Raw genomic sequence first — 115,343 nt, forward strand, 5'->3', positions numbered from 1 at the left:
AAACTCTCATTTTGAATTCGTGACTCATTATTTATTACTAGCGAAGTTTGACTTCGTTAAATTATGTTGCTCAAAAGAGCCCTACACATTTAATTCGTCGATACTGTGTTCAGTTTTCAAAGATCTACCGTCGCCCAAGCGACTAACCTATTATAGCGAGAAAAGAACCTGTCCGTCAAGTCCTAATTCTCAATAACGGTCGTCCACCGACAACGCCTATTAATATACCAGTTCAACAAAACAGCGTCAACCACTATTTTAAAAATTCCGTATTGTTCCACATAGGAACGACGTATGATTGCCCATCTTGCGTTTCAAGGACCGAAATGCTCGTATTCGCCACTAACCCGGCCGGACGAACCTCATCCACACTTAATCCCCGAATCGTTTGGAGTAAGTATGAAATTACCATCGCGTGGGCCACTACCAGCACATTCCCACTAGGGTGTTGCCGATAAACAGACTGCAACGGCCGTTTAATTCGCTGAATAAAATGCGCATACGATTCCGCGCCTAACGCCGTTCCATCGAACTGACTGGGATGATTAATCAACGCATCAAACTCCGGTCGCTTAACCACATCGTCTTCTAAAACACCATCCCATTTTCCAAAATCGAACTCTCGCCAATCATCGACTAGCACTGGATGCAATGTAATCCCCGCTGCCGCACACGCTAACTGAACGGTGCGTTGGGTTCGACCAAGGGGACTGGCATACACTGCCTCAAACGGAATGTTTTGTAAATACTTTCCCGCTAAACGTGCATCCTGAACACTTTGATCTAATAACGGCGAATCCGCCCGTGCGCCTTGAATACGAAGCTCTTTGTTATACACTGTACGCCCGTGGCGCAAAAAGTAAAACTTTGTCATCGTTATTCTCCATTTTTTACCGTCACGATACCACAAAAGGCCTCAGGGAACAATTCCCTGAAGCCTTTTAACCAAGAAGTTTCATCCTTCTTGTTATTCGTATTCCTAGTACGGAAACATCCAAATTTCACCATACCTGTAACCCAGGATTAATCCAACCTATGCTTCCGCTCCACTTACCTTGTAGTTTTAGTTCCGCCGCTACTTCGTAATCTTTTCAATCCCATGCATGTATGGCCGCAAAACCTCTGGGATGGTAACCGTCCCGTCCACATTCTGATAATTCTCAAGGATGGCTGCTACCGTCCGCCCAACTGCTAACCCAGAACCGTTTAGCGTATGAACAAAGTGTCGCTTGCCGTTTTCATCACGGTACTGAATGTGCGCCCGCCGTGCCTGGAAATCCTCACAGTTAGAGCAACTAGAAATTTCCCGGTACTTATTCTGTGCTGGCATCCACACTTCAAGGTCATGCGTCATTGCCGCACTGAAGCTCATATCACCGGAAGCCAGCGTAATAATATGGTACGGCAATCCCAGTTTATCCAAAATATTCCCGGCGTTTTGCGTCATCTTTTCTAATTCATCATAGGATGTCTCTGGCGTACAGAACTTCACCATTTCCACCTTATTAAACTGATGCATCCGAATTAACCCCCGGGTATCCCGACCAGCACTTCCGGCTTCAGACCGGAAACACGGCGTCAGGGCCGTTTCGTAAACCGGTAGCTGTTCCCGCGGAATCACCTCATCGCGGTAATAATTAGTAAGGGGCACCTCAGCTGTTGGAATTAACGTCATGTCCTCACCGTTTACCTGATAAACGTCTTCTTTAAATTTTGGAAACTGACTCGTTCCGTACATCGAAGCAGCATTAACGATGTATGGTGGGATCATTTCCGTGTACCCTTCCCTTTCATGCTCATCTAGCATAAAGTTGTACACGGCCCGCTCCAACTTAGCACCTAATCCCTTGTAATACACAAACCGAGCACCCGCAACTTTCGCTCCCCGTTCAAAATCAAGAATGTCAAGGTCCTCACCGATGTCCCAGTGAGCCTTAGGTTCAAAATCAAACTCCCGTGGTGTCCCCACCTTTTTGATCTCAACAGCGTCTTCCTCATTCATACTCATCGGGATGGTCGGGTTTGGAAGGTTCGGCAACCGTGAAGCCATATCCTTAACCTGTTCTTGAACCATCATCAATTCATTATCCAGTTGCTTAATTTGCTGCCCAACCTCCCGCATCCGGGTAATCGCATTCGTGGCATCTTCTTTATTTCGCTTGGCCTGAGCAATTGCTGCCGAAACATCATTTCGTTCTTTTTTGAGCTCTTCACTTTGCTGGAGAAGTTTCCGCCGCTTGGCATCCGCCGCAATTAATTGATCAATCTGGTCCGCAGTCACTCCCCGGGCAGCCAACCGCTGTTTGTATTCATCCGGGTTCTTTCGAATATCCTTAACGTCTAACATGGTATTCCTCCTTAAAAAAGTAAACGGAGCCCGTCATCCCATGGGACGAACGGACTCCGTTTCGCGGTACCACCCAAGTTCGCATTCCTTGCGCACTCAACTAAGGTAACGGTCTCCCGTGCGGCATTACCCGCCCATACTTAACTCGCTGGAGTTTCGGTTCGGAGCTCTCACCATTCCCCGTCTCTGAAAACCTACTTATGGCGAATTATGATGTTTAACACTTTAGCTTTGGTTTCAGTATAATCCGCTCCGCCTACTTGTCAACCTGTTTCTTCTCCGTTACCCGGGTCGTCGTCAGGTCAACTTCCTTGAGCGGAATTAACTTCGTATGATGCTTAAATTTGTAGTAGAAAAACAGTCCGAAGAACAACGGAACCGACATGTACGTAATCAAAATTTGATACCAGTCAAGGTGGGTAAACGCCTTAGTATTTTGCCCCACAATCACTAAAATACACATTACAAACGCCAAAATCGGCCCAAACGGGAACCATTTTGCCTTGTACTTCAGAGCGTTTAAGTCCTTCCCCTGAGCAACGTATGCCCGCCGGAACCGGTAATGTGAAATTGCAATTCCAACCCACGCAATAAACCCGGTTAACCCGCTCGCAGCCACTAAGAAAATATAAACCTTTTGCCCAAAAATACTCGTCAAGAACGTGGCCAACCCAACCAATGTTGTTACCAGTAACGCTGGGAGCGGAATTCCCCGTTGGTTCACTTTGCCAAAAATCCGCGGAGCATCACCGGTTTGCCCCAGCGACATTAACATCCGGGTTGATGCGTACATCCCCGAATTAGCCGATGACAGAACCGCCGTAAGAATGACCGCATTCATCACGGAGGCCGCCGAGGCTAACCCGACCCGTTTAAAGACCAGCGTGAACGGGCTAATGGCAATATCCTTAGCCGAAGAACCTAGTAAATCCGGACTGGTATACGGAATAATGCAAGCAATTACAAAGATTGACAGGATGTAAAATAACAGAATCCGCCAGAAAACCTGCTTGATTGCTGTCGGCACACTTTTTTCAGGTGTGGCTGATTCGCCAGCCGTAACCCCAACAAGTTCCGTCCCCTGGAATGAGAATCCAGCAACAACAAAGACGTTGAGAATTGCCGGCAATCCGCCCACAAACGGGGCCTGCTTGTATGTGAAGTTACGAAGGCCAACCGCATGGCCCCCTCCCATAATGCCTAAGATGGTAAGAAAACCAACCAACAAGAAAACAATAACGGTAACAATCTTTACCAGGGATAACCAGTATTCTGTCTCTCCGTACGACCTAACGGAGAGAAAGTTAATCAAGAAGACTAAGCTTAATGCGCCCAGACTAAAAATCCAATTAGGAACGTGGGGGAACCAGAACTGCAGCACCAATGCCGCCGTTGAGACATCAACCGCAATAGTGATTGCCCAGTTAAACCAGTAATTCCACCCCATCGCAAAGCCTAATGCCGGGTCAACAAACCGCTTTGTGTACGTAGCAAATGATCCCGACACCGGCATGTATGTCGCCATTTCTCCCAGTGACGTCATCAAGAAGTACACCATCACCCCAATTGCGACGTAGGCAATCAACCCGCCTCCAGGGCCGGCCGTAGAGATTGCGGAACCCGAAGCGACAAACAGCCCCGTCCCGATACTTCCTCCGAGGGCAATCATCGAAAGATGCCGGGTCTTTAAGTCCCGTTTTAGTGAATATTCGTGCGAATCCTTTTTCATGGGTTCGTCCTCCTCAGTAATATTATTGAGGCAAACACTAATCAACACCAAAAAGGGCGTAGCCTCGAACTACGCCCCACTCACTTCACAGTTATCTCTGATTCATGGATATCGATAGCGCTCCGCGGTCACCCGCGACAGTCGTCCAGCTCTTAACCAGACGCCCAGCTTCACCCGGGAGGATCCAGGTAAGGCTTCGGCGGTGCACCCTTTCACCTAGCTTCAATGGCAATCCCCTGCCTCAACTAAGTTACTACTGATTACCGCAACCTCTGTTCGATAGTGTTACAATACCAAACTTAGCGCTTAAATACAATCCCTAACTCACTCATCTTGATCGTCATGGTGCTCATCATGCTGTTTCCCCGCATTCCGCACCCGGTTCTCCGCTTCATCTTGTTCCTCTTCTTGTTTGGCTTCTTGCTGGTGCTGCTGGAAGTGCTGTTCAAACGCTATCATCCGTTCCCGGGGAGCCTGAAAAGTATACCGATCATTAGTAATTACCTGTCCCTTTATGCACAATAAAAGCAGCGGAATATCCCCTAACAGGATAATAAAAAGAAAGAAAAACGCGGGTAATTCAGCGTCATGAAACCGCCGAACCTGAGCCGTTAAGTTACAAATCACAGCTGCCGTTGTTCCAGCCATTCCAAGGGTAAAGCCAACCCGAAGAGCAAGTGTTTTACTAATTCCGAGTTCAACTAACAGCTGAACCCCTAGCCCAACAACCACCGTATAACAGGCCAGCAATAAAACCAATCCAAGCGTTCCCCACCAAAAATCTGCCCGGCCCATCCGTTTTCCTAAAACAAACGTATCCCGCATCATTAACTTCGTTGAAGGAATAATCCCCGGTTCAGCTGACTCATTTCGGGGAAGGTGTGGCACCCGCTGCTGTTCTCGTTGCATTTGCTGCTGCATTTCCATCAAGAACCGCTGAAGGTCCTCCTCACTATTGATTGTTGTCACCCGAATTGGCCTGTCACCCTGCACGGTCTTTCCCTGGAGATCCTCCTCTTCTTCCTGGTGGAGTTCATTCGGATCGAGGTATGCTTGATCCGCCCCACAGTACGGACAAAAATTAGCGTTTACCGGAATATCACGGTGACACTTCTTACATTTTTTCTTTTCACCCGTAGCATTATCCCGTTGTTGCCGGGCACCGCAAAAGGCACACTTGTCTTGGTTTCCTTCTAACTGGTGGCCACAGCGTTCACACGTATACATTAACTCCTCACCCGTTCTTAGTCATATTTCAGTTTGCCTTCAATATACCATACTTTATGCACTAACCCGCAGCAGAACCAAAACTTAATCAGCCGGTCTTTTTGAAAAGAGTATAATGAAGGTGATTTTATAAAAAGGAGCGTTACGTATGATTACAACAGCAGCGATCATGCTTTTTGTGGGGTTCCTTGCCGGAACGCTCGGCGCAATTCTTGGAATTGGGGGCGGAATGATTGTCACTCCAATTGTCACCCTCCTATTCGGGCTCAACATTAAGTACGCTATCGGAGCAAGCATCATCGCGGTGATTGCCACCAGCTCTGGTTCAACCATCGCTTTTTTAAAAGACGACTTAATCAACCTTCGGGTTGCCATGTTCTTAGAAGTGGCCACAGCCAGCGGGGCCGTCATTGGGGCTCTCTTAACCGGGTCAATGAACGGTAAGATTCTATATTTTCTGTTTGGATGCCTCTTACTCTTCGCATCACTTAACATGGTGCGGAAATTAATGGCTGGTGAGGAAGTGCTTCACCGGGCAAAACCTGATAAATGGGCTGTCCGTTTCAAGCTCAACAGTTCATACTACGATAAGAACACTCACGAGGAAGTGCATTACGATGTTCAAAATATTCCCGGCGGGTTAGCCATTATGTTTGGGGCTGGGCTTGCTTCTGGAATGCTGGGAATTGGTTCAGGAGCATTCAAGGTCATGGCACTTGATAACGCCATGAAGATGCCCCTAAAGCCATCAAGTGCAACAAGTAACCTAATGATGGGAGTTACGGCCGCCGCATCAGCAACGGTTTATTTCTTTAGCGGCGCCATCCGGCCAGAAATCGCCGTTCCTTTGGCTCTAGGAATTCTTGTCGGCTCCCTACTTGGTAGCCGGATTATGCAAAAACTGCCAACGCGGATCCTACGCATGATCTTTGTCCCGGTTTTCTTGTACCTTGGATTACAGATGGCCCTGAAAGCATTTGGAATTAACATTGGGTGATGATGAAATGAACGAAAAAAAACAACAAAATAAACTCACGCACAACCAAACGGGTGTTGATAAGGAACAAGACGTTGCACTGCTAATCGGTCATATCATGCGGATCGGAGTAATTTTTGCAGCCGTTGTTATGTTAATCGGATTACTTCTGCTGTTTATTCGTCATGGCGGCGGCTATGCAACGAAAAACTTCTTTCCCACAACCCTCACAGGAATTGTAACCGGGATTTGCACACTGAAACCGGCGGCTATCATGATGGGGGGATTGTTCCTTTTGCTGCTAACGCCGGTTTTACGGGTGGTTGTTTCTATCTACTCCTTCGTTAAGGAAAAGGACATACTTTACGTTGTCTTAACAACGATTGTGTTGCTTATCCTCATTTTCAGTTTTATCATGGGACACAGTAGGTAATCTTTACCCGTAACTTTGTAATTAGGGAATCCATTCTAATTCCCGCAACTAGAACGGAGAGTGCGCTATGCACGGCCTCCGCTTTGTTTATCACGTTTAATAGCGATTACCGCTATCAACCCCCGATGAATTGGAGGAAGTTTTAATGGCCTCACGGCGAACACAACATAATGATTCTGAATTCAATCCCCACCAGCAACAACGCCGGCGGATTGGTTATCCATTTGAAGACGATGGGCAACACGGCCACTATGAAGATAACTCCCGGGAACCGTACTCCCTAACCCCCGAAGAAGAGGAAAAAGGATACGTCGGGAACGCCTCCCCTTCCCGCCACAGCCGGCGGGAACGCCGACGGACCTTTTCCCGGCCAACGACAACCAACAATCGCCAGGAAAAGCGGCAACGGTGGTTCTTCTGGGGGCTCCTTGTGACTGTAATTGCGCTTGCTTACGGGTGTTTCTTCTTTTATAACCGGTTTGAGTACGCTCACCAGGAATCTAACCTGATGTTTCAGGCCACCGGAATGCAAAAGGAACGCAATGTTTCCAAGATGCTAAAAGAAGGGAAACCGATTTCTGTCTTACTAATGGGAACAGATACCGGAGCGCTTGGCCGAAACTTCAAGGGACGGACCGACACGATGATTGTGTGCGTGCTGAATCCTAAGAAAAAGGCGATGACGCTAGTCAGCATTCCCCGGGATACGCTAGTTGCCATCTACAAGCACGAAAACGACTACCCGAGTAAGATTAACGCCGCCTACCAGTACGGCAGTTCGTACACGGCGGTAAAGACCGTGCAACGTTACCTCAACATTCCGATTGATTTTTACGCCACCATCAACATGGGTGGGCTAGAAAGTCTCATTAAGGCCGTAGATGGGGTAACGGTTAAGCCAACGTTAACCTTTAGTTATGGTGGGTACCACTTCACCGAGGGAAAGAAGACGCACATGAACGCCAAAAAAACCCTGGCTTATGTCCGAATGCGCCACCAGGATCCACTCGGTGATTATGGTCGGCAAGAACGGCAACGACAGGTTCTTATGAAATTGGCCTTTAAGGGATCAGACCTCACCAGTCTGATTAACCAGAACTTCATGAAGACGGTTTCCAAGCAAATGCGCACCGACTTAACCTTTGATGACCTCCTGATTCTCGGTTCAAAGTACCGGGTAGCAACTCATCACATGAAGTCCACCCACCTTCAAGGCCATACCGAAGTAATTGGCGGTGAAGATTACGAGGTGCCATACCACTCCGAAAAACAGCGAATTACTAATATCATTCGGGCTGCACTAGGATTAAAACACGCCAAGACCGGAACGACCCTTGCCGGAACCTCTACCGAGCAAGAATATGAGCAAGATATTAAGGATGCGGGTACTCCATATGGTAATTCTACGGGTGCAACTACGCCCGCAAATACCTATGATTCCCAAGCTGCTAATCAAGGGTTAGGAACCGGGCACACCGCACCTGCTGTTTACGGCGCCCAGTAATTAATTCAATAGTGATAATTAAAAACCGGGAACATGATCCTCATCATGTTCCCGGTTTTTCACATTCACACTTTTATTTTACCCAAAAACCTGTTCGAGGTAGTTTCCCGCACTAACGTGGATTTTCTTATCCAACGTATTGACCTTATCAACCTTTAATAATGAAGTGTAATCTTCAACCATCCGCTGACCATCAAAGGCCGCTTCCGCAAAGACCGTAATTCCAACCAGGTTAGCGTTAAATTCCTCAATCATGCTCTTCATTCCGTTAACGGTTCCGCCGCCCTTCATGAAGTCATCAACTACCAGAACATTCGCGCCCTCTTGCAGGCTCCGCTTAGACAACTCCATTTTTTCAACCCGCTTACTTGAGCCCGAAACGTAGTTGACCGAAACGGTCGCCCCCTCAGTAATCTTAGAATCCCGCCGTACAATAACAAACGGAACATCCAGATACTGGGAGGCACTCTGTGCAATCGGCACCCCTTTGGTTGCAACGGTCATCACCGCATCAACCTTCTTGTCAATGTATTGCCGGGCAATTAACCGCCCAACCCGCTGAAGAACCTCAGGTTGCCCTAATAAATCGGACAGGTAAACGTATCCTCCCGGAAGCAGCCGGCTCTCCTCTGAAAGCTGGTCCGTCATTTCATCAATAAACGCTCGGACCTCTTGTTCGCTAATGGACGGAGTAAAAATCACGCCGCCAGCAGCACCGGGAATCGTTTCGATTACCCCGATCCCCCACTGAGCGAACGTTCGCTTTACAATGGTTAAATCCTCACTGATTGATGACTTTGCCGACTCGTACCGGTTAGCAAAGAACGTTAACGAAATAAGCTTATGCGGCCGGGATAACAGGTAATTAGTCATGTCAATCAGCCGCTCACTGCGCCGTGCCTTCACCACAATTCCTCCGTTTCTAATAAAAAATAATGAATGAAGTCCATGATTTGCATAATTAAATTATATGGAACCCTGACGAATTTACAACCCTTTGCCCCTGTTTTTTATAAAAAAGTTCGTCTTTGTCACTAAAAAAGGTTCACAATAACACCATTTGTCCGGAAACATTAGTGATTAATCTGCTGGCGCCGGCCGCGAAGCCGCCACCATATTCCCCGACCACCAAGGCAAGTCAAAAAAATGGCTACCAGTAGCAAAGTGATGGCTGCGCCCGGTGGTGTGTTAAAATCATACGAGCACACTAGTCCCCCAACTGTGCCAATCATTCCAATACCAATACCGGCAAAAACAACAGCATTGAAGCGCCGGGCTATCCGCATCGCAATCGCTGCCGGAAGAATCATTACCGCTGAGACTAATAACGCCCCCGCAATCGGCATAATCACTGCAATTGTAATTCCCGTTAAGGCGTTAAAAACCAACGACATGTACGACACGGGTAACCCTTCTGCCCGCGCCGTTGCTGGGCTAAACGTCATCACGTACATCGGCCGGTGAAAAAGAATATATGCTCCAACCACAATCACCGTAAGCACCGCCAATAAAAGCACCTGCTGGTTACTAATCGCAACGATTGACCCGAACAGATACTGATCAACGCTCAGCGCAGAGGTCCCCCGATCAAGGCTCATCAAGGTTAACGCAATCGCTAACCCCGCTGCCATAATAATTGCAATCGCAACTTCAGCGTACGTTTTGTATGCCCGGGTAATGTACTCAATTAAGATGGTTGCCAGTACCACCACCACCAATGTGGTAATCGTAGGGTTTAGGTTAACGAATAACCCCAGGGCCACCCCCGCCAATGAAACGTGGGAAAGAGTATCAGCCATCAGGGATTGTCGCCGTAAAATTAAAAACAACCCGAGTAGCGGGGCCAAAACCGCCATTAAAACCGCGGTAACTAGTGCGCGTTGCATGAAGCCATAGAAAAACATCGCCATTGGATTCCCTCCATTCTAACCAACCGAACCTGCCGGTCTGCATAATCCATCACGTTATCGTTATCGTGCGACACCATTAAAATACTCTTCCTGTGTGCTTGAACCTCGTGTTGCAATAGCTGATAAAACTGCGCCCGGGTTTCAGTATCCATTCCAGTTGTGGGCTCATCCAAAATAAACAAATCAGGGTCCGCCGCAAAGATACGAGCCAGACAAACCCGCTGCTTTTGCCCCCCTGAGAGTTCCCCAATGCGGTGTTGCCGCCACTCCCACATTCCAACAGCATCAAGCGCCTTTTGAATATGGCGCCGGTCATGCTCCCGAAGTGGGTGAAACCACCGTCCCCGTTGAAAGCGACCGGAAGCCACCAGTTCATAGACGGTTGACGGAAAACCGGCGTTAAACGCCGCAATTTGTTGGGGTAAATACCCCACTTTTAAGGAGCGGCCGTACCGATTACGGGGCGCCATCCGGGCTGTCCCGTGGGCCGGCCTAGCTTCCCCAAGAATGGTTCGCAATAACGTGGACTTAGCCGCCCCATTTTCCCCTGCCAAAACAACAAACTCACCGTCCCGCACTGTCATGCTAACGTGTTGAAGAACGGGATGGTCCTCATAAACAAAGGATAAATCGTGAACTTCAATGTAATTCATTCTTTCCTCCTAGTGAATTGCGTGCTTCAGTTCCTGCAAGTTGGTCCTCATGACCGTTAAGTAGTTAGCGCCGTGCCGAATTTCCGTTGTCGTTAAACTTTCAAGCGGATTAAGCGGGCGCACCTGCACCTGGGTATCATGAGCTAACACCCGTGCAATTTTCTGGGATGCATCCGCCTCAGCAAAGAGCACTGGCGTATGTGTGCGCCGAATGTACTGGTGCAGAAGTGCCAGCCGTTGCGGGCTAGGTTCCTCATTATCGGAAATCCCCGCAATCGTAATCTGGTGTAACCCGTACCGCCGCGCAAGATAGCCAAACGCAGCGTGTTGGGTAATAAACGTTCGCGAATGACACCCCTTAAATGCCCGCCGGTATTTCCGATCAAGACCGTACAACTGCCTAATATAGTGTCGGGCGTTTCGCCGGTAATAAGCGGCGTTTCCGGGATCTTTTTGGCATACTCCCCGTTCAATGTTTCGAACCATCGCAACTGCATTAACCGGATCAAGCCAAATATGCGGGTCCTTCGCACCCCCACCACCAAAATAGCCCGCTTCCTGCCGGTGTTCCTGAACTAGCAAAGCATCCTGCGCATTCATCTCATTCCGTGTACTAATCAGCGGAATTCCCTTGCCAGCCGCAACCAATGTCGTGTGATCATCCCGCAAACTTGGCCGTAAAGCATCAATCCACGGTGCCATGTACTTTGTTGTGTAAATTACCATGTCCGCCCGTGACATCCGAGCTACCTCCCGGGCGGTCGGTTCAAAATCATGGGGTTCTGTCCCTGCAGGAATTAAAACGGATACGTCCGCCCTATTTCCTACAACCGCCTTTGTAAAGTCGTATACCGGATAAAAAGTCGTCACAACCTGAAGCCGGTGCGTTGATGCCGCGACCACCCGTTGTGGGGTAGTACTCCAAGTAACTCCCAAAGTAAGGAGTGCGACCATTGCAACCCACCAGCGATGCCACCTCATCATTCACTGTCCTCCTGTTAATCGTAATGTAAATAGTAATAAGTACTATTTAAGACAATGTTTAGGGTATCATCGCAGTTTTCCCGCGTCAATAACTTTTTCTTTCATTTCACGGTTGCTTGTTTCATATTTTGATAACCAGTATAATGATGGAAGAAAAATGGACGGAAAGATGGTGACAAGATGGAATTAACCGCGAAAGCCCCTGCCAAGGTAAACCTGATCCTTGATACCCCGTTTCGTCACCAGGATGGCGCCCCTGAATGGGACATGATCATGACCGCCATTGACCTGGCCGATTACATCCACCTTAAAACCATTCCGGATACGATGAAAATTACCGTCCAAACAGATACAAGCTACCTGCCACGGGACTACCACAACCTTGCGTACCAGGCTGCTAAGACCCTTCAAACGCGATTTAACATTCACGAAGGGGTCACCATTACTATTGACAAGCACATTCCCGTTGCCGCCGGAATGGGGGGCGGTTCAAGCGATGCAGCAGCCGTCTTACGCGGCCTTAATTCCTTATGGCAGTTAGGCTTAACTATCCGCGAGCTTGCCCAAATTGGCCTAACGATTGATGCAGATGTTCCGTTTTGCGTTTACGGGATTCCCGCTCACGTAACTGGCCGGGGAGAGCAAATTACACCGTTAAAGACGCTCCCACCAATGTGGTTTGTCATCGCTAAACCACACGATAACATTTCAACTCCCACGATTTTACGGCAAATTAACTACGAAACCTTAGAACACGTGGCGGTCATCGAGGCCGTTCGAGCTATTCAAGCTGGAAATTATACCCGATTACTTGAACTAACAGGGAACGTATTAGAACCAATCACTGCCCAGGTTTGCCCGGCCATTACCCGGATTAAAACCAAAATGCTGCAGTTCGGGGCAGATGCCGCCACCATGACGGGAACCGGGCCAACTGTTCTAGGAATTTGCACCAAGTATTCCCGTGCTCAACACGTATACAACGCACTAAAGGGCTTTTGCCGGGACGTCCACGTTGTGCGGTCTCTCCAATAATTCTGAAAATTCCCATAGTAAATAAGCGCGGTGGAAGTGCGCATACCACTGAACTATTTTCGGTTCGGCATGCTCCTTCCACCACGCCCGTTTTATTTGTTTTAATTTACCCTTCTACTTTTACAAGTCTCCCTGCTGCTGTTCCCGTAAAAACGATCCTAACGGATAGAACACGAGAACCCCATCTTCTTCGTGCCGAACACAATAGTACGGCTCCATTTTCCCCTGCTCAAGGAGCTCATCCGGAACAGTCAGAACCCCCATATCACCAACTTGCATCAACGTTGATACCATCATTTTAACCACTCCCTTCACGTGTGGTCTTATTATGTCACGCCTTCATTTCAAAAAGCAGATTAAAATAAACGAAAATTATGTTTTTTTGCTATTTTAAGCAAAAAAGGCTAGGATTTAATATCCCAACCTCTTTTTATCATCGTTACCCTAATAATTAATAGTGTAATCTTATTCCAAGGATTTCCCTAATTCCCGGAATAGGTTGTAATTGCCTCCCGCGCAGATGCAACGACTTCATCCAGTAATGCTTGATCCTTAATCCCCGTCACTCCAGCAACAACTTCATCCAATGGCTGGTCAGCAACCATTTTCATTAGCCGCACACTTTCCGGATCGTTTGGTTCATCAAACGTGAAAATCCGTCCCGCCGTCTTAAGTAGGGTATCATAGGCCAAGCCGCGCTTTCGGCACTCTCGAATTGGCCGGATAAACCGTTCGTTGTATCCCAGTTTTCGGATTGGTGTCCGGCCAACACGGGCAATCGCATCTGAAATGTATGGATTTTCAAACCGAGAAACAATCTTTTCGTGGTATGCTTCCAAATTAGCCAGGGCAAAGTTAGGCCACTTAGCAGCTAACAACGCCCGCGTCTCCCCTAACGCATTCCGCAATAACTTCAAAATTTGGGGGGCCTTTACCGCTTCACCAATGGTGGTATAGCCCATAAACTTTCCGTTATACGCAACCGTGGCGTGGCCGGTATTAACCGAGAATAATTTTCGTTCAATGTAGGGTTCCAGGTCATCAGCATACTCCACCCCAGTCAGGTGAATAGCCGGGTTCTTCAACATACTTTTGTCAACGACCCATTCCTTAAACGGCTCAACCGCCACTAACAACGGGTCATCATGGTGCTGTTCCGGAACAATTCGGTCAACCGCCGCATTGGGGAACCCCACGTACTGATCAACAAACGCTAAGGTATCCCCATCAAGATGGGCATAAACTTCCTTCTTTAGAGCATCCCCGGCCCCAATCATGTTTTCGCAAGCCGCAACATCCAGTGGATGCCGGTTCCCCGTATCACGCCGGGCCTTTAAACCCTGCGCAATCAACGGCGCAATCAACGGTAACACCTTTGGCCCAATCGCCGTTGTTACCAGGTCAGCCGTCGCAAGCGCCTGGACCACCTTTTCTGGTTCCTTGGCGTTATTAATTCCTGAAACATTCCGAACGGTAATCCGTTTCTTTTCCGGTGCGGCATACTCAACTGAGTATTCGTGCCGTTTGTTTAACGCATCAATCACCGTCGCATTAACGTCAACGAATTCGATTTCAAACCCGTTATCAGCTAACGTTGCACCAATAAAGCCCCGACCGATATTACCTGCTCCAAAATGAACGTCCTTCATTATTTGCCGACCTCCTTTAATAGTGCAATAACATCATCCACCTTCGTTGCATCCGCCAGCCGGGCAACGTTCGTAACGTCACTACAAAATAACGCAATTTGTGATAATAGCTGCAAGTGTTCATCGTTTTTTCCCGCAATCCCAAAAACAACAGTGACGAGATTGTCTTCCTGATCATTAGAACTGAAATTCACTCCCATTGGCACCTGCACCACGGAAATTCCTGTCTTTTTGATATAGCGTTTGGCCTTATCGGTCCCATGCGGAATCGCAATAAAGTTGCCCATATACGTTGACACGTCGTTATCCCGCGTAATCATAGCGTCCACGTACTCAGGGGTAACGCATCCCGCATCGACCAACAGCTGACCGGCTTTCCGGATTGCTGCTTCCCTGGTAGCGATATCCTGGTTTAACGTAATCATTTCCGGTGTTAATTTCATCTTTCATTCCCCCTAAAACTGTTGACTAATTGCTGCCAACTGTTCCTGGTCAAGCAAGTTCGGTAGCACAATGACCTGAACGTGCGTGGCCCGTAACTTCAACGTTCGCTGAGCAGCCGGCGTAACGATTACCAGGTGCTGGTTATCGTCGGGTAAATCCGCAAGTGCAAGCCGCTTAACCGCAACGTCCTTTCCGGCTTGCTGCAGCTCTTCCTTAAACAGTTGCGTAGCCATTGTGGTCGTGCCACGGTGCTGATCGGTATGGATAAAGTCAACTTCCTTTACCTGATCAAAATCTACGTCTTGCCAGTTAGCCGGTTTCTGCTGCTGTGGGGTTGCGCTTGGTTGAGGTGAAGTGATCGGCGTTGATTCAACCTGCCGGGCAGCTTTTAAGTTAGTAACCACTTCGTCATACTTCGGTGAGCTCAAGAAATTATCAACAGCAACATGCATTGCCTGCGGGGTCCGTTCCTGAGCCCGTTCGGCCAGTTCGTTTTGCGTAATAACAAGTAATCCGGGCTCATCCTTTAACCGGCTAACCGCCGTATTAGTGACCGGTACATCATCAATTCCGGCTTTCTTGACCTTATCCCGGAGAAGGGATGCCCCCATTGCAGAGGAACCCATTCCAGCGTCACACGCAAAGATAATCCGGCTAACGCCACCATAACTTTCAACGGCCTGTTGGGCTTCTTCCTTAGAGACCATCGGCTGGCCCTTTGATTCAGCCTTCATGGCTTCCATCTGTCTTTGCTTAGCTTCTAAATCATCATCCTTAGCTTTCGTTGTCTTTAATAACAGCGTTGCCACCAAGAAGGAAACCAAGCACGCTCCGCCAACTCCTAACAGGTTAGCAATGTAGCCCCCCCGTGGAGTCATCAACAGAATCGAAATAATTGACCCCGGTGATGCCGCGGCCTTTAATCCCCCACCAAAAGCCTGAAAAAGGAACGTTCCGGTTACCCCGCCAGCCATAGCGGCAAGGATTAACACCGGCTGCATTAAGATGTACGGGAAATAGATTTCATGAATTCCACCAAAGAATTCAATGATTGCTGCCCCCGGAGCAGAACTCTTCGCGTTCCCCTTTCCAAAGAGCATAATGGCTAATAGGATCCCTAGTCCTGGACCTGGGTTTGATTCCATTAAGAATAAGACGGACTTCCCAAGGGAAGCAGCCTGCTGAATTCCCAACGGGACCAAAATTCCGTTCCCAACCGCGTTATTTAGAAACAGTACCTTAGCTGGTTCGATAAACAAGTTGGCCAGCGGTAACATGTGAATGTGCATGATCCACGTCACGCCCATACTCATAAAGTTGCTTCCAGCCACCACCAGCGGATTAATGACGTACACGCCAAAAATAGCCAGCAGCATTCCGATAATCCCGCTTGAAAAGTTGTTGTAAATCATTTCAAAGCCAGATTTAATGTGGCCCTGGAACAGGCTGTCAAATTTCTTCATGCACCAGCCGCCCAGAGGGCCCATAATCATCGCCCCCAAGAACATTGGGATTTTCGCGCCGACGATTACTCCCATAACGGCAATCGCGCCAACAACGGCTCCCCGTTCCTCATAAACCATCCGTCCTCCGACGTAGGCAATCAGGAGCGGTAATAGGTAGTGCAACATTGGTTGAATTAAAATTGCAATGTGTTTAACCGGAAACCATCCCTGGGCCATAAAGATAGCAGTGATAAGCCCCCATGCGATAATTGCCCCGATATTAGGCATAATCATTCCGCTTAAGGCGGTTCCTAGTTTTTGGATCCGTGCTTTTAGCGAAACATGTTGTTTTGATGTCTCTGTGTTCATATCATTTACCCCCTCTTTACTTTCGATCTTACGAGTCCGTGAAAACGCTATCAATAATTAGTGGCCTTATCCGTGGCGCGCCTTTTATGACAGTGATAAATTTCACGTAATAAAAAAGCCGATTCCTCGCAATAAAACGCTGTCTTTATAAAATAACTATTATAAATTGTGAAAAAAATACGTTGGTCGATGCCACTAAAAAAGAAAGATGCATCCAAAATTACATCTTCCTTATTTCTTCCGTATAATTTGGCGTCAAAGAAGCGAGCCAAGTACCCCCCGAATCTACGCTACGGATTCGGAGGCTCACTGCTTTCACTGCACCCGTTTCTTCGTTTTGGCACACTTTTTACAACTTCGCCGGTTCAAATAAACTAATACATTCTGTTAAAAGTCGCCGCGCCAGCAACTCCTTAATTTCTACCGTCGTTCCCGTCATAAAACAACGCAAGTATTCTTGATCAACCACCACTAGACTACTAATACTCCCTAAAATATGTCCCTGCCATCCACTCACCTTAGCGGGCGCAACCATGTACATCAACCGGGTCACGCTAATCGCTTCCCCGTCCATCGCCGGCATCTCAAGTGGTACTGCCAGTTCAATCACCCAAAAAAGAGGACGCGTAATTACTGGACTGGCAGTGTGTAAGAGAGCTAGTGAACTTCCCGGAATTCCAATTGGCGCTATCCGGGTTCGCCGTACCAACGCTTCTTTTAATTGACCCCGGTCCTTTACCACGGAATCCGGCATGCAGGCGCTTACGCGATCCACCAACGTACCGATCGTCTTCGTTGGTTGGGATAACTTAACCAATTTAAAGTGGTCAAATAGGTCATCCGTAAAGTTCGCGATGGCGACCATTCGTTTAAGCGCTTCTCTGGGAGCAAGGTGTTCTTGCTGCAACGGCCGGGCGTTTTTTACCTGCCGGCGGGAATCATTCCGTCCCCGGTAACGAGCGGCATAATCATGCAACCTGCGCTGAATCCGGGCCACTTCGTCATCAAAAAGTAGCGGATTAACCATCATGTAATCTCGCGGGAAAGACGGCAACCGTACCGTTGAGAGGATCACCGCATAATCATCCAGTGTCGTCGTGTTTACCCCCGCAACTCCCACGGCCGTAATCTCCTGCACCTGAGGCACCGCTACCCGAAGCCGTTGGGCTAAAATTTGGGATGTCCCCAGACCATTCTCACAAATAATCAATACGTTAAGTGGTAATTCCTTATCACCATCAAGGTATGCGCTTGCGAAATGAAGTAAAACAAGGTTACATTCATAGTTTCCCAGTTTAAACTGGGGAAAGGCACTCCGCCACCTGCGTACAATGCTAGCCCGGAGTTGAGGAAAGCGCGCTGCAACTTTATCGAGGGTCGCGATGTGTACTTCGGGGAGTTGTACTTGACGGCTCATCAATCCCATAATGTGATGACTAATTCGGTTAACAAATTCTGAATCACGGTGAAAGTCAAACTCATAGTCCCGCCCCACCGCCGTAATGAAATTCATAATTGCCCGGGATAAGTTCACCTCTTGGGCGGTAGTTGGAATGTAAACATTCCACGCAGGCCGTTCCAACTCGAAGTACCGGCTCAAGAAAAGGACCTCGTTAGCAGGGAGTTCGATCCGTAACTTTGCAAGAACCTGGTAAGTTAGCCCCCGTGCTTTAAGCGAAATTTTCGGGGGAGAAACGTCCCTAAGTAAGGCATCTGCTACTACCCGTTGCCAAGTTACAAAGAGCGCGCCCACGGTTTGGATTAACTGAATGTCCGTAATTTCCGGAAGTGCTTGTTGAACTACTTCACGCACTACCTGATAGCACTGCTGAAATTGGCTTAACCCGTAAAGCCGGGCAAACACCCGTCCCACCGTTGTGCGGGGAGCCGCTGGATCATCAGTAACAAAGTTAACCTCATTTAGAGTAGATACAAGTACCCCGGTTGCGAGTTCCCGGCGCCGCTGTTCATCCCCCACAACGACCACGCCCATTGATTTAACCCGCTCAATCGTAATTTCATATGGAGCAAACGTTTGATCTAGTACCGCCAAATCAGCCGTGACAGTCCCCACGCTCACGCCAAGATCAAGTGCCAAAGCCATAATCTTTTGTACGTCAGTCATCAATAACAGCCGAAAAGCTAACAGGTTGCGCCGGATCGCCGGCGCCAACTTATTATCGCTTGGCGTGCGGTGCTGATTCGTTAATTGGGCTTGCAGGGTTGCTCGAGCCTCAACGTCTCCCTTTAGCCGACACCGCTTTTGGTCGCGCACAAGGACCATCCCCTGTTCTTCAAGCGCAAGGCGCATTGCCGCAATGTCCCGGTAAAGGGTCCGCCGGCTAATTTCCACCTTAGAAGCCAAATCATCAAGCGGTAATCCCGCATGACTTTCTAACAGGGCACGCAGTTCCCGTTGTTGTCTTTCCGTAAAAATTACCATGTTCTCCCTCAATTCTTTTTCATGAATCGCGTTCATCATACCACACAAAAAGGGGCGGTGAAATCGCTTTACATGCGATTTCACCGCCCCTTATGGTTTAAATTTACTAGACTTAATTCTGTACTAACCGGGAAGAATTATTGATATCAATGTACGCCATAAAATTATCGAAACACTGCTTTAAAAAAGCTACGCTGTGCTCATCTTTTAGTTGACCATCCTCCGTAAAGGCTGCCGCTGCCCGCGGAAGCATAAATTCATTTCCAGGAACAACGATAGCATTCACCCCCGGACTATCAAGAATCTGGCGTAGATTCATCTGAGCCCGGACCGTCCCCTGAATTCCCAATGAAGCCCCAACAATCATTACCGGCTTATTGGTAAACGGGTGGTACGCACTGGACATCCACTCAATAAAACTCTTAAGGACAGCCGGTACCGCATGGTCATATTCACACGTTGCCAATACCACCCCGTCGGCTTGCTCAATGCGCTGCGCGATGGTAGTAACGACCGCCGGAACATCATCAAGTAAATCCTCGCTAAAAAGTGGCAGATCCTTAATCTCCTGAATCACAAAGTCAACGTCATTGCCGAAAAGTTCCTTCATTGCATAAACAAGCTTACGATTATATGATTTTGACGAATTATTGCCAACAACGGCAAGGAGGTGTTTCTTTTCCCCCATTCAGATCACCTATCCTTTGATTGTTCATTAATTAACAATTCACTCTATTTTACCATGTTTAATAAACAGTTTCTCCTTTTTCATACAAATTACATAAAAATATGGGGGGATTTTCGTCAATTCCCCCACAAGATTCACAAATTCCATCAAATAAACGTAGGAAGGAGATGAATTTGTTAGTACGTAGATAACTAAAAATTAAAATACTATTAACTATTTTTTCAAATCTTCAGCCATTGCTAACCCAGCTAATCTACCAGATGTCCAAGCAAATCCTGAAGCAAGGCCCTCATAAGTAGGATAATTCCGCCCATCGTAGTATCCCCCGGCATTTGTCCCACCAGTATATAGCCCTTTAATTGGATTAAAATCTGCATCTAAGACATGCATATAATCATCAACACGAACACCACCAACGGTTCCTAGATATGCAACCTGAGCAACAAACGCATAAAACGGGCCATCTTTTACAGGATATACAAGATGCTGACCATCTTTACTAAACTCAACATCATTCCTGTACTTAATAGCAGTATTATATTTGCTAACTGTTTGCTTTAGTTGGTCTGGATCCATACCCGTAGACTTAGCAAGTTCCTCAAGGGAATTCCCTTTATAAGCTTGCCCACCTTCTACAGCTTCATCAGCAAGTTCTATAAAATCACCCGGTGTCGTGGAAGCCCCCGGCCCAGCTTTTGATACTTCAAGCTTAGGGGTAACGTCATAATCTCTAAGCGTTGCTGAGTCAACCACAAAGAAATATTTCCCTCCAACAGATAAACCTGCGTTTGCCCATAAAACAGTATCGTAAACAACATCCTCATTGGTAAAACGCCGGCCACATAAATCAACCCACAACAATGGTGTTAATAATAATCGCGTAATTGGATTATCAGAAAAACCTGCTCTTATTTTTTTAGTCGTTCTCTGTGTAACCTTTGATTTAGTTAATTGAGCGGCGTGAATGAGGGCCGTCCCATCAATATTAACTGCCCCAACACGTTCCATTGCATCAAGGCCTTCACCCATATTCGGAACGCCCAACGAACGCATACGATCAGTTTTCATGACTTCGGCAACACGTTTCTTATTTCCTCCAAAGCCTCCTGTAGCAACCATAGTTGCCTTTGCATGCACAAGTACTTTGTTGCCTTCCTGGTCTACAGCACAAATACCCACAACGTGATCATCCTCTGTTAATAATTTCTGCAATGTAACATTAAAAAGAAACTTGACACCCTCACGTTCAAGTGTTTCCTGGATACGACGATAACTCTCATCTTTATTCTGATACATATGATATGATCCACCCTCATAAGGATTATCACGATGAGCAAATTGCGTTGTTTCTGCTGTTGGATTAAGCTTAATCTCCATTCCCATCCGTTCCAATTCTTCTAAAGTTGGCTTAGCATTCTGTACTATTCGTTTAACCAAGGCACCATTACTAAGGTAATGCTCATAATTAGTTAATTGCCGAATAGCCTCTTGATTAGATAAATGTAATCCAGCAGCCCGTTGTTCTTTGGTATCAATAGCAAAAAAACCACTCGATATTCGTGTGTTACCCCCTATTTGCGGTAATTTTTCTAACACAATAACACTTAAACCATTTTGTGCCGCCGCATGAGCTGCCGAAAGCCCTGTTCCACCTGCCCCTGCAACTGCCACATCAACTGTATATTCAGACATATAATTACCTCCCGAATAGTTTTGGGCAAAGCGCTTACATCCCATACATTCATTCTATTTCGAAATAGGTTTAAAATTAATCCACTATGGTAATATAATATATTACATTAAGTAACTTATAAGGAGTACATGTGCATTATGTTCAAACAAATTAACGTCAATAGGCCCACAAAGATTCGTCTTTTACACACTAAAAACACCAGAAATACAACTGAAATTCAAATTGACTTTTTAGAAGCACATAATGAATTTATCGCACATGTGAACGACGAAACAATACACATGAAGCATAGCGATGTTCTTGTGGGACGACATCTCAAAAAGCTAATAATTATCCCCACCAGTAATACTCCGGCAACCGCAACGCTACTATCCATTTCCCTGCAGATTCCCTATCCTATTAACACGCATTTAATGGCTGATAACCCGCTTTTTCATGATCTTATGACTGATACTCAAAGCAAATCTACATACATCAAATTTCAAAATATTATTGGTGATTTAATTCATAATTATTTCAATATACTAATTAGTCTTGAAACAGAGCCCGCAGACTTCCTTATTGACTTTCAAATACAAAGAGTAACCGCCCTTTTAATGACAGAACTCTTACGTAAACACCGTGAATATATTTCAAAATATGAATCATGCTTCCCATCAACACACATCAAATATGCCAGCAAAGATTCCCAAGCAGGAAGCATTATGCAATATATTTCCGATAATATTTATGATGTTACCCTCAATAAAGTAGCTAATCATTTTTCATATCATCCCAAATATTTTTCACGCTTATGTAATGAACTGTTTAACTGTTCTTTTAGTCAACTTATAAACAATATCCGTATCGAACGTGCGTGCCTCCAGCTCACTCTTACCACCAAAAGTTTAGCAGAAATTGCTAGTGAAATTGGATATCAAAATCCTACGAGTTTTTATCGTAACTTTATGCGTGTAAAGGGAATTCCCCCACGTAAATATCGCCAAATATACAACAAACTAAATACCCCACAACACTGATCCCAGTGTTGTGGGGTAATCCAGGCCTTTTTTAAAACTATTTTTCATCTAAAGTAGTACGGTTAACTAATTTTCGCTGAAATCCAGTAATCAAAACGATAATCCCAATAACTAAAGCCAACGTCCCACTAATTGAAAACACGTTAATAATCCCATTATTACCCAACCAAGCAACCAAAGGATTAATAACAAATGGACTAAGAACCCCACCAATTGAATAAACTGCTGCCCAAATTCCTAGACCCATAGAGACACTATTTTTATCAGTTACTAACGACATTAAATATGGGTATTGTCCCATAGCTATACTCATTGCTGCACCAACTACAAAGCTACCTATAAGGATAACTATTAAATTACGTGCACACCCGATAACTAAGTATGAAATTGCATAGCCGAAAAAAGACATAGCAATCGTTGAGTACTTAAATTTCTTGCCTAGCATTCCAACGATAAGGCCACACAATAAACCTCCAAGTAACGAAATCGTCGTAGTTATCGCAGCTTGTGACGTGCCCCCAAAATGATTACGCGTAATGAATAAAGCAATATTGTTATTCAAAACATTATTCATTAACATAGTAAAAAATGCCCAAAATGAAATGTACCAAACATATTTATTAATATGAATTTGCCCGTTCTCTGGGACATCGTTCACTGCATCTCCACTTTCTACGGAAAGTGGAGACATAGGAACTAACGCACAAATTAATAGCAATACAAAGATAGCGAATATATAAATCCAATAATTACGAACCCAACTAGTTACTCCAAGTAAGCCTCCGCCCATAATAAAGACCATTCCGCCAAGGTTAGTAAACGTTGTAGTTTGCCCCATCGCTGACTGTTGCATATCGCTTGGTAACATCCGCGTTACAAGTACCTGCGAAAGGTTTGTACAAGCCCCTTGGCCAAAACCAACCAAGCAGGAACAAACAAGTAAAAATAACAGACTCTCATGATAAAAAAGTGGTAATATTCCACCAATAATTATCATACTAATCGCACTTAATACTAACACTTTTTCACGAATACGCATGCTGGCCAACTTACCAACAACGAACCCAGCAATCATCATAAAAAGGTTAGGCAATGAGGTTAACATTTGAACCAGCGTATTACCGGCTATAAAATACTTAGCAATTGCCGCATATGACGGGGTGATTGCTAGTGATGCCATTCCCATCATGCTAACGGAAAGAACACCAATTTTTGTTTTTAATAAATATGATTTTGAAAGACCGTTTTCCATAGCAATTATTCCTCCAGGATTCTTATACCACGAAGAATAATATTGTGAAAAACAAAGCAATGCACTAATGAACAGTTTCTCGCAATTAGCAACCTACTATGTATTTCACACTCTCTTCGTGAAAACATAACTGCTCATTAACGGCTCCCTACTTCCGCTATGAGATAAAACCACTCATTTAGTTATCTACTTACATTCTAATTCTACGCTTATAACTATTAGTGTCAATATTCACAATTTATTTCTTCACCTTTGCCAACGTGTACTTCCGCTTCCCCTTCCGAAGAATAACGTACTTTCCGTCAAACGCACTTTTCGGGTCGAGTACGTATTCAACGTCCTGGATCCGTTCACCATTCACGGTAATCGCCCCATTGGTGACATCTTCGCGGGCCCGGCGCTTAGACTGTTCAATGCCATACTCAACCAACCAGTTAACAATGTTCATCGGCTCTGCCGTGACGGTCACCGATGGCATTTTCCCGAAAGCCTGCTCAACCTGCGCCGTCGTTAGTTCCTGAACATTGCCACTGAAGAGGATTTGGGAAATTTTCTGGGCTTCCTTAGTCGCTTCCTCCCCGTGAACAAACGTGGTTACCGCTGCCGCTAGGGCTTTCTGGGCTGCTCGCTTCCATGGCTCCTCTTCCACCTGCTTAGCCAGTGCATCAATTTCTTCCTTGCTAAGGAAAGTAAAGTACTTCAAATACTTCACTACGTCCCGGTCGTCCTGGTTTAACCAGAATTGGTAGAACTCGTATGGAGATGTCTTCTCTGAATCCAACCAAACCGCCCCACCGGCCGTCTTTCCAAATTTCGTCCCGTCGGCTTTAACCATCAACGGAATTGTTAGCCCGTACGCCTCTGCATCCTGACCCGCTTCCCGGTGAATCAGGTCAATGCCGGCAGTGATATTGCCCCACTGGTCTGCCCCTCCGACCTGCAACTGAACACCGTGTTCACGATACAACGTTAAAAAGTCCACGGCCTGAAGAATCTGGTAGGTAAACTCAGTAAATGAAATTCCCACTTCCAGCCGGTTGGCAACGACTTCTTTATGAATCATCGTATTTACGCTAAACTGCTTCCCGTAGTCCCGCAAGAATCCCAAAAGGTCCATCTGGGCCAACCAGTCGTAGTTGTTAACAAACGTAATGTGCCCGTCACCCCCAAAGAGCTTAGTCGTCTGCGCCGTAAGCGCATCAACATTGTGCTTCACCTGCTCTGAGGTCTGTAACTTCCGTTCGGCATTCTTTCCGCTGGGGTCCCCGATTGCACCAGTGCCCCCACCGATTAAAATGTACGGGTGGTAGCCGGCTAATTCAAATCGCTTAAGGACAATAAACGGAATTAAGTGACCAACGTGGAGACTATCGCCAGTGGGGTCCGTCCCACAGTACACCCCAATTTTCTTTTTCTTAAGGAGCTCCTTTAGCCCTGCCGCATCGGTCTGCTGGTTAATAGCGCCCCGCCATTCGAGTTCTTCAATAATATCCATGAAACCGCTCCTTTCATTCCATAAAAAGCCCCTACCGCATCACTGCGGCAGGGACGATCAAATCGTGGTACCACCCATCTTCACCCGTCACCGGGCCTCATTCTAGTGTTCCTAAAAATATCAGGGACGTAATTCACGGCACCGCTCGGACCGATTTCCAGCACTCCCGGCTCTCTGTCATGAAGATTCGCTCCCGTTACTGTATCCCTGTTTTGTTTCTACTACTATTACACCGTGAAGTCCGGCAAAAGTCAACTAGCGCTTTCGTTTACATTTGTAAACAAAAGCCGTAAAATACAAATAGAATAACGTAAATGAAGGTGATTCGAATGGTAAAGCTGATTGTCATCGGTGGGGCTTTCATGCTAATCGGCTTGATTTGTTGGTGGTTTTTCGGTAACCACGTCCAACGAGCAGGGCGGGCTACCCGAACGAAAAGCGGGCAGGAAGTTACGGTGGTGGTTAACGGCGGCTATTCACCCACAACCGTGGTGCTCAAGAAAGGCGTTCCCGCAAAGGTTAACTTTGAGATGCACGACTCCACGGCGTGCCTTTCCCACGTGGTGGTTGAACAATTGGGAATTGATAAGGACCTCACCAAACAACCCGTTACGACCATCACCGTCCCTACGGACCAGGCAAAAGAATTTAACTACGCCTGCGGGATGAACATGTTTCACGGAAAGATTATCGTTAAGTAATTTAAAGGAGGTTATTTCAATGAAATTATCAGCCTTATTCCACAAAATACCTAAAGCGACCATTAAAAACGGCCAACAAACCGCTCACATTATGGTCGGCGAAAAGGGATACGAACCCGCAAAAATTAAATTAGCGGCGAATATTCCCACCAAGCTCGTTTTTAACCGAACAAACGATTCAATGTGCCTTGCGCGCGTCCAGGGTGAACATCCCGCCTTTGACGTTGAATTACCCCTCAACCAAGACGTAGTAGTAACGTTTACCGGGCTCACCCCCGGAACATACCAATACCACTGTGGCATGAACATGTTCCATGGTCAATTAGTTGTTAAGTAGTTCTTCGATTAAGGAAGTGATCCCGATGAAACTCTCAAGCCTCACCCGGTTTGGGATTGCCTTTATCCTCGCAATTCCCATGTTGCTTCAAATGCTAGCCATGCCGTGGCACTGGACCATGCCGGGTTACCGGATAATCGCCTTTTTAACGACAACGATCATCATGGTAGTGGCCGCTTTCCCGTACTGGAAAAGCGCCTGGGCAGCGTTCTGGCACCATGAAGCAAACATGAATACGCTTGTTGCCGTAGGAACAGCCGTCGCGTACTTTTATTCGGTTTTTGCCCTGCTAACCGGGCGGGCCGTATACTTTGAAAGCGCAGCGTTCGTCACGGTTTTTGTCCTCCTGGGAGATGCAATGGAAGAGCGCATGCACAATAATGCTTCCGGGGCCCTCGAAAAGTTATTCGCTCTCCAGGCCAAGGAGGCCACGGTTCTCCGTCAGGGACAATTTGTTACCGTTCCACTCAGTCAAGTGAAGGTGGGCGATCACCTCCGAGTGGAACCAGGCGAAAAAATTCCCGTTGACGGTGTCATCCTAACGGGAACCGCAAGCATCAACGAAGCAACCATTACCGGCGAAAGCATGCCCGTAACCAAGCATCCCGGCGATACCGTTGTCGGAAGTACCATTAACACCGACAGCGTCATTACCTTTAAGGCCACTAAGGTGGGGAACCAAACCATGCTGGCCCAGATTGTCACCATGGTAAAGCGGGCCCAAACCAGCCACGCCCCTATTCAAAAACTGACTGACCGGGTTGCGGGAATTTTCGTTCCTGCCGTTCTAATTGCTGCCATCACCACTTTTACGGCTTGGTATGTGTTAGGCAATGTTAGTGCTGTTCGGGCCATGCTTTTTGCAGTGGCTGTCATTGTAATTGCCTGCCCGTGTGCACTGGGACTAGCCACCCCCACAGCATTAATGGTCGGAACGACCCGGGCAGCTAGACTGGGGGTTCTGATTAAAAACGGGGAAGCTTTGCAAGCAACCGCCGGAATTAAGACCGTTGTGTTTGATAAAACGGGAACAATTACCACGGGAAAGCCCGTCGTCACCGATGTCGTCGGAAACCGCGACCACGTCTTAGCCCTTGCGGCCGCCCTTGAACAATCATCCGAACACCCTCTCGCCGCCGCTATCGTAACAGCCGCTACGAAGGCGAAGGTTCAAGTTCCAGCGGGGAGCAACTTTAAAAACCATGCTGGTCAGGGCGTTACGGGAATAGTCAACGGTCATTTCGTAACGGTCGGGCAGAAAACCCTCGCTTCCCAGCAACTTTCTCCCGCCCTCGCCGTGCAACAACAAACTCTTCGGCACGCTGCTAAAACCGTCGCCGTTGTAAGCGAAGACGGAACCCCGTGCGGGCTAATTGCCATTCAAGACACCCCCAAGTCTGATGCTCCAGCGGCAATTGCCGCCCTCAAACGGCAAGGAATCACGCCGGTAATGCTAACGGGGGATAACGCTCAGGTAGCCCAAGCAATTGCCCACCAGGTGGGAATTAAGCAAGTGATTTCCGGCGTTCTTCCGGCCGACAAAGCAATGCACGTCCAAGCCCTTAAACAACACGGCCCCGTTGCATTTGTCGGCGATGGAGTAAACGATGCACCAGCCCTTGCAACTGCAACTGTGGGAATCGCGATGGGCTCCGGAACAGACGTTGCCTTAGAATCAGGTGACATCGTTCTTGTTCACAACGACTTAACTGGTGTCGTCCGGGCCCTGGCTATTGCTACCAAGACCTATCGACGAATTAAGCTTAACCTAACCGGATCATTAATCTATAACATAATCGGAATTCCGCTTGCTGCTGGCATTTTCAGCGGAATCGGACTTCAGCTTAGTCCGGCGATGGCAGGGTTGGCGATGGCCCTTTCTTCCGTTACGGTAGTCGGATCATCACTTCTCCTGAACACAACCCCCATCGAGGGGGAGCCCCACCAATCACACTGAAATTAAACTCGTATCAAAATATAAAACAGCACTGGTGAATTTGAATTTCACCGGTGCTGTTTTCTGCATTGTTGGCTTTTACCATAATTATAAAAGCCCCGTTATTTTTAATCCCTACCTGTTAAACAACGAGTCAACCGACTTGTTGTTGTAAATCAACCGGAGCGCCTTCGCCATTGTTGGGGCTACTGATAACACGTGCATGTTTGAAAGCCGTTTCTCTTCTGGAATGGCAATCGTATCCGTTACCAAAATTTCTTCAAACGGGGCAGTAGCGAGTTCCTGCACTGCATTCCCCGACAAAATTGCGTGCGTGGCACACCCATAAATTGCCGTAGCTCCATGAGCCTTAAGCGTCCGGGCCGCGTCAACCATCTTAGCACCCGTATCAATCATATCATCGGTAATCAAACACGTCCGCCCAGCAACATCGCCAATAATCGCCGTTGTTTCCGGATCAATCCGTCCTTTCCCCCGCTTATCGACAATCGCAATCGGCGCCTTTAACCGCTCTGCCAGGTTCCGGGCCCCTTTTACCCCATCATGGTTTGGAGCAACCACTACCAGATTCTTATCAATCTCTTTGTCCTGATAGTATGCCACCTTATCGTACAGAGCCGTTAAGTGGTCAACTGGAATATTAAAGAAACCCTGAATCTGGCCGGCATGTAAATCAAGCGTAATCACCCGGTTAGCCCCCGCCAATTGCAGGTAGTTAGCGATCAATTTTGCCGTGATGGGTTCCCGCGAACGGGTTTTCCGATCCGCGCGCGCATAACCATAGTACGGAATTACCACGTTAATCGTTCCCGCACTCGCCCGCTTTAACGCATCAATCATAATCATGAGTTCCATGAAATTTTCATTAACTGGATCCGCGATGGACTGGATGACAAACACGTCATCCCCCCGCACACTTTCGTTAATGTTAATCTGAATTTCACCGTCGCTAAAGTGCTTAACCGACGCGTTGCACAGCGTAACGTCTAACTCAGCCGCAATTCTACGGGCAAGTGGCTGATTTGAATTCAAGGCAAACAACTTCATCGTTGCGTTCTCTTGCATTATTTGTTCTCCTTCGAAGGTTCGGTTCGTTCGTACTTCGTTTTTATTGTATCACGAAATAGCTACTCCTAGTTGCCTACCATAAACATTAGTTGCCGGTTAGGTATGCGGGAACCACCTCGTTTATTAATATTATTATCAAGAATATCCCGTTTAATCAGGTTAATAATCTGCGGGTTCTGCGGCAAATCAGAGTGTTCTGCATTACTACCAGTAACGGTAATTTCCGTGTAGTGTCGTACCACCCCCTGGTAAATATACTTTCCGGCCGTTACACTAGCATCCGGGACCAGCCCGTCACTATCGTAGTTTTCTGTTCCTGCGACCGAGTACATATCCGTATCGTGCGGTAAGTTCTTGCGACCCTTAATAAAGTCCGCTAACATCTGGGTCTTATGCGTAATGGAGTCCTCCGAAAAATTGTACGGTGTTCCAATCGTCATAATCTGGTCAACGTGTTCCCGGTCAGAATACTGGTGAAAATACTTTTCAAAGAAGAGGGTGTAAATTAACCCACCGTTGGAATGACCAATCGCTTTGAAATTGTTGAAATGATACCGCGAACACAAAATCCCGAATACGCGATTAAACATGGCCGCCTGCTGCTTAATATTGTCATACCCATCATGGTTATTCTGAAATCCCACAACAATAAACGGTTCGTTATCCTTAGGGCGAACCTTCCCCGAATAAGTAATCTTCCCGTTATTCCACACCTTAATTTTTAACAGGCTGTGCTTTTGGGGGGCGTGTGCGTTAATCTTTTTAACCATCGTATCAAACCGGTTCGGGGTTGCCGAACTTCCCGGAATCATGATTACCGGCGACAACTGTGAATTCCGCCACTCCGCTAATTCCGTAATATTACTTTTCGTCCACCGGTACGCCGGAAAAACCAGGGCACACACGACCCCAAGCCATACCAGCAAGTTAAGAACGGACCACCGCCGCCGCTGCCGGGCCTTAATCCGCATAGTAACTTCACCTCCGTTCCTGAACCGTCATCCGTGCCGTTACCCGTTCAGCTAACCGCACAAACGGAATGTAGCACGCCACGTCAACCACCAGAATAAGCGCCGTAACTACCAAGGTCATCCAGTTTCCGTTACTTCCAATGAACGCCACTAAAAGCCCGGGTGTCCCTGTCGGTACGGGGTAAACTACGGGCGGGATCAGATGAATGAAGACCGCTCCTGCAGCTAGTAAAACGTTCAACAACGGTACCCCCACCATCGGCATGAGAAAAACCGGATTGAAAAGCAGCGGGATTCCCATCATGACCGCACTATTACTGTTCAGTAGGGTTGGCAGCACCGTCCACCGGGCGACCCGGTGGTTTGCTCGTTGTCTAGCAACCAAAGCAATGGCAATCAGTAACGCGAGGGTCGCACCCGTTCCTCCCACCGCTGCAAAGGCATGATACAGCGAATAATCACAGTACTTATACGGAACGTTCCAACTTGAATGATGAATAAGAGCCGTGTTTAGGTTCACCGTATAGCTGTTGCTAGGAGCCATGCTACTATACGGTCCGTCGGCACCAAACCACGCACACAGCGCCGTAACCGCACTGAAAACCAGGGTCATTCCTAATCCGTGGTGCCGGTTAACACTCCCCGCTATTGCCGACGAAATACTGGTTGACCAGTTATAGAACAGGATAAGAATCAGAAGCTTATTTAGCAGAAAAGCCCCGCCAAGCACTATTAAGATAGCCCAAAACGAGTCAAACGTTCGTTTAATAATTGTGACCGAGTCAATTCGGCTTCCCCGCCGAAGTGGCCGCCCGCACAGGTGAAAAATCTGCCCCACAACGTAACCGAGAATCAGCCCCAATAAAAGACCACCAAAACCCAAAAAACGGCTATCAAGCCCTTCAACAGCTGCCTTCATGTACCGAGAACTCAGTAATAAGAATGCAATCAGCGCGGTTAACCCCGCAGTAGCTGAATCCCGCCGATAAAGCTTAGCTGTATACCGCGCAGACTGATATGCTGCCAACAGGGCAACAATGCCAACCGTCAGTCCCGCAAAATTATCAAACGAATAGTACACGGCTTGAAAATGAGGTAACCACCGGTCAATCCGCAACAGGCAATTAAAAAAACCCTGTTTTGTCAAACACGACTGGGCAATTACCTGGGCAAGGTTTCCCAGTAAAACAAACGGAAACAGCACACTAAGAGTCTGCTGGATAACCCGCATAAAGGACCGTCGGCGAAACGCCGCGATCCAATTAACTAAGCGGTCAACTACCATTCGATTCATCTCCTTCACCTTTTTCTCGATTATATCCCATTCCTAAAAAAACACCTCACTGCCAATTTTATAATAAGACAATAACAAGCGGCGACCCCCGTTTCACTTTATAGTGAACCCTAGTCCTCCGCTTGTCATTATATGGTTAGTATTATTTCCGGGGAAATCCTTCTTAATTTCGGCCGAACGCCCGACCGAAATTGAGATGAAAGTAATTTTTCAAAACGTACCGTGCTCCCCAACCAAGAACACCGAAGATTACGTAGACAAACCACGGCATTGTTGTGTTCAGCGGGCCGCCAATCTGGGCAACAAAACCGTATGCAACCATCCATACAGCCATTAAGACTACCAATAGCAGGACGGTCCGAACCCACTTAATCTTAGGCCGCTTTCCGTTCACGGGCGTCATCATCTGATAAAAGTATCCCAAACCACAACCAGAAATCACCGAAATAATCACAATGGTCAGGATGCCGCCGTTTGTCCCGACAGCCTTCTTCCCGCCAAAAGCCTCAATCAGTGCGTACATCACGCAGAACATCATGAACATAATCAATCCGTTATCCAGCGCGGCTTCCCAAAACTTCTGGGGTTGCGGGTCCTTCTTGGGTCCCGCAATAATTTCCTGGGCGTGCTGCTTAACTGATCCGTACAGCTTAACGGCAGTCATCCCCTCCCGCTGCCGTTGCTGCAGCTCATTCTTCATCTGTTCAATGGCTGCCGTGCGCTTTTCTGCTGGATAGCCCTGTACCGTTAATTCTTTCTCAATCTTAAACAGGTATTCCCGGTTCCGCTTCGTCAACCCTGCAAAATGGTTACTCCGCTCCGTGTGCACCCGCTCTTCCCGGACGGCCTTCTGGCGGGCTGCTGCCGCCTGATTCTTTTCCCGTGTCGTTTCGTCTGCCACGTCTTAATCCTCCTTAACTTGATTCGTCGTTCTGCTTAAAAACTAAACATTAAACCGGAATTCGATAATGTCGCCGTCTTGAACAACGTAATCCTTTCCTTCCAGCCGCATTTTACCAGCTTCCTTAACAGCTTGCATACTACCGTATTTATCCAAGTCGGCAAACGAAACGGTTTCCGCCCGGATGAACCCGCGTTCAAAATCAGAGTGAATGATACCCGCAACTTGCGGCGCTTTCATTCCGTGCCTGAAAGTCCATGCCCGGGTTTCCTTCCCGCCGGCCGTAAAGAAGGTTTCAAGACCCAGCAGCTTGTATGAAGCCCGGATTAACCGGTTTAATCCGGGCTCGTCAACCCCTTCCATCTCGAGAAATTCCTTCTTCTCGTCGTCATCCATCTCAGCGATTTCTTCCTCCGTCCCGGCGGCAACCCCAATCACTCCTGAACCTGGATCATTTTCCGCCAAAAACTTCTTGATTTCAGGCATGTACTTATTGCCATCCGGGTTCGCCATGTCATCCTCAGCAATGTTAGCAACATAAAGAACCGGTTTAGAAGTTAACAAGAACAGCCCCTTAACAATCTTCTTTTCATCATCATTAAATTCGATTGAACGAACGGGCTTGCCGTCTTCAAGAACTGGCTTAATCTTTTGTAAAACCGCAAACTCAGCCTTTGCTTCCTTATCACGTCCAGTCCGCGCAACCTTTTCGACCCGAGTGTAACGCTTATTAATTGATTCTAAATCAGCCAAAACCAATTCCAAATTGATCGTATTAATATCATCAATTGGATCAACCTTCCCGGAAACGTGCGTGATGTTATCATCATCAAACGCCCGTACTACGTGAACAATGGCATCACATTGCCGAATATTTTCAAGAAACTTGTTTCCCAAGCCTTCCCCCTTGCTGGCCCCCTTCACAATGCCAGCAATGTCGGTAAATTCAAAGGTCGTATGCACAATTTTCTTGGCGGGGATAATCTCATCAATCCGGGCTAACCGTTGATCCGGAACTTCCACCATTCCAACATTCGGGTCGATTGTTGCAAACGGGTAATTTGCCATCTCGGCGCCCGCCTTCGTAATTGCGTTAAAAAGCGTGGACTTTCCAACATTGGGAAGCCCAACAATTCCTGCTGTCAGTGCCATTATTCATTCCCACTTTCATTTTGATTCGCGTGTTCTAAAACCTGTTTTAATTTTTTTTCAAATTCCCGCCGGGGAAGCATAACTAGCCGGTTACACTGCAGGCACCGGATCTTAATGTCCATTCCCATCCGGATAATTTCCCAGCGATTAGTGCCACATGGATGCGGCTTTTTCATTTTAACAATGTCATGAAGTTGATACACCATATATTCCCCCATCAATCAATGTTAACGTTTAAAACCGCCAGAATTCGGTTAAGGTCATCCGGGGAAAGGTACTCAATCTCGATTTTCCCCTTTCCCGTTCGGGCCGTCTGCTTAATCGCCACCTTCGTTCCGAGGCGCTCGCCGAGTTGTTGCTCACCCTGATGAAGGTACGGATCCCGGTGCACTGGCGCCTTCCTTTTAACGGAATATACCCCGTTAATCTGGTTGACCAGCCGTTCCAGTTGGCGTACAGTCAATCCCTCCTTAACGGTTCGCTTAGCAAGCCGGACCTGCTGGGAGGCATCCTTCAGCCCAAGCAACGTTCGCGCCTGCCCCATAGACAGCTGGTTTGCTTGCAGCATTTTCTTAACTGCCGTCGGTAATCCCAATAATCGGAGGTAGTTAGCAATGTACGGGCGCGATTTCCCCAATCGGGCCGACACCTCCGTCTGAGTTAAGTGTAACTTATCAATCAGCGTTGCGTATGCCTGGGCTTCTTCAAGCGGGGTGAGATCTTCCCGTTGTAGGTTTTCTAACACCGCCACCTCCATCATCCGTTCTTCGTCAAAGTCCCGAACAATGGCAGGAATGGTCTCCTTATGGGCCAATTTGGAAGCCCGGAACCGCCGTTCCCCGGCAATAAGTTCATACCCCTTTACCCGGGATTGCCGCACAATTATCGGTTGGAAGACCCCTTGCTTAGCAATAGAATCAGCCAGTTCTTGAAGCCGCTGATCATCAAACGTCACTCGCGGCTGGTACGGGTTGGGACGAATATCAGCTACCCTTAACTCAACAACGTGTTCCCCGGACGCCCCGGACGTTACTTGCTCATCAAAATCTTGAAAAAGAGCCTCAATCCCCTTTCCAAGTCCTCTGTTCTCCTTACTCATGGGCTGCCACCACCTCTTTAGCCAGTGCCATATATTCCACTGCTCCCCGGGACGTCCGGTCATAATCAATGACCGCCTGCCCGTGACTTGGAGCCTCCGATAGCCGGACATTCCGGGGGATAATCGTCGTGTATACGCGTTCCTTAAAGAACTTTTGTACCTCCGTCACCACCTCGTTTCCGAGGTTTGTTCGGGCATCGAGCATTGTTAGTAGAACCCCCTCAACGTGCAGGGTAGGATTATAATGCTTCTTAACCAGGTGGATTGTTTTCATTAACTGGCTTAATCCTTCCAGGGCATAGTATTCACTTTGAACCGGAATCAAAATGGAATCACACGCTGTGAACGCATTAATCGTTAAAATCCCTAACGCTGGGGGACAATCAACCAGAACATAATCGTAGCAATCAGCCACTGGCTTAAGAGCGTCAGCAAGGCGCTGTTCCCGGCCAATCTGAGAGGCTAACTCAATCTCCGCCCCGGACAACTGAAGGGTCGCCGGGACCACATCCAGGTGAACCCGACTAGTAGGCATAATTACCGTTTTCAAATCCATCCCGTTAACTAGAACGTCGTAAACGTCGTGTTGAATATCACCCTTACTAATTCCGATTCCACTTGTGGCATTCCCCTGGGCATCGGTGTCTACAATCAATACCCGCTTCCCTAATTCGTTCAAACAAGCGCCCAGGTTTACGGCCGTCGTGGTTTTCCCTACGCCACCTTTCTGGTTAGCAAGCGCAATCGTTACCGCCATTCTTAATCTTCCCCTTCCTGGTCATCTACTACAGGAATATCAATAATAACCCGGTGATACCCTACTACGTCTTCTTCCCAACTATGAATGGCCATTCCATCCTTTCCTGCACGTTTGATAACCCGCTGAATATCCTTCATGGTTTTTTGGTAGTGATATTCTGGTGTTTCGTGGGCCGGATTCTTTAGGCGCACGTTTTTGAGTGGCTGCTGTCCCTCCCGGGTCTGCTGAACCAGCTGCTCCGTTTGTTCAACCGAAAGATGCTCGTGCATAATTTGATTCATCAATTTAACCTGATTCTTCTCGGGAAGCCCTACCAGACACCGACCGTGCCGCTCGGTGAGTTGCCGTTGCATAACTGCCCGCTGAACCAGGGGCGATAGCCGCAAAAGCCGGAGTTTGTTAGCGATAAACGACTGACTCTTCCCCAACGCGGTTGCCAAATCACTCTGCGTCAACTTGTTAAGCTCCAAGAGCCGGTGATAGGCCCGCGCTTCTTCAATCGGCGACAATTCCTCCCGCTGAAGGTTTTCAATGACTGCCATTGAAGCTGCTTCATTATCATTCATTTGTTTAACAATGGCCGGAATATGGTCCCACTCAAGCTGTTTAACCGCCCGGAACCGCCGTTCACCAGCAATGATTTCGTACTTTTCGGGATCTGTCTCCCGCACAATAATCGGCTGAAGCAGGCCGTGTTCCTTAATGGTGGCCGCTAGTTCATAAATATCCCGGTCACCAAATAAATGGCGCGGCTGATACCGGTTAGGCGTAATTGCCGCAACGGGTAATTCCCTCACCGTTGCATCCTCTTCGTCGTGTTTCTTTCCAAAAAATGAAAATGCCATCTGCATCCTCCTACTTATTCGTCAACGGCTTTTTAGCCGGGGTCCCCGCCTTCCGCGGATACTGCCGGGGAGTCGCGTGTTTCTTATCAATCACAATTACGTTGCGTTCATCACCTGACCGGGGAAGGAAAAACCGCTTAGTTGTGGCTACCCGCCCGCCTAATAACGTAATTGCCCGCTGGGCCGCTTCCAATTCAGCAGCTGCCTTCTGAGCTTTAAGGGCAACCAACTGACCGCCCACCCGCACAAGTGGCAAACACAGCTCACTTAAAACGCTTAGGCGGGCAACTGCTCGGGCAGTCACGTAATCAAATTTTTCCCGATGAATGCTTTTCTTTCCCCCAAATTCTTCGGCCCGCGCATGAACCAACGTTACATTTGTTAGTTCCAGTTCCTGGCATAAATCGGTCAAAAAACGAATTCGCTTATTTAACGAATCAACAATTGTAATCCGCAACTGGGGAAACATGATCTTTAGCGGAAGGGAAGGAAACCCTGCACCTGCACCCACATCACACAAACTCACCGCCGCCTGCCGAAACTGCGGAACAGCCAGTGCGGGAATCAACGAATCAAAGAAATGTTTCTCATACACTTCATCCATAGCAGTAATCGCTGTTAGGTTAACGTGTTGATTCGCCGCAACTAACAATTCGTAATACCGGCGGAACTGGACAAGTTGGTCCTCTGTTGGGGTAAAGCCCACCCGAATCAACTGTTCCTTAAAAAAAGCAGGTGCCATGCAACATCCTCCCTCCATTCTTTGCTGTGAAACACCATTTTAAGCGTTTCACACATACCTATAGTGTATGCTAACCCCCTTAAAATAACAACCCGCCATTCCGCTTTCCACCAGCGGTTTATCTGGCATCGTTAACCTTTTCTTAAACCAATTATTGTGTTTTTCCAAGAAAATGGTTGCCTTTTCTTCATTTCTGTTTCTTACACTACAGTCATGGTTTAAATAATCATTACTACTTTCCTGCGAAGATGATTCCCCATCTTCGCCCCCATAATTCCTAAGTAGTAATAGTGAAATGAACTCCCCCTAAAAATTCATTTCACAACTCCCTTTTCCTCAGCGTAACGCTGGGGTTTTTCTTTTTATTCTGCTTCTTTTGTAATTCACCCTTTGAATCGACTAAATAGTTCGCATGTTGTTGAATTATAACGTTGTTTAATATATCATTGTTCGTATAGGGTAGGCGTTGGAACGTTAAGGGTTGCCGGAACGGAATGTGAACGGCAACAGAAGGCCAGTCGGTCGCGCTCCTGGGCCGCATTCACTATCAATTCTTATATAGTGCAATGAAACCCTTAATATTATTAAGGAGATGGCTTTCATGCATTACTTTTCTTGGCGAGGACCACGGTTTAATACCCGGGTATTAACCCTCGCAGCGCTGTTGATTGCTCTGGAACTAGTACTATCCAAGATCTCGTTTGGTCCCAGCAATCTAATGGAAATTGGACTTGGGTTTATCGGAACTATCCTGGTTGGGTACTACCTCGGTCCGTGGTGGGGTGCCGTTGCATTAGTGATAAGCGACATTATCGGTCATACCATTCTTGCTACCAATGCAAACTTCTTCATTGGATTCACCATTGGCGCCGGCATTTCAGGATTTATCGCCGGACTATTCTTGTACCGGCAGAAGGTTACCGCCCTCCGGGTTCTCTTATATGAGCTTACTCAGGTAATCATCTCAAACCTAATCATTACAACCCTTAATCTTCACTTGATGTACAAAACGCCGATTATGGCATTACTAATTCCTCGGGTGCCGAAGGAAATCATTACCCTCGCATTTAACTTTATTGTCGGGTGGATTGTCCTCCAAGCAGTCGCCCGGTTTAAGCTTCACGACCGTTTCGGGTTAAATTAGCGCCACGTTAGTTCCGTTTACCAACTAAATACGGTATAATAGGGACAATTAACACGGAAGACGTTAAGGAGAGACTTTTATGGCACAAATCAAGCTTGTTACCGACTCTTCGGTTCAGTTAACCCCGGAGGAAATTACCGCAAACGATATCCACATTGTCCCGCTATCCGTTGAAATTGACGGAAAAAACTACGTTGACGGCGTGGATATTACCCGGGAAGAACTCGTTCAAGCACTCCGGGATGGTAAGTTTCCGAAGACCAGCCAACCACCAATAGGAAAATTTGTCGAAATGTTCGACGAACTTGGAAAAGATGGGAGCGAAGTCATTGCTATCCTCCTCTCGGACATCTTGAGCGGAACCGTCGAAACCGCACAAGCAGCCGCTAAGATAACCACCACTAAGGTAACGGTTATCAATAGCAAGAGCACCGACCGGGCTGAATCATTCCAAGTACTTGCAGCAGCACAGGATATCCGGGACGGTAAGTCCGTTGATGAAATCGTTGCCCACTGCGCTGACATTAAAAGCCGAACAACAACTGAAGTTCTCGTTGATCAACTAGATTGTCTGGTCCGGGGAGGCCGGGTTAGTAAGCTAGCCGGGGCTCTCGCCAAAATTGCTAACATTAAAGTTATTATTCGGGTTCATGATGATGAAATTAAGGTGCTTACTAAGGGGCGGAGTCAAAAAACGTTTATCAAGCACTGCAAACAGCTTGCCAAGGATCATGAAAACAACCCGATTCAGCAGTTATCCCTTTCAAACGTGGGAACTGATCCGGCGTTTTTGGAACGAATTAAGAATATTATTCTTCCGGAAGACAGTGATGCCAGCTATATTGCCCGGTTAACAAGTCCAATTATCATGACCCATACCGGGCTCAACGCGGTCGGTGTAATTACATTGGCGGAAAAACCCCTTCCGAAAGATTACTAAGCCGAAGAATCTTTCCCGATATGTTAGTTTCCTTCGGCTAGCTGAAAACGATTTCTTATTCAAGAAGATTCGTTATAATTAAGTTATCCTTAACTTTTTCTTTAACATTTCTTATAGAATTATGCTTAGAATACTCTAAGTAACCTAATAAAACAACTCTTTCATTTACTCCCCCTATTAAGTAGATGAAATAACGGCTACGATAAGTGGCTGTTGCCTATTCCTTTTTCCTCGTATCAACCATGTTGGTGCGGGGTTTTTCTTTTATCCTTTATTCCCCTTTTAGAATTCATTATCCCCACATTTGCATCAAACTCCCTCTGCTCCTATAACAAAGATATAACCAATTATGGCACTACTAAATTATGGGGGTAATAGTAATGACACCACACGACGAACGTGAACTAGAGCAACTCGGCGCATTTGAAATTTCCTTCAAGCTTTTAAGTCTAGCTAAAAATAACGATAAACAAAACATCTTCCTTAACGCTGGCCGCGGAAACCCTAATTGGATTCAAACAATTAGCCGGCAAGCCTTTGCCCGGTTAATTCAATTTGGAGTGCAAGAGTCACAACGAACAATTAACCAACCAGACCTCGCAGGATACACCGAAAACGCCGGAATTCATGAACGACTTGAAACGTTTCTCAACCCTGAAAAATCCTCCGCTGATCACCTAATTCTAGCAGCTGTAGACTACGCCCATCAAAAATGGGGAATTGCCAAAAATGCCTTCGTTAAGGAGCTAACTGACGGCGTAATTGGAAACAACTACCCGGTTCCAAGTCGAATATTAAAGTATACCGAGCGAGTAATTAATGAATACCTTAGTTCTACCCTGTATCACAACACCACTAACAAGGAGTTAGCTGCTGATACCCAGCTATTCCCAACTGAAGGAGGAACTGCAGCAATTGTTTACATTTTTAACTCACTAAAGGAAAATAAGCTGATTCATCCCGGTGATAAAATTATCATTAACACGCCGATATTCACCCCATACATTGAGATTCCTGAACTCAGCGATTACCAGATGACTGAAATCGACCTTAAATCAACGGAAGAAAATAACTGGGAACTTGAACCGGACGCAGCGGCCCAACTGGAAGACCCGGCAGTTAAGGCTCTCTTCCTCGTTAATCCGTCCAACCCAGGTTCGGTGGCCCTTAGCCCCCAAACACTGCAGGCCATTAAACACGCCGTTGAGAAAAACCCGCACCTGATGATCATCACCGACGACGTTTACGGGACGTTTGTGGCCGACTTTGAAAGCGTCTATGCCGTTGCTCCATACAATACACTACTGGTTTACTCGTATTCCAAGCTCTTCGGCGCGACCGGATGGCGGCTTGGTGTTATTGGCGTCCACAAACACAACGTCTTTGATGACCTCATCAGTCAACTCCCGGTCGCTGACAAAAAGGAGCTTTACGCCCGGTATCGTCACGTCGTCCTTGACCCTAACAAGATGAAATTCATTGACCGAATGGTTGCTGACAGCCGGGCTGTTGGGTTATACCACACTTCTGGGTTATCAACGCCCCAACAAATCATGGAATGCCTGTTTTCAATGGCTCACCTGCTAAACGAACAGACTGATGGCCTGGACAACGACCACTACATCCAAGAAGCTAAGCGGATTGTTCGAACACGGTACAACGCTCTTCATAAGGGGCTTAATGCTCCCGCATTTAACGATCCCGCAAACGCTGAATACTACTCCTTGATTGATATCTACGATTTAGCCGCCCAGTACTACGGAGCCGCTTTTGCTAGGTGGCTCAAGGATAACTTTGAGCAGGTGGATTTCCTCGTTCAACTATCCCAGAAAAACGGGGTTGTTTTAATGGATGGGGTTGGTTTCGGCTCAAAGCCAGGCATTTTACGGGTTTCCCAGGCTAATCTTCCTGATAAAGACTACACGATGATTGCCCGACAAGTACGCGCCCTTCTTGCTGACTACTATGATCAATTCGTTAAGGCCAGTCAGAACTAATGAAGAAAGAAAATGCATTCCATATAAAAATAGAAGCTGCGACGGTAAGTCACAGCTTCTTTTTCAATTCACTTTCTCTAGTCGTGGCCGTCCTCAAACGACAGTTCAATGCTCTGCGTCAACACATCCGTATAGCTAAACGACGCATTCTCAACAGCACTTTCATCCTGATCTAACTCAACGATAAAAACAGCCGGAAACGTCTTCCGTAAGATTCCTCGCCGGCGCAATACCTTCTTCCGCCCAATCTGGGAGGTGACGGTCAGTGGCTTGCCAATGCGGGCATCAAGTTCCTTCTTGATGGCAACTAAATTCTTTGGCATCATGCTCACCTCTTATGAAGGTATTGTATGCCGATTAAAATGAATTTTCAAATTAATTTTTTTTAAAGAAATATTATAGGGCCGTAGCCAGTGCGTTACTCAACCGCACAAACGCCGCAACGGTAAGTTGTTCCGCCCGAACTCCCGTATCAATTTGTGCTTCCCGGAGTGCTTCTAGCAGTTGTTCCTTATTCTTTTTCCCGTACAAAGCTACTAAGTTATTCCATAAACTCTTCCGGCGGTGCATAAACGCTCCCTTTACCAAACGGGTAAAGGCGGCTGGGTCAGTAACTTCTGGGGTAACCGCAGGAGTTAATACTACAATTGCCGAATCAACGTTCGGTTGGGGGACAAAGACCGTCCGGGGGACAATAAACGCAACACGGGCGTGCATTGCAAGTTGAACTGCCACCGATAACGAACCGTAGTCCTTTGTTCCCGGTTTTGCTTCCAACCGAGCTGCAACTTCCCGTTGCATCATTACTGTAATTGCCGCAAACGAAACCGGGGCGGCTAACAACCGCATAATAATCGGCGTTGTGATGTAATACGGAAGATTAGCAACCACCTTCACCGGGTGTTGCCCATCCAAATGCGCCGCTACTAAAGCAGCAACATCCGTTTTTAAAATATCCGCATTTACCACCGTAATATTCTTATACGGAGCTAACGTATCAGCAAGCACCGGAATTAACCGCTGATCAATCTCAACAGCTACAACGTGATGCGCTCGTTGTGCCAACTGCTCAGTGAGCGCCCCAATTCCCGGCCCGATTTCAATCACATCATCATCAGTTGATACAGCTGCTGCATCAACAATCTTGGTCAGGACATTAATATCCGTTAAAAAATTTTGTCCCAGACTCTTTTTAAAAGTTAACCCGTGCGTAGCCATAATTTCCCGGGTACGGGTAGGCGCAGCAATTGGTAATGATTGTCCCTCTTTCATCCTACTGGTCCCCCTCGTCCAGTTGTTGTACAGCCTGGTTAAAAGCTTCCCGGGTAACTCGAAATAACCGCAACCGCTCTAATAAGTGCTTTCCGTTAACGTACCCGATACCCAGAAAATCGCCTAATCGTTCCCGCCGTTTCCTAGCGGTTCTGCCAGCAATCAGCCCCGCCTCAAACAGCATTTCCCGGGAAATAACCGTAGGCGCGTCGGGAGTTTCCGTATAAACATTCCGCAAGGCTGCACGGATAGCCGCCGGAGTAGCATGTTCCACACCTAAGCTTCCCGGGCCATGGGGCACAGCATCACGGCGCTCCAGGAAGGCATGTTTAACTTCCGGAACTTCACGGGCAATCATCTTCCTAATCTTTTCACCAGAATAATCCGGATCGGTAAAGACAATTACTCCCCGCCGAGCGTTTAACACCTTAATTTGGTGAAGGGTCTCTTCATTTAAGGCAGCGCCCCGCGTTTCCAATGTATCAGCCTCAACTGCCCGGTGAATTTGCCGGGTGTCATCCTTACCTTCGACTACGATGACTTCTTTAATTTTCATTTGCTTGCTGTTTCCCACTCTCAATCATCCTCATTGCATTGTTAAACGTCTGCCGGGCAAGCACCAAAGCTGGTATTCCCCGTAACCGTGCTAGGTATTCGACGGTATACCGGGTCATTCCGGGCTCGTTCATCCGATCCCGGTACGGCATTGGCGTTAGGTAAGGCGCATCCGTTTCCACTAGCATTCGTGATAGCGGGGTAACCTGAGCCGCTTCCCGGACCTCCGGTGCACCGTGAAACGTTACTACTCCGCTATACGACAGGTTAAACCCTAACGCTAAAAATTTCTTCGCCCACTGAGCATCACCGTTAAAGCTATGCATTACCCCGCCAACGAGGGCGGGCTGATGGTCTTGTAAAATAGCATACGTATCCGCAAATGCATCCCGGTTATGAATGCTTACCGGCAGCCCTAGCTCCTCGGCTAACGTTAACTGGGCTTCAAATACCCGCCATTGCAGCCGGTGGTCAACGGCGCAATGGTAGTCCAGTCCAATTTCACCAATGACCCGAAAACGCGGGTGCAACGCCATTTCCCGCAACATACCTTCCCATTCCTTGTCATATTGAGAAGCATCCTCAGGATGACATCCCGCCGCACCAAAGATATGAGGAAACTGTTCAAGCATGGTCATCAGTCGCGCGTTGGTGCGCTTATTATCCCCTAGTACAAGCATGTGGGTTACATCTAATGCCCGCGCACGCTCGACCACTGCTGGCAGGTCACCCACAAATTGATCAGCGTTAATGTGCGTATGTGAATCAAAAATTTGCATGTTAACTAACCAGCGATCCGGCTGGAACGTCATCTGGCACTGTTAATAGTTGAACCTGATTGCCAAATTCTGCTGATAATAGCATCCCCTGGCTTAATTCCCCACGCATTTCCCGTGGCTTTAAGTTAGTAACGGCGATTACCTTTTTGCCAACCAGCTTGTCTGGCTCCGGGTACCACTCAGCAATCCCCGAAATAATTTGCCGGTCGCCCTCATCGCCGGCGTCAACGCGGAATTTCAAAAGCTTATCCGCATTGGCGACCCGGCTTACCGCCTTAATTGCTACCACCTTAAGTTCAACCTTATCAAACTTATCAAACCGAATTTCCTTCTTGGTAAGGGTCAACGTCGTCTTTTGCGGATCAAAATCGCCCTGCTTCGCATGAGCCATATTCTTCCGCCCCTTCGCCTTCTCGTCCTTACTCATCTTCCCTTTAAGGTACGCAACCTCTTCATCAACGTCTAAGCGCGGAAAAAGTGGTGTTCCCTTAGCAACAACATGTTCGCCTGCCGGAAGATCATCGTACTTGGCATCCGTCAACATTACCTGATCCGTTGGTAGCCCAAGCTGTGCAAAAATCTCCTGGGGCGCGTGTGTCATTACTGGTTGAAGCATAATGGCCGCAAACCGCAAACTTGCCGTGAGGTGGGCTAATACGCTATCAAGCTGATCCTGGGCGTTATCATCCTTTGCCAACTTCCATGGTTCCGTCTCGTCAATGTACTTGTTTGTCCGGTTAATTAACTGCCAGACTGCCGCTAAAGCATCTGCGAAGTGATACCGGTCCATTTCCCGCTGGTACGCCGCAAAGGATGCCGCTGCAACCTTCTCCAGATCATTATCAACCGGTGTAACTTTGTGATGAAGAGCTGGAAGCACCCCGTTACGGTACTTATTAATCATGGCAACTGTTCGGTTTAACAGGTTCCCCAGATCATTTGCCAGGTCAAAGTTGACCCGGTCAATAAAGTCTTCGGGAGTGAAAATCCCATCATTACCAAATGGCAGCGCCCGGGCCAGATAGTAACGTAAGGCATCTAACCCGTAGCGCTCAACAATTAGTTCAGGATAGATGACGTTTCCCTTCGACTTTGACATCTTACCGTCCTTCATCAAAAGCCAACCGTGGCCCACAATGTGTTCCGGTAACGGAAGATCCAAAGCCATTAAAATAATTGGCCAATAAATCGTGTGAAAACGAACAATCTCCTTCCCCACCATCTGAACATTAGCTGGCCAAAACTTCTTGAAGAGCGTGTCATCCTTCCCCATATAACCTAGCGCCGTAATATAATTGCACAGCGCATCAATCCACACGTACACCACGTGCTGGGGGTCATTAGGGACCTTTACTCCCCAGTTAAACGACGTCCGGGTAATAGCCAGATCCTCAAGCCCTGGCTTAATGAAGTTGTTGAGCATCTCTTTTTTCCGGGATACTGGAAGGATAAACTCAGGATGTTCGTCGTAATACTGAACGAGGCGATCAGCGTACTTACTCATCTTAAAGAAGTAGCAATCCTCCTCAACGAGTTTAACTTCATGACCAGACGGCGCTTTCCCCCCAATCATTTTTCCGTCATCATCGCGGTATACCTCAGCCAACTGGGATTCGGTAAAGTATTCTTCATCAGAAACAGAATACCATCCCCGATACTTTCCTAGGTAGATATCACCCTGATCAAGCAAACGTTGGAAAATCTTTTGAATGGCCCGCTCGTGGTAGTCATCCGTCGTCCGGATAAACTTATCGTTAGTAATTTCGAGCTTCTTCCATAACTGCTTAATATCAGCCGCCATCCCATCAACGTATTCCTGCGGTGTCTTTCCCTGCGCAGCCGCTTTTTGTTCGATTTTTAATCCATGTTCATCCGTCCCCGTTAAGAAGAAAACGTCATATCCTTGCAGGCGTTTGTAGCGGGCTAAAATATCACACGCTACGGTCGTATATGAATTCCCAATATGAAGCCGACCCGATGGATAATAAATTGGCGTTGTAATGTAAAACGTTGGTTGTTTGCTCATCCTGATTGTTCCTCCGCTAATCATTGTTACTAATGTAGTTAGTTTTCATTATAGCATGTTCCCTGTCCGGCTTTGAACCGGAGTTATGCGTGAGCGCGCACCCATTTAAGGGCCGCTTGGGCTCCTGCCGAATCCCGGGTATTTTGGGCGGTCATCCGGGCAACTACTGCTGGAATTTCCTCATCACTAGCGCCCACACTACGCGCGAGGGACTTTAATTGGAGTCGCATATGACCACGCTGAATTCCTTCTGTTACAAGGGCATATAATGCTGCCAAGTTCTGTCCTAAGCCAACCGTCGCAATCACCGTCATTAGTTCCCGCGCATCATTAACCCGCAACAACTCATGGTTAATCTTTACTAGGGGAACAATTTTAATTGATCCCCCAACGGTTCCTACCGGCATAGGAATGGTAATCCGTCCACACAATTCATTATCAACCACTTCCCACGTGGAAAGCCCCCGATAATGACCATCCCGGGAGGCATAGGCATGCGCTGCCCCCTCAATTGCCCGCCAATCATTCCCAGTAGCAATCACCACAGCATCCACCCCGTTCATAATTCCCTTATTATGGGTGACTGCCCGGTACGGATCTAACTGTGCTACTCGGCTGGCCATCGCAATCTTAACCGCCGCCTGAGCGCCATCAACCTGCCGTTTCGTTAGCAGCTCAACGGGTACGCAACACGTTGCTGTAACAAGACACTGGGTCGTGTAGTTAGAGAGGATACTCATTAAGACATCCTGATCAAACTGTTGCCGAATATACGTTGCCACGGCTTCCAGCATGGTATTCATCATGTTGGCTCCCATTGCTTCTAAGGTATCAACAATCAAATCCAGCGACACCAAATCATTATCTAGCGCCCGGACACGGACATTGCGGGCCCCCCCGCCTCGCTTTTGCAGCGATGGGTGGGCGGCATTAGCCACCGCCACTAACTGCTCCGCGTGGCTTTGTAGACTCCCGCTTAGGGAAACGACGTCGCGGACATTTTCTATAATTACCTGGCCAATCATCTGCCGGCTGGTAACTTCCGCATGAAAGCCCCCCGCTTTCTTTACGATTCCCGCTGCATTACAACTAGCGGCAATCACGGACGGTTCTTCCACAACCATTGGAATAACGTATTCCTTTTTATTAACAACGTAGTTTAACGCCAATCCTTCCGGAATCGTAAAGTCGGTCACATAATTTTCAATCATCGTGTCACCAATCGTCGGCGTCCGTGCCATCTTCTTCAACGTTGCACAATCGGCCTCAGGTAACATTCCTGTCTTCAAAATAGCTAAGCGGTCTGTCCATTTTTTTTGATAATACTTATTAAACGCCTTCACGTTTCAGTCCTCCTTAACGGATCCTTAGTAAAAACGCTAATCTTTCCTCTAGTTCAGCCATTATTTCCATTATATAATAGCATAGGTAGATTGATCATTTGGTGGAGGCCAGAAACGTGAAACATCTAAAAAAATGGTTAACAATTATTGTTACGCTGGCAAGCGTATTCATTCTATGCTCGTGCGGCCGGCAACAATCAAAGTCTAAAACATTAACAATCGGAACGGTTATGAATAATTCACCGTACTGTGCCGGCCAACCTGGGCAACTTACTGGATACGATATTAAGCTTGGAACGGCCATCGCCCAAAAAACAGGAATGAAGCCGAAATTTATCACTTACCAGACCGATGAGGACCTCCTTGCAGGACTTCGGCACGGAAAGGTAATGGTCGCCCTAGGTGCAACGGACCTGATTAATCTTCCAGACGGCAAGTACAGCACATCAAGCCCGTACCTGTACCCCACAAACGTCCTTTTTACTACTACTGCAAACAAGCACTCAACCGTCACCGGAATGACGGGATGTGCAGTTGGAATGCTTAAAAACGGGAACCAAGCAACCCTCCTTCGCCGGTTGGTTTTTCGGCCTAAACAATATCAATCAATGAACGCCTTGATTTCAGCAATTAATCGTGGCCAAGTCCAGGCGGGGATTGTAACTAATTTTCAATACACCAACTACCTTAAGGATCACCCCAGCTTAGTCCAACCAATGAACCCAGCAAATACAACTGAGCGGGGAAAAGTGCTTAAACAGATTAAGGGGAACGGAATTTATGCTCAGCAACTCGTCGCCGTTACGTACCACCACAAACAAGTCACCCAGACCGTTAATCGCGCCATTGACGACCTCCGCAACGAAGGAACACTTGCAAAGCTTTCGCAACAATTCTTCCAGCGAGATATGAGTAAACAATAGTGCTTAGGATTAATTATTGATTGATAAAGAACTAACCGTTCAATTTATTTGGGTGTTGATCTGAATTTTAATTCCCCGCCATTTGCGTTATAATTTTACGCGTTAGACTACTATCTTTTATGAAAGACCGTCACAGAAAGAGGGTTTGTGGACATGTTAAAGGCACTCAATGCCCATCCAGTATTGACGTTTTGTTTAAAGACCGCCTTTTTCTTTGCAGTGCTCCTCGCACTCGCATATCTCTACGGCTACTATGGCGTTGGTCGCGCTACGTTCCTTTATAATGAATTCTAAGCAATGTTAATTACCGTTCACCCGTGTGGACGGAAGTATTTGAAGCGGCTCGACCGTTTCGGAAAGTAGGATTATCTTGGAAAATATTGTTAACACACTTGACCGGGTTGCCCAGGCCAACTCCCAAAAAATCGCCTATGACGAACTTGGGGTAACACATACCTACCAGGACTTTTACGAGCAATCCAATGCCTTAGCTGCGTGGATTACCAACCAGAAGTTTCCGGAAAAGAGCCCCATCCTCGTATACGGTGACCATCAATTTGAGATGATTGTTGCCTTTACGGCCGCCATTAAAACTGGTCACCCGTATATTCCCGTTGAAACGGGGACGGGCTTAGAGCGAATGGATTCGATTATTGCAACGGCCAACCCTTTATTGGCAATCGCAATTGACGAATTTCCACACGCCGAACTAACAAACTTTAACGGGCAGGTTCTCAAAAACACTGACCTTAAACAAATTCTTGCAACACCTCAAAATTTTACGGTTACTAACCCTATTAACGGTCAGGACATTTTCTACATCCTGTTTACCTCCGGAACGACCGGAAATCCAAAGGGTGTTGAGGTAATGCATGACAATATTAAGTCATACATTGAATGGGAACTTAGCGATTCGTTTGGCATTCCAGAAGGTGCAAGCTACCTGGGACAACCGCCGTTCTCATTTGATATTTCAAACATGTCATGGTTACCTGCTCTTTTAACGGGGGGGAAGGTTATTGCCCTACCGAAGGCGGCGGTAGATAATTTTGCCAAGCTCTTTACCGTCCTACCAACACTTAAATTTAACGTCTTTACGGGAACCCCCTCATTTGCAGAAATGCTCCTTTTAAGTAAGGATTTCAACGCAGAGAAGATGCCTGAGATTAAAACGTTCTTGCTGTGCGGGGAAGAGCTAACCGTTAAAACAACGAAAGCCCTCCTCGAGCGGTTCCCGAACGCCCGTATTTTTGACCTGTACGGGCCAACGGAGGCTGCCGTTGCGGTTACAGCCTTCGAACCAACTAAGGAAAACATTCAAGGGCTTGACCGCCTCCCAGTAGGATACGCTAAACCGGGGGTTAAGATGCTTGTTATGAAGAATGGTCAGGTTCTTCCTGCCGGTGAAAAGGGTGAATCAATCATTATTGGGGACAGCGTGGCTCGGGGGTACATGAATAACCCTGAAAAAACGAAGGCTGCGTTCTTTGAATATAATGGTCAACCAGCATACCATACTGGTGATCTCGGGGTTTTGGATGCGGATGGCCTTCTTCACCACATGGGGCGAATGGACTTCCAAATTAAGCTCCACGGCTTCCGGGTCGAACTCGATGAAGTCCGAGCCAGCCTAGAAAAGAGCCCCCACATTAAACAAGCAGTGGCCGTCCCGCGGTATACAAAGGATGGTCAAGTAAGTCACCTGCTTGCCTACGTCATCCCGAAAGAAACGCCAGTCGATGAAAAAGAACTAACAAAGCAAATTCGTGCTGATTTGAACGGAATAATCATGGATTACATGATGCCCACTCAATTTATCTACCGTGATTCATTCCCGCTCTCCGCTAACGGTAAGATTGCGGTTAAGGCACTAATCAAAGAGGCTAACTCATAATGGCAATTATGCATTGGTTATCAGGTTTACCCAGTTTTTCTGCGTACGGTACTCCCGGCTATCTGCTGGTTTTACTGATTGCGTTGATCCCGTTGGGCATCGGGCTATACTATGGTAAACGCTTTGATTGGTACGAAGTAATCATCAGTGCGCTGTTTTTATTCGTCATGTTTGATGGGGCGAACGCTCCCCAAATGATTTCCCTAATTGGGTACGTCATTTACCAAACAATTATTGTAACGTGGTACTACCATTACCGACAGCAACATAACCAGTCATGGGTCTTCTACCTAATTACGTTACTAACCCTCATTCCCTTAGTTATTGTGAAAGTGTCCCCCGCGATGGTCGGACACGACTCCTTATTAGGATTCATGGGAATCAGTTACATGACTTTCCGGGCAACCGGAACGGTAATTGAAACCCGGGACGGAATGGTAAAAGATTTCTCGTGGTGGACGTTTGTTCGGTTTACACTGTTCATGCCAACCATCACTTCCGGGCCGATTGACCGGTACCGGCGGTTTGCCAAGGACTACCAAAAGGTCCCTGACCGCGAAAAATACATGGACTTGGTCCAAAAAGGGATTAAATACCTGTTCCTTGGATTGCTGTATAACTTCATTATCGATCACTTCTTCGGGGCGGTGTGGTTGCCAGCGGCCGAGGCGCAAGCAATGCAGTATGCACCCCACATGTCATGGTGGGTTGTTGCCGTCATGTACCTGTACGGGATGCACCTGTTCTTCAATTTTGCCGGGTATTCCTTATTTGCCGTAGCGTTCAGTTATTTTATGGGCGTTGAAGCACCAATGAACTTCAACAAACCATTCAAATCAAAGAACATTAAGGAATTCTGGAACCGGTGGCATATGTCACTGTCCTTCTGGTTCCGGGATTACATCTTTATGCGGTTTGTCTTCATGGCAACTAAAAAAAGGTGGTTCAAGAACCGGAACGTTCTGTCCGCAATTGCTTATATTCTGGACATGACAATCATGGGATTCTGGCATGGTGTAACGTGGTACTATATTTTATACGGGCTCTTACATGGGATCGCCCTAGCCGTTTGCGACTGGTGGGGTCGGTTCAAACGTAAGCACCTCAAGAAGATGCCGCATAACAAGGTTACGAATGCCATTGCGATCTTTGTTACGTTTAACTTTGTTATGCTAACATTCTTATTGTTTAGTGGTTTCCTCAACACCCTGTGGTTTAAGGGTGCCCGGTTACTCTAGTTAATAAACGTGTAATTATAAATGGAGGGATTTATCATGGAAGAGGACATTAAAAACATTCTTGCTGACGCAACTGGACGGGACGCTGCGGATTTTGCTGACAACAATCAGGACCTCTTTGAATCAGGATTAATGGATTCAATGGCAACGGTTAGTTTTCTGTTAGCGCTACAGGATAAATACGACATCAACGTCCCGGTTTCGGAATTTGACCGGAGCGAATGGAATACAATTGACAAAATTGTCGGAAAGGTCAAGGAACTACAAAATGACTAAGCGTAAACTGTGGCGGATCTTCGGCCCGGTTCTTATTGCGGTTCTCTTAATCGTCGGCTTATTTTCTCTTCCCATTGGGAACCACCATTCCCTATTAACCGAAAAAAAGGCGGCGGTATCCCTTAGTCCGCTGGTAATGAAAAACGAGTCACTTAAAGTAGAGGCGCTTTCTGACAAGAAGGCCAACTTTGTTCCGTTCTTCGGATCAAGTGAATTTAACCGAATGGACCGGTACCACCCAGCTGTAATGGCTGCCCGGTATCATGGCTACATCCCGTTTTTCTTCGGTAAGAAGGGCGCCCAGTCCCTTCCACAGTACATGAACATGGCGATGATGCCAAAGGAAATGCAAGGACGGAAAGTCGTCTTTGTTGTCTCCCCTCAGTGGTTCGTTAAGGGTGGAATTAAGCCGGGGGCTTTCCAGATGTACAACGGAATTTTGCAAAACCTCATGTGGTTACGCCAAGCTAACCCACATTCCCGGTATGACCGGTACGTTGCCAAGCGGATCATCAAGCTAATCGGAACGGACAACATGACTGCTGTTTACTGCAAGCGAATTGCAAATGGTCAGTCGCTGTCTGGTCTGGATAAGACAGTAATCAACCTTCGCATTAACTTCTTAAAACACGAGGATGCGCTGTTCTCTGAAATTTCGCTAAATAACAATTATGAAACCCGGATTAAACCGAAGGTTAACCAGCTTCCGTCAAGGTACAACTATGATGCTTTAATTAAACAGGCTCAACGCGATGCTAAGCCAGAAACATCAAATAACCGGTTCGGGATCAATAACCAGTTTTACAATAATGAAATTAAGGACGTTCTCCCGGATTTAAAGGGCGAGCAAAAACATTTTAACTATACACAATCAGTTGAATTCAGCGACTTCCAAACGGTCCTGCACCAATTTAAAAAGACGCATACGAACGTTATTTTTGTCATTCAACCGGTTAACACTAAATGGGAAGCCTACACTGGCTTGCCGATGAAGATGTACTACCAGTCAGTAGCCAAAATTAAGTTCCAATTGCAACAGCAAGGGTTCAACAATATTGTGGACTTCTCCCGTGATGGGAGTAAACCAGCCTTTATGAACGATACAATTCATATTGGTTATGCTGGTTGGGTTGCATTTGATAAAAAGGTTAGCGGCTTTATCGATCATAAACAGCCAACCCCCCACTATCACATGAACAAGGCGTTCTTATCCAAGAAGTGGCAGAACTTAAAACCAACACAGCAGAATCTAAATAAATTCAAACAAACTAAACTAGACAAATAAAAGAATCCCGGAAGAACAGTAATCTTCCGGGATTCTTTTATTACTATTACCTAAGCCTACTTCCCAGTTACATCACCGGCAGTTAACTCGGCGAGTAGCCCCTCACGAACACCGCTTTCTGAGAAAAGCACCTTTGCTGGGCAAAGGCGTTCAATTAGTTGAACAACCGGGGTAAGGCCGCCTAAAATAATATCTGCCCGGTCACCTTCAGCCCCCAGAAGTCGCCGTCGTTCATCGATCCCGACACCTAACCACTGCTCGTATAAGTCAAGAATCGTCGCTGGCGCCACCGTTACCCCGTGGAGTTGCTGGTTTGAAGCATTCATATCATTCAATTCATAACGCGTAACAACCCGATTCGTTCCCCCAATTAAAACAATTGGTTTCCCAAAGCCCTGCTGCAGCCACCGAAATTGATTTAACTGAGTGCTTAATAGACGTTGGAGTTGGGCAAGTTGTTGCCCGGTCACGCGGTCTTGTAACCCAAACCGCTCGCTCATGCTAACCGCCCCCCAAGGAACGCTCGCACACCCCAAAAGTTGGCAATTCGCTCCCACGGCCACCTCAAAGCTACCGCCGCCCATATCACACATAATAAAGTCACGCACTCCCAACGTGTTAACCACCCCAAGGAAATCGTAACGGGCCTCTTCTTCCCCGCTGAGGATTCGAATAGTGCACCCGGTTTGTTCCTCAACGCGCGTCACCAGTGCCTCCGGATTCCGCGCATTCCGCACTGCGGCTGTTGCAATTGCCACAACCCGGTAATCGGAAAGTTGCGTATATTCTTGCTGATATTCGCAGACCGTTGCCATCACCCGGTCAATTGCTTCTGGTTGAAGCTTTTGGGTCATTCCCATTCCTGCAGCCAACCGGGTCATTTGTTTTCTCCGAAGCGTTTCCTGCCAGTCCCCAGTTGGTTGCTGCGTATAAACGGCAAGACGGGTCGAATTAGAACCAAAGTCTAAAATTACCAAGTTTTTCATTTGCTGCCTCCATTAATCGAAGTAGTTAACTCCGATTGCCCGCCGCACTTCCGCAAGCGTCTGGTTCGCCACCTCGTTTGCTCGGGCACTCCCTTTTTTAAGGATGGCATACACGGCACTCATGTCCCGCGCGAACTCCTGCCGCCGTTGCCGGATTGGCGCTAAGACGTCTTCGAGCACTTCATTCAGGTAACGTTTAATCTTCACATCACCAAGCCCCCCGTGTTGATACTGGGCCTTTAACTCGGCAACCTTCTCCTGATCATCCGCAAAGATATCCAAATAGGTAAAGACCATGTTCCCCTCAATGTGGCCAGGATCCTCAACGTGAACATGGGTAGGATCAGTGTACATTGACATAACCTTCTTCCGAAGCGTGTCAGCATCATCTGCCAGATAAATGGCATTGTTCAATGATTTACTCATCTTTGCATTACCATCTAACCCCGGCAGCCGTCCAGAACCCTTGGGCGGGAAGATCCCCTGTGGTTCAACCAACACATCACCATAAATTGAATTAAAACTACGAACAATTTCACGCGTTTGTTCAAGCATCGGTTCCTGATCATCCCCGACCGGAACCAAACTAGCCTTAAATGCCGTAATATCAGCAGCCTGACTTACCGGATAAGTGAAGAACCCTGCTGGAATAGACCGTTCAAAATCCTTTTGCTTAATTTCCGCCTTTACCGTAGGGTTTCGCTCCAACCGGGAAACCGTTACTAGGTTCAGGTAATACAGGTTTAACTCCGAAAGAGCCGGAATCTGCGATTGCACAAAAATAGTGGTCTTCGCAGGATCAATCCCAACGGCTAGGTAATCCAAAGCAACCTCCGTTAATGAACGCCGGATTTTTTCCGGATCACGGGCGTTATCAGTAAGGGCTTGCTGGTCAGCAATCATGATAAACGGCTCGTACTTCCCCGTGTTTTGTAATTCAACCCGCTTCTTTAACGAACCAATGTAATGACCGATGTGAAGCTTTCCGGTCGGGCGGTCCCCCGTTAAAATTACCTGCTTTTGTTCACCCATCGTATCTCCTCCTTAAGTAAAAAACGACAGCGTCCATCCATAGGACGCTGCCGCGTGGTACCACCTACGTTGCGGGAAAATCCCGCCACTCTTTACGTTATCTATTTTCTACCCTCACGAACCCACTTCGCTTGACCACGAAACTTTTCAACACCCGTTTCTCTCTGTCACTGGCCCCGCTACTTCCTTCGCTTCATTAGGATTACCCCTATTATAACGAATTTTAGGGGGAATTAAAATTCCTTATTGCAAAAGAATCCTAAATATAATATACTTTTATGGTACTTGATTATGCTACCTTAGCTCAGTAGGTAGAGCATCACCATGGTAAGGTGGGGGTCGTCGGTTCAAACCCGATAGGTAGCTTTAATGATTAATACGATGGCCGTTTTTTGCACCGCTGTTATGGCGTTACGCAAGGAGCGGTTTCTTTTTATCCAAAACTAAAATTCCCCCACTATTCTCATTAAAAAATCACAATTCATGCTCATTTTTGACTATCACTTCTCCACTAGAACCCTTATATTTAAGCCACGGTTCCACACATGGAGGGTCTTATGGCAAACACCCGTGCCGATTTGCAGCTTTGGGCTTACTATGCATCACCAACTAGTGCTAATTTCAACGCACTGTTTGACCAGTATTCTCCGCTGGTTCGCAGTATGTTAAGCCGGGTACGTTTTATTCCTGGCTATGACTGGGACGATCTTGAACAAGAGGCCCGCATCGTCTGCTGGCGGGCCGTGACTTCCTTTTCATTAACAAACGATGTCTCGTTTGGGGCATATTTTCGGGTTTGTCTTGCGCACTGCATTGCTGGATTAATCCGTGAAGCCCACACGCAAAAAAGAGGAGTTGCGTTTGCAACAACGTCGCTTGAACATTTTGTTGATACCAGGGGGATTCACCCCAGCGATACCATTGCACACGCATCATCCGCTGAGGATATTGTTATCCTGCGCGAATGGCTTCGACTTTATACGGAACAGTTGAATGTCCGGGAAGCGTTCCTTTTACGGAACTTTCTGACAGAACCCCACTGTTCCGTCTCAACCCTTGCACGGCAAATGCAATGCTCCCGTTCATCAGTTTACAGTCTCATTTACCGATGTAAGGTAAAGCTGCGCCAGTCATCTTCCCAGTAATTACACTTCCACAGTGGAACCGAACCACCGGGCTTTCCGGTGGTTTTACATAATAGCATCGGTCAGTTGAAATCTCTGGTAAAATGGAAGTTAGTTATCATTTACTAAAGGAGCCCAATTACTATGTTTCAGAATATTTTTCACGTGTGGACTGATGCTTTTCGGTATATCTTGAACTGGCGCAACCCGGTTAGCAGGAAAAAATTCTGGTACACCCAGTTAATTCTCCTTCCTATCGCCATTGTTTTTGCAATTATTAAATGGTTCTCATGGGGGCACTCAAGTCTACTCATCACCGTTGCAATGCTTATCATCACCGTTTTCTTTGCCGCCAACTGCCTGGCCTCCCTTAGCCTGGTAGCACGCCGTCTCCGTGATGTAGGCTTCAGCCTGAACGCAGTCATTCTCTTCTTCTGCGCAATGTACCTCGTGCGTCTTTTTTCCGGGGTTGTTTTTACGGTAATCTTCATTCTTGAATTAGTTGTCCTGATGTTTCCGACTAATAAATTCCGTGTTGCCCCCCAAAGCATCTGGACAGTGATTTGTGAACCGCGCGATAGTCATAAATAGGGAGAAACTAAGTATGAGAAAAAAACACAACTGGCTTGGGCGAATTACCACGGCATCACTTGTCCTCCTAACAATTCTTGGAGGAACTATTACCGCTACTATTCCGGGGATTTCCCGGCCAACAATTACTTCTGTTTCTGCTACCAGTGATATTTCAACAGCGACACACCTTGCAAGCCTTGACTACCACCCAGGAACCTCCCCGGTTGTCCAGGTTAACGGGGGAAAAGCCACCCTGTCACTAAACGACTGGCATTCTAACCATGTTGAGTACAGCCACCTTGATCAACTTAACCGGACAGCGGCGCCCGCAACTGCCATGTTACTACCGCGTAACGTGGCAAATGACCAATTACGGGAACGGCAAACAGTCAAACCCACCGGTTGGCACCAGAAATTTAACCGCCACCACACGGCAATTCTAAACCGTGGGCACATCATTGCCTATTCACTTTCAAAGGGCATTGCAACTACGGGTCAGTATGATCCCGGTCAACAATCAGGAGACCAGAATAACCCACGTAACCTCTTTACCCAAACAGCATTTTGCAATCAAAAACTCCAGACAATTTATGAAGAAAAAGTGCGGCATGCCCTCCGGGACGGTGCCCGGGTTATTTACCGGGTACAGCCCATCTTTCAGGGGAATGATTTGATGGCAAAGGGAGTATGGATGCAAGCGATTGGCTCAAACGGCCTTAACTTTAACGTTTACCTGTATAACGTCCAGCCCGGTTATCAGTTTAACTATCAGGACGGAACATCAACCAGTGATCCAGCAATGACCATCCCAACACCGCCAGAAGCACCCCACTATGACCATTACCGGGTTCATGGAAATATACGGCATCACTATCACCGCTATCGACGGACTTACCGCTGGTAATTGCTGTTTAAAACAATAAATACGAAAAAACGAGCACGCTGGAAGTTTAAAACCCGAACTATAAATTCGGGTTTCTACTTCCGCCGCGCTCGTTTACTTTTACTCAAGGGCCCTTTTTAATTACCCTTTTCCCTTCATGTACTGCTGCTCAATTTCCTCTAACGTATGGCCCTTTGTTTCCGGAACAACCAGCCAAACAAAGAGGACCGCTGCAAAACAGACTAATCCAAAGATTCCAAAAACAGTCGCCTGCTTCATTATTGCCGTCATTACCGGAAAAACAAGCCCAACGACAAACGCTCCTACCCAATTAAGGGCGGACGCTAAGCCTGATGCCTTTCCGCGAACAGCCAATGGAAAAATTTCGCCAACCAACACCCACGTTAACGGCGCCCACGTAAACCCGTAAAACGCGACGTAAATACATAGCAGAACTAACGTAATTAATGGATTAGCGTGTGGCCAAAGCCAGTTAATCACTACTGGGAGAACAAATGCTAGCCCCATCCCAACACCGCCAAAAATCAGGAGGGTTCGCCGGTTAAAGTGACTCGCAATAGCCAGGAAAACAAACGATGCTCCCAAAAGAATCAGTCCCTCAATCACAGGCCACATTAGGTTAGATGCTGCCGCATGCCCCGTTGCTTGGGCCACGATTAACGGAATGTAGTAAAAAATCGCATTTACTCCGATAAACTGTTGCAATCCCGCAACGCCGACACCCGCAATTACCAATGCACGATATTTCCCCGTCAGCATTTGGCCATACGGAAGAGCGCGCTCAGTCGCATCTTGCACACTGACCTGCTGAATCGTTGCAATCTCCGCATCAATGTTTGCATCAGGCTGCATTACCCGCAAAACCTTGGTAGCGGCCGCACGGTTCCCTTGAACCATCAAAAAGCGGGGCGTTGCTGGTAACTTCAAACTTCCAACCAAAAGAACCAACGCCGGAACAGCCGCCATTCCAAGCATTGCCCGCCATGCGAAGGAGGCGGGTAAGTCCTTCAAGCAATAATCAACCACGTACGACAGTAACGTCCCCGCTGCAATCATGGTGAAATTAATTCCCGTCATCCGTCCCCGTAACCGAGCTGGTGCCATCTCAGCCATGTACGCCGGGACGATCGCCGAGAGGGCCCCCACGGATAACCCAAGAATAATTCGAACAGCAATCAATAACCATCCCCCATCATTCGGAACAACTGCCGAAATAAGAGAGCCACAGGCAAAAACCGTTGCTGCTACGGTGATCATGGTTTTACGGCCATACCGGTCTGCCCACCGACCAGCTAATAACCCCCCAAAGATTGCCCCAAACATCAGCGACGACGTAATCATCCCGATGATCAGCGCGTTATGCATGTGCCAATCAAGCTGGAGAAATGGCAGGGCTCCGGTCATTACCCCAATATCATACCCAAATAGAATCCCTCCAAATGAACCAAAAAAATATACGTACGCGCGCGCGAGCCGTTCTCTTTGCATCTAAATCCCCCACTTTTTTCAGTTTCTCTCGATATATTGTAAGCAAAATAACGCGGCATGCACAGCACTTTGCTCATAAAATTAGAATTCTTCAAAAACGATTTTAACTCCTAAAAAAGACCAGCTGCTTTGCTGGTCCCTTTAGATTATATCCCTTAATTCACGTTAACTACCTTTTCCGGCGCCGCACAACCTCGGCTTCCTTTTCCATCCGGTCCGTGAGCGGATACGTTAACCGTAACAGGCTCGGGATAATTAGTGGAATGGCAAAGACCAGAATAATTAACCCAATAATTACCACAAGGGCTACCTGAATCAACGTCAGCACACCTGATGGAATCAACGCGGCAAACGTCCCACTCAGGATAGCAGCCGCGGAAATGACTACCGCTCCGATTTCTAAGGCCGCCGTCACAATCCGTTTAGCTGGCGTTGCCGAACCCATATCAAATTCACGGTACCGCATCATCAGGAAGATACTATAATCAACTCCCAACGCGACAAGAACAACAAAGCCGAAGAATGGTGTATTCCAGGTCAACATTGAATGACCCATCGTTATGGCGCTAATCCACCGCGTAATGTTTAACGCCATGACGTACGCCAAGAGAAGGGTCCCAATGATGTAAAACGGCTGGAGAACCGACCGGGTAATTACCATCAGTGCCAGAAGAATTCCCGTTAGCATGATCGCTGCTGTCCGCATAAAGTCACTTTGTGCTACCTTATGCGTATCGTTTGTCTTGGCGGATTGTCCGCCTAAAGCAACGGTTGCCCCAGCAAGTGGCGTCCCCTTCACTGATTGGTTAACGATTGCCCGCAGTTCATCAACCTTATGCATTGCCCGCAATGAACTCGGGTTCATGTCCAGAATAATCGTAAACTTAACGGCCTTCTTATCGGCTGATAAGTACGCATCCTTTGCCGTCTTATACGTCTTACTCCGCAAAACATTCTTTGGCACGTAGTACGTATCTGCCGCAGCAGAATTCTTTAATCCTGTCAGATAACTATTAGCCGTCCCAACGCCGTCGTTGATCTTCTGGGCACCAGCACTCGCCGTTTGTAACCCATACTCAAGCTGCTGCATCTGACCAAGGAGACCCTGCATCTCCGTTGCCATCTGGGTAACCCCATCGTTTAGCGTGACTAATCCAGCCGTCAACTCACCCTGTTTAGTTGCCAGGAGTGCCGCCCCATTCTCAAGCTGGTTAGCGCCAGCGGCCGCACTTGCCACCCCATTAGTGTACTGTTGGAGACTGTTTTGCATCCCGCTTGCTCCATTTTGGAGCTGGCTAAGCCCATTTGCTACCTGAGCAGAACCGTTTTGTAACTGACCAAGAACACTGGATAACTGGCTAGCCGACGATTCGAGCTGATTCAGTTGCTGCTGCATTGCACCCACGTTCATCCCGTTAGCCTGCTGCTTTAAGTTATTCAACTGGTCACTCGCACTCTTCAGGGTGTTCAGTTGACTGGAAAGCTGACTTCCAGCCTGCTGAACGTTCCCCATATCGTTTTGAAGGTTCTGGGCCGCCGACTTAGCGTTATTAATAGCCCCACTGTTTTGTTGCTGCATCTGGCCAACAGCTTGCTGCAAAGCACCTTGCAGCTGCTGTTTTTGTTGCGGGGATAATCCAGAAACCGCTCCCGCTACCTGATTAGCCACCTGATTGGTATCAACTCCACTACCGCCCATCTTGCTAAGGGCCTGCTGTAAGGTAGCCGCGTCGTTTTTTGCCTGGTTACTGTTCTGTTCAAGGGATTGAGCAGTTTGCTGGACCTTTCCCATATCGGGCATGTTATTTAACGCACTGAGCGCACTGTTCATCGAATTAAGCGCTGCATTTAACTGACTTAACTGTTGGGGATTTAACTGTGATTGAACCTGCTGTTGAACCTGACTCAAGCCGTTAGCCACCTGGCTGGCTCCATTCTGCAGTTGGCCAATACTATTAACCAACTGTCCCGTTCCGTTTTGAATAGCTCCCTGCTGGGCGTTCAACAGGTTAAGGCCGTTACCAAGCGTCCCGGCCCCGTTTGCCAACGCATTGGCCCCAGCCTGAAGTTGCTCACTCCCGTTTAATAACTGATTAGAACCAGCGGCCAGCATGTTAACCCCGTCAATGCCCCCCTGGAGGTTAGCGCCTTGCATCTGGGCAACTGCTCCGTTCAAACCATTACTAATCTGATTCAATCCCTTCCGGGCGTCCTTCATCCCGCTTGTGATTATTCCTAACTGATTCTTAACGTACAGCTGTTTAATCCGACTGCCACCAGGTTCCGTTACCGTTGCAACCGTCTTAACTCCCGGAACCCGTTGCAGTCTCTGAGCGAGCGCATCAATTTCCCGCAGGTCTTTTTCGTTATCCAACCGGTGATTAGTGCGGATATACAACGTCGTCGGCTCCGCGGTCCCCGGGGTGAAGTGTTTTTGTACAACGCGGAAGCCTTCCTTGGCTGGAAGCGTATCCCGCAGTTCAACAAGTGTATCGTAGTTCAGCGGATGACTCCCAGATAAAAGAAACGGTAATGCACATAAAATGGCAACGCCGAGTCCAAGAAGGGGCATCTTCACCGCATTGGACGAGATCCACCGCCACATCCTACTTTTACTGGACCCGTTAAACTGCTTAGTTGGCCAGAAAATCTTCTGCCCCAATAGCGCCATAAAGAATGGGTTCAACGTAAGCAATGCCAGCAGGAGCACCGCAACGGCCACGGCTACCCCAAGTGTTGACCTATAAATACTAAACTTTGCTAGCCCCAACGTCGCAAACCCAATCAAAACGGTGGACCCACTCATCAGGATCGTATGACCTGCCACCTTCAACGCATTGCGGGTCGCCGTTACCCGATCAAGGCCCTTACTGAGTTCCTCCTTAAACTGGTCAAACAGCAGGATATTATAATCCGTTCCAATCCCAAAGAGCACCACCACCATAAAGACCTGGGTAAAGTTTGATAGCGGAAATCCAAAATGCTTGGCGAAATTCATTACTACGCTCAATGAAATCAAAAATGAAATTCCCACTGAAAGGAGTGAGAAAATCGGGGTAAGCGGAGAGCGAAAGACGTACGCCAATACAATGAAGATAAAGATAATGGTGATTAACTCCGTCTTCTTAATTCCTTCTTCTGTCTCAGCGTCAAAGTCGTCCTGTAAGATGTCCGCACCGGTAACGTAGGTTTTTACCCCCGCGGTTTTTGCGCCCCGTTCAAGCCTTTGGCGCATCTGAGCAACGGGTTCCTTCTTATCGACATTTAATTGCAGAAGTTCCGTTGTCTTGTCCTTGGAAATCAACTGCTTTTTCGTATACTCATTTTCATTCGGCGCCGTCATCGCCTTAATGTGGTAGCGCTGTTTGTGTGCCTTAAGGTATGAAATTGTTGTGTTAATTCGGTGTTTCTGCTGGGCACTTAGCTTATCATTACCGTTATTAAACACTACAACAACTTCCCGCGTATTATCCATATGATGACCCCAATGGTTTTGAATCACCTGGGCTACCTGACTATTCGCTGATGCCGGAAGCTTAATTTGTCCCTTTTCTCGCACCAACGCATTAATATTTGGCATCATGAAAAGTCCCGCAAGGAGCAAAACAATCCAAACCAGCGCCTGAGCAACGTAACGCCGTTTATGCCGTTGATTTTGTTCGTTCATGATATTCTCCTTTCTTTCCTTTTCACTGTTTCTTGCGAAATAAACACAGTGTTGCTTTTCACGTACATGATAACGCGATTATAAACCTGCGACAACGGACAAAATCAGCAAAAGTGTTGCCTTAATCTTCATGGTTAATACTTTTTTGGGCAACAATGTGTTGTTTTAAAGAAAGAACATGGTAGGATAAACGTAGCGAGGGGGAATACATATGACAGTTCATGGAAAAATCGTAACAACCCAGCGGAAAATCAAGGCCGCCTTCATTTACCTGGTAAATGAAAAGGGCCTCAGTCGCGTTACCGTCAAGGATATTACTCAGGCAGCAAATATTAATCGCAGTACGTTCTACAAACACTTCGTGGATAAACCGGCGTTGGTTAGTTACTACGAACAAACCATCCTCACGGAAATTGCCGCTTCGTTAAATGATGGTTTCATCAAACACTTACCAAAAGACGGCGTAACAACGGCTGAATCCCAAATGAAACTGTACGCAACGGTTAATAAGATTGTGGATTATATCTACGAAGAGTTCGACCTTGCTAAGGCCCTTCTCGGTCCCAACGGAGATCCTCATTTTGAGGATAAAATTAAGCACTGGCTAATTGACATCATTGATAAAGACCTTGACATTATCAAGGGCAACCACCAGATGACAACCGCCATCCCTAACGATTACGCGCATGAAATTATCATTTCTCAGATTCTTGACATCATTAAACTATGGCTGACTAAGGATAACCCCGAGCCGCCCCAGCAAATTACCGAAATTATTATGCGTACCCGGTACATGAGCCCCCACGATATCTTGGGGGTTACTAACCCTGCAAATTAGTCAATAACCGGATCATCCTCAATAAGGATAATCCGGTTATTATACGCTATCTTGATAATTAATGGTTTGTACCCCGTTCGCGCTGCTGTTCTGCCTTAATCTGTTGGACCATAAACAACTCTTCGTTCGTTGGAACAAGGAAAACCCGGACTGTCGAATCCGGCGTTGAAATCAATCCTTCGCCCCCATGATTTAATTGCTTATTCTTTTCAGGGTCAAGTTTAATTCCAAGAAGTGCAAGTTGATGGCACACTTCCCGTCGAACGTAAGCATCATTTTCGCCGATTCCACCCGCAAAGGCAATGGCATCTACACCGCCCATTTCCACGGCATAACCACCCACAAATTTGACAATTCGGTTGATAAAGACATCCACGGCTAACTTAGCCCGTTTATTAGTTTTATACTGCGCCATAATATCCCGCATATCCGATGAAACCCCAGAAATTCCATACATTCCTGATTCCTTATTAAGAAGATCAAGTACCTCCCGGGCTGTTTTTCCCAATTTATCCATTAAAAAAGGAACAATTTCGGGATCAATATCCCCACTTCGGGTTCCCATCGTAATTCCATCAAGGGGCGTGAAGCCCATTGATGTGTCAAAGGCGTGGCCATCACGCTCGGCGGTAATTGATGCGCCGCCACCAAGGTGGAGGGTAATAATGCGGAGGTCACGGACATCCCGTTTAAGGAGGGTTGCCACCCGGTTCATCAAATATTCATGGCTAATTCCATGCTCTCCGTACCGGCGAATATGGTATTTTTCGGTATACCTATAAGGAAGACTATAAATAGCATTCATTTCTGGCATTCCCAAGAAGAACTTACTATCAAAAACCGCATACTGGGGAACGGCTGGCAGAATCCGCTGCATTAACTTAATGTACTTTGCCTCCATCGGGTTATGAAGCGGGGCATAGTCACTCATTGCAATAATCTTTTTCAACCGATTAGGAGTGACCCGTATTGCATGCTCAAATTCATGGCCCCCTGCGACTACCCGGTGACCCACACATGAAATTTTATCCAGCGTTGTAATTCCTAATTCCTGAATCTTATCGACAATTAACTGCGCAGCAGCTGCATACGTTAAATTATCAACTACCGTTTCGTCCTGCTTCCCGGCGTATTTGATAGTGAGTTTTGAATGGGGAAGATTAATCCGCTCCACTTCTCCCCGAGCCAAAAGCTCCTCCGTACTCATTCGAAATAATTTCCACTTAACCGACGAACTTCCCGCATTCATAAGAAGAATATGTGCCAATTAGACCATCCCCCAATCATTTTGTCCCTATTATACCGTACACCTACCCCAATACCCCTTTATTTATTAAATAGGTCTTAACAAAACCCGTTTTCGTTACAAAATATTACAAATATGGAGGAATATTACAAGAACAACTAATTTCGTAATTTAGCTGCTACATGAGTGTCACCTTCCGCCCGTATACTATGAATTGTTGGTTCGGGGGAACGATATCCCGAATGAGTAAGATGTTTAGCAAGTATCAAACATTACAGGAGTGAAGATATTTTATGAATTTAAAGAAGACACTTGCATCTGTAGCAGCATTAGGTGGAGTTTTTGCCGTTAGCGCCGTTGCAAAGGCCGACACGGTAACCGTTAAGGCGGGTGACACGCTTTCAGCATTAGCTCAAAAGTACAACACAACAGTTGACGAAATCGTTAAGCAAAACCACATTTCCAACGCTAACCTAATTTACGTTGGACAACAGCTTCAAATTGGAAACAACAGCCAATCTCAAACAAGCAACCAGAACAATGGTCAGGCTAACAACGCCGCCGCTACTGCTACTAATAACCAGAGCCAAAGTCAAGGTCAGAGCCAGAACAATAACCAAGTTGCCAACACGCAGAGTGATAACGGCAGTCAGCAGTTATCCGGTTCTGAAGCAGCTGCCCAGGCATGGATCGTTGCTCGCGAATCAGGCGGTAACTACAATGCTCGGAACGGCCAGTACATTGGTAAGTACCAGTTAAGCGCCAGCTACCTTGGCGGTGACTACTCACCAGCTCATCAGGACGCCGTTGCTAACCAGTACGTTGCTAGCCGGTACGGTTCTTGGGTAAACGCTCAGCGTTTCTGGGAATCACACGGTTGGTACTAAAATCTAGTATCAACTATTAAGCAAATAAAAAACAGGTTCGTTCTGGACCTGTTTTTTATTTGCTTAATTATTATTTTTATCTAAATATTCAAAGAAACGAGGCATCAACCTTGTAATCTTTCCCGTTACCCGATAAAAAACAAATTTTCCCTGCCGGTGCGGAATAATCACGCCACTCTCCTTTAATAGCTGCAAGTCCCGGGAAACGGTCGACTCAGCGCATCCTAGTGAACTAGCAAGCGTTTGAGTAGTTTGCGGCTGTTCATTTAGAACCATTAAAATCCGTAACCGCAAAGGGTCACCCAGTACCTTAAAAAGCCGCTCTAAGGACGGAAATACGTCCTGACTAGTAATTTTATCAAACCCATAATTAATAACAGCGTTATTTCGGCTCTGCGAAACAAACAGGTGCGGCCACGTAAACAAACTGGGAACTAAAAGAAGCACCCCAGAATCTCCAATATCAATCTCCTGATCAAAGGGCTTAGTAACCACGATTTTATTATTATTCCAAAAAATCCGGTCCCGTTGCAATGCATCAATCAAGTGAGAAAAACCGCGCTGCAAAAGTACCGTTTCCTCCTGAATTTCCTGCACAAGTCGGGGGACAATGCGTTGCTGTGTTAATACGTCCCCAAAAATTCTGCTCACATACATTGTTAGAAACTGTTTAAAACGGTGATAAACCATCACCGGATCAGTAGCTAAATCACTAATTAACCGTGAAGCCGATGTGGGGGCAAACCCACCCCATTCTGCTCCCCGTGCCAACGTGGGAATGAAGGCATTTTCTCGTTCAGTAATTAAGTGTTTAATCTGCTGAGTAACTCCAGCCGGATCCATTTCCTTTAAGTTGATGAAAAGTTGCTGAAATTCCGTTTCAAAGTCCCCCATAAACTTCGTAATTGCCGGAATTAAAAAGGCTGGGGTTTCCAGTTCGTATAATACCCGAAAATACTGTAAATCCGCGTACAGCTCTGGTGTCAGCCGGTCCTTAACCGCGAGCACCCACGCAAGATTTTGCCCGTGATGTTTTGGGTTCAATAGAACATGCAAGCTGCGAAAAAGCTCATTCACAGGTGATAATACAAACTGTATCCGCTGGGTTAACGCCGCTTCACTTGCTACGCCGTAATCTCCCACCGTAATACGAACACTCATTATAATCACTTCAATTCGATCTTTGTTGAATTAATGGATTCTTCATTAACCCGTATTTTATCATGAACAAGAATAAATTTAAAAGGAGTGGTTTTAATGAAACCAACCAAAGTCTACCCGTTAACCCGCATTCAAGAATGGTTTGTGGTGATAATTGCATCTACCGGAATGTTCTTATCAACCCTTGATACGGGAATCATTAACGTTGCTTTGCCGTTTTTTAAAGCGTACTTTCACACCACTACAAACACGGCCGCCCTCACAGTCACGGGATACGCAACTAGTCTAGCTATCTTTATTATGTTTTTCGGTGTTCTTAGTGATCAGAAAGGCAAACTCCGAATCGCAACGCTTGGAATGGGACTGTTTATGACCGCATCACTTTTATGCGGACTTGCTAATAACATTACCCTCATCATCCTGTTCCGCGTTATTCAAGGAATCGGGGCAGCCGCACTACAGGCAACCTCTGCTTCACTAGTCACCACCCTAATCCAACCAGCAAGGCAAAACCGTGCCATTGGAACAGTGGGAATTATGATTGGTCTGGGGCCAGTTCTTGGACCTTCGCTTGGCGGGATTCTTCTTGCCCTCGGATCATGGCGACTAATCTTTTTAATTAACGTTCCGTTTACCCTAATCGGAATTATCTGTGCGGCAATTCTTAATAGTCAAATTCAAGAACGTACCACCGGACAAGGTATTGATTACTGGGGATTTATCGTCAACGCCATTTTTATCGTAAGTCTCCTTGGAGGATTAAACGTCCTCGAAAAACCAGCGGAAAGATTATCCGGGGTGGTCCTTCTCGGAGTTGCGGGGATTACTGCATTTATTCTGTTTAAAATCGAACACCACCGCACCACACCGTTAATTGACATGACAATCCTAACCAGGAAAGTGCCTCTTATTTTACTAACACAAACCATGCTGTTTGGCTTTGCATCGGCAATGATCTTCCTTCTTCCGCCGTTTTTATTTGAAAACATTATGCACGTTAACACCGGGATTACCGGTCTCCTGGTGCTTGGTGCCCCTGTTGGTATCGCTATCTTTTCTAAGATTACCGGCAACATTAACGACGGGACCCGTAACCGGACGTTTATTCTTAGTGGAATCGGAATTATGTTAATTAGCTTTATCGTTTTGCTACTTCTTCCGCCAACGGTTTCGCCGGTATTTATCACATTAGCCTTATTTATTTACGGAAGCGGTGGCGGGTTCTTTCAGCCAGCCAATATTACCGCTCTGATGCATGCTGTAGGATTCACCCTCCAGGGAAGCATGAGTGCCCTTCAACGAATGACCCAAAACATCGCTATCGCTTTAGGAAGTTCGGTAGGATCATTAATCATGGTTACCAATCGTTACCATGAATTAACAGGAATTCGAATCAGCTACCTCATCACACTTATTCTCATCGTTTTAGTTCTCATTATAAGTTGGCAAACACCCCGCCAATGCTCATAGTTCCAGTAAAATCCATAAAACAAAAACGGGAAGGTCATCTGGCCTTCTCGTTTTCAGTGTTATTTTTATCTGGTTTTAGTACCAACCACACTGCTTCCAGTGGTTTTCGGCATTAACCCATGAACCGTACCGGCTTGAAACATACTGGTTAGCAACCCGATCTTGGTTTGCCGGTGAGTAATCACCGTTCAGGTATGACCGTGATAACTGATACTTTCCGTAGTAATTTCCGTTCGTAGCGTTGTAATTACCACCTGACTCACGCGCAACGATCCACGCCCGAGCAGCATCATTAGCAGCGTCTAGATTATTATCCGATGACGTATTGTTTGTTGAAGCAGAAGCCTGAGTGGACCGAACAACCCGCTGAACCGTCCGGTTAGCGTTGTTGTAGTTAACCCGGTTTTGCTGTTGAGCGTACTGCTGCTCCTCACTTTGCTTCTGCTGAGCAGCCTTAGCAGCGGCGTTAGCTTCAGCCTGAGCTTTTTGCTGGGCAGCTTCCGCAGCAGCCTTCTGTTGAGCCTCTTGCTGTGCTTGAGCTGCTGCTTGGGCCTGAGCTGCGGCAGCTTGTTGCTGTTCCTTAGCAGCCTGAGCAGCAGCATCCTGAGCTTGCTGGGCAGCGGCGGCCTGAGCTTCTGCGTTTGCCTGAGCCTGCGCTGCAGCAACCTGAGCATTGGCATTTGCCTGGGCCTGAGCATCAGCCTGCTGAACGGTCTGCCCAATCTGGAGCTGTTGACCAACGAAAATCAAATTCGGGTTTTGCAGGTTGTTCTGCTGCGCAATCTGTGAAACTGTTGAATTAGTTTCCTGAGCAAAGCCCCAAACCGTATCTCCCTGCTGAACCGTAACAGTATCAGCATTGGCAGCAACTGAACCAGCGGCTACAACCCCGGCCATCGTTGCAACTGACATCAAAACTTTGTTTAACTTCATAAACTGCATTCACTCCCGTAAACTAACCTTTTATTTACAACTAATCTATTCCTAGTCCGCTAGGATAACTATCTTTAAGTATACGGGGCATATGTAACAGCGTTTTGCCAGTAAAATTACTAAACGGCGTTATTTTGTAACATAAGCGTTATTTTGTAACATTCTGTAATATTATCCATAACGAATAATTACTATCTACTTTACCGGGACCAGCGAGTAGTATGATGAAACCGATGGAAAAGGAGTACCCCCGCAATCAAAATTAATAGCCCGCCGCCAACAACTAATAAGCGCCGGTAATTCCCCCGTAAGAGAGCATCACCACCAAAGGCATACAAGAAAGCGGTCGGTAAACTTCCCCCGACGACCGCCATAATGATCTTAGAAATCTGAAGGCGTGCTTTTACCGCCGCGTAACTTACCAATACGGACGGAATTACTGGAATCATATAACCCAACATTGCGGTCATTCCCGGGTAACCCGTTGCTTGCAGATTAATTCGCGAACGGCTTTTATCCTGGGCCGGAAGCCTATCAAGGGTCATAATTACGCCGCCATTTCCTAGCGCCATTCCAATGATGTTCATTAGAAACCCTATAATTGGGCCATATGCAACTCCGTTAAACACACACACAATGGAACTCGATACACCAGGAACCGCCGTCATTGCAGCGGTCAATAAAATTAAAATTACTGCACTTACCGGGCCATGGTGGCGCAATAATTGCCGCAGACCTATCCGTCCCAGGGGTAATCCCAATTTAAAATCGGGATAATACTGGTGAATAACCAATATCCCTAAAATAATAATCAGGGTAATTCCCCCACCAACTAGCCATTTTCGTTTATCCTTCACGTAAACCTCCAATTAACCTAACCACCAACTAATCATTATAATTAGCACAAGGACAATAATTAACCCCCATTCCTGTGCAGTTAACCGTCGGCGTATAATTCCAGTTGCACCTGTTGCGCAAAGAGTTAGCCATCCGAGCGGGGAAAGCCACCGTAGCATCACCGTTCGCCCAAGAAAAAAACCAAGTGCCGCTACCACAAACAGTGCAATCATTAATAGCACCGTTGCCCCATAAAATATCCGGGTAAATTTTTCCCGCATCGTTCTCCTCCTATATTGAGCGTATCAACCGAGCCCACCAGCTAATTCGAGTGGTTGCCTGAGTAGCTTCAACCGGAAGCTTCACCGTTGACGTCCCATCCATTCGCTGCAGTCCCTGAGTAGTTACATTAAGGGTTCCCACTCGTTGGTAACGAACTACTGGGGCTATGACTTGATTATTTTTAGCACAGCTTGTTATGGGGGTTAACTTTTTTTGAAGCCGGCTTCCCTTGTGCACCCAAATTGCTGTTCCCCGTTGAGGAACAACCTTAACCCGGTATTTGTGTCCATCCACAACACGAATTGTGCGGGCCCCCCGAACTGCTTTGTGGGCTGCGATTTGCTGAACACGATAATTATTGGTTACCTGATCAAGTAACTGTTTAGTTGCCGAAAACCGGGCATTCTGCTCCTTATTAGGTACTCCCAAAACAACCGTAATTAGCCGGCGACCCTTTACGTCAACAACACCAACAAAGCATTGACCCGCAGCCTTCGTTGACCCGGTTTTTAATCCTAAAACGTGGTACGCCGGATCGGCTGCAGACCCCCCCGGAAGCATCTGATTAGAACCCTGATACTGCCGGCCAGCAAACGTAAGCTGTCGTTGTTGGCTCATCGTTAAAATTTGGGGATCCGCGCGGAGCAAATGTTGCGTTACAATTACCAAATCACGTGCAGATAACTGATTCTTCGCCGCTTTAGAAACGCCCGCAATCCGGTCAGCACCATCGTCACCGTTATCAAGGCCATTGGCGGTATACATCTTGGCATCCTTAATTCCCCACCGGCACAGCTGCGCTCGCATCATAGCCGCAAACCTCGCCGGATGATTATGAGAAACAACATCAGCGAGCGCTTGGGCCGCGTCATTCGCAGAACAAACAAGAGCTGCCTGAAAAAGATCCCGAACCCGGTACTTCTTCCCAGCAGTCAGCGGAACATTCATTAGCGTTTTATCCTTAGTTAATCCAGCTGCCGCCTTCGAAACAACAATCCGCTGATTCCACCGGAGCTTCCCTGTTTTAATCTGTTGCACCACAATATACAGCGTTACTAATTTGGTTAACGAAGCAATCGGAACAACCTGGCGACTATTTTTCGTCGCAAGAATCTGCCCGGTCTGATTATCAACAACCATCGCGGCCCGCACATTTGCTTGGTTAACACGCAATCCCTCTGTCCGCGCTGCACTAGCAGGGAGCGCTCCTCCTAGCGCAATTAAGGTGAGGAACGCAATCTCCATTACCATAATTCCAAAACGTTTCATTTCTTTTAAGTCCCTTAAGCATTATTTTCGTGGTGGTTGCAACTTATCCGCATGATTAAATGGAAGGTGTACCATAAACTTTGTCCACTCACTATCAGACGTTACTTGAATATATCCGTGGTGCCGGTTAACAATTCCCTGCGTAATAGCCAGTCCCAATCCGGTTCCCCCCGTTTTCCGGGAACGAGAACCTTCAACCCGGTAAAACCGATCAAACAGTTTAGGGAGGGCGCCAGCTGGAATTGGTTCCCCATCATTAGCCACGGTAACAATTACTTCCTGGGAAGAGAGCTTGCGACACGTCACAACGATGTGCTTACCGCCTTTCCCATACTTAATCGCATTTGTAATAAGATTACTGAAAACCCGCGCAAGTTTTTCTGGGTCAACCTCAACCCGGAGATTATCCGGAACATTAGAAGTTAATTCCATTCCCTTCTCTTCGGCCTCTAACTCAAAACTTGCCGTTAACTGGTCAAGCATTGATCCCAGATTAACTGTTGTTAGTTTTAACGGGTTGTCCGTTTGTTGGATCTTAGTATACTCAAAAAGATCCTCTACCAGCGACTTCATTTGCTTCGCTTTTAAGTAAGCTGTATGGGTATACTTCAGAAGGTCATCTTCATCCTTATACTGACCTTCTTCAATTAATCCTAAATACCCGATAATTGAGGTTAACGGTGTGCGAATATCATGACTAACATTTACAATTAATTCATCCTTCGACCGTTCAATTCGCCGTTCCTCAGCCATTGCGTTAATCGTACTATCAACTAACGTGTTAACACTAGTTACAATCCGCTGCATCTGGCCCTTAAGAACAAACGGAATTCGGTGTTCAAAATGACCCGCGCCAATGTAGTGCAGCTCCATAATAATATGACGAAGCTCGATCTGATGCATTCGTCGCACTAGCCGCCAGTGCACAATGATAAAATTAACCACCATCATTACCAAAACAAAAATGGTTCCCCAACTAAGCATCGTTGCCCGGTTAGCTCCAAAGATAAACGACGTTCTAAGTGCAAAAAGCCCAGACCGCAGCTGTGGGTCAGCAGAAAGTGCCGTGTTAAGAATAACAAAGACGGACGTCTCAAGAAGCAACGATAAAATTAACGTTACGACACCCTCGCCAACTAACTCACTTTTTTCCCGCGATGTTAGCTTTAACTTCATTTTTCTTTTGTATTATGCCTCAATCTTGTAACCAACGCCCCAAACGGTCTGAATCACCTTTTCACCACCAGTAGCTTCTTCAATCTTATCCCGCAAATGGCTAACATGAACCATTACGGTCTTAGCAGAAACAACTGATTCCTGGCGCCAAACCCGTTCAAAAATTTCATCGGCAGAAAATACCCGGTTCGGGTAACTTGCGAGTAAATATAAAATTCCAAACTCAAGGGCCGTCAGCTGAATATTATTCCCGTTTACAGTCTTAACTTCGTGAGAATCCTTTTTAATAATTAATGGTCCCACTTCAATCCTATCAGGTTCGTCGTTCTTAACTTCATGCTGTGCCCGCCGCATAAGCGACTTTACCCGCGCCATAACTTCCAGCGGGTTAAATGGTTTCGTTACGTAGTCATCCGCTCCCTGAACAAGTCCCTGAATCTTGTCTAGGTCGTCTGTTTTTGCGGAAAGCATCAAAATCGGAATTTGCGAATCGCGCCGTACTTCCCGGATAACAGCCAGCCCGTCCATTTCTGGCATCATTACATCAAGAATCATCAATGCAGTATCCGGGTTAGTATTTAACTTCGTGAGGGCTTCCCGGCCATTGTAGGCCTTTTCTACTTCGTAACCTTCATTTTCGATGTAAATGCCGAGTAATTCAACAATTTCCTTATCGTCATCAACAACTAAAATTTTCATTCGTCACGTCTCCTTACTTACCCACGAATTACGTGGACGGTTGGCTTTATTATAGCAAATTTTATCCGCTCTCTGGGAAATGATCGGATTATATCTCCCAAACAAAAACAAACCGGAAGACCATCATCCCCGTTCTATTGCGGGTTTGGTCGGCCAACCGGTTTGTTTTTATTATTATTTAAAATTAAGTTAATTTAATCTTTTCTTCGATTATTTCCGAGAATAGTTCGGCGCTTCCTTAGTAATCTGAACGTCGTGGGGGTGTGATTCCCGCAACCCAGCCCCAGTAATCTGGACAAACTGAGCATTATCAATTAAAGCTTGGAGGTTTGAGGCCCCACAATAGCCCATTCCTGCTCGAAGGCCACCACATAATTGGTAAACCATGTCAGCAACCTTACCCTTATAAGCAACCCGACCTTCAATCCCTTCCGGCACGAGTTTATTAGCCTCGTTTACCCCGCTCTGGAAGTACCGGTCTGATGAACCGTGCGTCGAGTCCATGGCTCCTAAACTCCCCATTCCACGATAGGTCTTGAACCGCCGGCCCTGATAAATTTCCGTTTCACCCGGGGCTTCGTCCGTTCCGGCCAACATTGAACCCAACATAACAGCGTTCCCGCCGGCCGCAATTGCCTTAACAATGTCACCAGAGTACTTGATCCCTCCATCAGCAATAATCGGCTTCCCGTACTCGCGGGCAACGCTTGCTGCATCATAAACCGCCGTTAACTGGGGAACTCCTACCCCAGCCACAATCCGGGTTGTACAAATTGACCCAGGGCCAATTCCAACCTTAACCACATCAACGCCCGCTTCAAACAGAGCCCGGGTTGCTTCACCCGTAGCAACGTTCCCCGCAACCAGCGTTGCGTCCGGGAAATGCTCCCGAATTTCCTTAATTTTCCGTAAAACACCAGCAGAATGTCCGTGGGCCGTATCAATAACCAGTGCATCTGCTCCAGCATCAAGCAAAGCAGCTGCCCGGTCAAACGTATCGCTCGTTACCCCAACAGCAGCGGCAACCAAAAGTCGGCCGTACTTATCCTTAGCTGCATGCGGGAACTCAACGACCTTCTCAATATCCTTAAGGGTAATTAACCCCGTCAACCGTCCTTTATCATCAACCATCGGTAGCTTTTCAATCTTGTTATCTTCAAGAATCTGCTGTGCTTCTTGCACGGTCGTTCCCTGCGGTGCCGTTATCAACTCTTCTTCCGGACTCATTACGGTTTCGATTGAAACGGAGTAGTCGCTAACAAACCGAATATCCCGGTTAGTAATAATCCCCACCAACTTCTTATCCGTCGCATTGTTAACCACCGGCACCCCGCTAATATGATACTTGCTCATTAGCGCTTCTGCTTCGCTAACGGCCCGGTCAGGAGTCAAGAAGAATGGATTAATAATAACGCCGTTTTCGGATCGCTTAACCTTCCGCACCTCATCAACCTGACGGTCAATTGTCATGTTTTTATGAATGACACCCAGGCCTCCTTGCCGGGCCATGGCAATGGCCATCGCCGATTCCGTAACAGTGTCCATCCCAGCACTAATAATCGGGATATTCAGCTTGATATTCTTTGCCAACTGGGCACCCAAATCCACCTCATTTGGCAAAACATGGCTCTCCGCCGGAATTAACAAGACGTCGTCAAAAGTAAATCCTTTTTTATCAAACTTGGTATCCCAATTTGTCATTGCGCTGTCTCCTTTATTAATTATTTAACGTCTAATCTACAAGAAAGATGAACGTTTGGCAAGTAAATTCGGCTAACTAAGGCAATTCTAATGCTAATATCATTATTATTTACAAAATAGTTCGCAAATTATGCCGTATTAGTTTAAATACAACTTACGGAGCCGGGCGACCTGTCGGGACGTAATTCCCACGATATTTGTTAGGTACGCCATAAAATCCCCCGCCATCAATTGAATTGTCAACTCCATCACCTTAAAATCTTGTTCACTAACCATTGGTTGTTTATTCATTTCGTTTACCAGAGCAGCATCCTGTCCTGGCACCAATAGCTCGTTTAACTCCGAGGGCGAAAGCGAACTGAACGTCAGGTTAGTCAGCATGTAATCCCGCAAAATATCCGCTCGCCGCACACCCAGCGCATTTAAAACCAAAAACGCAGCCACCCCCGTGCGGTCCTTTCCCGCCGTGCAGTGGAACAAGACTGCCTGATGTCGCCGCCGGTTTTTTAATAAGACTGCAAAGAGTTCGCGCCAAACACCAAGGGCATGCGGATCCGTCAACATCTGGGCATAGGCCTGCCCGGCAAGACTTAACCCCACACGGTTTAGTCGCGCCATCCGGGCAAAGCCGACGTTTTGGGAAAGCTGATTGGTGAACGGATAAACGGACATGTGGTGGAAGGACACCCCGTGCATCGGCCGGTCGGGAACCACAATGGTTTCAGCTTCCTCACGGAGATCAACAACTTGTCGTAAACCAGCAGCTTTAAGGGTAGCCTTGTCCGCCTTACTCAATTCACCGAGATGGCCGCTCCGCATTAGCTTATGCCACCGAACATGCCGCCCATCCGCTGTTTCGTATCCACCAAGCTCACGGAGGTTAATTCCCCGTTCTAGCGGTAAAATCCGTTCCATTATGCTCACCTTACCTTTTTACAAATAAAGCGGTTGCCCCGCTGCAACCGCCAATCTACGCATCATTTATCTAGTGGGAGAACCGATGCATCCCCATCATCTTCGCGCACCTCATCTGCGGGGAGTCGCCGCACAGTAACCCACTCAATGAAGTTCCGCTCAAACTTCGTTACTTCCAGTTCAAATGGTCCAATCCGAACCTTTGTCCCCTGTTTAATCTGCTGGTAATTTTCAAGTAAATAGCCAGCTACCGTTACGCTTTCCGATTCCAAGAAGTCCTTACTCCGAAACTTAAAGAATCGTTCAAAGTCATACAACGTTGTCTTCCCGGATACCTGATAAGTCCCGTCGTCGTTTTTTATAATGTCTTCAGCAGAAACATCGTCAATTTCATCCTTGACGGTCCCAAAGAGTTCTTCGTAGATATCCTTGTCAGTTACGATCCCACTCGTTCCGCCATACTCATCCAGAACAACGACAATCGGGGTTTGCCGTTTAATCATCTGCTGGAGAAGCTCCTGAATCGGAGTAACTTCCGGTACACTTATGATTGTCCGTAAAAGCCGGCTAACGGGCAGTTGAGCGTCAACCTGCGCCTGCCTGATCATGTCATAGATGTAGACGTACCCAAGGATCTTGTCCTTATCATTTTGTGCAACAACTGGGAACCGGCTAAAACCATCTTGCAGGTACCGGTTAATAACCTCCTGAACAGTACTATTAATGTCAACGACTTCAAGGCTTGTCCGGTCCACCATAACGTCCTTAGCAACCTTATCATTCAAGTCAAACGCCCGTTGCATGTACACGTAGTCGTTCTTTTCAAGGGTCCCCCCCGAAACAGCATTCCGTGATAGGTTGAGAATTTCGTTTTGCGACAACGCATCCTCTTCTTTCCCAGCCGGCGGAAGCCCTAACCACTTAACAATCGTCGATGCCGAAACGTTTAATAACCATACAAACGGGTAAAATAAGACATGGAAATAATGGAGTGGCGTTACAACAAACATCATCATTTTCATCGGCTTATCGATGCTGATGTTTTTGGGAACAATCTCCGTTAACACCACTTCAAGGTACGTTAATAATAAGACACCAAGGGCTGAACTAACCGCAACGGCTGTCGTGTGGTTAACATGCGCCAGTCCTAAAAGACGACCAAAAAACGTTGCCAACCCGTCGGCACCAATCCATCCTAAGAGGATTCCCGCTAGTGAAACCCCCACCTGCGTGGTTGAAAGATACTCGTTTAGGTTAGACACCATCTGCAAGGCCATTTTAAGTTTTCGTGCACTTCCCTGCCCGTTTTCAAGCCGACTCTCCAGGGCTGTTTTCCGCACTGATACCAACGCAAATTCTGCCGCCACAAAGAAAGCAGCAAAGTAAAACACAATAAGTACAGTAACTAGGTCAATTATCGCCGGACCACCTGGCACAGGTCATTCCCCATTTCTTTTCGGGCTTTTACCCGTAAATCTTTTCTAGCCCCATTCTATCACTTTTCAGTTGCCACGTTTTTCTCAATTACCGCTTGTTTTTCAGCGAGCATTATAGTTAACTTAGCGATTACGTCGTTAGGAGCGCTTAAAACCGCCGCAACAGAAGCCACCTTATCAATTCGTAATCCCGAACGGTTGATTGCGGATGATTTAACAACCAGATACGCATTAACCGGAACACTTTCATCCGGATCATCAAAAAAATTAGCAACCTTTGTAATATTTTCAGCCGGCAAATTAATGATTCCCGTCTCTAATCGCAGTGTCACTTGCTCCCCCGCAAATTGCGTTGTCACGCTGCTTTGGACCAGTTCGTTCTTTGCCACATGCTTGGTCAATCCATCAACTAAGACAGCGGCCACCCTTTCACTGCCCAACCGTGCGTACTCCTCAACACCAGCGGTGACCGTTTCTTGCGTCATTCCCGCTGTTACCTGATCGATAAACGTTGCCACCTTAATCTCCATGCTGAATCCTCCTGGGCTAGTTTAAATCATGCGGTATTCTACCCGATAATTCGGCGAAATGCAATCATTGCTGGTAAAAATTGACTTTTCTAGCCGTTCCGGCTAATTTATCTATAGTACTAAATAATAGTAAAAACGAACGGAGATTAGTAATATGAAGACCAATTTACGCAAGCCAGTTCTCCTAATTGGAGCACTCGGATTAATTATTCTTGGGGGCGGACTTCTCGGCTACGGTCTCACCCACCACCCGACACAATCGTCCCGCCCACACGTAATCGTTCATTCAACCAAGCAAACAACACACCATTCTACCCCGAGGACACCGGTCAATAAGCAACAACGGATTGCATTCCCCACTCCCAAAGACATGCGCCAACCAATTAATTGGCAGCAATCCTCAGAAACAAAGGAGTACCCGGATTTAAAGCACGTTCATAATCTTTCCTTACTAGTAAACATTAGGAAAAAACGGGTCTACGTGATGAGCAATAACCATCCAGTCTACACGATGTATGCGTCCGCCGGGACACTTACCAGCAATCCAAATAACGAAGAGCCTACTAGTAAGACGCCGAGCGGAAACTTTACTACGGGGGATAAGCAAGAACCACTTGTTAACAACCAGCAAGGTTACCACTTCAACATCGCATTTACTAACCACAACGGGACAACCTTATATTTCCGCACTGGTCCGACAAACTTAAGTGGAAACTACAACGCTAAGAAAAACAAAGCAATCGGGAAAAAGAACGTAACGGACGGGAGCATCTGGTTAACAAAAACGGACGCACAATGGTTGTACCAGAACCTTCCGGATCATACCAAAGTAACAATCGCTCTAGGGTAATCCCCAGCCCGTTAAATCAGCACATTAATAAGGGGTATCCAAAGGAGGATTAAAGAAAATGAAAAAATTTTTACCATTATTGGTGACCGGTTGCATTGGTTTGACCATCGGCGGGAGTAGCACTTCGGTTATTACTTTAACAACACCACTTGTCCGCGCAACAACCGTCAGCCACCACATGCGGACACCAATTAACTGGCACAAACCATCCGAAACGGTCGCATACCCTAACCTCGAAACCACTAAAAAGCTATGGATTAAAGTTGCACTAAAAAAGTGCAGGGTCTACATCATGTCCGGTAAAAAAGTGATTTATACAATGTATTGTTCGGGTGGGGTATACCAGCGTAATCCAAAGAACCATAAAATGGTCAGCACCACCCCAACAGGCACGTTTCACATTCAAAACGTTCGGGGAGATTCCTTCTTCAATAACAAACTTGGTGAAGGCGCCAATTACTATGTTTCATGGAAGGGAAATGGAGTTTACCTTTTTCACTCCGTTCCAACTAAAGCAAACGGCCAATACAACGTCAAGGAAGCCAAAAAGCTCGGAAAGCATCCAGGATCACACGGCTGTATTCGGTTATCCGTAGCCGATGCTAAATGGTTCCATACTGCTGTTCCAACGGGTACTAAAGTCGTAATTACCAATGAATAATCCGTAAAAAGCAGAATGGAGTAAAAACAAGCGCAATGAAAGCAGCAAACTAAGCAAATCACGCTATGCTTTCATTCCGCTTGTTTATTTTGGCTCGAATTAGAAAATTACACCTTACGCCCCAAGCTTGTTATGCAGTTTTAAAATTGATTCCAGTACTGCGCAATACTATCTGATTGGTAGCCATTAACAATAATCTGGGTCCCAGGCTTAATGTTTCTACTAAGCCACTGAGCATCAGGGACAGACACATAAATAGCCCCATTATTCCGGTGGTTATGTTTTTTCGATAATTTGGTTGAACCAAAGCGCCACAAACCCCTTTTTAACGGGTGACCCTTTTGTGATAACGGAATGGACTTAATTTGTCCTTGGCTTTGCCCCGTCGAATAAATTAACCATCCGCTAGTTCCCTGATTCAATTGCGGATCAAAAAACTGCCCGCCCCTCCGGGTAATATGAGCAAAGCCAAGAACCGTCTTATTTTGCTTTACTCCATTCTGATAATTTTTCCCGATTGATGCATACATTGTATACACCGGATACGGTCCTTCCATTACAAAAACCCGCTGCCGTTTAGTTGATACCAATAACCAAACGGTGTGTCGATTATCCCGATTAAGTTTTTTTCTCAAATAAGTCCGCTGGGCCGAACCCTTCTTTTTTTGTGCGCGGGCTAATATCGTCGTCTGGCGTTTCATTTCCCGAGAAACATTTGGATATGGAATTGTCATTGATGGCTGATTCCACTGGATATTTTGGCGCATTGCTTTCTTTTGAAGCCGTTTTTGATGAGCAATTCGTCGGTTAAGCCGCCGGTCAAGCCGCGCTTGACGAGCCATGCGAATATTATTTTCCCGGCTTGCACGGTGAACAACCACAGCACTAATTCCTGTGATCAAAATCAAAACTACGGTTATCGTCCATGCCAGAACGTGCTTCTCTTTTTTCATTATCTTTCTCCACCGTCCAGTTAAGATTCCTAACTAAATCGGGGTCATGACCACCGTCACGACCCCGCCTTAGTAATTACGTCATTAAAATAAATATTACTTAGCAGCCTTATCAGCCTCTTCACGTTCCTTTAAGAAGTCTAAAACTGCCAGGTGCTCCTTCCGCCGCTTCTTAACATTCTTTGAGTTAACCGGGCGCCGGTCATTAGCAGCACCGATATGATTATTGTGTGCCATGAGCTTAACCTCCCCTCACACTGCCTATGCTTGATTCATTTTACCTGGTTTAGGGGGATTTTTCAAGGTGCAATAGTTGTTTCACACTAAACAAGCTTAAAGAGGTCCTTATAGGTATTAGTTGACTTATGATCAAATACCCGCAAATTCTTATCGTTAGCGTCTTCCGTCCTTACCAATTTCCCATGCACAATAATTCTTTGCGTAACACCCGGATGCCATGTCCGACACGTAATTAACGTACAAATTCGTTCACCCGGAATAATTTTCAAAACGCTAGTATCGTCTTCATTAACAATCTTGTTACTATATACCTTATACACATATACTTTTTTACCATCCGTTATATAAACATAGCTGTTTTTCTTTACTTTCCCCAAAGGCGAAAATAACATATGTTCATTGGGAACATGGTGGCATGCTAATGCATAATTACCTTCTCCCATCTTCTCGGTAGGAGACATTGTTCCCGCTCCCTTTAACAGAACATCATTGGATACACCATAAAAAATTGGAAGGCGAATGCTAACAGAGGGTATCGCAATCTTCCCAATTACGCTTGGGTTTGACCGCATTGCTTTCAACATATTACTAATATTTGCAGCTTCAACCCCACTATAATTAAACGTTGCATGCTTCTTATCCGTCGCGGTTACACGCTCAATTTTTTGGCCCGCAGCGTGATTACTCATAATTCCGATTCCTAATTCCTTCAACTGTTCGTTAAATACAAGAGCCAACCCTACTACTACAAGCACGACTACCAGTATCCACCGTAACCATTTTCTTAATTTTCGCACATCAATTCATCTACCTTTAGCTCAAATTAATTACTTATCGCCAGTATACCGCGTCAGATACCGAACCGCAATTTTCACGGTTGAAATCGGTTGCAAAAAAATACTAATTCTGATAAATTAAAGTTGATTATGAGCCAGTGGAGGTGGCAGTTATGAACGATGCTGACAGTTTTTCATCGCAAATGTTCCAGTATTTCCCAGGAAATTATAATAAACAAACCGATGAACTCTCACTTGAAGGGGTAAGCCCCGAAGTACTTGATACTCTCCAAGCAATGATGGAATTCGCTGCCGTCTCCCCAACATTGCGTTAATGAGTTAACTACAAGAGTGCGACAAGAAGAAAAAGCGGGCGTGAAGACATTACGCCCGTTTTTTCTAATTAACTTACATCTGCTGATAGTCCGGCCCGCATCCAACCACAATACTATCCGTTCCAAGATAAACCGCCAACGCTGGCCCCATTGGTGCACTGGAAAGCTGACACAACGGGAACTCTTCCTTAAAGAACCCCATGCGAGCAAAGCGATTGGCTTCGTCGCCACACGTCATCGCGGTAATCCGCAGCTGTGCGCCAAACCGATCATACCACGGAATTATCCGGTCACAGATTGCCTGGTTCGCTCGCTTAATCCGCGACTTAGTTTCAACTGCGGTAATCTTTCCTGCCTGATTAAACGTTAACACCGTCTTCAACCGCCGAAGCTTATTTCCAACTACCGTTGCGCCGTTTGAAATATACCCCATCTGGGCTAATTGACTCATCCGATCAACAATCATCAAAGTTTGACTCTGATCACGCATTGTTATTAGCCGCGCCATTACTTGAGGCAAAGCCCGCCCCTGTTCAAGTAACCGTAACGCATACCGAACATACTGTTGCTCAGGGAGGCCCGCCGTATTCGTATCGAAAATGTGAAAAGTTAATTCTGGCAATTGGGAAACGCACGCCTGAACATTAGCCCCCAAACTATTAATTCCCCCAGCAAGATGAATAACTAAAACATCAGTAATTCCTTCGTTTTGAAGCGCCCGAAAGACACCCACAAGTCGCTCACGGGGAATGGGCGTTGGCGTTGGCACGGTTTCGGCATCCATGGATGCTACTATTTGCTGGTAGTCTAAGTCAATCCCCTCCCAACAAACATGCTGGCCGACCTGGAAAGGAAGTGGTAACACCGTTATATCAAGTTCCTTTGCTTCACGTACCGTAAATCCCGCTGCACTATCAGTTACAAGCGCACATTTCACTTTTGTCACCCATCCATTCGTTAAAACTGTCCGTTACCAACCATCATTCCAAGAAACCCGCAAATAAAACCACAAGTACTCATCAAAAAATACCCCAAGCCCGCTACGTAGCGTCTACTATGTAACAATCCAAACAGTTCCGTTTGGAAGGTTGAAAAGGTAGTGTATCCCCCCAGTACTCCTGTTCCGAAGAAGGCATACCAACCTGTTTTCAAACCCCGACCAACAAGAATTCCTAATAAAAATGCCCCCGATAAGTTCAATAACAGGGTCGCCCACGGAAAGTGATCCCACCCATGAGACCGGAAAAAAGTTGTTACCCCGAACCGCAAAAGAGCACCAAGCGCTGCTCCCAAGCCGACCGTAATAATCACAGGTGTTCACCTCCAACCATTCGGGCCAGAAGATACCCCGCCGTTACACACAAAAAACCACCTAACAAACTCAGCACGACGTAAACTCCCATCGCTCCTTCTAAATGCGTTCCCATCAATTTAAGGGCATCAATAACGTACGAAGAAAACGTTGTAAAAGCCCCGATAAACCCCGTTCCTAACCCAAGCGATAACCACTCCGGAAACGAAATTCGCGTTAAGATAGCATAGGTTAAAAATGATAGTGCAAAACATCCTACCAGGTTTGCCGTTACATCACCCCACAGTCCCCATAAAAGGCCGCAAAGATACCGGGCAGCGCCTCCCAAAAAAGCACCTCCCGCCACCGCTAAGCAGTTTTTCCAGTTCACGCTTTACTCTTCCTCTCCATTCTCAATAACTTAACTATGGCGATCATCATTCAAAATGAACCGTTCAATTACCTCTCCGACCGCACCAGCATCATTATCCGCCATGGTTACGTAGTCAGCAACCTGCTTAACATCATCCCGGCCGTTCGCAACACAGACTCCTAATCCCGCAGTTTTTAACATCGCCACGTCATTTAAATTATCACCAATTGCAACAATCTCTCCCGGCTTAACTCCCAAATACCGTCCTAAAGCAACAGCCGCCTGTCCCTTATCCGCTCCCGGCGCATTCACCTCCACGTACATATCCGACGAAAAGGTAATATTGAGCGGCTCGTGAATTGTTTCAGTGATCACCCTTCGGAAAGTGCGCCTTTCCTGCTCATCAGCAAGATAAAAAATAATTTTCATAATCGGCGTTGTCTTTAAAAAGGATAGTGTCCCCGTAGCCTCTTCATAAATAACCTTCCGCTGATTAAGGTAATTCTGATCAGCCGCCGTCATATTCCACACATATAATTGATCTGCAGTGTAAACGTGGGTATCCAATCCTCTACTCTGCGCGAGGTTGAAGAGTTGCACAACGGTTGTGTACGATAAGCCGTTCGTAATGATGGGGTGTAGTAGGTCAGTATTTGAAAATACCGCCGCTCCATTATACGAAATAACGTACTCATCCTTTAGCATGGCTAAACCTAAGGTATCCAGCACATAACCTAACGATCGCGCCGCCCGCCCCGTATTGGGAACGAACTTAACGCCTTGCTCATACGCAGCCTTAATTGCCGCAACATTACGCACCGGAATTTGCGCATCACTTCCAAGCAGTGTCTCATCCATATCACATACAATTAACCAGTACACCTAAAACTCCCCCTAAATCCATTCACCCATTACCTATTCCGTATCCGGTGAACAACCAACGTAACAACGACTGCCACTACAACGATTCCTCCAAAAAGGGGCGCTGGAATTTCAATTCCAATTTGTGGAATTGTTAAGAACAACTTAATCCCGATAACAATAATGAGAGCGTATGCCATCACTTCCAGCTCAGGGACTAATTCCATTAACCGCATAATTACTTCAGCGATCCCCCGCATCGCAAGAATTCCAATCATTCCGCCAATCAAAACAATCACGGGATTCGGTGAAATCGCTAATGACGCTAAAATTGAATCAACAGAAAATACTAGGTCCATTAATTCAATCGAAATAATTACCGACCAAAAGAGCGGTAACAACCGGCGCCGCGGCCGATTCTGTTTTTTATGACTGGGACGGGCCATATGATAAAAATGACTCCCCGCGAGGTAGAGGAGATACCCTGCACCAAGTACCTTAATCTCCCAAAAATTAATCAGGTACGCACCAATTCCAATTAAAATAAACCGAAATAGGTATGCTCCGCCTAAACCATAGAACAGCGATTTTCCCTGCTCCTTCTTTGTCGGTAGTTTTCTTGTCTGAGCTGCTAATACAATGGCATTATCCACTGATAAGAGACACTCAATAACAACTAACGACAAAATCGTTAGCCAATCCTGCGCTGAACTGATCACCGTAACCCAATTATGAAGATCAAAAAAGGGACCATAAAGGTGCTCTAAAAGTGACAATCACATCTTCCTTTCGTCTTAAGTTACCATTATTTTAGCATATCACCGAAACAGTTGAAGAATATCACCGGTAAACGTACTCCGGACAACTTGTAAGGTTACAAACGCATGAGGATCAATGGTAGTGATTAACGCCATTACTTGAGTTAAATCCTGCCGTTCACACACGCAGTAAATCACCTGTTTACGTTGCCCGCTCTTATAGCCATGACCATCTAAAAGGGTTACCCCCCGGTGGGTCTGGTGGTTCAACGCCCCCGCTAACTTATCCGCCTGATCCGAAACAATCATTACGCAGCGTTTTTCAACAAGTTGCGCCAATACCCGGTTAAGGACAACCGCTGAAACGTACAGTTCTATGATGGTAAGAAGCATGTTTTCCCCACCAATCACCAGTACCGACGGAAGGGCTACTGCCAAATCAAAGAACAGCATTGCATTCCCCGTTGCAACCCCCAAATACCGATTACAAATCCGCGCTAAAATCGTACTACCCGCAATTGTTCCGTCCCCCTGCATAATTATGCCAATGGCAATTCCCATTAAGACACCACCAACCAACGCCGCAACGAGTGGTTCACGGAGTGGTAGCCGGACGTCATGAAAAACACGCAAAGCAACTGTCATTACTGCGATTGCGTAACAAGTCCACCCGACAGTTTGCTGATCAAGGAAGCGCCACCCCACAATTAGGAGCACACCATTCAACACAAAATTCGTTAAACTAGGAGCAATATGGAATAAATAGTATCCCAACGTCATTAACCCAGAAACCCCGCCCTCACCAATATGATTAGCAAGCAATAAACAGTCCATTGCGATGGCATACAGGATCCCTCCGGCCGTAATTAAACAAACGTTCTTTATCCAGTGCTTCATTTTATCCCCCATAATAAAAATACCGACACTCCCGCGCCGGCAAAATTCTATTCAAGTGGTAACGTCACTTCATCCGATGATTGCCTCTTTCCTCGGTCATTCCGCCCGTGAAGGTACCCCTTAATAAGGGCATACACCTCCGTCCGCTCCTTTACCGTTAACGCGTGCCCGTTAAAATGCAACTGAGTTTCACCGACAAACAGATCCTCTAATTCAACGGTTGTTGGCTGGTAACCACTTAGGTAATCAACGGAAACACCAAAAAAGGTTGCCAATTTACGGACTTCAAGGTATGACGGGGTATTAGTCCCCCGTTCCCAGCTTCCAATTTGTGGACCGGTATTAGGGTGGCCGTCATCAATATCCCGATTTAACTGTGTTGCCAACGCAGGCAAGGATAACCCGCGCCCCTTCCGCAACGCCCGTAAACGCTCTGGAAACATCCAATCACCCCGTTTAATCATTACTTCGTTTTATCCTGTATAGTTTATGGTACACTCCCGGAAACGTTTTAATCAAGATGAAAGAGGCCGCGTATTTCCGGGGTAACTGCTTAAGAACCCCCAATTTTAACGGTAATTTCCGTAACTTCTTTTTGGTATCACGACTCATCCATTGATTACTTAACCTTAACTGATGGTGAATAAAATGAAGCGCTGTTCGAAAATAAAACGCAGTCCAAACATCAGAAGGGAGGGTTATTCCCACCTGTCTCATCAGCTCCTGAACAGCCGTAACATACCACTCAAATTTTTCACCAAGATGCTGATCATACGTATACGTTGTTGAGCCTTCATGTTTGTATAAATCATACAATGGCTGCTTAACCCACTTGATTTGTTGAGGGGTACAATGTGTCAGGTACTGGAGGACAAAAAATGAATCCTCATAGAAGTTTTTCCCCTGAAATTTAATCCCATTTTGAGCAATTATATCCGTCCGAAAGAGTTTATTCCACAAGCCAGCATCCATTTCCTGGTTACGACACAAAAAACGGGTAACCAAATCAAGCTGGGTTGTCGCCTGCTGAAGTGTACTGGTTATTTCACATTCCGCATGACTAGGGAAAATTTTTTTAATTCCACAAACTGCTAACAGTTGGTCACCGATTACCGTTGCCAATCGATCCAACATCCCCCGCTCAATTTGATCATCACTATCAATAAAGATAACGTGGCTCGCCCCATCGCTAATAGCTTGAACAAGGCCTTTTTGACGAGCAATCGCCTGGCCTTGAGAGTCCTGTTGAAACAGGTGAACGTTTGCTAACTGACCGTACAATTTTTTCATTGTTTCCGCCGATTGGTCCGTTGAGCCATCATCAACCAGGTAAATATCCCCCTGTTGCATACACTTCTCGGCTAATATCCCATCGACACACCGCTGAATGTTAGCAGCCGCGTTATACACCGGAATGATTACAGCAATGTTCACTATTAGCCCTCCTTTATTAATGACAGTAAATATTGAACTGGTTCCGTATTAACACGAACATCAAACTTTCGGGCAAATAACGCATCCGGTTGCCGCTCATATTCTTTTAAATCCGTAACTGTCACCAACGTCGGATTATGATCTTGCCATTTATACCGCCGAAGAATGGCGTCGCGATAGTCGCTATGCCGGTACACTCGCTTATAAAATGGAGAATTATACAGCCACGTAGCAACAAACACTTCGTCAACGCAGTAACCATACCTGCAAAACCGGAGAATTGCTTCTCGCTGTTCATTTAGGTACATTGCAAAATCCGTTGGTATACTAAACCAGTTTGCTCCGCTTTTAATCGCTAAGTTACTATTCCTCGTTCGTGAGACTCCTAGGTAATGCTGTAGCAGTGCTATCCCAAAATCAACATACTTTAACCCGCGACGCCCCTTAATAAAAGACCGGCCTTTCCCCACATATTTTTGAAACGGATGAAAAACATCATACCGTAATCTAAACCGTAGTGGATCCTCATCATGCTTCTCATCGTTGCAGTCAACAAAGATTTGTCCCTCATGTTTTTCAAAAAAGTCCATGATCCCATCCATTGGCTTGATCGGCAAATCCTGGCCAGACAACAAGTGGAAATAGTCATATTCCCCTCGATGTAATGCTTCCTGTAACAGATTCATTTCAGCCCAAACTTGCGTATAGTCGCCCCACGTCACCTTAATTCGTGGAATAAATATCACCCGCGATTGTTGGCACGCTCCAGCAAAGGCTGCCTCATTAAAAGTGATGTCTGCCTTATCAACATGAACGTATATATCACAATCCTTATGATCCAACAATTGAAGGAGAATTCGGAGTTGTTCATGATGTTGGTATGCGGTAATTAAAAAAGCATGTTTCATATTGATTTCCTATTCTTTATTAGTCACTAAATTCTGTTTGTTTACCGTAAAGTATGTGATATTTGCCATCGTTACTAAGAAAATAAAATCAAATGACAACTCCGGTAAGTGCTGATCGATAATCGAACTGATAACCGTTAAGAACATTACAATCACTAACGGATAAGCTTGCGCCTTAACTAACCGCTTCGTCACAAAAGTAATTAATACCAATAACAGCATAAACGTCACTGCCCCATTTTTCAAAAGGGCAATTAGGTAACTCGAATCAATAAAGAAGTAATGAACGATGTGTGGATGAAAGCCACCGTTTCCCTGCTCGGCAATGTACTGACCAAAAAGGTTAACGGAATAATTTTTAAACGCAACGTGTCCTTCAACGAGCCGCCCAGATAATAAATGATTAACAGCGGCTAATACCCGATTATTAGGATTAAACATTACCGACATCAAAAAAATGCTTAATATTCCAAGGCTTTGAATTATAAGTAATCCCCGACTGCCTAGCCAGTTAATTAATTGAACGGTTTGTTTGTAGAAGACAACTGTTCCTAACAATATTAACATCAGTAGAATATCCAGCCGTGCTCCCGTAACAATCCCTGTCCATAAAATAACCACAAATAATGAAATTTTTTCAGGTACAGTCACTTGAAAACGACGTAAGACAACATAGGCCATGCATAAGTAGAAAACTCGCGCAGCAAAATCCGTTGTATAAATCATTCCCATTGCAAACCGCAGATTTGTTCCTATTCCCCGAGTAACGGTCACGTTCGGAAAAATTCCCAGAATAGCACCAACAACCGAAACCAATAACAGAATTCCAACTGTTCCTAAAAAGACCTGGATAATCTTTTTAAAATCGATTTTTCGCGCGGCGTAAATGAAGATTAAGTACGCAATAAATGTATTTGTGCGTGCAAACCGACTCCCCACCCACACAATGATCGCTGTCGTTATGAATAATGCAGGTTCTTTCCAATCATCAAAACAATCAAAAAATACTACCTTTAGTAGTGCACAAACCATTAATAACTTTTCTGCATCATAAAAGGCTCCCCACACCGCCTGTTGGTGAAAGTGGGCGAACCACAACGAACCAGATAAAAACTGGACTATCAAAAAAGCCGCCAAGACAAAGAGATAAACTTTTTCACCTACTTGTCGGTGACGTTCCGCAAACCGCTCCCGATGATCCATTAACCGTGTAAACACAATTACATCCTCCTAACACAAATCGGGGATTGTAAGCTTACCACCTACAACCCCCATTCAATCAATATTCACATTAATTTCATTTATCACGTTGGTCTTTATTAGCCAACGCCGAGTGATTATCATAATCTGGCTTAACCGTCCGCCAAAAGAACTTGACCAGCTTCCGCCCCCAGTGTTGGTTTCCCATAAACATTACCGGAAGTTCTCGGTAATGAATATGGTTCTTATTAACCCACACGTCAAGTAACAGTTCACTGATGAAGCCGAAAATTCGTTGCTCATATTGGTTATAGTCTGAAATATCCACCCGCTGCTCAACAGTTGTTAACACGTCCATCAACCAGTCAGTATACGCCTCAAAGAGTGCTCCCCGGGTAATCAACATGTTAAACATGTGGCCCTTCTTTTCTTGCATATGCTGGTCAAAGAACGGCACATAATCAGGATACTTTTCTTGAAGGACTTGTCTGGTAACAACTAATCCTTCAATATGGTGGGCTTTTTGATAATGCTGCCACATATTTTCAATGTAATAATTTCGTTTGCGAGGGAGAATCATATCAGTTTCCCTCATTAAGTGCATTAACGTCGGGGTGTCTAAAACATGCTGCCACTTTTGGTTAACGGAACTAAAGAAGTACGTTCGCCCCGTTGAAAATAATCGCCGGTAATGAACCAACCCTTTAATATCCGCTTGCCGGTTATACGCCCCCCAGTACTGTGCGGTTAACTCACAGTACGATGCATTTTTATCAGCAATATTATCTCCCGTATTATCCCGCTGAAAGCCTTGAAAAGACTGACCGGCATTTCCAACCTGAACTGGCACATACACCGGATCTTCGGGCATCCGTGCTCGCTTATGGCTAACAACATAAATCTCCACTTTCACTACGCTGCCCCCTCACCGTTTAGGACCGCCGAAAACGTCTTAAACAGGATTTTAATATCTAACCAAATACCTTGGTGATCAACGTAGTAGGCGTCGTAGTACATCCGTTGCTTGAATGTTAAATTATTCCGCCCTGATGCTTGCCACATCCCAGTTAATCCCGGAAGAACTGATTCATATTTTGCCCGTTGTTTAGGGCCGTACTGTTCAAGCTCAACTTCTGTAATTGGCCGGGGGCCCACAAAGCTCATCTGACCAATTAGAATATTCCACAACTGCGGTAACTCATCGAGGCTAGAATTCCGGAGAAAATTACCAATTCGGGTAATCCGCGGGTCATCTTTCAATTTATGGTACTTTGCAAATTCTGCCCGCTGCTCAGGAGTAAAACGAATCATCATTTCGGCGGAGTCAATCCGCATGGACCGGAACTTCAAACAGTCAAACGGCTGCCCTCCTTTCCCAATTCGCCGGTGCCGGTATAGTACCGGACCGTGATCCTCATGATGAATCAATAATGCTACTATCAGAAAAACCGGGCTTAATAATACCAACATCAATGCACTGACAATAATGTCAAAACAACGCTTCATAACCCGATAAATAACGGATGGTCGGTGTTGGCGCGTTTTCCCATTTCCCATCTTCAAAATCTCCATCTTAAACTAACGTGTAAACCGTGAACCTTCATTTTAGTCCACGGTCATACACCCTATTATATCAAGCAAATGGCACTCCGCCAACCAGCTTATTCACCAAACTCCCGAACAACCGTCTCTAACGCCGCCGCCAAAACTTGATCCATATTGTAGTACCGGTACTGCCCAAGCCGGCCACCAAAGATTACGTTTTCTGCTCCCTTAGCCGCTAATTCCTGATACTGCTTGTATAATGCGTTGTTTTGGTCGTCATTAACCGGGTAGTACGGCTCATCGCCCCGTTGCCAGTCATGCGGATATTCACGGGTAATCACGGTCTTCCCTTTATCCCCTGCGCCAAATTCAAAGTGCTTGTGTTCAATAATCCGCGTGTATGGGGTTTCGGCGTCCGTGTAGTTGACTACCGCGTTTCCTTGATGATTATCCTCATCCAAAACTTCCGTCTCAAACCGCAGGCTTCGGTATTCCAATTCACCTAACCGGTAATCAAAGAACTGGTCAATCATCCCGGTAAAGACAACCCGGTCGTAATCACGGAGGTACTCACCCCGTTTATCAAAGAAATCAACGCCCGTTTCAACGCTAATCCGATCATCCGCCAGCATTTTCTCAACAATCTGGGTATACCCGCCAACCGGAATTCCCTGGTAGGTATCATTAAAGTAGTTGTTATCGTACGTGAACCGGACCGGCAGTCGCTTAATGATGAACGGCGGTAATTCGGTCGCCTTCCGCCCCCACTGTTTTTCGGTATAACCCTTTACCAGTTTTTGGTAGATATCAGTTCCTATTAGGGAAATCGCCTGCTCCTCAAGGTTCTCAGGCGTTTTCCCCTTCAAAACGGCCCGCTGTTCCTCGATTTTAGTTTGCGCTTCCTTGGGGGTTACCACTCCCCATAATTTATTAAAGGTGTTCATATTAAACGGCATGTTGTAAATTTCACCGTTATAATTAGCAATCGGCGCGTTAGTATAACGATTAAATTCTGCAAACTGGTTAACATACTTCCAAATTTGCTTGTTTGATGTATGAAAGATGTGTGCCCCGTACTGGTGAACGTTAATGCCTACAATCTTCTTTGTATAGATGTTTCCCGCGATGTGATCCCGCTTTTCGATTACGTGCACTTCATGCCCCCGCTTGGCTGCCTCATAAGCAAACGTTGCGCCAAAAAGGCCGGCACCAACAACTAGATACTTGGTCATTATTATCCCTCCATAATCATGGTCATGCTACCATACTACCACGTTCTTCTCCTGAACTCATAAACTGCTATTATCTTCTGTGTATCATGACATCTCATTTCCCATGTAGTAGAATTACTAGCGGTTAGCATTTTTTGCCACATATTATACATTTAATTGGGAGACATTATTCATGAAGCACGACAATCTATATATTATTATTCCAGCATACAATGAATCAGCTACCATTACTGCTGTTGTCGATGAGTGGTATCAGGTGATTAAAAGTACAAATAATACCGATAGTCGACTTGTTATCATTAATGACGGGAGCAAAGATAATACTCTCCAAATTCTTCAGCAGGCTGCTACTACCCGTCCCCAACTTACGGTTCTCGATAAACCGAATGGTGGCCATGGTAGTACCGTCCTATACGGTTATGAATATGCCTTAAAACACAACGCTGATTTTATTTTTCAAACAGATTCGGACGGGCAAACACTAGCATCTGAATTTCCCCAGTTATGGGATCAGCGGCATAACTTTGATGTTCAATTCGGATTCCGTAAAAAACGGGAAGACGGAGTTGCTCGGTGGGTTGTTACTAAAACGCTTCGAATGATTATCTACTCGATTTTCCACACGTGGGTAACTGACGCCAATACCCCATACCGCTTAATACGCGCTAATGTTCTGCGCGAAGCAATTAAATACGTTCCACTTAACTATAACCTTCCTAATGTTATCCTTAGCGTCTACTTTATCAAGTTTCACTTTAAATATCGCTTTGTTCGCATCACTTTCCGTCCTCGTCAGGGAGGCGTTAACAGTATCAATATCAAGAGTATTTCCAAAATTGGAGCAAATGCACTGAGTGATTTTTATAATATTAAAAAACACATTGATAACAACGAACCTTATAACGAATACTAGGTGATTTACAATGAGAAACATGAACTTTCTTAAATGTGCCAATTTCTGTTATCTTTATCTTCCTGTTGTCTTATTCTTTATTTTTTGGCTCAAACCGTTTATTGCTATCCCGCTAGTCGTTATTACGCTTGTTCTGTTCCTTTCACTTTTCAAAATTCAAAATAATAAGCACTTTTCCTCTCCGCTCTTCTGGTGGATATTATTAATTACTTTTATTCTCATTATCTATTGGTGTGCTTCTGCGGGGTTAGGTGGGTTCGCTAGCCAATCATTTGACTGGCAAAAACACAACGTGCTCCTACAAGATTTAATTAATAAACCATGGCCAGTTCACTATCGCTATAACGGTCAAAATGGTGTATTAGCCTACTATATTGGTTTCTATATTATTCCGGCGCTCGCTGGTAAATTATTAGGTTTTAATTTTGCGCAGGATACAATGTTAATCTGGGCAACGATTGGTATAGCTCTTATCGTTATTAATTTATACTATTTGTATGGGCATAAACGACCACTTCGGCTTCTTACTATTTTATTTGGATTAGCATCTTTCGGTACGTTCATCTATCTCATTTACGGAATTTTTCGTGCATGGGCGCCCTTAGACACAAGTACCCTGCTTTCCGTTCTTGGAGAATGGTTTAGTAACGGATTAAAAGTCCAATATACTTCTAATACGACACAGTTAGTGTACGTTTTTACTCAAATGATTCCTGCAGGTCTATGTACTGTCCTTTTCATTAAAGATCATAATCCCTCTTGGTGGGGAATAATTTGTGCACCGTTAATCCTATATTCAACCTTCACTTTTATTGGTATCATTTGTCTTGCTGTTCTTACCCTTGGATATGATATTGTTATTAAGTTAATCAATAAACAGTATCACGGAATACTAAGATTGTTTAGGGATGTTTTTAGCCTACGCAACATTCTTGCAGCTACAATAGCGCTTGGATTAATTGCTTACATCGGATGTAACATCACTCAACCTAAACCAGCTGTGGCTAGTATGATGTTTACCACTACCCCCTGGCAAACACATTTTCCTGCGTTCGTCGCCATTCAAGTTTCGTGGTTAATTTGGTTTGTAATTCTACTTCGCCGCGAGAAAACCAATCCACTATTGTATGCCTCCGGAATTATCCTTTTCGTACTACCGTTCTTCCGCTTTGGTAGTGCTAATGATTTCTGTATGCGGGTAAGTATTCCTGCGCTTTTTGTTCTTAATTATCTCGTAATTAAGAACATCATTGATGGTTGGCATAGTGACCGCTTCTATGCACTTATCTTAACGGGAATGTTGATTTTTACTGGAATGGGGCCGTGGGCTCAGCTACACTCGCCAATTCCTAATATAGTTACTCATACTAGAAGTTATAATATGCCATTCCATACAGGCAACGCATTTTTCAAGGCTAGTCCTGGAGGTGCTGATATTAGATATCAATATGTTGATTGGCATGCCAACAGAGGACTTGCAAAGTATATTTTTAAAAAATAATAACCACAATAAGGAGCAATTATGATGGTTCATCTTTTTAAGAAATATAAACGGATTATTGCCTACCTCTTTTGGGGTGTTGTTACAACAGTAGTTAATATTCTTTCTTTTCAGGTACTACACGGTAATCTAAAAATCAATTACGTTATCGCTAATATCATTGCATGGATTTTAGCGGTCCTTGTTGCATTCTTCTCTAACAAAGTTTGGGTTTTTGGGTCTCATTACACAACCGTTCGAAACTTTATTAGTGAATTTTTAAAATTTTGCTTTTATCGCTTATTAACCCTTGTTATTGATATGTTGATTATGTTTGTTGGAATTTCATTGATAAAGATTCACGGCACACTTAATCTAATGCTTTTGAAACTCATTGATAATATCATTGTGACGATTACAAACTATGTTTTCTCAAAATGGTTAATCTTTGTTGAATTAAATTAGTGACACAATTTCTTAACTTTGGCACATTTTTATTGCAATGCAGGTCAAGTGTAACCTTTTTTAAATCATTTCGACAACGAATCTATTCTGGTTCGTTGTTTTTAGATTATGAAGGCTTTCCTTCAACAAAATTTAATATGCATTGCATTTAACTATTACGTAGTAATCAGCCCTTTACTGTAATAGAATAATGAAGAGCAACCTATATAACGTATTAGTATTACTTAATTAATCAATCCTATGGAGGATAATCACTTATGGTCAAATTACTTGTCACTATCCAAGAACAAGCTAACCAAAAAAACACCGCTGGCCCCAAGGCAAAAGATGACATTATTACGATTGCCCAAAGTATGGGCTACGAATCGCTCCTTATTGCTAATCCTCAGGGTAAACGAGCACGTTTAAATTACCTTTATAAAGCCATTACGGGGCAGTTAAAAAACGTTTACCAACGTCATCCGGATCAAATCATTTTTCAATATTCCGGATATAACCGGTTTACTAGCTACATTGCTCTCCATGAACTCAGAAAATACAATAAGCACGTTCCGTTTTATCTATTTGTTCATGATGTTAAAACCCTTCGGACAAATACTCCGGATAACCTAAACGCTGGTAATTTCAGCCGCAATGAAATTAAGTTATTCAATCGCTACGCCGGTTTAATTGTCCATAACGATCAAATGAAAGCATGGCTTCGTGACCACGGGGTAATCGTCCCGATGATTTCACTGGGAATTTTTGATTATCTTAATCCCCAACCGATTAACCAAATGACTAATTTCGATAAGAACGTCAACTTCGCGGGGAACCTCTATAAACCTGTTTTTTTAACAAAGCTTTCTACTAAAACAAAGTTTGTTGTTTACGGAATTAATCCTCTTAAATACGGCTCGTCAGTCGATTATCACGGAAGTAAAACGCCAACTGAAATTCCCCAATTTTTAACGGAAAACTTTGGACTTGTATGGGATGGCGACTCACTTGATGAGTGTTCAGGCATTGACGGCAATTATATGCGCTATAACAACCCGCATAAAACGTCACTATATCTTAGTTCCGGAATTCCGGTGATTACGTGGCGGAAGGCAGCGATTGCTGACTTTATTATAACCAATCATGTAGGAGTTGTTGTTGATAGTCTGAGAGATATCGATAACATTCTCGCCAATGTGACAAAGGAACAGTACACTCATATGAAGCAAAATGCAGAGCAGCTAGCCGAACGCCTCCGCAATGGTTACTACACTAAAAAAGCTTTATCCCAACTTAAATAATTACAGTGCATTAAATTAATAAGCGAGCTAAATAGGAGTTTTTTTATCCCCATTTAGTTCGTTTGTTTTATGCTGGTTCATTCTAAAACGATAAGAGGCTGCGCCTTAACGGCGCAGCCTCTTTACTATTGTTTATTTATTAATTAGCTAACACTTATTTTTCCGTTACCGTCTTCTTAATCAGTCCCATTATTACCCCGGCAATAATTGAACCGATGATGGTGGCAACAATGTACATCAGCCAGTGCGTTGCCAGCGGTGTTACCCACAAACCACCGTGTGGTGCCGGCACACTAACGTGGAAGAGTCCAACCAACGCACCCCCAACAGCTGACCCAACAATGCAAGCTGGGATTACCCGGAGTGGATCCGCCGTTGCAAACGGGATGGCTCCTTCGGTAATGAAGGAGAACCCAAGAACCCAATTGGTTACCCCGGCTTCCCGTTCACTCTTCGTAAACTTATGCTTGAACAGGATTGTTCCAATGGCGGTTGCAAATGGTGGAACCATTCCCCCAACCATTACGGCAGCCATTAGAATTGCGGCCGTTACGGAATGCGGGTTATTAGCAAAGGCTCCCGAAGCAAAGACGTAAGCCGCCTTGTTGAACGGGCCGCCCATATCGATGGACATCATCCCGGCAAGAATTGCCGTCAAAATTACCAGGTTTCCGGTCCCCATGTGGTTTAAGAACCGCGTAATGTACAGGTTAATCGTTGAAAAGATTGGGTTGATAATGAAGAACATAATCAACGCAATAATCAACAACCCTAAAATTGGATAGATTAACATCGGCTTCATCCCATCGAGGGAGTGCGGTAACTTAGCAAAGAGCTTCTTTAGCCCCAGCATAACGTATCCGGCAATGAACCCAGCAGCAATTCCGCCTAAGAACCCTGCGGCGGAACCAGCAGAATGCTGAACGTTTGCGATATACGCCCCGCCAAAGGAGCCCTTGTAAACCATCGCCATGAAACCACCAACAAACCCAGGCATTAGCGCTGGTTGATCCCCAATCGCCTCAGCAATGTATGCTGCTAAAACCGGAACCATAAACGCAAATGCCATGTTCCCGGCGTTATTCAGGAAAATAAACGCCAATGAATGCGGACCCCCAAAGTAGTTTTCCACCACAAAGGAAAGGGCCATTAAAATCCCACCGCCAATAACGAACGGTAACATGTGGGAAATCCCGTTCATTAACTGCTTATAAATGTTACTCCAAACGGAACCTGAAGCAACTTCCTGTTCTTCCCCTTCATCAGCACCATCAGCATGGTATACCGGGGCCTTTCCATCAAGAACCTCCTGGAGCAGTTTTTCTGGTTCCTTAATTCCAGCAGTAACTGGTTGGTTTACCAGGTGCTTGCCGTCAAAACGGGCCATCTTGACCTTCTTGTCAGCCGCAATTACCACCCCGGCGGCCTTCTTGATTTCGTCAGCGGTTAACAGGTGCTTAACCCCTTCAGAACCGTTTGTCTCCACCTTAATGTCAACGCCCAGCTTTTCAGCCGCCTTCTCAAGATTTTCCTCTGCCATGTAGGTGTGTGCAATCCCGTTCGGACATGCGGTCACCGCAACGATGTACGGCTTGTCCCCACTTGGAGCTGTTTGGGCATCCTTCTTTGCTTCTTCAGCCTGCTTTTCAGCAACGGCCTTCGTAAAAATCGCCTGAACATCATCCGGCGTATTTGCTTCCTTAAGGGCGGTAACAACATCCGGGTTCATTAACACCTTAGAAAGGGCCGCTAACGCAGCCAGGTGCGTATTATCCGCCCCTTCAGGAGCCGCAATCATGAAGAACAGGTGGGCCGGCTGCCCATCCATTGAATCATAGTCAACGCCTGCTTTACTCCGGGCAAACATTACCGCTGCCTTTTTAACAGCCTTATCGTGGGCGTGGGGAATTGCAATCCCATCGCCCATTCCCGTTGAACCCTCAGCTTCCCGCTTAAGGATATCCTGCTTATACAGTTTTTCATCGTCAATGATGCCCTTTTCGTAGTAGTGGTGCACCATTTCATCAATGACCCCGGCCTTAGTTGTAGCCTTAAGGTCCATAATCATGATGTCCTTCATCAGGAGTTCACGAATATCCATATCAACACTTCCTATCTATTATTTGTACTCATTAATTTCAATCTGCGGAAGAATTTCATCAATCTTCGCGCGGGTTGCCAAATCTTCAGAGAACGCTGTTGCTGAACCGCATGCCAATCCGTACCGGAAAGCTTCCAGTGGATCATTCGTTGCGGCAAACGTCCCTACAAAACCGCCAATCATCGAATCCCCGGCACCAACGGAATTAATCACCGTTCCTTTCGGGGCTAAGCTCCGGTAGACCTTATCCGGGGTAATCATTAATCCGCCGTCGCCAGCCATCGAAACCAAAACGTGTTGGGCCCCCATCGTTAACAGCTTGCGGCCAGCTGCTACGATATCGGCTAACCCGTTGAAGGTGGTATGGAACAGGTCGGCTAACTCGTGGTTATTGGGCTTAACAAGTAATGGGTGCTCCGGTAAAGTCTTCAGCAGGCTCTCACCCGTTGTATCAATTACAAACTGCGCCCCTTGTTGCCGGATCATCTTAATCAGGTCAAAGTAGAACCCAGAATCAAGGTTGGGCGCTAAGCTGCCCGCAAAAATCACGGTATCATCCGCTGTAAGGTGACTGAGTTGCTCCTTAAAGTTAGCAACTTCGGCATCACTAACGTGCGGCCCCCGCCCATTGATTTCAGTTTCCTGTTGGGCATGAATCTTAACGTTAATTCGCGTATCCTGCGCAATCGGCGTAAAATCCGTTTTCAACCCATCATGTTCGAGAGCCTCGCGAACAATCTCACCGGTCTTCCCGCCAAGAAAGCCAAGCGCCACGCTGTCATGACCCAACTCCCGCAGAATCCGGGAAACGTTAATTCCCTTTCCCCCGGGGAGTTTGTTATCGTAATCCATCCGGTTAACCTCGCCCAGCGTTAACTCTTTTAATTGAACAATATAATCAATCGATGGGTTTACGGTTACTGTGTATATCATTCTCTAACCTCCCGCACCGTTGCCACCTGGTGGTAACGATCACTAATTACCGGTGGTAAAGTGCTTGTAATAAGTATCCCCAAGTCACAATCGCCAAAGCGCACAAACGCAGTTTGATCAAACTTTGATGCGTCGGCTAAAACAAAAACCTGCTCCGCTTGCGCCGCAGCGGCCTGCTTCAGCACCGCTTCCTCTGGGCTTGGCGTGGTTAACCCCGCTGTCGGGTGAACTCCGTTCGTTCCGAGAAAAACCCGGTTGAACCGATACTGTTTAAGAGCCCGAACCGCCGTGGTTCCAACAATCGCCTTCGTCGTATTCCGTAATACCCCACCGAGGAGCAACGTTCGAATTCCTTGATCGGCAAGAAACGAGGCGTGAAGCACGCCGTTTGTTACCACGGTTAGGTTAGCCGTCGGATCAAGCAGTTCAATCATTGCTAGCGTTGTGGTTCCAGCATCTAGATATATGGTATCCCCTGGGTGAACGTTTTTGACCGCTTCTTTAGCAATTGCCATTTTCGCAGGGCCGTTCAAGCGTAATTTCCCCGGCATATCCGGTTCACGTTGCAGTTCTTGACTGAGCTTAGCCCCACCATGAACCCGCACGAGTTTCCCGGCATCTTCCAGTTGTTGTAAGTCACGCCGCGCTGATGATTCGGAACAATTTGTTGCCTGACAAATATCCTGCAACGAAACAATGCTCTGCGTCTGCAAAAGAGCAAGAATTTGTTGTTGACGTTCCTCTGCAAGCACTTTCATTACCTCCAATTGATATATTACTACCAAAAACAATAAAAAACAATCAAATCCAGTCAATTCGATCTAATTCTTTCGCATTAAACAAATTCACAATGCACTTAAAAAATAGGCCCATGGCAAATACGATACTTTAAAGGTACTTGCTATAAACCTATTTATTTATTATTAGTGGACACAAAGGAACTAATATACACAACTCACACTAATTAATACCTCATTCAATACTAATCCTTCTTATATCCAATTTGATCAAGAATTCTCCAAATTGCTTGATCAATGAACTCACCGTTTCGAATTTGATGTGCGACCTTATTAACCTTTTCTCGCATTGTTCGATATTCTTCTAACGTTATTTTATCTAAGATGTCATCTATTTCTGTTAGATGATTAACCGTAATTCCTATATTATTTTTTATAACAAACGGTGCCAATGCCGCCTGCTTCCAAATAATTACTGGCAACCCGGTACTCAAATACAATGACACTTTATGCGGATTATTAAACCGCACATAGTTTCCCAAAGCACCTGCACAAGTATCGACCTGTGGCCCATCCCACACAAGTCCGAATCCTTGTTTTAAATATGCTGGAAGTTTCTCGGGAGAATACTTCCCACAGTACTTAATATTCCCTGTGTATTTATCAGGATTCATCCCGTATAAAAATACCGAATGCTGTGGGCTAAATCGCGTTAAAAACAATGACTTCTTCAAATTTCCGGCAAAAGCTACGGTTTTAAAATCCTTTGGCTGATCCACTATCGGTTGCGGATTATCATAATCGAATAACTGAAGATTAACAATCGGCTGATTAATCCCTTGACTACGCAGCCAAGTCTTCATTCGTTCGTTATGTGCGATAATCCCGTCCGCCTGTTTTAATATAGAAATCTCTCGATCAAAATATGCATACCGGTATCCACCAAAGGTCTGGCGTAAACTCTCAAGATCATGAATAATAAAAATAAGCTTTGCACGCGTGTACTTTCGCAACTCTTTCATGACTACTTCTATGATAAACATCGAATAGATAATTGGATACTGAAGGATAATAACATCTTCTGCTTGTAATTTTTTTATTTCCCGGGGAATGACTACTTTAGCTGCCCATAATTTACGAATTTTTTCCTTCCATCCACGGTGTTCTGGGGTAATCATCACCGGTATACTAACTGCTCTAATCCCATTAATACTTAAAAACTTAGTAATATCCTTTTTAGCCTTCTCCCCCGCGTCCATGCTCGGACCGGCAATATTAACAAGTGTTATGCTCATCGGAAGTTCCTCCTCGGTCACCTTATAGGTTCTTCATTCATATCACCGTAGACTTCGTTATTATTTAAATATCAGCGTCACAATGAATACTTATTTATCTTCTCTAAATACATAAAAGCGCTGGCCAAAGTAATTAATAACGGTAAAGAGAACTGATCCAAAGAGAAGAGAAACAACTTCTTTAATCAAACCTGAGGCTCCCGCAACCAGTGGCATTACAATTGGGCGCGCAATTCCATAAGCAATCAGGTAACATACGGCAACATTAACAACAAACCGCCACATATCTTTACTTGCATCCGTATTACTTTCAAACGTAAAGTGCTTATTGAGAATATAACTAACAATACTACCTATAACAATATTGATTGCTGATGAAGTCCAATAGTTTACTGTCTTAGAGAACCATCCTCCGTGCCTTAAAATTGCTAAACATACAAACATAGCGATCCAACCAACAAGGGTATTAACCACTCCTACAAGTGCAAACTTAAAAATTGACGATTCAAAAAAACTAATAACTGAATCAACTATTTTTCCCATTACATACATTCCTCAATTCAAAATAAGTTATCATTAACCGACGTAATTGCTACTTCTGACTAAACCGCCGCTTAATCCTTATCCGAACATCAAGGTCATCTGTGTTCTCAGCCTTTAAAACCCGCAACTCCTTCAAATGAAGGTTATTATGAAATAACCAAACATCCATTAACCGCTCGCTTAAAAAGCCAAAAACTCGTTGTTGATATGAATCGTATTGGTCAATATTAATTCGTTGTTTAACTTCAAATAAAATTGAAAATAACCATTCACAGTATTGGTCAAAATTGCTTCGTGTTGTGTACATCATATTATAATGGTGGTATCGATTTCCATGGACTACTTGATAAAATTCTTCTTCGTATTCGGGGAATCGCGAAACAATAACATCCCGCGTGACTTCTAAGTCATGAAGATAGTGTGCATTAGCATATTCTTGCCAAACCATTTCGGGAATACCATATGAAGCAGTCGCCTGATTATTAGTTACCACTGCATCATAAGTATCCAATAAATCATCTAATACCTGTGTTGGTATAATCTGCAGCTGTTTCCCCATTATTCCTGTTAAATACTCGCATACCTTTCCCCAAAAAGTTGCCGAATATTTTCCAAAGTATCGGCGATAATGTACAATCCCGACGTTGTCATTACTATGCACATTCTTCCAAATCCAATACAACCCAGTTAACTCACAGAAGCTGTCGTTTTGATTAGAAATGTTATCGCCCGTATCATCAAATAAAAATGACTCTTGCTCATTAACCGGGATATTCTTTCGACTTTTTTTTGCTCCTACTAGGAGTTTCCGATAGCCATCCCTAGGATACAATTCATTAAACTGTTTGTGTGTAATTACATAGACTGTCACTAATCATCAACTCCTGTTAATTGTTTAACCGCCTGTTCTAATCGCGCTTTATACGCGCTAAATGAATAACTTTTTATACTCTGTGAAATCTTTTCCGGCGACCATATTACTTCTTTAACCCTTTTCAGTTGTTTTGCCAACTTCAACTGATTGCCACGCGGATAGCTAAACCCGTTTAGCCCCTCTTCTACTACATCACAATAACCGACAAAATCAGCCACAATTACTGGAATTCCCCGACTAATTCCCTCAAGAAGTGTCATTGGTAATCCCTCATACCGTGAAGTTAATACCAGAGCATTGGGATGAAGTTTCTTTAAAACTTCATCCCACGGATTGGCAACCCAACCATGCCATCTTGCACAGGAACTAATTCCAACTTTTTTACTATATTGTTGGCATGCGCTTAAATCAGCTGCATCGCCGTAAAAATCGATTGTAAATTTCCCAGAATACCGCGCGAGTCCGTCCATTAATTCACGTAAATTCTTTTGATCATCCAGCTCAATTCTTCCGATATATACTAAACGCAACACATCATCGTTTTGTACCTGATTCAACTTACCATTATATTCATCGACCGCATTGTAAACCAAGGTAATTTGTTTTTCACTGATTCCCCGATTAATTAGTTGCTTTTTTATACTACTGCTAATTGCCCAATGGTTATCAGCGAATAGAATATTATCCGCGTTAAACATTTGCTGATCGTCTAACGAATAATGAATCCATGATGTTATCGTATATTGCTTATGAAAACATCGCCGCATAATATTCGCATATTTAATGAGGTTAGCAGCCAAGATTATAAAGTGATCACCCGACCGCGCACCTATGAAAAGTTTCCCAAAATAAAATGCCTTCGCGAATGAATTAGTAAAATCATTTGCTATTACACGTACCCGTGGGTTTATTTGTCCTAGCCATGCCGGATTACTGGGAGTGCTTGATAAAATAACGGTAATATCATGTTGATCAACTAAAGCATTGACTGCTTTTACTAAGGCTACTTCTGTGCCACCATTTCCACTTAATTGGGGACATATAAACGTTAAATTCGTAACCATCGCCTCCCTAGCTTATCTTGTTCACACTAATTCGATATCTTGTAATATATTACATACTTTTGACCCATCAACGTCCACTCTTTATGTGGTAAAACATGTAATTCACGATATTGATTAATATTCTGTTTTGGGACAATGTACGCTGCTGATCCCGGCTGAATAGTCTGCGGCGGGTTACCGCACCAATATTTACTTTGAATCTGACTAATCAAGTGCGGATTAGCTTCTTTAATACACTCAATGATCATCCGGTTGTCAAACGGCATACCATAATACGTTTGTACTGGTAAGCTATCTAATTTTTTCATAAATTGCTGCGCCTGTGAGAAAGAAACATACCACCCACTTACAGGTTGCCACTGAACATACTCAGTAAAGTAATATTTCGTAAACTTACCAGTAGTTACAATGACAACTAGCACAAGTACGACCTTTATTAAATTAAACAACCAACTTAAGTTACCATGGAGTCCTAAAAACCAGCCCAACCCTACTCCGGCCCAAGCTGTAATAACAAATAGAACCACCGCCCAATGCGTGAAACACGTTCGATCCGTAACAAACGCCACAATTGGTAATACACAAATTGTCATTAATAACATTAACTGAATAAACGCAGAATTACGCCAACGCCTAATTGCCACAATTATTCCCATTACAGCTAAAATAAAGGTTATAACATAAATTAATCCAAACCCCGAAATGCTAGTTGGTGTGAAACCATCATACCCAAGCATGACTTGGCGGAGACCACCAACAACATTATTAATTATGTTTAATAAAACATTTCCCTTAAACGAAATAATTGAATATCCTTGTCGCGTAACTGGCAATCGGGCAACAGAAAACCATGCCAAATTAAACGGTGGAACATGAAAAAACTGGACTAAAACATAACACCCTATGGGGAATAACAATACCGCGCTAATTACAATATTTATCAGACCATCTCGCCAACTAATCTTTTGTTTCCGCCAATACATTACAAACAGCGCAATGTATATCAATGGCAAACTGATCCACACACCAATATAACAGTACGCCAGAAGTGCAAGCAGTACGAATGTAATGTAAATATTATATTTTTTCCCTGCTAATCCCCGAAACGCAAACATAACCATTAAAATAAAAACTGGAACAACAATATTGCAATCATCTGCCCAGTGGCCGCATATTAATAGCCATTCCGCTGTGCACAACATTAACGCACAGCTAGTAACTATATTGGGGTGTACCCGACTAGCATAGAGAGTGTATATGAGAAACACTATAGCAATAACCATTAACAATGCCATTGGAAAGCGGTATGCTGCTAAATTTGCACCAAAAACCTTTAATAAAGGAGCAGCGATGTATTTATAAAGGACCGATTGCCCACCAGACGAGAGTGAATATACAGCATTGTGCATAAGATGTGAATCAATCCCATAACGGCCAATTGAAAAGCTATCATAAAAAGCGTACCCCTCGTCACCATATACATATGGCAAGCGTCCTAAGGCATGAAATTCAAATAATACAAGAAACGTTAAACTTCCGCCGATTATCAGGCTACGCCACCATCCTAACCTTCGATACATATAGGTAACTAGCCCAAGAATTATAATCATTAGGAAAATAAAACTCATTGCGCTAATAAATTTCATACATCATCACCCCATACTAATAATTAACGCCCAATTACTCTGATAACGTTCATAAATATCATTAAACCAATAATAATATAAACACTCAAAACATGACTATACGTCAGTAAAGCCACTCCTACTGCTAATAATAGCCACTTCCTTTCATTCGCAAATATAATATGATAGATTCCAAAAACAGCTAACGGGAGAAAAGTATAAGCAATAAATTCTCCTAGAACAAAGTTACACTGTCCCAGATAAACATGATATGTTCCCAAACCATAAATAACAGCAAAAAATACACTCCGTAACCGATCTTTAGATACAAAAGTAACTAATCACAAACGTAGCGAATACGAATAAACTATCCCAGACATAGTAGGCCGTAACTGGACGAAGAATAAATCGCAATAACGCTCATGAATATAGAAATACATCAGGATAAAACAGGAATTTTCCAACTCCTGTCTGTTGGAAAGTATGCGTTGCAATAAAAATAAACGGGACTTCACTTCGTCGTAAATTACGGTAAATTTCCTCCGCTCTAGAAAAATGGAAAAATCCGTCTGATTGGATACTTAATCGTAGTAAGGAAAGGAACGTAAATAATTGATAATATGGTTACAATTCCCAAAAATACTACGACTAATACGTCCTTAAATGCATTGTTTCTATCACTCTTATTTGCGTTCAACCAAATTCATTCCTCGTTCTGTCATTATTTTCCACCGATAAACTCCTTCAAAACTAACCCCTTCTCTTTTCCAGAAATTTACATTCAATTCTTAGAATAATGATTCCACTAGCTAATGCCAAAATTCCACTACAAATTTTTGGAACCCGATAAGTGAGTTGGATCTGATGCTTGCCGGATGGAATAATGAGCCCCATAAACGTTCCAAGTAATTTCTGTGACTTAACAGGATGTCCATCAACCTTTACATGCCAACCGATATCAAATGGAATTGTTAACATCACCATGCTAGTTTTCCATTGGCCATTAGTACCAAAACTAATTCGTGAGTCATTTACCCGGATATCACCAATTTTTTCTGTACATTGAGCACGAACCCGCTGAAATGCTGTTTCATTTTCAACAGTAACATCCGGAATCATTTGACAATATTCTGTCCAGGTTTCTTTTAGAGGTCGTTTAATACTAAGTTTAATGTCGATAACATCTCCACGTTTAAAACAACCAAGATTAATAACTCCGTTTTCAACATCCTGCATTGCGTATAGGTCAGAAGTGATGGATTGTCCATTACAACTAACCCGAACAACTCCGGGATCATTCTGAACGGGAATATAAAGGTATGCCTGTCCAGTATGGTTAGCAACTACATAATAGGTAATGGTATGATTACTGTTATTAATTTTGCGACCCACACGCTGCTCAGAATACATATTCACTTGACGTCCTGCAATCTTATTCCAAATATTATTTTGGACGAAAAATGGATCATTATCGATGTTATACGGCCCTGGAACGTTCACGGCCTTATCCGACACCTTAAAGGCAAGAGGAAAAGCAGTATTACTGCGATAGACTCGATTACCATCGCTATGGTGAACTTCGTTTCGATAATATGACAGTTGACGCTTGGCACCAGTTAACCGCAAGCTTTTCGCGGCATAATGAACGTAATACTTTACCCCAAGCAGGTCGTTCATCGCCCTAGTTGCGCCATTATTAAAGTTGCTCCACCGTGTCCATGAATATTTCTGATAATAACCAACCGACGAGAGAAAGTCCGTTTCAAACGTTGGTTGCTGGGAAGTATAATTAGATAACCCGTAATAATTAAACTGCAACGGGTCATTATTATTAATCCGTGCGTTAGTTCCAATCCGATAAAAATTACCTTTTTGTGGGCGAATGGTATTAATAATCTGCCCCATCTTCCGTTCCTGCATACTATAAGATGGCCATTTTAAACCGACTGTAACAGCCTGTGATGTAGCAACATAGTTTGCACTTAGAAGGTCTACACAAGCAAGACCAACTAACGCAGCGCTACTCCAACGGAAAGAATATCTAAGAAGAACTGCCCAAATTACCGTTAGGATAATGTTTACACATACTGTATGTAACTGTATAAAAGTCCCGTGCGTTGCAAAGTGAAGGATTCCCATTATGCTAATTAAAAGAGCGACACTCCAGTAAACTATTTGCGTCGGCTTAGATAAGTAGTACTGGGCAGCATAGTACGCTAAAGCAGTAAGCGCAAATACCAAGACAAAGGATTCCCGATGGTTATACCCATTTGGCATCGTAAATGCATGCCACATCATATAGGTTGTCTGAAAATGGACACTAAGCGCAAGGATAAGTAATCCAACTCCACAAATTACCTTCTCACGCCAATTAATCCGGCGCATTAAGAAAAAAGTAACAACAAGAATTACCGTAAGGGTGGTTGTAAAAAGCATCGGGATTTTATTATAAATTCCAGTTTGAGCAGCACTAATCGCACCATTAAATAACCCTAACGGCAATTGCACTAGTGGTGATAACGTTTCATTAGTAATAGTAAACGGGGCAGCACTAACTAATTTTTGCGCATGCATACTTGGAAGAAGCGTAAAGCACCCAATTAGTAATCCGGCACCGCCAGCAATTATTAAGATTACTAACCGCCTAATAACGTATTTAATGGTCGCTCGCTTAATCCACAGCTGATATGCTAACCAGCTTATCACCACGAAAACAAGAAAAACCGAAATGATATAACCCGTATAGTAGTTAGCAAGTAAGCACATCCCATAGAGAACGCCAAACCATCCTGGCTTCTCATCTTCTAATAACCGCTCCAACGCTAACATTAACAATGGTAAAAGCATGATTACATCAAACCACATAATGCAAGCGGCATTGGTAACAAAATAAGTTGATAATGCAAAACCAGTACTTAAAATTAAACGGACTGTAACTAACTTAGAAGACACGTTGCATCTGTTTAACCACTTAGAACGTACCAAATACACATTAGTAAATAACCCCGTTAATCCAGCAACCAAGAGAATGTTTAATTCATAAAATACTGGGATTAACCGAGTGGAGAATAATAACGCTAATAAATTAAGTGGCGATGCTAAATAATACGCCCAAACAGTGAAAAAGTTACCACCAAGGCCCAAACTATGGGAGTAAATCAAAGCATGCCAGTTGCACCAATTCTGCCGGAAATAGGCCATGATGGCAATATACTGGTTGACCATATCACCGTTATCGTACAACCGTTGGCCAAACGGATAAGCATGACAAACTGCAAAAAGAACCAGCATTATTAATACTGGTAAAATAAATGCGGCTATTTGGCTAGTGTGCTTTTTAACCCATTGGTTCATGAATAACTATATCCTCTCTATATCAATCATGACTCTAATATAACATTCTTCGCCTGTTCTTAACCCCAAACCACAAACAACTAATTAGCGTTATCAAAGATATCCACTGTGCAATTCGCGCCGTCAAAGTATAACGACTCGTTACCACAATATGCTCTCCCCGCTTAACCTGCTTAATTAGAAGCATGCCACGAGAAGACACCTTACTTGATAAAACTTTTCCGGACGATTCCTTCGCGAATACACCTTTATACGCCTCGAAGGGTGTATCTAATTCAAACGTAGTGCGTTTAGGAATAACCGTAACTTGACTAGGAGCAATCTCTATTTCTGGTTGAATATTACTTTTCCCGTCCATAAAGCGATGTTGAACAATCCCCGTTTCGTTCAATACCGCCTTTTGCAGCTGGTAATCAACAGGTAAGAATAATCTGGGCGGATTACATAAATTTCGACTACTTGTTACTATTATCGATGAATTTGCACAAGCATTGAGTTGCTGTGTCCGGATTACAAACGAATACAGACTTGTAATAATTAAAACTCCCGCAATCGCATATGAATGTTTTCTTCTTAGAAGCCAACTTACACCAAACAGCAATAAGAAGACAAATGCCACTTCACCAAACCGCCACGGAAATTGGATAAAATCAGGCAAGTGGCCAAATAATTTCCAGGGAAATAACTTAGTCATCATTAATGCCAGCGCAATTCCTACCATGTAAGAATCGCCATTCTACCCGTGATTTTTTTCGCAAAAATATTCCCGTTACACAAATTAACGTACATAAAACGCCTAGACTAACAATAATATCCCTGTTATTCCCTAGCGAATTACTAAGGCCGTTAATGATCATCTGCTTAACTGGCAACGCCACGTTTGGCAACCAAGCCTTAAACGGCATCGCCACTCCCAGCTGTCTTTGCTGAATACACGGAATAAGAAAGCCAAGCCCCAAAAGGAACCATAAAATAACCGCTTTGATGAGTTGTTTTACCCCCCCTCCATTTATTTTGGGAAAGCGAATACAAAGCAATAACTTCTAGTGCTCCAGCAACTCCACAAAGTACTAAAGATAACAGGTGGGAGTATAAAATCAAAGCCATCGCGACAGCGAGCATCATCCACCGTTGTTTATCACATACTATAATTTGATATAACGCGCTGACTACCAAAGGAATAAACGCCATTGCAATAAATTCACCAATATCAAAACGCCGGTATAGATCGAGTGAACGGTATGTCGCGAAAACGTATAATATCGAAAATGTTAATGCCACTAACTTATTATGGAATATTGATTTACTGGAGTAATACTCAATCAATCCAGTTAGGACGTTTATCCAAACAATAAATATCCCCATTCCAACTACCAAAGAGTGCGTTAATCGAACTAGTATATAAGCTGGGTACAACGTTAGCCATGGGTAAAAATAATTTATTCCATCTCCTATTTGAGCAAAAATCTTAAAATTAATAGGATGAAACTACACGCCACCAAGTCCTAAGACTCGATCTAAATGGATAATAAGATCAGAATTTTGATAACTAACTAGGTAGTGTCCGCCTAACACAACGTAAAAGATAGCTAATAACGTAATTATTATACCTACAATCTAATATTCATATTTACGCGTATTAAAATTCACAAAACTTCCTCCTTTAACTAATTTACACACTTACAGCGCACATAAACTATGATTATTTGCTTTCGTTAAAGCTCTTATTTATCTATCGCAACTTATTGTGAATATCCGTATCCGAATAGAGCTAACAGAATTAATCTCTTAGTTTTATATATTTAATGATTTATCCTTTTCGCAGGAATAATTACTATGAAGAATAATCAACATCATAATTTCCCACAGCAACAGCGCCCAAGTAGCTATGGCGGTACCTGTTCACCACGTAGCATGTGATAACGGCTCTACACTAAATTCTACTGGTATGATTAAATGTTAAGCTATTATTAACGTAATTTAGTGTAGAACCTATCTGATATTATGAACTCTATGGACAATTACCTTTCTGAAAGCATAATCACCATAATCAATTAATAGTTCTCATTACAAAATTACCGGTAATGTAATCGAGAATCTTTAATATCTATCGCTTGATATCCAGCATTACTCTTAATTTTGGGATATTGATAATCGTACTCTCCACTTTTAGGTCCTAATATAACCTGATCAAACATCGGACTATCTCCGAAATTATAGATATATCTTAGCTTATCTTCCTTTTTCACCTTTTCTGCAGAATCTCTAGAATTATTCACATTCTTAATAATCCTATACTCGCTTTCATCTTCATAATCATCAAGTTTAAAATATGCACTTAATCTCTCTAACATTGGACCTACTTTGAATTTAAGTTCAGTTTCAGCAAAACAACGACTCACTTCTTCGGTACTCATCTCTTCGTCTATTTCTTTGCCAACTAAAATTTCTTCTACTTCTTTTTTTGTTTTCGAATATACACCTTCATTATCCCTTCTATCTATTTTTAAAATATTTTTAAGTCGAGTTAAATGTCTAGAAATAATATCAACAACATCATCTGTATCAAACTTAATAATCGATTCACAAAGTTCACAACAGCTACTGCTTACTCCAACAGCACGTTTAGACTCATCATTTTTTTCTATGTTTAAACATGCATTTTTCACTCCCAAAAGATCCTTATACAGCTTCTTTAATTGTTTGCTTCTTTCTAACGCCTGTTTACTTTCCTTACCAGAAACGTAATCAGCAATAATATAACTATTTAATTTAGACTTAATAATATCTATTCTTTTGAACGTGAGTAATATGTTTTTCCTGATATATTCTTTATTTATTTTTCCCCACTTTACTGCTAAAAGAGATTTAATTTCATCTATCAGTTCTAAAATTCTATATTTATCTGTATTTATATAGCATACACGAATAACATCGTCATTAAAACTATCATTATTGTATATACAACAAACACCCTTGCCATTATCGCCATACAAATTCCACATATTCAGAGAATCAACCTTATCAGTTAACGACGAAACATAAGTATTAGTATTATACTTTTCATTAACATAACCCAATGTTTCTTCCTCAATAAATCTTCCTTCCAATGGATCATTTAATTGATGGATCTCAGTAAACCACAATGACTTATGTTTAAATATATTTATCAAGTTATCAACTTTAGTATAAGTACACAATTGAATGTCCTCTAAATCTCTAATATCCATTTTTAACGCGTTTGTTATTTCGTCTAAAATAGAAGACACCTCTATGTACTCACTAACGTCACTGATTAATTTAACTATTTTTGTTGAATTAACCGTATATTGAACATTTGCTTTTTTTATAATTTCATATAATTCTTTTATATCACTATGGTTTACGTTGCTGTCATCGGGTCCATTACACAATGTTAGAAAAAATACACATATCATTTCTTGGGCAAATGTACTTTCACTTGATTCTCCGTTAACGCTTATTCTTTCAAACCCCATTATTTTTTTCAAACCATTATAATAACCAGAATCATCACTGCATACCATTCTTTGAAAAAGTTCATCGTTTTTTTGAGTCTCCTTATCATCAAATGATAAAATGTTTATAAAATCTCCGTCGAAGAATTTACTATTTTCTTCCATAAGTTCTTTACACAAAAACGCATTTTTTAAATCATCACTACGCAAATAACAATTCCTAATCACATCATAGGTTTTATTCCACATTTTCCAATTAAATATATTTTGATTCTCTACATCACCCTCTATAAAATCACTGTAACTAGGCATGCCTTTTGATGAGGTTCTTTTATAAAAAATATCATTAATTTTATTAAAAAATAAATCGTAATCTTGCCAACTTAAATTCTTCCTTAATTCTTTATAAAAATCAAACGCACACGCTACACCCACGCTATTTTTTGCGTCTCCCTCAAATTCACCACTTACATTCATTTCATCCGCTGTAATTAATTTGTTATTTTCTACGTAAGATAACTTATAATATCCGATTTTGCATTTATTTTCGTTCTTTTCATAAGTAACGAAAAATACACATCTAATTCCATAGTCATTCCATTTATCCTTTTCGAAAATTAACCTGCCATCTTTTAATGTTATATACATACAAACCACCCTACGTTTTAATCTTCACCGCATAAACTAAACTTCACCACATACTCCTTGTCCGCCGGCAATAAGAACTCGTCATGCACTGGTGCGCCCCACGAGTCGTCGCCGCCGACACCCATCTGGGCTACAAGTAACCGAACCCACGTGAAGTGCGGAGTTCCCAGTTCTTCTTGATGAAGGGCGTTTTCCAGCTCGTATTCACTGTACGGAAGAACGGCGCTTTCTAGGGCAGTTCCTTCGTTTTCAATCCGAAGACCAATCCCCTGATCGTCCGTCACCTCCAACCACCGGGTTCCCCGGTGATTTCCTGTTTCCTGGGGAACAAGGTACGGCGCAAGGTTTTGCCGGGCCGTCCCGGAGTAAATTCCCAACTTAACTCCATTGTCCCGGTCAACGTAGTTTTCATCCGGTCCTAAACCGTAGAACCGGTAGTTATGGTAACGAGCGTGCATCTTAAGGTCCATCCCGTATGCTGGAATACTTGGTAATCCCGGAGCACCATGGTACGTTGCCGTTACGTGCACCGCCCCGTCCGCTGTCACCCGGTACTGAATCGTGTTAAGGGCTTCGTCCGCTAATGGTAACTGGAACGTAAACGTTACGGTGACATCGTGGTCTGCTTCAGCAACCTGCGTGTCAATTAGTTTCTGGAACTTTCCAGCTTGTAACCATAATCCCCGCTCAAAGCCTTGACCAGCCCCCCGGTCGTTATCCGTCATTGCCCGCCAGAACGTTGTTTGCGGGGTTTTCGCAATCATCTCTTTCCCGTTATACCGGTACGAACTAATCCCGCCTTCTGCTTTTGATAACAGCACACTGAAGTTTTCGCCCCGAATACCAACGTTCACGTCACCGTTAATTACTTCAAGATCGCCAAAAATCACCTTCGCTGGTTGCTTCTTTTGAACCGTCATCTGCGCAAAGGCTAACTCATGACCAATTTCCGCCCACTGTGCGTAGTAATTCAGGTGCGCAGACACTTCAAAGACGTACTCCCCGCCTTCATACAGCTCCGGCCAATCGACGGCGCATTCTCCCGTTGTTCCGGGCTGAACGTTGAGAAGATACTGGTTGGCCCACATTTCTTCACCTTCATGAAGAACGCGGACGTCAAATACCAACCCCTGCGTATCCTTGAAGAGGTTTTTGTTTGTTACCGTGAAACCCTGTTCATTAACGGTTAACTTGATATTAGAATAAAGCTGCTTAACCTCCGCCGCTTTCGGTGACGGTGTCCGGTCAGCAAAAAGAATCCCATCTCCAGAAAACTCGTAATCCGTCGGGCGGTCGTCAAAATCCCCACCGTATGCAAGGACTTCTTCTCCCTGATCATTTTGCCGGAGAATCGCCTGGTCAACAAAATCCCAGATAAACCCGCCTTGGTACTGGGCATACTGATCTTCCAGGTCGGTATAAAGCTTCATCCCCCCGGTTGAATTCCCCATTGAATGCATGTATTCACATGAAATGTATGGTTTTTGCGGGTGGCTTTCCAGGTATTCCTTGATTTCTGCCGGCTTGGCGTACATGCGGCTCTCCATATCGGAAATTTGCTCATACTTCCGGTTCCAGAAAACCCCTTCATAGTGAACGAGCCGGGAATCATCGTAATGATGGAAGTACTGCGTCATGCCAAGAATATCAGTTCCGGCGTATGACTCATTCCCGCACGACCAAATTAAAATCGACGGGTGATTCTTATCACGCTGCATCATCGAATTAGCGCGGTCAATTACGTTTTCAGCCCACTCTTCCTGATCACCCGGAACGTTCCATTCTGGGTCACATTTCCCAAGCTTTTGCCAAGAGCCATGGCTTTCCAGGTTTGTTTCGTCAATCACGTATAACCCGTATTCGTCACACAGCTGGTACCAGTACGAGTTATTTGGGTAGTGGGATGTCCGAACCGCGTTAATGTTATGCTGCTTCATAAACTTAACGTCGGCTTCCATCTGTTCCTTAGTAACGGCATGCCCCCGCCGGTAATCAAATTCATGGCGGTTAATTCCCTTAAAAACAATCCGCTTATTATTCAGGCACATAATGTGGTTTTTCATTTCAAACTTCCGGAAACCGACCCGGGTAGTAACCACCTCAAGCTGCTCTTCGCCCCGAGCAACCTCAATTACCAACCGGTATAACCGCGGATCCTCAGCACTCCACAGGTTGACTTGCTTGAGCTTAACCATCATCTGAATTCGTTCCTTGGCTGGCAATTCGTATTGCCAAACCGGCTGCCGGTCGTCGCTTACCAGTAAAAAGCGCAAAGTAACGTCGTCCGTTGCAC

108 protein-coding genes, 1 tRNA gene and 2 riboswitches (1 of these 111 running past the window's edge) are annotated in these 115,343 nt (G+C 45.2%); of the genes, 31 read left to right on the plus strand and 78 right to left on the minus strand.

From position 1 onward, the window contains the following. Nucleotides 1-253 precede the first annotated feature (253 nt). The 4 genes from ACI3EZ_RS02885 to ACI3EZ_RS02900 all read right to left on the minus strand — a co-directional run bounded on the left by ACI3EZ_RS02885 (nucleotide 254) and on the right by ACI3EZ_RS02900 (nucleotide 5,303). The gene (locus tag ACI3EZ_RS02885) at nucleotides 254-874 is read right to left on the minus strand and encodes a histidine phosphatase family protein (protein ID WP_405025464.1); all 621 of its coding nucleotides are present in this window, start codon (nucleotides 872-874) and stop codon (nucleotides 254-256) included. Between the two features lie 201 nt (nucleotides 875-1,075). Continuing rightward, complete coding sequence (gene serS, locus ACI3EZ_RS02890; RefSeq protein WP_405025465.1) at nucleotides 1,076-2,347, minus strand: serine--tRNA ligase; 1,272 nt, start codon at nucleotides 2,345-2,347, stop codon at nucleotides 1,076-1,078. 256 nt (nucleotides 2,348-2,603) lie between these two features. After that, entirely contained in the window at nucleotides 2,604-4,076 is a 1,473-nt protein-coding gene (locus tag ACI3EZ_RS02895) for an amino acid permease (RefSeq protein ID WP_405025466.1), read from the minus strand. 107 nt (nucleotides 4,077-4,183) lie between these two features. Continuing rightward, nucleotides 4,184-4,359: riboswitch (Lysine riboswitch) on the minus strand. Between the two features lie 41 nt (nucleotides 4,360-4,400). Then, nucleotides 4,401-5,303 carry a zinc-ribbon domain-containing protein gene (locus tag ACI3EZ_RS02900; protein ID WP_405024456.1) on the minus strand — a complete coding sequence of 301 codons (903 nt, stop codon included), beginning with the start codon at nucleotides 5,301-5,303 and terminating at the stop codon, nucleotides 4,401-4,403. Nucleotides 5,304-5,451: 148 nt separating this feature from the next. Here ACI3EZ_RS02900 and ACI3EZ_RS02905 point away from each other — a divergent pair, with 148 nt between their 5' ends. From ACI3EZ_RS02905 to ACI3EZ_RS02915, 3 genes are all read left to right on the plus strand, one after another. Next, complete coding sequence (locus ACI3EZ_RS02905; RefSeq protein WP_405024457.1) at nucleotides 5,452-6,300, plus strand: sulfite exporter TauE/SafE family protein; 849 nt, start codon at nucleotides 5,452-5,454, stop codon at nucleotides 6,298-6,300. A gap of 97 nt (nucleotides 6,301-6,397) precedes the next feature. Then, a complete protein-coding gene (locus tag ACI3EZ_RS02910; protein ID WP_405024607.1) occupies nucleotides 6,398-6,712 on the plus strand; it encodes a DUF1634 domain-containing protein in 315 nt (104 codons plus the stop codon). 145 nt (nucleotides 6,713-6,857) lie between these two features. After that, nucleotides 6,858-8,216 (plus strand): LCP family protein, encoded by a 1,359-nt coding sequence (locus ACI3EZ_RS02915; RefSeq protein ID WP_405024458.1) that lies wholly within the window; start codon nucleotides 6,858-6,860, stop codon nucleotides 8,214-8,216. Between the two features lie 78 nt (nucleotides 8,217-8,294). Here the strand turns inward: ACI3EZ_RS02915 and purR are convergent, their stop codons facing one another. From purR to ACI3EZ_RS02935, 4 genes are all read right to left on the minus strand, one after another. Beyond that, nucleotides 8,295-9,122 carry a pur operon repressor gene (gene purR / locus ACI3EZ_RS02920; protein WP_405024459.1) on the minus strand — a complete coding sequence of 276 codons (828 nt, stop codon included), beginning with the start codon at nucleotides 9,120-9,122 and terminating at the stop codon, nucleotides 8,295-8,297. Between the two features lie 167 nt (nucleotides 9,123-9,289). Further along, nucleotides 9,290-10,126, minus strand: coding sequence for a metal ABC transporter permease (locus ACI3EZ_RS02925; RefSeq protein WP_405025467.1), 837 nt, complete (start codon nucleotides 10,124-10,126; stop codon nucleotides 9,290-9,292). Then, nucleotides 10,087-10,779 carry a metal ABC transporter ATP-binding protein gene (locus ACI3EZ_RS02930; protein WP_405025468.1) on the minus strand — a complete coding sequence of 231 codons (693 nt, stop codon included), beginning with the start codon at nucleotides 10,777-10,779 and terminating at the stop codon, nucleotides 10,087-10,089. The genes ACI3EZ_RS02925 and ACI3EZ_RS02930 overlap by 40 nt, the downstream gene beginning before the upstream one ends. Before the next feature lie 9 nt (nucleotides 10,780-10,788). Continuing rightward, the gene (locus ACI3EZ_RS02935) at nucleotides 10,789-11,763 is read right to left on the minus strand and encodes a metal ABC transporter substrate-binding protein (protein ID WP_405025469.1); all 975 of its coding nucleotides are present in this window, start codon (nucleotides 11,761-11,763) and stop codon (nucleotides 10,789-10,791) included. A gap of 180 nt (nucleotides 11,764-11,943) precedes the next feature. Between ACI3EZ_RS02935 and ispE the strand changes: the two genes are divergently transcribed. After that, nucleotides 11,944-12,798: a 4-(cytidine 5'-diphospho)-2-C-methyl-D-erythritol kinase gene (gene ispE / locus ACI3EZ_RS02940; protein ID WP_405024463.1), complete on the plus strand. Its 855-nt coding sequence runs from the start codon at nucleotides 11,944-11,946 to the stop codon at nucleotides 12,796-12,798. A gap of 120 nt (nucleotides 12,799-12,918) precedes the next feature. On the opposite strand, the gene ACI3EZ_RS02945 is transcribed toward ispE, so the two are convergent. The 7 genes from ACI3EZ_RS02945 to ACI3EZ_RS02975 all read right to left on the minus strand — a co-directional run bounded on the left by ACI3EZ_RS02945 (nucleotide 12,919) and on the right by ACI3EZ_RS02975 (nucleotide 21,528). After that, nucleotides 12,919-13,095 (minus strand): hypothetical protein, encoded by a 177-nt coding sequence (locus tag ACI3EZ_RS02945; RefSeq protein WP_405024464.1) that lies wholly within the window; start codon nucleotides 13,093-13,095, stop codon nucleotides 12,919-12,921. A 185-nt stretch (nucleotides 13,096-13,280) separates the two neighbouring features. Beyond that, the gene (locus ACI3EZ_RS02950) at nucleotides 13,281-14,447 is read right to left on the minus strand and encodes a mannitol-1-phosphate 5-dehydrogenase (protein WP_405025470.1); all 1,167 of its coding nucleotides are present in this window, start codon (nucleotides 14,445-14,447) and stop codon (nucleotides 13,281-13,283) included. Beyond that, entirely contained in the window at nucleotides 14,447-14,890 is a 444-nt protein-coding gene (locus tag ACI3EZ_RS02955) for a PTS sugar transporter subunit IIA (protein ID WP_405025471.1), read from the minus strand. Before ACI3EZ_RS02955 ends, ACI3EZ_RS02950 begins: the two co-directional genes overlap by 1 nt. Before the next feature lie 12 nt (nucleotides 14,891-14,902). After that, nucleotides 14,903-16,705, minus strand: a complete 1,803-nt coding sequence (locus tag ACI3EZ_RS02960) for a PTS mannitol transporter subunit IICBA (RefSeq protein ID WP_405025472.1) — start codon at nucleotides 16,703-16,705, stop codon at nucleotides 14,903-14,905. A gap of 349 nt (nucleotides 16,706-17,054) precedes the next feature. Continuing rightward, entirely contained in the window at nucleotides 17,055-19,148 is a 2,094-nt protein-coding gene (locus ACI3EZ_RS02965; protein WP_405025473.1) for an HTH domain-containing protein, read from the minus strand. Between the two features lie 112 nt (nucleotides 19,149-19,260). Beyond that, on the minus strand, nucleotides 19,261-19,836 hold the full coding sequence (locus tag ACI3EZ_RS02970; RefSeq protein WP_405025474.1) for an NADPH-dependent FMN reductase: 576 nt from the start codon (nucleotides 19,834-19,836) through the stop codon (nucleotides 19,261-19,263). A 213-nt stretch (nucleotides 19,837-20,049) separates the two neighbouring features. Further along, nucleotides 20,050-21,528 carry an FAD-dependent oxidoreductase gene (locus tag ACI3EZ_RS02975; protein WP_405025475.1) on the minus strand — a complete coding sequence of 493 codons (1,479 nt, stop codon included), beginning with the start codon at nucleotides 21,526-21,528 and terminating at the stop codon, nucleotides 20,050-20,052. A gap of 138 nt (nucleotides 21,529-21,666) precedes the next feature. Here ACI3EZ_RS02975 and ACI3EZ_RS02980 point away from each other — a divergent pair, with 138 nt between their 5' ends. Continuing rightward, the gene (locus ACI3EZ_RS02980) at nucleotides 21,667-22,548 is read left to right on the plus strand and encodes a helix-turn-helix transcriptional regulator (protein ID WP_405025476.1); all 882 of its coding nucleotides are present in this window, start codon (nucleotides 21,667-21,669) and stop codon (nucleotides 22,546-22,548) included. 37 nt (nucleotides 22,549-22,585) lie between these two features. Here the strand turns inward: ACI3EZ_RS02980 and ACI3EZ_RS02985 are convergent, their stop codons facing one another. Both ACI3EZ_RS02985 and tyrS read right to left on the minus strand, forming a co-directional pair. Continuing rightward, nucleotides 22,586-23,800 carry an MFS transporter gene (locus ACI3EZ_RS02985; protein WP_405025477.1) on the minus strand — a complete coding sequence of 405 codons (1,215 nt, stop codon included), beginning with the start codon at nucleotides 23,798-23,800 and terminating at the stop codon, nucleotides 22,586-22,588. A 238-nt stretch (nucleotides 23,801-24,038) separates the two neighbouring features. Next, nucleotides 24,039-25,295 (minus strand): tyrosine--tRNA ligase, encoded by a 1,257-nt coding sequence (gene tyrS, locus ACI3EZ_RS02990; protein WP_405025478.1) that lies wholly within the window; start codon nucleotides 25,293-25,295, stop codon nucleotides 24,039-24,041. A 314-nt stretch (nucleotides 25,296-25,609) separates the two neighbouring features. Here tyrS and ACI3EZ_RS02995 point away from each other — a divergent pair, with 314 nt between their 5' ends. Genes ACI3EZ_RS02995 through ACI3EZ_RS03005 form a run of 3 tightly spaced genes read left to right on the plus strand, consistent with a single transcriptional unit; the run spans nucleotide 25,610 to nucleotide 28,290 of the window. Continuing rightward, entirely contained in the window at nucleotides 25,610-25,996 is a 387-nt protein-coding gene (locus ACI3EZ_RS02995) for a cupredoxin domain-containing protein (RefSeq protein ID WP_405025479.1), read from the plus strand. A 19-nt stretch (nucleotides 25,997-26,015) separates the two neighbouring features. Further along, complete coding sequence (locus ACI3EZ_RS03000; RefSeq protein ID WP_405025480.1) at nucleotides 26,016-26,333, plus strand: cupredoxin domain-containing protein; 318 nt, start codon at nucleotides 26,016-26,018, stop codon at nucleotides 26,331-26,333. A gap of 25 nt (nucleotides 26,334-26,358) precedes the next feature. Then, nucleotides 26,359-28,290 carry a copper-translocating P-type ATPase gene (locus tag ACI3EZ_RS03005; protein WP_405025481.1) on the plus strand — a complete coding sequence of 644 codons (1,932 nt, stop codon included), beginning with the start codon at nucleotides 26,359-26,361 and terminating at the stop codon, nucleotides 28,288-28,290. Between the two features lie 114 nt (nucleotides 28,291-28,404). Here ACI3EZ_RS03005 and ACI3EZ_RS03010 read toward each other — a convergent pair whose 3' ends face one another. The 10 genes from ACI3EZ_RS03010 to rsmG form a co-directional block, all read right to left on the minus strand. Then, nucleotides 28,405-29,355: a ribose-phosphate diphosphokinase gene (locus tag ACI3EZ_RS03010; RefSeq protein ID WP_405025482.1), complete on the minus strand. Its 951-nt coding sequence runs from the start codon at nucleotides 29,353-29,355 to the stop codon at nucleotides 28,405-28,407. A 68-nt stretch (nucleotides 29,356-29,423) separates the two neighbouring features. Further along, complete coding sequence (locus ACI3EZ_RS03015) at nucleotides 29,424-30,329, minus strand: alpha/beta hydrolase (protein WP_405024472.1); 906 nt, start codon at nucleotides 30,327-30,329, stop codon at nucleotides 29,424-29,426. 7 nt (nucleotides 30,330-30,336) lie between these two features. Beyond that, nucleotides 30,337-31,614 carry a PTS transporter subunit EIIC gene (locus ACI3EZ_RS03020; RefSeq protein WP_405025483.1) on the minus strand — a complete coding sequence of 426 codons (1,278 nt, stop codon included), beginning with the start codon at nucleotides 31,612-31,614 and terminating at the stop codon, nucleotides 30,337-30,339. A 172-nt stretch (nucleotides 31,615-31,786) separates the two neighbouring features. Next, nucleotides 31,787-32,524 carry a DUF1129 domain-containing protein gene (locus ACI3EZ_RS03025; RefSeq protein WP_405024474.1) on the minus strand — a complete coding sequence of 246 codons (738 nt, stop codon included), beginning with the start codon at nucleotides 32,522-32,524 and terminating at the stop codon, nucleotides 31,787-31,789. A 42-nt stretch (nucleotides 32,525-32,566) separates the two neighbouring features. After that, entirely contained in the window at nucleotides 32,567-33,676 is a 1,110-nt protein-coding gene (ychF, locus tag ACI3EZ_RS03030) for a redox-regulated ATPase YchF (protein ID WP_405024475.1), read from the minus strand. After that, nucleotides 33,676-33,879, minus strand: a complete 204-nt coding sequence (locus ACI3EZ_RS03035) for a DUF951 domain-containing protein (protein ID WP_405024608.1) — start codon at nucleotides 33,877-33,879, stop codon at nucleotides 33,676-33,678. Before ACI3EZ_RS03035 ends, ychF begins: the two co-directional genes overlap by 1 nt. 14 nt (nucleotides 33,880-33,893) lie before the next feature. After that, entirely contained in the window at nucleotides 33,894-34,775 is an 882-nt protein-coding gene (locus tag ACI3EZ_RS03040) for a ParB/RepB/Spo0J family partition protein (protein ID WP_405025484.1), read from the minus strand. Then, entirely contained in the window at nucleotides 34,768-35,532 is a 765-nt protein-coding gene (locus ACI3EZ_RS03045; RefSeq protein ID WP_405025485.1) for a ParA family protein, read from the minus strand. Before ACI3EZ_RS03045 ends, ACI3EZ_RS03040 begins: the two co-directional genes overlap by 8 nt. 2 nt (nucleotides 35,533-35,534) lie before the next feature. Next, nucleotides 35,535-36,380, minus strand: coding sequence for a ParB/RepB/Spo0J family partition protein (locus ACI3EZ_RS03050; protein ID WP_405025486.1), 846 nt, complete (start codon nucleotides 36,378-36,380; stop codon nucleotides 35,535-35,537). A gap of 10 nt (nucleotides 36,381-36,390) precedes the next feature. Further along, nucleotides 36,391-37,122 carry a 16S rRNA (guanine(527)-N(7))-methyltransferase RsmG gene (rsmG, locus tag ACI3EZ_RS03055; RefSeq protein WP_405025487.1) on the minus strand — a complete coding sequence of 244 codons (732 nt, stop codon included), beginning with the start codon at nucleotides 37,120-37,122 and terminating at the stop codon, nucleotides 36,391-36,393. Nucleotides 37,123-37,575: 453 nt separating this feature from the next. Then, nucleotides 37,576-37,671: riboswitch (THF riboswitch) on the plus strand. A gap of 52 nt (nucleotides 37,672-37,723) precedes the next feature. Between rsmG and ACI3EZ_RS03060 the strand changes: the two genes are divergently transcribed. The 3 genes from ACI3EZ_RS03060 to ACI3EZ_RS03070 all read left to right on the plus strand — a co-directional run bounded on the left by ACI3EZ_RS03060 (nucleotide 37,724) and on the right by ACI3EZ_RS03070 (nucleotide 41,203). Next, on the plus strand, nucleotides 37,724-38,266 hold the full coding sequence (locus tag ACI3EZ_RS03060; RefSeq protein ID WP_405024480.1) for a folate family ECF transporter S component: 543 nt from the start codon (nucleotides 37,724-37,726) through the stop codon (nucleotides 38,264-38,266). Between the two features lie 79 nt (nucleotides 38,267-38,345). Further along, on the plus strand, nucleotides 38,346-39,206 hold the full coding sequence (locus ACI3EZ_RS03065) for a DegV family protein (RefSeq protein ID WP_405024481.1): 861 nt from the start codon (nucleotides 38,346-38,348) through the stop codon (nucleotides 39,204-39,206). A 380-nt stretch (nucleotides 39,207-39,586) separates the two neighbouring features. Further along, entirely contained in the window at nucleotides 39,587-41,203 is a 1,617-nt protein-coding gene (locus tag ACI3EZ_RS03070; RefSeq protein WP_405025488.1) for a bifunctional aspartate transaminase/aspartate 4-decarboxylase, read from the plus strand. 77 nt (nucleotides 41,204-41,280) lie between these two features. Here ACI3EZ_RS03070 and ACI3EZ_RS03075 read toward each other — a convergent pair whose 3' ends face one another. The 6 genes from ACI3EZ_RS03075 to ACI3EZ_RS03100 form a co-directional block, all read right to left on the minus strand. Then, nucleotides 41,281-41,526: a Veg family protein gene (locus ACI3EZ_RS03075; RefSeq protein WP_405024483.1), complete on the minus strand. Its 246-nt coding sequence runs from the start codon at nucleotides 41,524-41,526 to the stop codon at nucleotides 41,281-41,283. 73 nt (nucleotides 41,527-41,599) lie between these two features. Next, the gene (rsmA, locus tag ACI3EZ_RS03080; RefSeq protein WP_405025489.1) at nucleotides 41,600-42,475 is read right to left on the minus strand and encodes a 16S rRNA (adenine(1518)-N(6)/adenine(1519)-N(6))-dimethyltransferase RsmA; all 876 of its coding nucleotides are present in this window, start codon (nucleotides 42,473-42,475) and stop codon (nucleotides 41,600-41,602) included. Nucleotide 42,476: 1 nt separating this feature from the next. Next, complete coding sequence (rnmV, locus tag ACI3EZ_RS03085; protein ID WP_405024485.1) at nucleotides 42,477-43,031, minus strand: ribonuclease M5; 555 nt, start codon at nucleotides 43,029-43,031, stop codon at nucleotides 42,477-42,479. After that, nucleotides 43,021-43,809: a TatD family hydrolase gene (locus ACI3EZ_RS03090; RefSeq protein WP_405025490.1), complete on the minus strand. Its 789-nt coding sequence runs from the start codon at nucleotides 43,807-43,809 to the stop codon at nucleotides 43,021-43,023. Before ACI3EZ_RS03090 ends, rnmV begins: the two co-directional genes overlap by 11 nt. A gap of 1 nt (nucleotide 43,810) precedes the next feature. Beyond that, a complete protein-coding gene (gene metG / locus ACI3EZ_RS03095) occupies nucleotides 43,811-45,835 on the minus strand; it encodes a methionine--tRNA ligase (RefSeq protein ID WP_405024487.1) in 2,025 nt (674 codons plus the stop codon). A gap of 83 nt (nucleotides 45,836-45,918) precedes the next feature. Next, a complete protein-coding gene (locus tag ACI3EZ_RS03100) occupies nucleotides 45,919-47,178 on the minus strand; it encodes a hydroxymethylglutaryl-CoA reductase, degradative (RefSeq protein WP_405025491.1) in 1,260 nt (419 codons plus the stop codon). 116 nt (nucleotides 47,179-47,294) lie between these two features. Here ACI3EZ_RS03100 and ACI3EZ_RS03105 point away from each other — a divergent pair, with 116 nt between their 5' ends. The 6 genes from ACI3EZ_RS03105 to dltD all read left to right on the plus strand — a co-directional run bounded on the left by ACI3EZ_RS03105 (nucleotide 47,295) and on the right by dltD (nucleotide 52,794). Then, complete coding sequence (locus ACI3EZ_RS03105; RefSeq protein ID WP_405024489.1) at nucleotides 47,295-48,101, plus strand: transporter substrate-binding domain-containing protein; 807 nt, start codon at nucleotides 47,295-47,297, stop codon at nucleotides 48,099-48,101. 153 nt (nucleotides 48,102-48,254) lie between these two features. After that, entirely contained in the window at nucleotides 48,255-48,395 is a 141-nt protein-coding gene (locus ACI3EZ_RS03110; protein WP_405024490.1) for a teichoic acid D-Ala incorporation-associated protein DltX, read from the plus strand. A 73-nt stretch (nucleotides 48,396-48,468) separates the two neighbouring features. After that, on the plus strand, nucleotides 48,469-49,995 hold the full coding sequence (dltA, locus tag ACI3EZ_RS03115) for a D-alanine--poly(phosphoribitol) ligase subunit DltA (protein ID WP_405025566.1): 1,527 nt from the start codon (nucleotides 48,469-48,471) through the stop codon (nucleotides 49,993-49,995). Beyond that, nucleotides 49,995-51,233, plus strand: a complete 1,239-nt coding sequence (dltB, locus tag ACI3EZ_RS03120) for a D-alanyl-lipoteichoic acid biosynthesis protein DltB (protein ID WP_405025492.1) — start codon at nucleotides 49,995-49,997, stop codon at nucleotides 51,231-51,233. The genes dltA and dltB overlap by 1 nt, the downstream gene beginning before the upstream one ends. Nucleotides 51,234-51,269: 36 nt before the next feature. After that, nucleotides 51,270-51,509, plus strand: coding sequence for a D-alanine--poly(phosphoribitol) ligase subunit DltC (dltC, locus tag ACI3EZ_RS03125; RefSeq protein ID WP_405024492.1), 240 nt, complete (start codon nucleotides 51,270-51,272; stop codon nucleotides 51,507-51,509). Beyond that, on the plus strand, nucleotides 51,502-52,794 hold the full coding sequence (gene dltD / locus ACI3EZ_RS03130) for a D-alanyl-lipoteichoic acid biosynthesis protein DltD (protein ID WP_405025493.1): 1,293 nt from the start codon (nucleotides 51,502-51,504) through the stop codon (nucleotides 52,792-52,794). The genes dltC and dltD overlap by 8 nt, the downstream gene beginning before the upstream one ends. A gap of 56 nt (nucleotides 52,795-52,850) precedes the next feature. On the opposite strand, the gene ACI3EZ_RS03135 is transcribed toward dltD, so the two are convergent. After that, the gene (locus tag ACI3EZ_RS03135) at nucleotides 52,851-53,780 is read right to left on the minus strand and encodes an exopolyphosphatase (RefSeq protein ID WP_405024494.1); all 930 of its coding nucleotides are present in this window, start codon (nucleotides 53,778-53,780) and stop codon (nucleotides 52,851-52,853) included. 12 nt (nucleotides 53,781-53,792) lie between these two features. Continuing rightward, on the minus strand, nucleotides 53,793-54,812 hold the full coding sequence (gene trpS, locus ACI3EZ_RS03140) for a tryptophan--tRNA ligase (protein WP_405024495.1): 1,020 nt from the start codon (nucleotides 54,810-54,812) through the stop codon (nucleotides 53,793-53,795). A gap of 293 nt (nucleotides 54,813-55,105) precedes the next feature. Between trpS and ACI3EZ_RS03145 the strand changes: the two genes are divergently transcribed. The 4 genes from ACI3EZ_RS03145 (at nucleotide 55,106) to ACI3EZ_RS03160 (ending at nucleotide 57,413) form a co-directional block, all read left to right on the plus strand. After that, nucleotides 55,106-55,178 (plus strand) — tRNA-Thr (locus ACI3EZ_RS03145). Between the two features lie 191 nt (nucleotides 55,179-55,369). Beyond that, nucleotides 55,370-55,957 carry a sigma-70 family RNA polymerase sigma factor gene (locus ACI3EZ_RS03150; RefSeq protein ID WP_405024496.1) on the plus strand — a complete coding sequence of 196 codons (588 nt, stop codon included), beginning with the start codon at nucleotides 55,370-55,372 and terminating at the stop codon, nucleotides 55,955-55,957. Nucleotides 55,958-56,080: 123 nt separating this feature from the next. Continuing rightward, nucleotides 56,081-56,527 (plus strand): DUF805 domain-containing protein, encoded by a 447-nt coding sequence (locus tag ACI3EZ_RS03155; RefSeq protein ID WP_405024497.1) that lies wholly within the window; start codon nucleotides 56,081-56,083, stop codon nucleotides 56,525-56,527. Between the two features lie 13 nt (nucleotides 56,528-56,540). Then, a complete protein-coding gene (locus ACI3EZ_RS03160) occupies nucleotides 56,541-57,413 on the plus strand; it encodes a DNA/RNA non-specific endonuclease (RefSeq protein ID WP_405024498.1) in 873 nt (290 codons plus the stop codon). Nucleotides 57,414-57,533: 120 nt separating this feature from the next. On the opposite strand, the gene ACI3EZ_RS03165 is transcribed toward ACI3EZ_RS03160, so the two are convergent. Next, complete coding sequence (locus ACI3EZ_RS03165) at nucleotides 57,534-58,901, minus strand: sugar porter family MFS transporter (RefSeq protein ID WP_405025494.1); 1,368 nt, start codon at nucleotides 58,899-58,901, stop codon at nucleotides 57,534-57,536. Nucleotides 58,902-59,070: 169 nt separating this feature from the next. After that, nucleotides 59,071-62,568, minus strand: coding sequence for an MMPL family transporter (locus tag ACI3EZ_RS03170; RefSeq protein WP_405025495.1), 3,498 nt, complete (start codon nucleotides 62,566-62,568; stop codon nucleotides 59,071-59,073). Between the two features lie 211 nt (nucleotides 62,569-62,779). Here ACI3EZ_RS03170 and ACI3EZ_RS03175 point away from each other — a divergent pair, with 211 nt between their 5' ends. After that, the gene (locus ACI3EZ_RS03175) at nucleotides 62,780-63,406 is read left to right on the plus strand and encodes a TetR/AcrR family transcriptional regulator (RefSeq protein WP_405025496.1); all 627 of its coding nucleotides are present in this window, start codon (nucleotides 62,780-62,782) and stop codon (nucleotides 63,404-63,406) included. 58 nt (nucleotides 63,407-63,464) lie between these two features. Here the strand turns inward: ACI3EZ_RS03175 and ACI3EZ_RS03180 are convergent, their stop codons facing one another. Next, nucleotides 63,465-64,673, minus strand: a complete 1,209-nt coding sequence (locus ACI3EZ_RS03180) for an acetate/propionate family kinase (RefSeq protein WP_405025497.1) — start codon at nucleotides 64,671-64,673, stop codon at nucleotides 63,465-63,467. A 272-nt stretch (nucleotides 64,674-64,945) separates the two neighbouring features. Here ACI3EZ_RS03180 and ACI3EZ_RS03185 point away from each other — a divergent pair, with 272 nt between their 5' ends. After that, a complete protein-coding gene (locus ACI3EZ_RS03185; protein ID WP_405024503.1) occupies nucleotides 64,946-65,539 on the plus strand; it encodes a LysM peptidoglycan-binding domain-containing protein in 594 nt (197 codons plus the stop codon). A gap of 63 nt (nucleotides 65,540-65,602) precedes the next feature. Here the strand turns inward: ACI3EZ_RS03185 and ACI3EZ_RS03190 are convergent, their stop codons facing one another. After that, the gene (locus tag ACI3EZ_RS03190; RefSeq protein WP_405025498.1) at nucleotides 65,603-66,700 is read right to left on the minus strand and encodes a DUF5937 family protein; all 1,098 of its coding nucleotides are present in this window, start codon (nucleotides 66,698-66,700) and stop codon (nucleotides 65,603-65,605) included. Between the two features lie 96 nt (nucleotides 66,701-66,796). On the opposite strand from ACI3EZ_RS03190, the gene ACI3EZ_RS03195 reads away from it, so the two are divergent. Beyond that, nucleotides 66,797-68,170, plus strand: a complete 1,374-nt coding sequence (locus ACI3EZ_RS03195; protein ID WP_405025499.1) for an MFS transporter — start codon at nucleotides 66,797-66,799, stop codon at nucleotides 68,168-68,170. Nucleotides 68,171-68,245: 75 nt separating this feature from the next. Here the strand turns inward: ACI3EZ_RS03195 and ACI3EZ_RS03200 are convergent, their stop codons facing one another. The 10 genes from ACI3EZ_RS03200 to ACI3EZ_RS03245 all read right to left on the minus strand — a co-directional run bounded on the left by ACI3EZ_RS03200 (nucleotide 68,246) and on the right by ACI3EZ_RS03245 (nucleotide 77,948). Then, a complete protein-coding gene (locus ACI3EZ_RS03200; protein ID WP_405025500.1) occupies nucleotides 68,246-69,103 on the minus strand; it encodes a LysM peptidoglycan-binding domain-containing protein in 858 nt (285 codons plus the stop codon). A gap of 200 nt (nucleotides 69,104-69,303) precedes the next feature. Next, nucleotides 69,304-69,960 carry a TVP38/TMEM64 family protein gene (locus tag ACI3EZ_RS03205; RefSeq protein WP_405024506.1) on the minus strand — a complete coding sequence of 219 codons (657 nt, stop codon included), beginning with the start codon at nucleotides 69,958-69,960 and terminating at the stop codon, nucleotides 69,304-69,306. Between the two features lie 12 nt (nucleotides 69,961-69,972). Beyond that, a complete protein-coding gene (locus ACI3EZ_RS03210; RefSeq protein ID WP_405024507.1) occupies nucleotides 69,973-70,221 on the minus strand; it encodes a hypothetical protein in 249 nt (82 codons plus the stop codon). 10 nt (nucleotides 70,222-70,231) lie between these two features. Further along, a complete protein-coding gene (locus ACI3EZ_RS03215) occupies nucleotides 70,232-71,491 on the minus strand; it encodes a D-alanyl-D-alanine carboxypeptidase family protein (RefSeq protein WP_405025501.1) in 1,260 nt (419 codons plus the stop codon). 21 nt (nucleotides 71,492-71,512) lie between these two features. Next, on the minus strand, nucleotides 71,513-72,667 hold the full coding sequence (locus ACI3EZ_RS03220) for a sensor histidine kinase (protein WP_405024509.1): 1,155 nt from the start codon (nucleotides 72,665-72,667) through the stop codon (nucleotides 71,513-71,515). A 12-nt stretch (nucleotides 72,668-72,679) separates the two neighbouring features. Further along, nucleotides 72,680-73,366 carry a response regulator transcription factor gene (locus ACI3EZ_RS03225; protein WP_405024510.1) on the minus strand — a complete coding sequence of 229 codons (687 nt, stop codon included), beginning with the start codon at nucleotides 73,364-73,366 and terminating at the stop codon, nucleotides 72,680-72,682. 210 nt (nucleotides 73,367-73,576) lie between these two features. Continuing rightward, entirely contained in the window at nucleotides 73,577-75,067 is a 1,491-nt protein-coding gene (gene guaB, locus ACI3EZ_RS03230; protein ID WP_405025502.1) for an IMP dehydrogenase, read from the minus strand. A 138-nt stretch (nucleotides 75,068-75,205) separates the two neighbouring features. Next, complete coding sequence (locus tag ACI3EZ_RS03235) at nucleotides 75,206-75,982, minus strand: tyrosine-protein phosphatase (RefSeq protein ID WP_405025503.1); 777 nt, start codon at nucleotides 75,980-75,982, stop codon at nucleotides 75,206-75,208. A 62-nt stretch (nucleotides 75,983-76,044) separates the two neighbouring features. Then, nucleotides 76,045-77,418, minus strand: coding sequence for a hemolysin family protein (locus ACI3EZ_RS03240; protein ID WP_405025504.1), 1,374 nt, complete (start codon nucleotides 77,416-77,418; stop codon nucleotides 76,045-76,047). A 59-nt stretch (nucleotides 77,419-77,477) separates the two neighbouring features. Then, complete coding sequence (locus ACI3EZ_RS03245; protein WP_405025505.1) at nucleotides 77,478-77,948, minus strand: hypothetical protein; 471 nt, start codon at nucleotides 77,946-77,948, stop codon at nucleotides 77,478-77,480. Nucleotides 77,949-78,102: 154 nt separating this feature from the next. Here ACI3EZ_RS03245 and ACI3EZ_RS03250 point away from each other — a divergent pair, with 154 nt between their 5' ends. Both ACI3EZ_RS03250 and ACI3EZ_RS03255 read left to right on the plus strand, forming a co-directional pair. Beyond that, entirely contained in the window at nucleotides 78,103-78,798 is a 696-nt protein-coding gene (locus tag ACI3EZ_RS03250) for a L,D-transpeptidase (protein WP_405024515.1), read from the plus strand. Nucleotides 78,799-78,856: 58 nt separating this feature from the next. Beyond that, complete coding sequence (locus ACI3EZ_RS03255) at nucleotides 78,857-79,459, plus strand: L,D-transpeptidase (RefSeq protein ID WP_405025506.1); 603 nt, start codon at nucleotides 78,857-78,859, stop codon at nucleotides 79,457-79,459. Between the two features lie 140 nt (nucleotides 79,460-79,599). On the opposite strand, the gene ACI3EZ_RS03260 is transcribed toward ACI3EZ_RS03255, so the two are convergent. From ACI3EZ_RS03260 to ACI3EZ_RS03270, 3 genes are all read right to left on the minus strand, one after another. Continuing rightward, nucleotides 79,600-80,412, minus strand: a complete 813-nt coding sequence (locus tag ACI3EZ_RS03260) for a L,D-transpeptidase (RefSeq protein WP_405025507.1) — start codon at nucleotides 80,410-80,412, stop codon at nucleotides 79,600-79,602. Nucleotides 80,413-80,508: 96 nt separating this feature from the next. Further along, complete coding sequence (locus ACI3EZ_RS03265) at nucleotides 80,509-80,649, minus strand: hypothetical protein (protein WP_283582288.1); 141 nt, start codon at nucleotides 80,647-80,649, stop codon at nucleotides 80,509-80,511. 86 nt (nucleotides 80,650-80,735) lie between these two features. Next, nucleotides 80,736-81,449 (minus strand): class A sortase, encoded by a 714-nt coding sequence (locus ACI3EZ_RS03270; protein WP_405025508.1) that lies wholly within the window; start codon nucleotides 81,447-81,449, stop codon nucleotides 80,736-80,738. Between the two features lie 152 nt (nucleotides 81,450-81,601). Here ACI3EZ_RS03270 and ACI3EZ_RS03275 point away from each other — a divergent pair, with 152 nt between their 5' ends. Then, nucleotides 81,602-81,763: a hypothetical protein gene (locus tag ACI3EZ_RS03275; RefSeq protein ID WP_405024519.1), complete on the plus strand. Its 162-nt coding sequence runs from the start codon at nucleotides 81,602-81,604 to the stop codon at nucleotides 81,761-81,763. Nucleotides 81,764-81,836: 73 nt separating this feature from the next. Here the strand turns inward: ACI3EZ_RS03275 and ACI3EZ_RS03280 are convergent, their stop codons facing one another. The 13 genes from ACI3EZ_RS03280 to glf all read right to left on the minus strand — a co-directional run bounded on the left by ACI3EZ_RS03280 (nucleotide 81,837) and on the right by glf (nucleotide 92,262). Then, the gene (locus tag ACI3EZ_RS03280; RefSeq protein WP_405025509.1) at nucleotides 81,837-82,709 is read right to left on the minus strand and encodes a DegV family protein; all 873 of its coding nucleotides are present in this window, start codon (nucleotides 82,707-82,709) and stop codon (nucleotides 81,837-81,839) included. 11 nt (nucleotides 82,710-82,720) lie between these two features. Next, complete coding sequence (locus tag ACI3EZ_RS03285; protein WP_405024521.1) at nucleotides 82,721-83,074, minus strand: fluoride efflux transporter FluC; 354 nt, start codon at nucleotides 83,072-83,074, stop codon at nucleotides 82,721-82,723. Continuing rightward, entirely contained in the window at nucleotides 83,071-83,445 is a 375-nt protein-coding gene (locus tag ACI3EZ_RS03290; RefSeq protein WP_405025510.1) for a fluoride efflux transporter FluC, read from the minus strand. Before ACI3EZ_RS03290 ends, ACI3EZ_RS03285 begins: the two co-directional genes overlap by 4 nt. Nucleotides 83,446-83,475: 30 nt before the next feature. Then, nucleotides 83,476-84,309, minus strand: coding sequence for a Cof-type HAD-IIB family hydrolase (locus tag ACI3EZ_RS03295; RefSeq protein WP_405025511.1), 834 nt, complete (start codon nucleotides 84,307-84,309; stop codon nucleotides 83,476-83,478). A 29-nt stretch (nucleotides 84,310-84,338) separates the two neighbouring features. After that, entirely contained in the window at nucleotides 84,339-85,064 is a 726-nt protein-coding gene (locus ACI3EZ_RS03300; protein ID WP_405025512.1) for a TerC family protein, read from the minus strand. Nucleotides 85,065-85,106: 42 nt separating this feature from the next. Next, entirely contained in the window at nucleotides 85,107-85,943 is an 837-nt protein-coding gene (locus ACI3EZ_RS03305) for a YitT family protein (protein WP_405024525.1), read from the minus strand. Nucleotides 85,944-85,990: 47 nt separating this feature from the next. After that, on the minus strand, nucleotides 85,991-86,407 hold the full coding sequence (locus tag ACI3EZ_RS03310) for a helix-turn-helix domain-containing protein (RefSeq protein ID WP_405024526.1): 417 nt from the start codon (nucleotides 86,405-86,407) through the stop codon (nucleotides 85,991-85,993). Beyond that, nucleotides 86,400-87,377, minus strand: coding sequence for a glycosyltransferase family 2 protein (locus ACI3EZ_RS03315; protein WP_405025513.1), 978 nt, complete (start codon nucleotides 87,375-87,377; stop codon nucleotides 86,400-86,402). Before ACI3EZ_RS03315 ends, ACI3EZ_RS03310 begins: the two co-directional genes overlap by 8 nt. A gap of 2 nt (nucleotides 87,378-87,379) precedes the next feature. Beyond that, entirely contained in the window at nucleotides 87,380-88,285 is a 906-nt protein-coding gene (locus ACI3EZ_RS03320) for a beta-1,6-N-acetylglucosaminyltransferase (protein WP_405024528.1), read from the minus strand. Between the two features lie 9 nt (nucleotides 88,286-88,294). After that, a complete protein-coding gene (locus tag ACI3EZ_RS03325; RefSeq protein ID WP_405025514.1) occupies nucleotides 88,295-89,503 on the minus strand; it encodes a hypothetical protein in 1,209 nt (402 codons plus the stop codon). Between the two features lie 79 nt (nucleotides 89,504-89,582). Then, nucleotides 89,583-90,398 (minus strand): DUF4422 domain-containing protein, encoded by an 816-nt coding sequence (locus tag ACI3EZ_RS03330; protein ID WP_405025515.1) that lies wholly within the window; start codon nucleotides 90,396-90,398, stop codon nucleotides 89,583-89,585. After that, nucleotides 90,398-91,042, minus strand: a complete 645-nt coding sequence (locus ACI3EZ_RS03335) for a sugar transferase (protein ID WP_405025516.1) — start codon at nucleotides 91,040-91,042, stop codon at nucleotides 90,398-90,400. Before ACI3EZ_RS03335 ends, ACI3EZ_RS03330 begins: the two co-directional genes overlap by 1 nt. A gap of 104 nt (nucleotides 91,043-91,146) precedes the next feature. Continuing rightward, nucleotides 91,147-92,262, minus strand: a complete 1,116-nt coding sequence (gene glf / locus ACI3EZ_RS03340) for a UDP-galactopyranose mutase (RefSeq protein ID WP_405025517.1) — start codon at nucleotides 92,260-92,262, stop codon at nucleotides 91,147-91,149. Between the two features lie 172 nt (nucleotides 92,263-92,434). On the opposite strand from glf, the gene ACI3EZ_RS03345 reads away from it, so the two are divergent. The 4 genes from ACI3EZ_RS03345 to ACI3EZ_RS03360 all read left to right on the plus strand — a co-directional run bounded on the left by ACI3EZ_RS03345 (nucleotide 92,435) and on the right by ACI3EZ_RS03360 (nucleotide 96,400). Then, on the plus strand, nucleotides 92,435-93,175 hold the full coding sequence (locus ACI3EZ_RS03345; protein WP_405025518.1) for a glycosyltransferase family 2 protein: 741 nt from the start codon (nucleotides 92,435-92,437) through the stop codon (nucleotides 93,173-93,175). Between the two features lie 10 nt (nucleotides 93,176-93,185). Further along, nucleotides 93,186-94,676, plus strand: a complete 1,491-nt coding sequence (locus ACI3EZ_RS03350) for a hypothetical protein (RefSeq protein WP_405025519.1) — start codon at nucleotides 93,186-93,188, stop codon at nucleotides 94,674-94,676. Between the two features lie 21 nt (nucleotides 94,677-94,697). Next, complete coding sequence (locus ACI3EZ_RS03355; RefSeq protein WP_405025520.1) at nucleotides 94,698-95,120, plus strand: GtrA family protein; 423 nt, start codon at nucleotides 94,698-94,700, stop codon at nucleotides 95,118-95,120. A gap of 257 nt (nucleotides 95,121-95,377) precedes the next feature. Then, a complete protein-coding gene (locus ACI3EZ_RS03360) occupies nucleotides 95,378-96,400 on the plus strand; it encodes a galactofuranosyltransferase (protein WP_405025521.1) in 1,023 nt (340 codons plus the stop codon). Between the two features lie 154 nt (nucleotides 96,401-96,554). On the opposite strand, the gene ACI3EZ_RS03365 is transcribed toward ACI3EZ_RS03360, so the two are convergent. From ACI3EZ_RS03365 to ACI3EZ_RS03425, 13 genes are all read right to left on the minus strand, one after another. Then, on the minus strand, nucleotides 96,555-98,501 hold the full coding sequence (locus ACI3EZ_RS03365) for a fructose-specific PTS transporter subunit EIIC (RefSeq protein WP_405025522.1): 1,947 nt from the start codon (nucleotides 98,499-98,501) through the stop codon (nucleotides 96,555-96,557). An 18-nt stretch (nucleotides 98,502-98,519) separates the two neighbouring features. Then, on the minus strand, nucleotides 98,520-99,434 hold the full coding sequence (gene pfkB / locus ACI3EZ_RS03370; RefSeq protein WP_405025523.1) for a 1-phosphofructokinase: 915 nt from the start codon (nucleotides 99,432-99,434) through the stop codon (nucleotides 98,520-98,522). Next, nucleotides 99,431-100,186 (minus strand): DeoR/GlpR family DNA-binding transcription regulator, encoded by a 756-nt coding sequence (locus tag ACI3EZ_RS03375; RefSeq protein WP_405025567.1) that lies wholly within the window; start codon nucleotides 100,184-100,186, stop codon nucleotides 99,431-99,433. The genes pfkB and ACI3EZ_RS03375 overlap by 4 nt, the downstream gene beginning before the upstream one ends. Nucleotides 100,187-100,416: 230 nt before the next feature. Beyond that, nucleotides 100,417-101,466, minus strand: coding sequence for a beta-1,6-galactofuranosyltransferase (locus ACI3EZ_RS03380; RefSeq protein WP_405025524.1), 1,050 nt, complete (start codon nucleotides 101,464-101,466; stop codon nucleotides 100,417-100,419). Between the two features lie 90 nt (nucleotides 101,467-101,556). Beyond that, on the minus strand, nucleotides 101,557-102,009 hold the full coding sequence (locus ACI3EZ_RS03385; RefSeq protein WP_405025525.1) for a GtrA family protein: 453 nt from the start codon (nucleotides 102,007-102,009) through the stop codon (nucleotides 101,557-101,559). Between the two features lie 49 nt (nucleotides 102,010-102,058). Continuing rightward, the gene (locus tag ACI3EZ_RS03390; protein WP_405025526.1) at nucleotides 102,059-102,880 is read right to left on the minus strand and encodes a DUF4422 domain-containing protein; all 822 of its coding nucleotides are present in this window, start codon (nucleotides 102,878-102,880) and stop codon (nucleotides 102,059-102,061) included. Next, complete coding sequence (locus ACI3EZ_RS03395) at nucleotides 102,880-103,947, minus strand: glycosyltransferase (RefSeq protein ID WP_405025527.1); 1,068 nt, start codon at nucleotides 103,945-103,947, stop codon at nucleotides 102,880-102,882. Before ACI3EZ_RS03395 ends, ACI3EZ_RS03390 begins: the two co-directional genes overlap by 1 nt. Before the next feature lie 26 nt (nucleotides 103,948-103,973). Beyond that, complete coding sequence (locus ACI3EZ_RS03400; RefSeq protein WP_405025528.1) at nucleotides 103,974-105,593, minus strand: hypothetical protein; 1,620 nt, start codon at nucleotides 105,591-105,593, stop codon at nucleotides 103,974-103,976. A 729-nt stretch (nucleotides 105,594-106,322) separates the two neighbouring features. After that, on the minus strand, nucleotides 106,323-108,926 hold the full coding sequence (locus ACI3EZ_RS03405) for a YfhO family protein (protein WP_405025529.1): 2,604 nt from the start codon (nucleotides 108,924-108,926) through the stop codon (nucleotides 106,323-106,325). Nucleotides 108,927-108,960: 34 nt separating this feature from the next. Beyond that, nucleotides 108,961-109,647 (minus strand): hypothetical protein, encoded by a 687-nt coding sequence (locus ACI3EZ_RS03410; RefSeq protein WP_405025530.1) that lies wholly within the window; start codon nucleotides 109,645-109,647, stop codon nucleotides 108,961-108,963. A 173-nt stretch (nucleotides 109,648-109,820) separates the two neighbouring features. Then, nucleotides 109,821-110,291 (minus strand): hypothetical protein, encoded by a 471-nt coding sequence (locus ACI3EZ_RS03415; protein ID WP_405025531.1) that lies wholly within the window; start codon nucleotides 110,289-110,291, stop codon nucleotides 109,821-109,823. A 710-nt stretch (nucleotides 110,292-111,001) separates the two neighbouring features. Continuing rightward, on the minus strand, nucleotides 111,002-113,050 hold the full coding sequence (locus tag ACI3EZ_RS03420) for a hypothetical protein (protein WP_405025532.1): 2,049 nt from the start codon (nucleotides 113,048-113,050) through the stop codon (nucleotides 111,002-111,004). 17 nt (nucleotides 113,051-113,067) lie between these two features. Next, a protein-coding gene (locus ACI3EZ_RS03425; RefSeq protein WP_405025533.1) for a glycoside hydrolase family 2 TIM barrel-domain containing protein crosses the window boundary here: on the minus strand, nucleotides 113,068-115,343 show its 3' portion. It continues 742 nt past the right edge of the window; only the last 2,276 of its 3,018 coding nucleotides appear in the window; its start codon lies beyond the right edge, outside the window; the stop codon is at nucleotides 113,068-113,070.

Origin of the sequence: Ligilactobacillus sp. LYQ60 (assembly GCF_045033015.1) — a bacterium.
Taxonomy (GTDB): Bacteria; Bacillota; Bacilli; order Lactobacillales; family Lactobacillaceae; genus Ligilactobacillus.

Coding starts and splice junctions, on each gene's coding strand:
- ACI3EZ_RS03045 (WP_405025485.1), bottom strand. CDS start 35,532: ATGGCGGTAACGATTGCGCTTGCTAACCAGAAAGGTGGCGTAGGGAAA.
- rnmV (WP_405024485.1), bottom strand. CDS start 43,031: ATGAAAATTAAAGAAGTCATCGTAGTCGAAGGTAAGGATGACACCCGG.
- ychF (WP_405024475.1), bottom strand. CDS start 33,676: ATGGCACTGACAGCAGGAATTGTTGGGCTTCCCAATGTTGGAAAGTCC.
- ACI3EZ_RS02945 (WP_405024464.1), bottom strand. CDS start 13,095: ATGATGGTATCAACGTTGATGCAAGTTGGTGATATGGGGGTTCTGACT.
- dltC (WP_405024492.1), top strand. CDS start 51,270: ATGGAAGAGGACATTAAAAACATTCTTGCTGACGCAACTGGACGGGAC.
- ACI3EZ_RS03395 (WP_405025527.1), bottom strand. CDS start 103,947: ATGGTTACGAATTTAACGTTTATATGTCCCCAATTAAGTGGAAATGGT.
- ACI3EZ_RS03410 (WP_405025530.1), bottom strand. CDS start 109,647: ATGGTAGGAATTGCGCTGGCATTAATGATGACTAAGTTATTTCCCTGG.
- ACI3EZ_RS02895 (WP_405025466.1), bottom strand. CDS start 4,076: ATGAAAAAGGATTCGCACGAATATTCACTAAAACGGGACTTAAAGACC.
- ACI3EZ_RS02960 (WP_405025472.1), bottom strand. CDS start 16,705: ATGAACACAGAGACATCAAAACAACATGTTTCGCTAAAAGCACGGATC.
- ACI3EZ_RS02970 (WP_405025474.1), bottom strand. CDS start 19,836: ATGGGGGAAAAGAAACACCTCCTTGCCGTTGTTGGCAATAATTCGTCA.
- ACI3EZ_RS02980 (WP_405025476.1), top strand. CDS start 21,667: ATGTTCAAACAAATTAACGTCAATAGGCCCACAAAGATTCGTCTTTTA.
- ACI3EZ_RS03040 (WP_405025484.1), bottom strand. CDS start 34,775: ATGAGTAAGGAGAACAGAGGACTTGGAAAGGGGATTGAGGCTCTTTTT.
- ACI3EZ_RS03305 (WP_405024525.1), bottom strand. CDS start 85,943: ATGAAGCACTGGATAAAGAACGTTTGTTTAATTACGGCCGGAGGGATC.
- ACI3EZ_RS03255 (WP_405025506.1), top strand. CDS start 78,857: ATGAAAAAATTTTTACCATTATTGGTGACCGGTTGCATTGGTTTGACC.
- ACI3EZ_RS02950 (WP_405025470.1), bottom strand. CDS start 14,447: ATGAAGGACGTTCATTTTGGAGCAGGTAATATCGGTCGGGGCTTTATT.
- ACI3EZ_RS03350 (WP_405025519.1), top strand. CDS start 93,186: ATGAGAAACATGAACTTTCTTAAATGTGCCAATTTCTGTTATCTTTAT.
- ACI3EZ_RS03400 (WP_405025528.1), bottom strand. CDS start 105,593: ATGAAATTTATTAGCGCAATGAGTTTTATTTTCCTAATGATTATAATT.
- dltB (WP_405025492.1), top strand. CDS start 49,995: ATGGCAATTATGCATTGGTTATCAGGTTTACCCAGTTTTTCTGCGTAC.
- rsmG (WP_405025487.1), bottom strand. CDS start 37,122: ATGGCACCTGCTTTTTTTAAGGAACAGTTGATTCGGGTGGGCTTTACC.
- ACI3EZ_RS03050 (WP_405025486.1), bottom strand. CDS start 36,380: ATGGCATTTTCATTTTTTGGAAAGAAACACGACGAAGAGGATGCAACG.
- ACI3EZ_RS03310 (WP_405024526.1), bottom strand. CDS start 86,407: ATGATTAAACGGGGTGATTGGATGTTTCCAGAGCGTTTACGGGCGTTG.
- ACI3EZ_RS02975 (WP_405025475.1), bottom strand. CDS start 21,528: ATGTCTGAATATACAGTTGATGTGGCAGTTGCAGGGGCAGGTGGAACA.
- serS (WP_405025465.1), bottom strand. CDS start 2,347: ATGTTAGACGTTAAGGATATTCGAAAGAACCCGGATGAATACAAACAG.
- ACI3EZ_RS02930 (WP_405025468.1), bottom strand. CDS start 10,779: ATGAATTACATTGAAGTTCACGATTTATCCTTTGTTTATGAGGACCAT.
- ACI3EZ_RS03170 (WP_405025495.1), bottom strand. CDS start 62,568: ATGAACGAACAAAATCAACGGCATAAACGGCGTTACGTTGCTCAGGCG.
- glf (WP_405025517.1), bottom strand. CDS start 92,262: ATGACCAAGTATCTAGTTGTTGGTGCCGGCCTTTTTGGCGCAACGTTT.
- rsmA (WP_405025489.1), bottom strand. CDS start 42,475: ATGAAAGAGGGACAATCATTACCAATTGCTGCGCCTACCCGTACCCGG.
- ispE (WP_405024463.1), top strand. CDS start 11,944: ATGGAATTAACCGCGAAAGCCCCTGCCAAGGTAAACCTGATCCTTGAT.
- ACI3EZ_RS03405 (WP_405025529.1), bottom strand. CDS start 108,926: ATGAACCAATGGGTTAAAAAGCACACTAGCCAAATAGCCGCATTTATT.
- ACI3EZ_RS03355 (WP_405025520.1), top strand. CDS start 94,698: ATGATGGTTCATCTTTTTAAGAAATATAAACGGATTATTGCCTACCTC.
- metG (WP_405024487.1), bottom strand. CDS start 45,835: ATGAGCAAACAACCAACGTTTTACATTACAACGCCAATTTATTATCCA.
- ACI3EZ_RS03420 (WP_405025532.1), bottom strand. CDS start 113,050: ATGTATATAACATTAAAAGATGGCAGGTTAATTTTCGAAAAGGATAAA.
- ACI3EZ_RS03005 (WP_405025481.1), top strand. CDS start 26,359: ATGAAACTCTCAAGCCTCACCCGGTTTGGGATTGCCTTTATCCTCGCA.
- pfkB (WP_405025523.1), bottom strand. CDS start 99,434: ATGATATACACAGTAACCGTAAACCCATCGATTGATTATATTGTTCAA.
- ACI3EZ_RS02885 (WP_405025464.1), bottom strand. CDS start 874: ATGACAAAGTTTTACTTTTTGCGCCACGGGCGTACAGTGTATAACAAA.
- ACI3EZ_RS03160 (WP_405024498.1), top strand. CDS start 56,541: ATGAGAAAAAAACACAACTGGCTTGGGCGAATTACCACGGCATCACTT.
- ACI3EZ_RS03320 (WP_405024528.1), bottom strand. CDS start 88,285: ATGAAACATGCTTTTTTAATTACCGCATACCAACATCATGAACAACTC.
- ACI3EZ_RS03190 (WP_405025498.1), bottom strand. CDS start 66,700: ATGAGTGTTCGTATTACGGTGGGAGATTACGGCGTAGCAAGTGAAGCG.
- ACI3EZ_RS03075 (WP_405024483.1), bottom strand. CDS start 41,526: ATGCCAAAGAATTTAGTTGCCATCAAGAAGGAACTTGATGCCCGCATT.
- guaB (WP_405025502.1), bottom strand. CDS start 75,067: ATGACAAATTGGGATACCAAGTTTGATAAAAAAGGATTTACTTTTGAC.
- ACI3EZ_RS03155 (WP_405024497.1), top strand. CDS start 56,081: ATGTTTCAGAATATTTTTCACGTGTGGACTGATGCTTTTCGGTATATC.
- ACI3EZ_RS03210 (WP_405024507.1), bottom strand. CDS start 70,221: ATGCGGGAAAAATTTACCCGGATATTTTATGGGGCAACGGTGCTATTA.
- ACI3EZ_RS03065 (WP_405024481.1), top strand. CDS start 38,346: ATGGCACAAATCAAGCTTGTTACCGACTCTTCGGTTCAGTTAACCCCG.
- ACI3EZ_RS03110 (WP_405024490.1), top strand. CDS start 48,255: ATGTTAAAGGCACTCAATGCCCATCCAGTATTGACGTTTTGTTTAAAG.
- ACI3EZ_RS02915 (WP_405024458.1), top strand. CDS start 6,858: ATGGCCTCACGGCGAACACAACATAATGATTCTGAATTCAATCCCCAC.
- ACI3EZ_RS02965 (WP_405025473.1), bottom strand. CDS start 19,148: ATGGTAATTTTTACGGAAAGACAACAACGGGAACTGCGTGCCCTGTTA.
- ACI3EZ_RS03250 (WP_405024515.1), top strand. CDS start 78,103: ATGAAGACCAATTTACGCAAGCCAGTTCTCCTAATTGGAGCACTCGGA.
- ACI3EZ_RS03335 (WP_405025516.1), bottom strand. CDS start 91,042: ATGGGAAATGGGAAAACGCGCCAACACCGACCATCCGTTATTTATCGG.
- ACI3EZ_RS03150 (WP_405024496.1), top strand. CDS start 55,370: ATGGCAAACACCCGTGCCGATTTGCAGCTTTGGGCTTACTATGCATCA.
- ACI3EZ_RS02935 (WP_405025469.1), bottom strand. CDS start 11,763: ATGATGAGGTGGCATCGCTGGTGGGTTGCAATGGTCGCACTCCTTACT.
- ACI3EZ_RS03365 (WP_405025522.1), bottom strand. CDS start 98,501: ATGGATATTCGTGAACTCCTGATGAAGGACATCATGATTATGGACCTT.
- ACI3EZ_RS03415 (WP_405025531.1), bottom strand. CDS start 110,291: ATGGGGATATTTATTGTTTGGATAAACGTCCTAACTGGATTGATTGAG.
- ACI3EZ_RS03360 (WP_405025521.1), top strand. CDS start 95,378: ATGGTCAAATTACTTGTCACTATCCAAGAACAAGCTAACCAAAAAAAC.
- tyrS (WP_405025478.1), bottom strand. CDS start 25,295: ATGGATATTATTGAAGAACTCGAATGGCGGGGCGCTATTAACCAGCAG.
- ACI3EZ_RS03000 (WP_405025480.1), top strand. CDS start 26,016: ATGAAATTATCAGCCTTATTCCACAAAATACCTAAAGCGACCATTAAA.
- ACI3EZ_RS03020 (WP_405025483.1), bottom strand. CDS start 31,614: ATGGTAGTTGACCGCTTAGTTAATTGGATCGCGGCGTTTCGCCGACGG.
- ACI3EZ_RS03385 (WP_405025525.1), bottom strand. CDS start 102,009: ATGGGAAAAATAGTTGATTCAGTTATTAGTTTTTTTGAATCGTCAATT.
- ACI3EZ_RS03165 (WP_405025494.1), bottom strand. CDS start 58,901: ATGCAAAGAGAACGGCTCGCGCGCGCGTACGTATATTTTTTTGGTTCA.
- ACI3EZ_RS03215 (WP_405025501.1), bottom strand. CDS start 71,491: ATGAAACGTTTTGGAATTATGGTAATGGAGATTGCGTTCCTCACCTTA.
- ACI3EZ_RS02955 (WP_405025471.1), bottom strand. CDS start 14,890: ATGAAATTAACACCGGAAATGATTACGTTAAACCAGGATATCGCTACC.
- ACI3EZ_RS03225 (WP_405024510.1), bottom strand. CDS start 73,366: ATGAAAATTTTAGTTGTTGATGACGATAAGGAAATTGTTGAATTACTC.
- trpS (WP_405024495.1), bottom strand. CDS start 54,812: ATGGGTGAACAAAAGCAGGTAATTTTAACGGGGGACCGCCCGACCGGA.
- dltD (WP_405025493.1), top strand. CDS start 51,502: ATGACTAAGCGTAAACTGTGGCGGATCTTCGGCCCGGTTCTTATTGCG.
- ACI3EZ_RS03010 (WP_405025482.1), bottom strand. CDS start 29,355: ATGCAAGAGAACGCAACGATGAAGTTGTTTGCCTTGAATTCAAATCAG.
- ACI3EZ_RS03235 (WP_405025503.1), bottom strand. CDS start 75,982: ATGGAACGGATTTTACCGCTAGAACGGGGAATTAACCTCCGTGAGCTT.
- ACI3EZ_RS03220 (WP_405024509.1), bottom strand. CDS start 72,667: ATGAAGTTAAAGCTAACATCGCGGGAAAAAAGTGAGTTAGTTGGCGAG.
- ACI3EZ_RS03060 (WP_405024480.1), top strand. CDS start 37,724: ATGCATTACTTTTCTTGGCGAGGACCACGGTTTAATACCCGGGTATTA.
- ACI3EZ_RS03345 (WP_405025518.1), top strand. CDS start 92,435: ATGAAGCACGACAATCTATATATTATTATTCCAGCATACAATGAATCA.
- ACI3EZ_RS02995 (WP_405025479.1), top strand. CDS start 25,610: ATGAAGGTGATTCGAATGGTAAAGCTGATTGTCATCGGTGGGGCTTTC.
- ACI3EZ_RS03265 (WP_283582288.1), bottom strand. CDS start 80,649: ATGGCACACAATAATCATATCGGTGCTGCTAATGACCGGCGCCCGGTT.
- ACI3EZ_RS03185 (WP_405024503.1), top strand. CDS start 64,946: ATGAATTTAAAGAAGACACTTGCATCTGTAGCAGCATTAGGTGGAGTT.
- ACI3EZ_RS03380 (WP_405025524.1), bottom strand. CDS start 101,466: ATGAGCATAACACTTGTTAATATTGCCGGTCCGAGCATGGACGCGGGG.
- ACI3EZ_RS02985 (WP_405025477.1), bottom strand. CDS start 23,800: ATGGAAAACGGTCTTTCAAAATCATATTTATTAAAAACAAAAATTGGT.
- ACI3EZ_RS03135 (WP_405024494.1), bottom strand. CDS start 53,780: ATGAAAAACTTGGTAATTTTAGACTTTGGTTCTAATTCGACCCGTCTT.
- ACI3EZ_RS02925 (WP_405025467.1), bottom strand. CDS start 10,126: ATGGCGATGTTTTTCTATGGCTTCATGCAACGCGCACTAGTTACCGCG.
- ACI3EZ_RS03175 (WP_405025496.1), top strand. CDS start 62,780: ATGACAGTTCATGGAAAAATCGTAACAACCCAGCGGAAAATCAAGGCC.
- ACI3EZ_RS03200 (WP_405025500.1), bottom strand. CDS start 69,103: ATGAAGTTAAACAAAGTTTTGATGTCAGTTGCAACGATGGCCGGGGTT.
- ACI3EZ_RS02905 (WP_405024457.1), top strand. CDS start 5,452: ATGATTACAACAGCAGCGATCATGCTTTTTGTGGGGTTCCTTGCCGGA.
- ACI3EZ_RS03260 (WP_405025507.1), bottom strand. CDS start 80,412: ATGAAAAAAGAGAAGCACGTTCTGGCATGGACGATAACCGTAGTTTTG.
- ACI3EZ_RS03090 (WP_405025490.1), bottom strand. CDS start 43,809: ATGCAAATTTTTGATTCACATACGCACATTAACGCTGATCAATTTGTG.
- ACI3EZ_RS03070 (WP_405025488.1), top strand. CDS start 39,587: ATGACACCACACGACGAACGTGAACTAGAGCAACTCGGCGCATTTGAA.
- ACI3EZ_RS03275 (WP_405024519.1), top strand. CDS start 81,602: ATGAACGATGCTGACAGTTTTTCATCGCAAATGTTCCAGTATTTCCCA.
- ACI3EZ_RS03245 (WP_405025505.1), bottom strand. CDS start 77,948: ATGGAGATTAAGGTGGCAACGTTTATCGATCAGGTAACAGCGGGAATG.
- ACI3EZ_RS02900 (WP_405024456.1), bottom strand. CDS start 5,303: ATGTATACGTGTGAACGCTGTGGCCACCAGTTAGAAGGAAACCAAGAC.
- ACI3EZ_RS03015 (WP_405024472.1), bottom strand. CDS start 30,329: ATGCGGATTAAGGCCCGGCAGCGGCGGCGGTGGTCCGTTCTTAACTTG.
- ACI3EZ_RS03195 (WP_405025499.1), top strand. CDS start 66,797: ATGAAACCAACCAAAGTCTACCCGTTAACCCGCATTCAAGAATGGTTT.
- ACI3EZ_RS02910 (WP_405024607.1), top strand. CDS start 6,398: ATGCGGATCGGAGTAATTTTTGCAGCCGTTGTTATGTTAATCGGATTA.